Here is a 115,343-nt window from a genome sequence, read left to right as displayed (position 1 = left end):
ACCAGGCGGTACTGGTGCCGGTGGACCGGGAGGACGCGGAGATCTCCCCGGATGCGCTGGCGGCGCTGTTCGAGCGCTCCGGTGGGTACCCGTACTTCATCCAGGCGTTCGGCAAGGCTGCCTGGGACGCCGCGCCAGCCGACCCGATCACCGCCGAGGATGTCGCGGTGGCCGCGCCGGAGGCGGAGGCCGAGCTGGCGGTCGGCTTCTTCGGGTCCCGGTACGAGCGGGCGACCCCGGCGGAACGCGAGTACCTGCGCGCGATGGCCGAGCTGACCGAGGGCCGGGACGAGGGCGTCGGCACCGCGGACGTGGCGGTCTACCTGGGCCGCAAGCCGTCCTCGCTGTCGCCTGCGCGGGACAGCCTGATCAAGAAGGGCCTGGTGTACTCCGCCGAGCGCGGGCGCATCGCCTTCACCGTGCCGCACTTCGGCCGCTACCTGCTGAATATGGCCGAGTAACACCGTTTCCCCTGGCCAGGAGGCTCATCGCGCCGTCTGGGTTTATATAGTGAATTCACTAGATATATGTAGAAGACACAATCGACCGCCCGTCGGATGCCTGCGCGAAACGCGGTGTTCCCTGGATCACGCCATACCGGACACCATCCGGTGAGGTCCAGGTCACTGCCGACGATTCATCGGTCTGTGCGCCACTTCACCGGATAAACGCGTGCGCTTGCCTGGTCACGGGTGCATAATTGAGTCATGCCCGCCCAGCCAGGACGGCGCAGCAAGACCTAGAGGGGATGCACGACCATGAACGTCACCGCCAAGCTCCGTGCCCGTCGCGCCGAGGCCCGCACCCGCAAGGCGATCACCCGCGCCATCGACCAGGCCGCCACTCCGGCGATGCGCCACGAGCTGATCTCGCTCGCGCAGGCGCAGAACCTCTGGCGCTGATCGCTCGAACAGGATCCAGAATGTGATGCAGGGCACATTCTGGATCCGTGTAACACCACCGGGACGGCGCACGATGTTCCGGTTGACCCCGTAGTGCTGGCGGACCCCCGACCTGGCAGCACTGCGGGGTTTCCTTATGCCCGCGGACCGGTCGTCCGCAGCGTGCCACAGCGGGCCCCGTCGTGGGCCCCAAACGATCTCTCCATCGTCGAACGGTCGACCAAGGGCGCGGCCGACACGACGAACGGCGATTCCCCTTCATGATCGCGGCATTACGCCAAGCGGATGAAACAGACACTGATACACACCGGCTCGCCGGTCACTCGGGGATATCCCGGGCTTGGTGTCCGATTACGCCAATCGGACACCCACTACTCCACCCGTTCAGTTCTACAGCCGATCGATGGTGGTCGTCGTAGGCCATCTGTCGTAGCCGACGGTCATAGCGTCACCCAATAGGTGAGCGGCGTCACATGGCTGCCGTTTACCGACGAACACGCTCCGCTTATCGTCTACTACCCAGTAGTCACCCTGTCCAACGACCGTTGCGGGGGAAACTGATCAGTAGTCGCAGTACCACGAAGGAGCCCGACACTTTGGCCGTGACCGGAACGGAGTCCGTACGCACGGAAAGCCGCCGCACCCTCCACCTCACGTTCGAGGAACCCGACCGCACCCCGCCGCCCGCACCGCCGCTACCGGCGCCGCGCCCGGCGATGACCGACCAGCCGAAGCCGCGGCGGTCCGCACAGGAGCGGGTCTTGGTCGTCGCCGAGCGGATGTTCGGTGACTGGGCACCGACCCTGCACCTGGCGTTGCTGCTGGTGGCGCTCGTGCTGGCGGGTCTTGTGGTGATCGCGCTCGTGGTCGGGGCGGTGCCCGCGCTGATCAGCGCCGCGCTGCTGACCGCACTGGTGAGCCTGCGCAAGCGCTGAGCCGCGGGCGCGCGAACCTGAACGGGCGGGCCCCCCAGAGTCGGGGACCCGCCCGTTCCGCGTTCTCCCCCGCTCAATGTGCGGCGACCGGGCGGAGCTCCTTCGCCCCCTCGTCCACGTGGTAGTCGGCGACCGTGGTCTCGTCCAGGCCGTTGAACACCCGCAGCCGCCGGGCGATGACCGTCACCACCACCGCGACCAGCAGGTTGGCGACCAGCGCCAGGAAGCCGACGTAGATCTGCGCAGGCGACCCGGCGAACGGGTGCCAGCCGAACAGGCTCAGCTCGCCCAGCTTCAGCGCCGAGGTGCCGAAGTGCGCGCGCTTCCCGTCCGGGCTGGGGATGTTGTAGAGCATCACCATCCCCCAGCCCATGCCGACCACCCAGCCCGCGACCAGGCCCCAGATGTGGAACCAGCGGGTGTAGAGCGCTATGGCCACCGCGGGCAGCGTCTGCAGGATCATCACGGTGCCGATGAGCTGCAGGTCGATGGAGAACTGCGGGTCGATGAACAGCACGAACGCGACCGCGCCGAACTTCACCACCAGTGAGGCCAGCTTGGCCTGCCTGGCCTCCTCGGCCGGGGTGGCCCGCTTGCGCAGGTACTCCTTGTAGACGTTGCGGGTCCACAGGTTGGCCGCCGCGATGGACATGATCGCCGCCGGGACCAGCGCGCCGATGCCGATGGCGGCGAACGCGATGCCCGCGAACCAGGCCGGGAACTGCTGCGCGAACAGGTTCGGGATGATCGTGTTCGTGTCCGGGTTGCCGGTGGCCTGGTTGACCAACGGGGTGGTCTTGGCCGCGATGGCCACGAACCCGAGCAGCGCGAGCATGCCGAGCATGAACGAGTACGCGGGCAGCGCCGACATGTTCCGCTTGATCACGTTGCGCCCGCGCGAGGCGAGCACGCCGGTCAGCGAGTGCGGGTAGAGGAACAGCGCGAGTGCCGAGCCCAGCGCCAGCGTGGCGTACTGCAGCTGGTTGTTGGCGTTGAGCAGCAGACCGTCGCCGGGTGCCGGGGTGGCCCGGAACTTGGCGTCGGCCGCACCGAAGATCGTGCTCCAGCCGCCCAGCTTGATCGGCAGGTAGACGACCGCAACGATGATCACCAGGTAGACCAGGATGTCCTTGACGAAGGCGATCAGCGCGGGCGCGCGCAGTCCCGACTGGTAGGTGTAACCGGCCAGGATCACGAACGCGATCAACAGCGGCAGGTGCCCGACGATGCCGGACCCGTTGAGCCCCAGCGTGCGCAGCACCGCCTCCAGACCGACCAGCTGCAGCGCGATGTAGGGCATCGTGGCCACGATGCCGGTCAGCGCGATGAGCAGGGCCAGCACCGACGAGCCGTAGCGGCCGCGGACGAAGTCGGCCGGGGTGACGTAGCCGCGAGCGCGCGATACCGACCAGATGCGCAGCAGCGGCATGAACACCAGCGGGTAGACGATCACGGTGTACGGCAGCGCGAAGTACCCGGCCGCGCCCGCGCTGAACATCAGCGCGGGCACCGCGACGAAGGTGTACGCGGTGTACACGTCGCCGCCGATCAGGAACCAGGTGACCCACGAGCCGAACTTGCGCCCGCCCAGGCCCCACTCGTCCAGGTGGTCCAGCGTGCCGCCCGCCTTCCACTTGGCGGCGACGAAGCCCAGCACGGTGACCGCGCCGAACAGCAGCACGAAGACGACCAGCTCGGTCCACCTCATCGGACCGCCCCCTCGTCCAGGGTGTCCACGTCCGGCTCGGGTCCGGGCGGGGTCGCGGTCGGCGCGGTGCGGGTCTTGACGTAGACGATCGAGGTGGCCAGCACGCCGGAGGCGACCCCGGCCAGCTGGAACCAGTAGAAGAACGGGATGCCGAACAGGGCTGGGCCGCTCCGGTTGAAGATCGGCGTGACCAGCATGAACAGCGGGATCAGCAGTAACAGGTTCCAGTTGGTCCAGCGGATGCTGGGCGGAGCGGGTCGGGTCATCGTGTTCCTCGCTCTCCGTGACAGATCTGTTGCGGAGAAACACTAGGGCCAACCGGGCCGCTCGTCACCGGTTGCCGTCAATTGCCGACCGCCGGTCAACTTTTCCCGAGGCGAGGAGTCCACAGGCTGTGCACAACCTTATCCACAGCCTGTGGACAACTCGGGGTTCACGGCCGCAGTTTCGGCTGGATCGCCAGGTCAGCGCTAAGAAAAGTTATCCACAGGTAGTCCACAACTCAATCCACAGGCGGCCCGGCTGCGGCCGCCAGCTGGTCCCCGAAGATCAGCAGACAGCGGACGCACCGCGGTCCGGCGTGCGTACGGCTGATCCGGGCGAACGGCACGGTGTGTGCGCAGGCGGCCTCCACGAAGCTCGCGGGCCGCTCGTCCGCGGGGAACGCGTGCACCCGCTCGTCGTACCCGGACAGCTGCCAGCGCCACGTCCGCGCCTGTCTCCCGCTCACTTCGCCGACTCCCCTGCTCTCGTGCCGCCCTACCTTCTCAGACAGGACAACCCGGGATGGGTGACGCGGGATACACAAGATGGCCCCCACCGCCGAGGCGGTGGGGGCCATCCGTGTCTTGTGGACCTTGCCCGGGGGATCAGCCCAGGCGCTGCTTCAGCGCGGCGAGCTCGTCCCGCAGCGGGGTCGGCAGCTTGTCGCCGATCTTGTCGAACCACTCGTCGATCAGCGGCAGCTCGGCCCGCCACTCGTCGGCGGAGAACTCCAGCGCCGCCTCGATGTCCGCGCGCGAGGCGTCCAAACCGGACAGGTCCAGCTCGTCCGCCGTGGGCACCCAGCCGATCGGGGTCTCCTGGGCGGCCGCCTTGCCCTCGATCCGCTCGATCGCCCACTTCAGGATGCGGCTGTTCTCGCCGAACCCGGGCCACAGGAAGCGCTTGTCGGCGCCGCGGCGGAACCAGTTGACGTAGAAGATCTTCGGCAGCTTGGTCGCGTCCGCGCGCTTGCCGGTCTCGATCCAGTGGTTGAAGTAATCACCGGCGTTGTAGCCGATGAACGGCAGCATCGCCATCGGGTCGCGGCGCACCACGCCGACCGCGCCGACCGCGGCCGCGGTGGTCTCGCTGGACAGCGTGGCGCCCATGAAGGTGCCGTGCTGCCAGTCCCGGGACTCGGTCACCAGCGGGATGGTGGTGGCCCGGCGGCCGCCGAAGAAGATCGCCGAGATCGGCACGCCCTGCGGGTCGTCCCACTCCGGCGCCTTGGTGTCGCACTGGTCGATCGGCGTGCAGTAGCGCGAGTTCGGGTGCGCCGCCTTCTCACCGGTATCGCGTCCAGACTGCGGTGTCCAATCCGCCTTCTTCCAGGACGTCAGGTGCGCGGGCGGCTCGCCCATGCCCTCCCACCACACGTCGCCGTCGTCGGTCAGGCCGACGTTGGTGAACAGCGAGTTGCCCTTGGCGATGGTGCGCATCGCGTTCGGGTTGGTGTGGTAGTCGGTGCCCGGCGCCACCCCGAAGAACCCGTTCTCCGGGTTCACCGCGTACAGGCGGCCGTCCTCGCCGAAGCGCATCCAGGCGATGTCGTCGCCGATGGTCTCGACCTTCCAGCCCGGGATGGTCGGGTCCAGCATGGCCAGGTTGGTCTTGCCGCAGGCGCTGGGGAACGCGGCCGCGACGTAGTAGACCTTGTCCTCGGGGGAGGTCAGCTTGAGGATCAGCATGTGCTCGGCCAGCCAGCCCTCGTCCCGGCCGATGGCCGAGGCGATGCGCAGCGAGTAGCACTTCTTGCCCAGCAGCGCGTTGCCGCCGTAGCCGGAGCCGAAGCTCCAGATCAGCCGCTCCTCCGGAAAGTGCACGATGTACTTGGTGTCGTTGCACGGCCACGCAACGTCAGCCTGACCCGGCTCCAGCGGAGCGCCGATGGAGTGCAGCGCGGGCACGAACTCCCGCTCGTTGCCCTCGGCGTCGAAGAACTTCTCCAGCGCCTTGGTGCCCATCCGGGTCATGATCTTCATCGAGACCACGACGTACTCGGAGTCGGTGATCTCCACGCCCAGCATGGGTTTCGCCGCGTCCAGCGGGCCCATGCAGAACGGGATCACGTACATGGTGCGGCCGCGCATGCAGCCGCGGTACAGCTCGGTCATGACGGCCTTCATCTCGGCCGGGTCCATCCAGTTGTTGGTGGGACCCGAGTCGGCCTCGTCGACCGAGCAGATGAAGGTGCGCTCCTCGACCCTGGCGACGTCGTTGGGGTCGGAGGCCGCGTAGAACGAGTTCGGCTGCTTCGCCAGGCGGGTGAACGTGCCCGCGGCCACCAGCTGGTCGGTCAGACGGGTCCACTCCTCGTCCGAGCCGTCCACCCACACGATCCGGTCCGGAGTGGTCAGCTCGGCCACCTCGCGCACCCACGCCAGGAGTCGTTGGTGTGTCGTCGGTGCCTGGTCAACGCCAGGGGTTGTCACTGCCGTCATCTCGCCTCGTCTCCTGACTGAACGCCGAAATGCCGATCGGGACACCGCTGACCTGACCGGGGACGGCGGCGTCCTAACCGAATGGCGCATTACCCGCCCCGAGGCGGGTGTATGCGTGAAGGGATGCACTGAGGTTAGCGAAGTAGCCGCCAGGTAACCGAGACCTTGCCTGTCGGTTCTCTCACAAGAACGATAAGGGGATCGATTCAGTACCCACTTGCGAGGCCCGGATTCCGCCGATCCGGCGTCCGTCTGCCGAACACTGGTGACCCTACGTGAATGTTCGCCGCACCTGGGCGGAAACGAGAAAGATCCCGGCCCGCGCTCGGCGTACCGGGATCTTTTCCTGTCTCACTCAGCGTGGCGTGATCGACACGGGCACCGCTCCCACCCGGGCCCGCGCGACCACGATCACACTCAGCCCTGCCAGGCGGCGTCCGAGCCGGAGGTGGTGGCCGCGCCGGTGTGGTCGGACTCGTAGGTGCCGTCGGCGCTCAGGTGGCCGGTCTCCACCGTGGTCCACTCCTCGTCGCCGGTGTGCTGGGCCACCGTCACGTCGCCGTCGGACTCGATCACCACGGCCTCGTCGGCCTGGCCGTCGCCGTCCACGTCGGTGAACGCGTAGGTGTTGCCCTGCTGGTCGGTGACCACGGCGGTGTCGTTGGTGCCGTCGCCGTCCGCGTCGTACTCCGCGGCGCCCGCGGTGACGTCGCCGTCCTTGGTGTCGACGGTGATGTCCTCACCGCCGGTGGAGTGCGAGGTCTGGGTGGTGTGCTCGCCCGAGTCGTCGCCACTGTGCGTGCCCGTGTGCGTACCGGAATCGTCGCCCGTGTCGTGGCTGGAGCTGTGGCCTGCGCCGTTGTCGGTGCCGTCGCCGGAGGGGTTCTCCACCGAGTTCGGGTCGGCCTCGGTCCACTCGCCGGTGGACTCGTTGTACTCGCCCGCGGCCACCACGTTGCCGTCGTGGTCCAGCTCGACCACGGTGTCGGCGGTGCCGTCACCGTCGGTGTCGGTGAAGGCCATGTACCCGTCCCCGGACTGCACGACCGTGGTGTCGTTGTGGCCGTCGTGGTCGAAGTCGTAGTTCTCCTGGACCTCGTACTCCTGGCCATCCACCTCGACGGTCATCTCGTCGTGGGTGGTGTCGTCCGCGGCGTTGTCGCTGACGTCGGCGCCGGTCTCGTCCACGTACACGGGTAGCCCCCTCTGGCTCAATCCCTGAATGGGGATTATCACTGGCTTGTTCGGCTGATATGACTGACGCTTCGCCCAGCCGGTTCCCGGTGTTACGAGGTTAGTTCTTGTCCCGAACCGTGCGGATGCCGGCAAGCAGCTTCTCCGCCCGATCGCGGCCCGCGAGCACGTCTGCCAGGCGCTTGTTTACCACGGTCACGCGCTTCTGCCGCTCGCTCACGTCGAGTCGTAATGCCTTGTCCACCTCGCGGAGCTGTTCCTCGATGCCCGAGATGCGCTTGCCGAGCGCCTCGTCCAGCGCCAACGACAGCTGGGACTCGGCGTCGATCAGCTGCTCGGCGACCAGTTGGTCCAATGTGGACCGAGCGTCCGCGATGGACTCGTTGAGCCACAGCTTCATGTGCTGCTTGTCCGCGGTGTGCTTGCGGGTGCGCGCGATCCACCAGCCCGCGCCCAGCCCGATGATGATCGTCGGCACCAGCAGGATGGGCGCGGCGATGGCGCCCGCGAGCGGGATGGTGGCCATCTTGCCCGCGCCGATGCCGCCGGACACACCCATGAACACCAGCAGCTTGTCCTCGGCGGTCGGGATCCGCTTCTCCGCGGTGCGCACGACCACCTGGGACGGTCCGGTCCGCGCGAACTGGGCCCGGATGACCTCCAGCTCGTCCGCACTGAACAGTTCACTCAGGACCGAGTCGGCCACCTGGTTCATCCTGGTGCTCACCGACTGGCCGACCCGGCCGCTGACCACCTGCATGGCGGCGTCGACCTGGCCGGGCAGCTCGCGCAGCCGGTCCTTGTCGGCGTGGTCGATGGCCTGCCGGAACCAGGACTGCAGGTCCCGCATCTCCTTGCTGACCTCGTGCGAGTTCTCCAGCCGGGCGCGCTGGATCTCGCTGCGCAGCTTGACCTGCCAGCCACGGGTGGACGAGCGACGCTCGACGGTCAGTTCGTCCTTGCGTCCGCGCAGCGCCTCCGCCTCGGCCTCGCCGGTGGTCAGCGCGCGACGCTCGTTGTCCAGGGTGACCTTCAGCTCGCCGAGCGCGGAGGACAGCGCGCGCAGGGTGTTGGCCTCGCCGAGCATGGCCGAGCGGCCGACCAGCAGTGCCTCCAGCGCGGTCACCAGCTGCGGCACCCCGGAGCGGTCGCGCAGCATCTCGGCGGCCTCCGGGTTGGGCGCCTTGGCCGCCATCTCGTACATCCGGGAGGACACCGGGTGGAAGGTGGCGCCCTTGAACCGCGGCGCGTGCTCGGCCAGCAGCGCCTGGTTGGCCTCCTGCACCTGCCGCCAGCCCCGGTAGGCATCCACTTTGGACAGTGCGAACACGACGGTCTCGACCCGCTCGCCGACATTGGCGAGGAAGTTCAGCTCGCCCGCGGTGAACGGCGCGGAGGCGTCCACCACGAACAGCAGCGCGGTGGCCGTCGCGGCGGCCTCGATCGCCAGCTCGCCGTGCATCGACTCCAGGCCGCCGACACCCGGGGTGTCCACCACGACCAGCTTCTCCAGCAGCGGCACCGGGCCGTCGACCTCGACGTAGCGCGGCGGCAGCTCGCCCTCGGGCAGGTCGTGCGCCGCGGACACCCAGTTGACCAGCCGGTCCAGCTCCACCGGGACCGGCGCCAGCTGGCCCGGGTAGCAGGCGCGCGCCTCCCACTGCTCCGCATGCCCGAACAGCAGGTAGGTCGCGGTCGCCACGTCGGCGTCGACCGGGGACAGACCCGGCCGGTCGATCATGGCGTTGACCAGCGAGCTCTTCCCCCGGTTGGTCTCCCCGACGACCACGACCGCGGGCTTCTTGCGGCGCCGGGCGCGGATCTCCTCCACCCAGGTCGCCGACTCCGGCGCGGCCTCGCGCAGCAGCGCGAGCAGCTGCTCGCGAGTCTGGGCGACCTGCTTGGGCAGCGACAGCGGCTGCTTCGGCTGGGTCATGCCGTGGTCGCCCGGCTGGTGTAAACGGTGACGATCGGCGCGCGCAGCAGGTGGCCGCGGTCGCTGAAGCCGACCACCTCGGTCTCCGCGACCATGCCGTCCAGGCTCTCGTCCTCGGTGCCGACCGTGCCGCCCGCCTCGTGCACCGCCGGGTCGAACCGCTCGCCCTCCGGCCGCAGCGCGGTCACCCCGACGCCCGCCAGCCCCTCCTCGATCCGCTCGGCCACGCCCGAGCTGCGTGCCCGGTCGTGCGCGTACAGGCACAGCGCTACCAAGGCGCGCCGGTCGGCCACCGTCTGCTCGTACACCTCGGCCGCACCAGCCATGCCGTCCGCGTCGAACTCGTCGAACCCGTCCGCCGGGGCCACCTCCGGCGCGGGTTCGGCCGCCGCCACCGGTCGCAACTCGACGGTCGGCTCGCCGACCGGTCGCAGCACGTCCTCGATACCCCCGCCGGTCACCGCGCCCTCGCCCGCCATGTCGTAGGAATCATTGGAGCCATAAGAGTCATCCGAGCCTGCTTCCGTCCGGAAGCCGTCTTTGCGCTTGCCCTTGAACCAGGACGCCATTCCGCCTCACCCAGCCTGCTCACACCCCGACCGATGCCGAATCGTATAGCGCCGGGCGGCCGCGCCACGGCGGTTCCGGCAGCCCGGAGGTGATCATCAGCGGGCGATCAGGCCTGTGCCTTCAGCTGCTGCCAGATGAGGAAGTAGGCCCGGTGCACCACGTGCGCCACCCGGCTCTGCGCCGGGGTCGCGCCGAACGAGGCGAACGACCGCCACCAGCCCGCGCGCTCCAGCGCGTACGCGGACAGCTCCTTGTGCGGGCGGCCGCGCATGCCAAGCTGCTCGCCCACCTCGGCGCTGCCGCCCACCCGCAGCACCTCCTCGGCCAGGTCCTCCGGCATGTTCACCGCGCCCGAGGTGACCAGGGTCAGCGCCTCCAGCAACCGCAGCTGGTGCGCCTCCGGCTTGGCCAGCAGCACCTCGATCGCGTCGTGCACCCGCTGCCGCTCGCCCGGGTCGCCGGAGGCGTGCGCGAGCGCGGTCACCGAGGCCAGCGCGGCGGCCGCCTTGATGCCGTCCGCGCGGACCCGGAACACCGCGTCCAGCCGGGTGCGCACGCCCGCCAGGCCGGAGGCGTCCAGCAGCTTGCGGCGCAGCGCGCCCGCGGTCAGGTCCGGCTCGGCGCGCAGCGTGTCCACCGCGCAGCGGATGCCGTACAGGTCCAGCTTCTCCAGCAGCCGCACCCGGGTGCCGGTGGGCACCTCGCACTCCCAGCTGGTGAAGATGTCCGCGGAGATCAGCATCGTCTCCCAGGTGCCGTCGTCGAGCTGGGCCAGCTGGCGCAGCGCGTCCGCGTCGGCGGAGGTGAAGTTGCCGGACTCGGCGGACTCGGCGAGCAGGCCGATCACCGGGATGACGTCGGCGACCCGCGGCTTGAGCGTGGCCGCCTGCTTCTCGGCCAGCAGCGTGGCCGCCTTCCACACGTCGCCGTCGCTGCCGGTCACCGACTCCGGGGTGATCGTGTCGGCCTTGTTGAGCACCGCGATGGCGTTGACCGGGCCCGCCTCCCGGCTGGCCGTGGCGGCGGTGAACGCGGCCAACGCCTGCTGGTCGTCGGCCCGCACGCCCTGGGTCACCACGTAGAGCACGGCCTCGGCGCCCGCCACGGCGTTGCGCGAGGTGTCGTCCAGCTCGCCGTCGTCCTCGTCGGTGTCCGCGTCCCCGTCCGCGGCCCGGTCGCCCTCGGCAGCGTCCGGGTCGTCGTCGGACTTGCGGTGCTTGGCCGCGCCCAGCAGCTGCTCGGTGCGCTTCACCGAGGCCAGGTCCAGCGAGCCGAGGCCGGGGGTGTCGATCACGGTCAGGTCCCGCAGCACCGCGTTGGTCAGGTAGGCCTCCAGGTGCGAGACCTTGTCGAAGTCGACCTCCAGGTCCTTCGGGATCATGCCGCCGACGTCGAACGGCAGCACCTGCTTGCGACCGTCGAAGAAGACCAGCTCCACCCGGTCCACCGTGCCGTACTGGAAGCGGGTCACCAGCCGGGTGCACTCGCCGACGTCGGTGGGCGCGACCCGGCGCCCGATCAACGCGTTGACCAGCGTGGACTTCCCGGACTTGATCCGCCCGGCGACCGCTACCTGCAACGGGGCGGACAACCTGCGCAGCACCTCGCGGAACCCGGCGGCGGTGCGTGCGGACACCTGGGGCTGCAGGCGCTGGCAGAGGTTGGCCACCGCGGCGGACAACGGGCCGGCCAGGTGCTGCTGCTCGGTCGACAAGCCGATTCCTCCCCGGCCGGAGCGCACCCGGCCGATTCCCCTCCGTCGGTCGCCCCGCATCGTGCCATGACCGGGGCCCCGGCGTGTCCACACTCGCCTGGTTCGGTCCGCCGACACCGTGCGCTGGGGGAGCGCCGGGGGAGCCGCTGGCCCGGTCCGCCTGCGGTCGGACCGGGCAATGCGACGCCGGGAGGACGCGGACCGGCGCCGACAGTGCCTACGCTCGGACCGTGCGGAGACTGAGCTTGTGGATGAAGGCGCACCCGATCGCCGGGGACAGCGTCATCGCCGCCGTGCTCGGCGCCCTGGAGTCGATCTCCGCCTTCGCCATGCCCGGCGGGGTGAACCCGGTGGTGTTCTGGCTGGTCGGGCTGGGACTGCTGGGACCGCTGGTGATCCGCAGGCGGTACCCGCTGCTGTCCGCGTACCTGGTGCTGGGCGCAGGCTTCGTGCAGCTGCTCACGCACGGACCGAACCTCGGCGGCATCGACGCCCGGATGCGCGGCGCGGACATCGCGCTGGGCATCTCGCTGTACACCGTGGTCGCCTATGTGAGCAGGCGGCAGGGCGCGCTGTACGTGCTGTGGCTGGCCGTCGGCACCACGGCCTGGGCGGTCTGGCGGCAGGGCTTCCCTGGCGCGGTGACGCCCACCGTGGTGATCGTGGTGATCTTCGGGTTCTGCTGGTCGCTCGGCGAGTTCTCCGGTGCCCGCCGGGCCTACCACGCGGAGGTGGAGCGCAGGCTGGCGCTGCTGGAGACCGAGCGCGACCAACAGGCACGGATCGCCGTCGGCCAGGAGCGCGCCCGGATCGCCCGCGAGCTGCACGACGTGGTCGCGCACGCGGTCAGCGTCATCGTGGTCCAGGCCGACGGCGCCGCCTACGCGGTCCGGTCCCAGCCCGACGTGGCCGAACGGGCCATCAACACCATCTCCGCCACCGGCCGCGAGGCGCTGACCGAGCTGCGCCGCCTGCTCGGCGTGCTGCGCAGCGACGACGGCGAGTCCGACCGCGCGCCGCAGCCGGGCGCACAGTCCATCTCGGACCTGGCCGAGCGGGTCCGGGCCATCGGCGTGCCGGTGCGGCTGGACCTGACCGGCGAGCTGGACGACCTGCCCGCGGGCGTCGGCCTGGGCATCTACCGGATCGTCCAGGAGGCGCTGACCAACACGATCAAGCACGCGGGCCCCGGCGCGACCGCGGCCGTGCACGTGCAGCGGATCGGTGACCGGGTGGAGCTGGACATCACCGACCGCGGCCCCGGCACCGACCGGCACCCCCGGCTCGCCGCCCTGTCATCGGTCGGCGGCAACGGCCTCATCGGCATGCGCGAACGCGCCAACGTCTTCGGCGGCACGCTCCAGGCAGGCCCGCACACGGAAGGCGGCTGGCGCGTCCGAGCAGTGCTACCGGTGTCCACCGCGTAGGAGGCGTTAGGTTGGGCCACGTGATCAGGGTGGTGCTGGTGGACGACCAGGAACTCATGCGCGTCGGCTTCCGGATGGTCCTCGGTGCCCAGGAGGACATGGAGGTCGTCGGCGAGGCGGGTGACGGCCGGGCCGCCATCGAGCTGGCCGACAAGCTGCGCCCGGACGTGGTGCTGATGGATGTCCGGATGCCGGTGCTGGACGGCGTCGAGGCGACCAGGGTGATCACCGAGCAGGGCACCTCCAAGGTCCTCGTGATGACCACCTTCGACCTGGACGAGTACGCCCTGTCGGCGCTGCGCAACGGCGCCAGCGGCTTCCTGCTCAAGGACACCCCGCCCAGCCACCTGGTCTCCGCGCTGCGCTCGGTGGCCAGCGGCGACGCGGTGGTCTCGCCGAGCGTGACCCGCAGGCTGCTGGACCGGTTCCTCGGTCCGGGCGGCGGCGAGCTGCGCGACGCGTCGGTGCTCGACGTGCTCACCGAGCGGGAGCGCGAGGTGCTCGTGCTGATGGCCCAGGGGCTGTCGAACACCGAGATCGCCCGCAAGCTGTTCCTGTCCGAGGCCACCGTGAAGACGCACGTGGGCCGGGTGCTGTCCAAGCTGGAGCTGCGGGACCGGGTGCAGGCGGTGGTGCTGGCCTACGAGACCGGTCTGGTGCGGCCAGGGGACGTGTGAGTCACCGGTACCGGGCGGGGTCCACGGTGGTCGGGTCGGTCTTCGTCTCGTAGACCTCCTCGAACCAGCGGCCCCAGTCCGGGCGGCTGCCGTCCACATCGGTGAACCCGTACTCGCGCATCAGCGTCCAGCTGGCCATGGTGCGGCCCGCGAACCGGGAGACGTCCGGGTCGGCGGCGAGCGCGGCGATGGCCCGGCCGACGTAGCGGGGCGACTCGGCCATGACGTAGTGCGGGTCCTTCGCCGCGCCGTCCCGCCAGTTCTCCTCGGTGACGCCGAAGTGTTCGAGCATCATCTCCGAGCGCAGGAAACCGGGGGTGACCGACAGGCCGGTGACCCCGTGCTCGGCGAGGTCCGCGCCGAGGGCCCGGCCGATCGCCCGGACGCCGGACTTCACCAGGTAGTACGGGATCCCGGTGCCCCAGTACCGCTCGGTGTCGCCGTCGGTCACCTCGACCACCAGCCCGCCGCGCCGCTTGACGACCAGGGGCAGCAGCCGGTGCAGGGTGATCAGGTGGGTCTCCAGGCCGTTGCGCACGACCTGGACCGCGTTGTCCAAAGAGGACTCCCAATAGGACGCCTCGAAGTCGACGAACGGGTCGCCGCCCCAGACGTCGTCGACCAACACGTCGATCCGGCCGTGCTCGGCCTCGATCCGGTCGCGCAGGGCGTCCACATCGGACACCACCGAGAAGTCGCAGCGGACCGGGATGCCCGTGCCGCCCGCCGCGTCGACCAGCTCCGCAGTCTCCTCGATCGTCTCCGCGCGCTTCATCGGCGAGGCGCTGTCCCGGGTCGTGCGCCCGGTGACGTAGACCGTCGCCCCCGCCGCGCCCAGCTCCACCGCGATACCCCGACCGCAGCCCCGGGTCGCACCGGTCACCACCGCGACCCGACCCGCCAACGCACCGTCCGCCGCCGCACCGTCTACAGCCGCCGCACCGTCTACAACAGCACCGTCTGTAACAGCACTGTCCGTCACAGTCTGGTCATCCACCGTCATGTCCTCCCCTCACCCGCGGCGCCACGCCTCCAGCACCGCGTCCACGTCCTCGGTCATCCGGTCCGCGAGGCGTCCGTGCGGACGGACGGACCAGTCGATGGCGACCCCGTTCACCAGGGAAAGCAGCACCCGCGCTGCCACGTCCACGGCCGGGGCGCCGGGCAGGTGCGGCCGCGCCCGGTCCAGCGCGCGGCGTAGTTCCGCCTGCATCGCGGTGAAGTGCACGCCGAGCCTGGCGCGCAGGTGCGGGTCCATCAGGTCGACGCCGAGCTGTCCCAGGTGGTTGCCCGCGGTCTCGGCGTCGCCCAGCGATGCAAAAGTGCGCAGCACGGCGGCCCGGACACCCGCCACCGGGTCGGGCTCGACCTCGGCGGCGGCGCGCATCGCACCGGCGACCTCGGCCGTCGCGTGGTCGAAGATCGCCAGCAGCAGGCCGTCCTTGGAGCCGAAGCGCTGCGCCACCGTGCCAACCGAGACCCCGGCCTCGGCGGCTGTCTGAGCCAGGGTGAAGCCCGGCCCCACGCGCCCGATGACCACCGAGGCAGCGTCCAGTATCTGCTGGTCGGAGATGGTTCTCGGGCGGGCCACCCCATTATTGAAGCACAGTTCAATAACCCCTGGCCACTCATCCGGACCAGGCGCGCGGATCAGGGTCCACTCAGGGTCGTACCCGATACCCCGGGCCACGGCGGGTGCGGCAGGCTACTCCTGAAAGCTGACCCCGAGGGGCGACCACAGGACGACGCGCGAGAGCGCGGGTGGCGGCATCCTGGTGTCAGAACGGGGGGGCGTGCCAGGGGAGGTGCGCACCAGCCAGGCTTAAGAGGAGTCACCATGATCGAGGCAGTCGGCCTCACCAAGCGCTACGGCAAGACGCTCGCCGTCGACAACCTGTCGTTCTCGGTCCCCACGGGCCGGGTGACCGGGTTCCTGGGGCCGAACGGCGCCGGGAAGTCCACCACCATGCGGATGATCCTGGGGCTGGACACCCCGACCGGGGGTTCGGCGCTCATCGACGGCAAGCGCTACCGCGACTTACACCAGCCGCTGCGCACCGTCGGCGCGCTGCTGGACGCCAAGTGGGTGCACCCCAACCGGTCCGCCCGCGCCCACCTGCAGTGGATGGCCAAGTCCAACAAGCTCCCGGCCCGCCGGGTGGACGAGGTGCTGGAGATCGTCGGCCTGACCGCCGTCGCGGGCAAGCGCGCGGGCGGTTTCTCGCTGGGCATGTCGCAGCGGCTGGGCATCGCCGCCGCGCTGCTCGGCGACCCGCAGGTGCTGCTGTTCGACGAACCGGTCAACGGCCTGGACCCGGAGGGCATTCTCTGGATCCGCAAGTTCATGCACCGGCTGGCCGACGAGGGCCGCACCGTCTTCGTCTCCAGCCACCTGCTCTCCGAGATGGCGCTGACCGCGCAGGAGCTGGTCGTCATCGGCCGCGGCAAGCTGATCTCGCAGAGCAGCACCGAGGACTTCGTGGCCCAGGCCACCGAGAACACCGTGCGGGTACGCAGCCCGCAGCTGGCCGTCCTGCGCGGCGCGCTGGGCAGGCTCGGCGCGAACCTGCGCGACGAGGGCGAGAACCTGGTCGTCTCCGGTATGGACTGCGCCGACATCGGCGAGCTGGCCGCCCGCGAGGGCGTCGTGCTGCACGAGCTGAGCCCACAGCGCGGCTCCCTGGAAGAGGCGTTCATGCAGCTCACCGGCGATTCGGTGGAGTACCACACGGAGCTGACCGACGGTCAGACCCCGGCCACGCTCGTGCCTGCGGGGAAGTGACGACATGACTCTCCTCGCTGTCGAGCGGATGAAGCTGTTCTCCACCCGCTCGCCCTGGTGGTGCACCGCGATCGCGCTCGCCATCACGATCGGGTTCGGCGCGCTGATGTCCGGCACCTCGAACGCCGCGTCCCCGATGAACGTCGCCGCCACCCAGTTCGGCTATACCTTCGGCCTGGTCGTGGTGATGGTGATGGCCGCGCTGGCGATCACCACCGAGTACCGGTTCTCCACCATCCGGGCCACCTTCCTGGCCGTGCCCAACCGCCCGACCGCGCTGCTGGCCAAGACGGCCGTGGTGGCGATCCTGGCCGGGATCGTCGGCGAGCTGTGCGCGTTCGGCTCCTGGGGCATCAGCAAGCTGATCAAGTCCAGTGCCGACCTTGGCATCGACACCGCCTACGAGTGGCGCGCGGTGGCAGGCGTCGGCCTGGTGTACGCCATCGCGGCCGTGATCGCGGTCGGCGTCGGCGTGCTGGTGCGGCACTCGGCGGGCGCCATCGCGCTGCTGCTGATCTACACCAACCTGGTCGAGGGCCTGGTCACGCTGATCCCCACGATCGGTCCGAAGATCCACCGTTGGCTGCCGTTCAACATGTCCAACGCGTTCATCACCGGGGACGCGGACATCACCACGCGCCCGATCAACGAGGGGCCGCCGCCCGCCGAGGCGGGCCTTGGCCCGTGGCCCGCGCTGCTCTACTTCGCGGCCTTCGCCGTGGTCGTACTGGTCATCGCCATCACCACGGCCAAGCGGAGGGATGCCTGATGACCACGCTGCTCGCCACCGAGCGGATCAAGCTGTTCACCACTCGCTCGCCATGGTGGTCCGCGCTGCTCGCGCTCGGCCTCACCATCGGCATGGCCGTGATGGTCGCGCTCAACCACGGCGGGAACAACCCGCTGCGGGTGGAGCACAGCCAGTTCGGCATCCAGTTCGGCCTGATGATCATCACCGTGATGGCCGCGCTGGCCATCACCACCGAGTACCGCTTCGCCACCATCCGGACCACCTTCCAGGCGGTGCCCAACCGCAGCGGCGTGCTGCTGGCCAAGTGCGTGGTGGTCGCCGTGCTGGCAGGCGTGCTCGGCGAGATCGCCGCGTTCGGCTCCTGGGCGGTCGCGCGGATGATCGACAGCAGCCCGGAGCTGGCCATCAGCACCGGCGACGACCTGCGCATGGTCGCGGGCGCCGGGCTGGTCTTCGCTCTCGCGGCGGTGCTCTCGGTGGCCGTCGGCGTGCTGGTCCGCCAGTCCGCGGGCGCCCTGTCCATCCTGCTGATCTGGCCGCTGCTGGTGGAGAACCTGGTCGCGCTGATCCCCAATGTCGGCCGGGACATCCAGGACTGGATGCCGTTCATCAACGCCGGGCGGTTCCTCAACCCGGTGCCGGAGGCGCCGCAGTCCCCCTGGGGCTCGCTGCTCTACTTCGCCGGGGTCACGGCAGCACTGCTGATCGCCGCACTGGTCGTCGCGAACAAGCGCGACGCGTAGGTCCACCCGGTCCCGCCGATCATTCGGGGAGCGGCGGGACCACCACGGGGAAAGAGCCCGGGTCGCCTTACGGGGAGGCGACCCGGGCTCCGCTCGTTCGACCTTTAGCTGTCCGTTAGCGCGGTGGGCTGGTGCGTGCGACCATCGGGCGCATGATCGAGGCGTCCGGTCTGACGAAGCGCTATGGCCGCACCGTCGCGGTCGACAACCTGTCTTTCACCGTCGGCGAGGGCCGGGTCACCGGGTTCCTTGGCCCGAACGGCGCCGGGAAGTCCACCACCATGCGAATGATCCTCGGCCTGGACCGCCCGACCTCCGGTGACGTGCTGCTGGACGGCAAGCACTACCGCAACCTGCACCAACCGCTGCGTACCGTCGGCGCGCTGCTGGACGCCAAGTGGGTGCACCCCAACCGGTCCGCCCGCGCGCACCTGCGCTGGCTCGCCGCCTCGAACAAGCTGCCGACCTCGCGCGTGGACGAGGTGCTCGACCTGGTCGGGCTCACCTCGGTGGCAAAGAAGAACGCGGGCGGTTTCTCGCTGGGCATGTCCCAGCGGCTGGGTATCGCCGCCGCGCTCCTGGGCGACCCGCAGGTGCTGCTGTTCGACGAACCGGTCAACGGTCTGGACCCCGAGGGCATCCTGTGGATCCGCCGGTTCATGCACCAGCTCGCGGAGAACGGCCGCACGGTCTTCGTCTCCAGCCACCTGCTCTCCGAGATGGCGCAGACCGCGCAGGACCTGGTAGTCATCGGCCGCGGCAAGCTGATCTACCAGGGCACGGTCGAGGACTTCATCGCGCACGCCACCGAGACCACGGTCCTGGTGCGCAGCCCACAGCTGGACGCGCTGGCCGAGCTGCTGCGCATCGGCGGCGGCACGGTGGCCCCGGACACCGGCACCCCGCCGGGACTCCGGGTGTCCGGAATGGACAGTGCGGAGATCGGCGAGCTGGCCGCCGCGAACGGGATCGTGCTGCACGAGCTCAACCCCCAGGTCGGCTCGCTGGAGCAGGCGTTCATGCAGCTCACCGGCGATGCCGTCGAATACCACACGCACGAGGAGGCCTCGTCCGCATGAGCCTGGTGAGCGCCGAGCGCATCAAGCTGTTCAGCACCCGCTCGCCATGGGCCTGCGGACTGCTGGCGATCGCGTTGCCGGTGGCCTTCACCGCGCTGCTGGCCGCGCAGGCCGGCGGCGACCTGGAGATCGACATCGGCGCCACCCAGCTGACCGCGGGCCTCGGCCGGTCGGTCGTGCTGGTGCTGGCCGCGCTCGCGGTGACCAGCGAGTACCGCTTCGGCACCATCCGCAGCACCTTCCAGGCGGTGCCCAACCGGTCGGCCGCGCTGCTGGCCAAGGCGCTCGTGGTGGCCGGGCTGACCGGGGTCATCGGCGCCTGCGTCGGGTTCGGCTGCTGGGCCATGTTCCGGCTGATCAAGCCGAACGCGGGCCTGGCACTGGACTCCGGGCAGGACTGGCGCACGGTGGCCGGGCAGGCCCTGGTGTTCGCGCTCGCCGCGCTGCTCGCGCTCGGCGTCGGCATCCTGGTGCGGCAGACCGCGGGCGCGGTGGCGCTGCTGCTGGTGTACTCGCTGCTGGTGGAGAGCCTGGTCACGCTGATCCCCAAGGTGGGCCAGGACATCCAGCACTGGCTGCCGTTCTTCGCCGCCGACCGGTTCATCGGGGTGGGCCGGGACAACGGCGCCAGGGAGGTCGTCGACCTGCCGCTGACCCCATGGGGCTACCTGCTGTACTTCGCCGTCATCGCGCTGGCCGTGCTCACCGCGGGGATCTTCTCGGCTACTCGCCGCGACGCCTGAGGACTTCCGCCTCTGGCGCGGGGGCGTGGCTTTTCTTACAACAAGGGTTGGGATTAAGACCACGTTAAGAAGGTGTGAGGCCCCACACACGTTACGGACTTCCCACCCGTCCCGGGGTCAGATGGACACACAGACCCGTCTCGGAACCCTTGGAGGTGGACCTTGACGGTGCTTGACGCCAACACCCAGCGGCACGCCGTGCCCATCCAGCGTGGCCTGCACGTCGAGCCGCTGATCGGCCTGGAATGGTCCGAGGCGCTGGAGCAACCCAGCGGCCTGGCGCCCGAGTCCCCGGCGGCGGGCCGCCGGACCTGGGTGCACCGGGCACCGGAACCACAGGTGCTGTCCCTGTACCGGGCCGTCGCCGCCGCCCAGCCGACGTTGTCCGCGCCCTGGTGGCTGCACGCGGTCGCGGCGGGCACGCTCGGCTCCCGGCGCGAGGGCTTCGCGGTCGAGGACCGGGTCGCCAAGCTGCTCGACGCCCGCCCCGGCTGGGTCTTCGTGCCGTGGGCCAGCGACGGCGACGCGGGGTACTGGGAGTACATGCCCTCCGAGCGGGCCCTGACGGAACCGGGCATGCCGACCACCCTCGCGCACACCCACCGGCACAGCGGCTGGATCGACGTGCTGGCGGTGCACGCGGGCCCGGCCCCCGCGCCGATCGCCGTGGCGGGCCTGCCCGACCTGCGCGCCAATCTGTCCCGGTTGGAATCCCTGCGACCGTGAGCGGCGTGGTCCGCGCCCCGGCGGGCCCGGGGCGCGCTGAGGCGTGCGCACCGGCAGGTGGCACGCTGTCCGGGTGACTCAGCCCGACCGACTGCCCGACCAGACCACCACCGAGCCGCGCAGGCGCGGCGTCGTGAGTTTCGTGCACCGCGGTGGACGGATGACCGTCGGCCAGGGCAAGGCGTGGGAACGGTCGTGGCCGCGGTGGGGCAGGCAGGTCGCCGAGCTGCCCGCAGGCCCGCTGGACACGGATACCTGGTTCGACCGTGCCGCGCCGGTGCTGTTGGAGATCGGCTCGGGCATGGGGGAGACCACCGCCCGACTGGCCCAGGCCGCGCCCGAGCTGAACTACCTGGCCGTGGAGGTCTACGAACCCGGCCTCGCCCAGCTGATGCTGCGCGTCGAGGAGATGGGCCTGGACAACGTCCGGCTGCTGCGCGGTGACGCGGTCGTCCTGCTCACCCAGCACATCGCCGCCGACTCGCTGTCCGGGGTGCGGATCTTCTTCCCGGACCCGTGGCCGAAGAAGAAGCACCACAAGCGACGGCTCGTGCAGCCCGGGTTCGTGTCCCTGCTGGCCAGTCGCCTCGCCCCCGGCGGCACCCTGCACCTGGCGACGGACTGGGAGAACTACGCCGAGCAGATGCTGGAAGTGCTGTCCGCGGAGCCCTTGCTGCGCAACAGGTTCGACGGCTGGGCCCCGCGCCCCGAGTGGCGGCCGGTGACCAAGTTCGAGTCCCGCGCCCGGGTCGAGGGTCGGATCAGCAGGGATCTCATCTTCGAACGAGTGAAGAACTGACCGTCGGTGACGACGGTTCGGTGAGCACCACACGTCCGAGTAGTCGAGGCGCGCGCCGCGGGTACCGATATTCAGTGATGTGACCGCCCTGCGCGATGACATCCACGGAATCACCCGCGCCACCGACCGCGCCCCGGCACCCCCGGACCGCTCGGCGACCAACCCGCTGTTCGCCATGGCGGAACGCTTCCTGCGGATGTTCCACGAGGCGCGCCCCAAGGCAGGTCCGCTGGACACCCGGCTGGCCAAGGTCCGCGCCGAGATCGCGGCCACCGGCACCTACCGGCACACCCCAGCCGAGCTCGCCTTCGGCGCCCGCGTCGCCCTCCGCGAAACCGGCTGGTGCCCCGACACGGTGCCTTGGCGCGGCCTGCTCGTCCGGGATCTTCGGGAGGTCCGCGACGCGGCCGCCGTGGCCGCCGAATGCGTCCACCACCTCCGCATGGCGGCGGGCGACGGCGCCGTCCGCCCGGTCGTCAGCATCTTCGCCCCCGACTCGCCCTGGCGCCTCGGCCCGCGAATCCGCAACGACCAACTGGTCCGCTACGCGGGCTATCGGGAAAACGGCGGCGTCGTCGGCGACCGCCGCTACATAGAGTTCACCACCGGCGTCTGCCGCCTTGGCTGGCTCCCACCCACCCCGCACGGCCCATTCGACCTGCTCCCCTTGGTAATCGAAACCGACGACGACGGCGTCCGCCTGTTCCCCATCCCCAGGGACGCGGTCCGCGAAGTCGAGCTGACCCACCCCGAGTTCGACTGGTTCACCCGCCTCGACCTCCGCTGGCACGCCGTTCCGGTGATCAGCAACATGCGCCTGCATATTGGCGGCATCAACTATCCGGCCGCCCCCTACAACGGCGTCTACATCTGCCGGGCAATCGGCGAAGACGTGCTGGGCGAGGAAGCGGCATACGGGATGGCCACCACGGTAGCCACCGAACTGGGCCTGGACACCACCAACGAACGCACCCTCTGGCGCGACCGGGCAGCCCTGGAACTCAACCGCGCGGTGCTGCACTCCTTCGACACCGCAGGCGTGAGCATCGAACACTCCGCAGATGTCTATGCCCCCGCCACCGAAACCCCGCACCACCCGGCCTTCCTACGCCAGGCCCCGATCCCTGGCTAGCAGGCCTTTCCAGAGACACAGCCATCCGGCAATCAACGAAATCGCGCCGCACGCCCCACAAACCGCAGCCGGAAGAAGCGTGGCAGAATCTCGCCATGAGTCTGCGTCTGCACGCTCCCATCGTGCTGCCCTGCGATCCGGCATGCTCCGTAGTGCGAGACGGCGTCGTCGATATCGACGAAGCGGGCCGAATCCTCCACTGTGGACCGACAAGCACCGCCCCGGCGACGGACGCACCGACCAGGGAGCTGTCCGGCATTCTCATCCCGGGCCTGGTCAACACCCACGCCCACAGCCCCATGACGCTGCTGCGCGGCATGGGCGGCGACCTCCCCCTGATGCGCTGGCTGACCGAGGTCATCTGGCCCGCGGAAGCCCGCCTCGACCCATCGGACGTGCACACCGGCATGGTCCTGGGCTCCCTGGAGATGCTTCGAGCGGGCGTGACCACCAGCGCCGAGATGTACTTCCACGGCGAAGAACTGGTTCGCGCCGCCCTTGCCACCGGCAGCCGCGTGGTGCTGGCCCCGGCGATCATCGACGCCCCCGGCTGGGACTGGCGCAAACAGCTCGCCGAAACCAACGCCTGGATCGACGCGGACGGCCTGCGATCCGGCCCGGGAGAGCGAATCGAACTGGGCTACGGCCCGCATTCGGCCTACACCCTGCCTCCCGAGGCGTTGACCGAGATCGGCGCGGCCGCCCGAGAGCGAAACGCCCTGATCCAGATCCACGTGGCCGAGTCCCTCCCGGAAGACGTGGCGCAGCGCGCCGAGCACGGATCGGTGCCCGCGCTCCTGGAAAAGGCAGGGCTGCTCGGCGGCCGGGTGCTGGCCGCCCACTCGGTGCACCTCTCCGACGAGGACATCGCCCTCTTCGCCCGCCGCGAGGTGGGCGTGGCCCACTGTCCGGGCTCCAACACCAAGCTGGCCTCCGGTATCGCCCGCGTCGGCGACCTGCGCGCGGCGGGCGTCGCGCTCGGCCTGGGCACCGACGGCCCGGCCAGCAACGACGACCTGGACCTCTGGGAGGACATGCGCCTGGCCGGACTCCTCGGTCGAGTCTCCACAATGGACTCGACCATCCTGCGCGCCGCCGACCTCCTGCTCCTGGCCACCCGGGGCGGCGCCGCGGCCCTGTCCCGGGACGACATCGGCGCCCTGGAGCCCGGTCGCTGGGCCGACCTGGTGCACATCGGCGTGGACGACCCGGCCTTCGCCGCGGGCCTGGACATCGCCGACGACCACCTGCTGTCCAACCTCGTCTGGGCGGCGGGCTCCCGGACCGTCCGCGACGTCTGGGTGGCGGGCGAACCGGTGATCACCGACGCCCGACCCACCCGCGTCCCCTGGGACGAGTCCCTGCGGGCGGCCCGCGCGGCGATCGGCAGGCTGGTCGGCTAGTGACTCGCTAGCGGACCGGGCGGGAGCGCAGGTCCAGCTCCGTGGGGTGGGCGTCGGGGGTGGCGGCGATCGCCGCGCGGATGGCCTCGGCCACCGACTCCGGGCGCAGGTACCGCTCCGGCTGGTACTCGCCGCCCTCGTCGGCGCGGACGGTGCGTTGCATGTCGGTGTCGGTGCGGCCGGGATACACCGAGGTGACCCGGATGCCCGCGGACTCCTCCTCGCCGCGCAGCACGTCGGCGTAGGCGCGGAGGGCGAACTTGCTGGCCGCGTACGGTCCCCAGCCGGGGTTCGCGGATCGGCCAGCGCCGGAGTTGACCAGGACGACGTGCCCCTTGGCCGCGCGCAGGGCGGGGAGCAGCAGGCGGGTCAGCTCGGCGACGGCGACCACGTTGATCTCGTAGATGCCGCGCCACAGATCGGCGGGCGCCGCGGTCAGCGGGCCGACCCTGGCCACGCCTGCCGAATGCACCAGGACGTCCACAGTGGACAAACCGGAGGTGGCGGCGGCCAGTGCGGTCGGGTCGGTCAGCTCCACCGGCCACGGTCGGGCGTCCGGGAGTTCCTCGGCCAACGCCTGCAACGCGGGCAGGTCGCGGCCGCCCAGCAGGAGCGAGTGGGTGCCTGCGAGAGTGCGGGCGGTGGCCGCGCCGATGCCGCGGGACGCGCCGGTGATCAGAGCCAGGGGCATGAAAACAACCTAGGGCCCGCGCACCCCGTGGGATGCGCGGGCCCTGTAGGTCATAGGTCACTCGCCGACGCGGCAGCCGGACTTCCAGATCACCGCGACCGCGGGCCGCGGCTGGGCGGTGCCACCGTCGGGCCAGTGCGCGAGCGGGTTGTCCGCGCTGGCGCCGTCCAACTCACCCGGGTGCTGCACGGACACCAGCACGAAGTCGTCCTCGACGACCGGGCCGCAGGTCTCCGCGCCGACCGGCACGGTGAGGAACTGCTTGAGGTAGCCCCGGTAGCGGCCGTCGACCGGCACCGCGAACAGGCCGTCGTTGGAGCCGAGCGCGTTGCCGTCGGTGGCGATCCACAGGTTGCCGAAGCGGTCGAAGGCCACGTTGTCCGGGCAGGAGATCGGGCTGACCTGGGTCTTGTCGTAGCCGCCGAAGTAGGTGTCGGCCGAGTTCGGGTCGCCGCAGACCAGCAGCAGGCGCCAGGAGAACGTGGTCGCGGTGTGGTCACCGCGGCTCTCCTCCCACTCCAGCACGTGGCCGTGCTTGTTGCCGTTGCGCGGGTTGATCTCGGTCGGGCCTTCCTTGGCGCCCACCTTGCCGCGGTCGGTGTTGTTGGTGAGCGCGGCGTAGATCCGGCCGTTGACCGGGTTGGGCTGCACGTCCTCGGGGCGGTCCATCTTGGTGGCGCCCACCTTGTCCGCGGCGAGCCGGGTGAAGACGTACACCTCCTCGGCGGTGAAGCCCTCGACGAACGACCGGTCCCCGGACACCAGCTTGATCCACTTACCGGTGCCGTCGAACTGACCGTCGGCGGGCAGCTTGCCGGTGCCGTCGATCTCCGCGGCCGGGCTGTCGCCGGTGAACTGGGCAACGTAGAGGGTGCCCTCGGTCAGCAGCTTCTTGTTGTGCGCGCGGGTCGACGGGCTGTTGCCCGGCCGGTAGCGGTCCTTGGAGACGAACTTGTAGATGTAGTCGAAGCGCTCGTCGTCGCCCATGTAGCAGACCACGCGGCCGTCGCGGGCGACCTGGATGGTGGCGCCCTCGTGCTTGAACCGGCCGAGCGCGGTGTGCTTCACCGGGGTGGAGGTCGGCTCAAGCGGGTCGATCTCCACGACCCAGCCGTGCCGGTTGAACTCGTTCGGGTCCTTGGCCAGGTCGAAGCGCGGGTCGAACCGCTCCCACTTGCGGACGCTCTCGCCCTTCGGGGTGCCGTAGCGGGCGATCCGCGGGACGGCCGCCGCGTCGGTGACCTTCTCACCGTTGGCGAAGTAGCCGTTGAAGTTCTCCTCGCCGGACAGGATCGTGCCCCACGGGGTCACGCCGCCCGCGCAGTTGCCGAACGTGCCGAGCACCTTGCGGCCGGACGGGTCGGCGTTGGTGCGCAGGAACTTGCTGCCCGCGACCGGCCCGACGAACTCGAACGGCGTGGTCACGGTGATCCGGCGGTTGTACTTGCGGTCGACCCGGGGCACCAGCTTGCCGCTGCGCCGCTCGCGCTCGACCCGCACCACGGAGAAGCCGTGCGCCGCCCAGCCGATCCTGACCTGCTCCTCGGTGGGGTTGGCCACCGCGTAGCCCTTGAACATGAACGACTCGGTCGTGTACTCGTGGTTCGAGCCCATCAGGTACGCGTCGTGGCCGAGCGGGACCAGGCCGCAGAAGTCGTTGTTGTAGCCGAACTGCTTGGCCTGCGCCGCGGCGGTCTGCTTGTCGAAGTCGAACGCGGGCGCGCCGGGCAGCACCGCGTCGCCCCAGCGGATGACGACCGCGTTGTGGTAGCCGTCCGGCGTGACGATCCGGTCCTCGCGGTTGGGCGCCACGGCCTTGAAGTCCAGGCCCTTGGGCCCGCGCGACCCGCCGTGCCCGCGCCCGTCCGGGCCGAGGTCGTGCGCCGCGGCGGTGCCCGCCAGGCCTGCGACCCCCGCGCCGGTGACAGCCAGCACCGCACCCGCCTTGAGCATGCCCCGGCGGTTGACGATCGACCTGACGACATCGCCGAAGTAGGCGTTGTCGGAGGGGTTGGGCGCCTCATGGCTGCACGCGTTCGCGCAGCGGTACTGGCAGGTCACCGCGGACCTGCCGAGCGGGTGGTTGGGCGGCAGCAGCGGCAGCGAGATCCGGCCGTCGGTGGGGGACACGGAGCCTCCGGGATTCGGGCATCGTGGTCAGGTGGGAACGGCGTGAACCTAGAAGGCACAAACCAGTTGAAGCGGACATCGCGGTGAACAGCGGGCAAACTCCCCCGGATCCCGCCTGCTTCTCGCGCTGCGCGACCGACCCGTGACACCCCGGAACGCGGGAGGCCGCCATCCGGACCCGGATGGCGGCCTCCCGCGGTGGAAATCCTGACGGAGTGCCTACCGCTCGACCTCGCCGCGAATGAACGCCTCGACCGCCTCGAAGGCGTCATCGTCGGCGTACTGCTCGGGCGGGGACTTCATGAAGTAGCTCGACGCCGACAGGATCGGGCCGCCGATGCCCCGGTCCAGGGCGATCTTCGCCGCGCGCACCGCGTCGATGATCACGCCCGCCGAGTTCGGCGAGTCCCAGACCTCCAGCTTGTACTCCAGGTTCAGCGGGGTGTCGCCGAACGAGCGGCCCTCCAGCCGCACGTACGCCCACTTGCGGTCGTCCAGCCACGGCACGTGGTCGGACGGACCGATGTGCACGTCAGCCTTGGCCATCTCGTGCGGGATCTGCGAGGTCACCGATTGCGTCTTGGAGATCTTCTTGGACTGCAGCCGCTTGCGCTCCAGCATGTTCATGAAGTCCATGTTGCCGCCGAAGTTGAGCTGGTAGGTGCGCTGCAGCTCCACCCCGCGGTCCTCGAACAGCTTGGCCATCACCCGGTGCGTGATGGTCGCGCCGACCTGGGACTTGATGTCGTCGCCGACGATCGGCACGCCCGCCGCGGTGAACTTCGCCGCCCACTCCGGGTCGGAGGCGATGAACACCGGCAGCGCGTTGACGAACGCCACGCCCGCGTCGATCGCGCACTGCGCGTAGAACCGGTCGGCGTCCTCGGAGCCCACCGGCAGGTACGACACCAGCACGTCGACCTCGGCCTCGCGCAGCACCGAGACCACGTCGACGGGCTGCTCGTCCGATTCGGTGATGATCTCCCGGTAGTACTCGCCGAGCCCGTCGTAGGTGTGCCCGCGCTGCACCGTGACGCCGAGCGGCGGCACGTCGCAGATCTTGATCGTGTTGTTCTCGCTGGCCACGATCGCCTCGGACAGGTCACGGCCGACCTTCTTGGCGTCCACGTCGAAGGCGGCAACGAACTCGATGTCGCGCACGTGGTAGTCGCCGAACTGGACGTGCATCAGGCCGGGCACGCGCGTGGTCGGATCCGCGTCGCGGTAGTAGTGCACACCCTGCACAAGCGACGCCGCGCAGTTGCCGACGCCGACGATGGCCACCCGCACGCTGTGGCGGTTCTCGCCCATGCCGGTTCTCCTTCTCGTGTTCCAGCCCCGCTCGCGCGGGGGCACAGGCGTCTGGCCTGCCCTGGCGGTCAATCCCGTGTCAGTCGCCTGGATCGCGCTGCTCGCTCTGCTCGTGCGCGATCAACTCGTTCAACCAACGCACTTCGCGCTCACTTGCTTCCAGGCCCATCCGGTGCAACTCCCGCGTGTACCGGTCGATCTGCTCACCCGCACGGGCCAGCGACGAGCGCAGGCCCTCCCGGCGCTCCTCGACCCGGCGCCGCCTGCCCTCCAGGATGCGCATCCTGACCTCGGCCGGGGTCCGGGAGAAGAAGGCCAGGTGGACGCCGAAACCCTCGTCGTCCCAGGTCTGCGGGCCGGTATCGACCAGCAGCCCGGCGAAGTGCTCCTTGCCCTCCGCGGTGAGCTTGTACACGCGCTTGCCGCGCCTGCCCCACGTCCGCGTCTCCGGCTCCGGTGTCTCCTCGACGATCCACCCGGACCGCAGCAGCCGCCGCAGCGTCGGGTAGAGGGAACCGTAGGAGAACGTCCGCAGGGTCCCGAGCAGGTCGTGCAAGCGCTTGCGCAGCTCGTAGCCGTGCATCGGGGCCTCGTGGAGCAGCCCGAGGATCGCGAACTCCAGCACGGGCACACCCCCTCTGACTCTCGCGGCACGACGTGGTGTGAGCTAGTCAGTCGACCTACTCGCTGCTTATATCGTGCCGATACATCGCCAGGGTGGCCAACTCGGGAGCCTGTGTCAATCGACACGTGAACCGCGCAGGTGGCGCCCGGTGCCGGAAGATCACACGTTGTCCCCGGTCAGCGCACCCCCAGGTCACGAATGCACCCCGCCGAGCATGTCGGCGCGGCCGATCGGCTCACCCCCGTGATAACGGCTCCGCGTAGGCTGTCGTCGTGCGAACGCAGCGGCAGATGGTCGACTACGCGTTGCAGCGCCGGTCGCTGCTCGCGGAGGTCCACGCGGGTCGCGTCGGCACCGACGAGGTGTGCGACGCCAACCCGTACCTGCTGCGCGCCGCGAAGTTCCACGGCCTGCCCACCGAGGTGGCCTGCCCGGTCTGCCGCAAGGAACACCTCACCCACGTGAGCTGGGTGTACGGCGACGAGCTCAAGCACGCCTCCGGCTCGGCCAGGACCCCAGAGGAACTGGCCCGGATGGCGACGATGTTCGCGGAGTTCACCGTGTATACGGTCGAGGTCTGCCGGACATGTTCGTGGAACCACCTGGTGCAGTCATACGTCCTGGGTACGGGGGGCGTTCGCACGCCCAAAACCCGCAGGAGGACGGCAGCAGAGTGAGGTGCCCGCGCCCCAGGTCCCGACCCGGGCGCCGCTACTGCCGCGCATGACCACCGAACGGCACCCCGCCCCGGGGCGCCGGTCTGGGAGGCTTTTTCGTGAACGACCACAGTGACCAACGTCGACGGCCGGAGCCCGAGTGGCCCACCGGTGACGACCCGGACGCGGGCAAACCGCGTGCGGGCCAACAACCGCCGGAGGAGCGCACCGGGTTCTGGAACCCGCTGTGGGAGGACGAGGACGAGGACGGCAAGACGGTGCAGGCGAGCAGGCCAGCACCCGGCGGCCCAGCCGGACCGCGCCCCGGTGCGGCCGGACCGGGCACTGTGGACGGTCCGGCCCGCGGCGGCGCGCCCGGCGGGCGCCCCGGCGCACCGGCACCTGGTGGACCTGGTGGACCTGGTGGACCCACCGGGTCCGGCGGACCTGGTGCACCGGGCGGACCCGGTCGACCTGGCGGTTCCAACGGACCCGGCGGACCCAACGGCTCCGGCGGTCCGGGTACCGGGCCGGGCGGTGCCCCGGTGCCCGGCAGGCCGGGCCCCAATGGGCAGAACGGACAGAACGGCCCCGCGGGCCCCGGCGGACCGGGCGCGCCCGGCGGCCGCGGACCCGGGGGACCGGGCGGACCGAACGGGCCTGGTGGGCCGGGTGGCCCCAATGGCAATGGCGGACCGGGTGGCCGTGGCCCCGGCGGACCGGGCGGACCTGGTGGTGGCGCGACAGTCGTGGTCGGCGGACCCGGCGGTCCGGCCCGCCCCGGTCCCGGTGGTCCCGGACCCGGTAGGCCCGGCGGACCCAACGGCCCTGGTGGCCCTGGTGGTCCGGGTCCCGACGCCCCGACGATGGCCGTCACCCCGCCGCGCGACGACCGCACGGTCGCGCTCAAGACGGCGGGCGTGGCGGGCGCCGCAGGTGCCGCGGGCGAGGCGCCGACCGTGTTCATGCCGAAGAACCCGGGTCAGTCCCGCTCCGAACCACAGCTGCTGACCCACCGCGAGCCCGAGCCGGACCTGGACGACGGCTACCAAGACGAGGCCGAGATGGAAGCCGACGCGCCGACCGAGGAAGAGCTGCGCAAGAAGCGCCGGAAGAAGATCTGGCGCCGGGTCCGGCGGACCTGCTACGTGCTGGCCGGGCTGATGATCATCGGCCCGATCCTGGCCTTCTTCATCACCTACCAGCTCGTCGACGTGGACAACCCGCAGGACATCGCGCGCGACCAGGACAAGGTCGTCACGCTGCTGTACGCGGACGGCTCGGAGATGTCGAAGATCGGCACCGCCGAGGCGAACCGGGTGATGCTCAAGCCGGAGGAGATCCCGGACACCATCAAGCACGCGGTGTACGCGGCCGAGGACCAGACGTTCGAGACGAACTCCGGCTTCGACATCACCGGCATCCTGCGTGCCGCCTGGAACAACGTCACCGGCGGTGGCGGCGGCGGGTCGACGATCAGCCAGCAGTACATCAAGAAGGCCACCGGCAACGACGACCCGACGTTGACCCGGAAGTGGGTGGAGGTCGTCAAGGCGTACAAGATGACCAAGACCTACGACAAGAAGGACATCATCACCGCCTACCTGAACACGATCTACTTCGGCCGCGGCGCCTACGGCATCGCGGCGGCGGCCAAGGCCTACTACGGCGAGACCGACCTGACCAAGATCACCAAGTCGCAGGCGGCGGTGCTCGCGGGCATGATCCAGACCCCGTCCCGCGGCAAGGACATCGGCTACCAGCAGAGCCGCTGGAAGTACGTGACCGGCCGGATGGTGGACAACGGCTGGATGACCCCGGCGGAGAAGGCCGAGGCCACCTTCCCGGAGCCGATCACCAACGACAAGACCAAGGCCGCCTCGCTGACCGGGCCGCGGGCCCGGATCCCGATCCTGGTGCAGAACGAGCTGGAGAGCCTGGGCTACGACGAGGACCGGATCAAGAAGAACGGCTACAAGATCACCACGACCATCGACCCGCGGGCCCAGCAGCTGGCCGAGGAAGCGGTCAGCAAGGTGATGCTGGGCCAGCCGGACAACCTGCGGCCCGGCCTGGTCGCGGTCGACCCGGCCACCGGCAGCGTGCTCGCGTACTACGGCGGCGCGGATCCGAACGGCACGGACTGGGCGGGCAGCGCGATCCAACCCGGTTCGTCGTTCAAGCCGTTCGACCTGGTCGGGCTGCTGCGCAAGGGCGAGGGCCTGACCAAGACGTACGACAGCGGGCCGGTCACGATCAACCCGGGTTCGAAGAAGCCGATCACCGTCACCAACGCGGGGAAGACCAGCTGCGGCGCGGAGTGCCCGGTGGCCCAGGCGATGAAGGAATCGCTGAACACCGTGTTCACCCGCATGGTGATGACGGACGTGAAACCGGAGGCGGTCGCCCAGGCCGCCCGGGACGCGGGCGTCACCTCGGACCTGTCCAAGGCGGAGACCCTCAACATCGCCATCGGCGGTGGCGACACCCGGGTCACCGTCCGGGACATGGCCACCGCGTTCGCCACCTTCGCCGACGGCGGCACCCGCCGCCCGTCGCACCTGGTCGCCAAGATCGAGTTTCCGAACGGCGGCACGGCCTGGGAGGCGGCCACCGAGGAGCGGTACAAGGAGGCCCCGGCGTTCGACGAGAACGACCCGGACCACAACCAGAAGATCGCCCGCAACGTCACCGAGTCGCTGCGCCCGATCCCGCAGTCCTCCGGCATCCCGTGCGCGGGCGGCCGGGACTGCGCGGGCAAGACCGGTACGCACCAGTACGTCAACCGCGAGGGCGTGGAGACCAAGGACAACGGCAAGGCGTGGATGGTCGGCTACACCCCGCAGATCTCCGCTGCGGTGGGCATGGCCACCCAGGACAGCGAGCCGTTGAAGGACAAGACCGGCAGGACGTTCTACGGTTCCGGCCTGCCCGGTCACATCTGGCAGCAGTTCATGAACAGCTACCTGGCCCAGGCGCCCAAGGTGGACTTCGGGAAGTACGTGGCGATCGGCGAGACGACCAAGCCGACGACCGTCGCGCCGAAGACCACCACGGCCGAGGCGCCTGCGACGACGACCACCACCGCGAACCAGCCGACCGTTCCCACGACCACCACCGAGGACGGCGAGACCACCACCACGACCACCACCAAGCATGGCGGCGGTGGCGGTGGTGCGACCACCACGACCAGGACGCCACCGACCGGCGGCACGGTGATACCGATACCAGGACAAAACGGTTAGCTGAGCCGACGTTCGGCTGATCGAGACAACCGGCGGGCCGGGGACGCGCAGTCCCCGGCCCGCCGGTTATTTGCCGTCGGACCTACCCCATTCGCACACCGCAGGCCGTAGCATTCGCCGCGTGCCAGGCGATCCACTTGGGCCCGCAGAGGTCGAGTCCCCCACCGGGAGCGTGCGCGCGCCCGAGCCGGGCGAGGTCGGGGACACCGACTCGCTGAGCCCGGAGCAGCGCGTGCGGCCGTCGTGGGACGAGTCGCTGGCCCGGCACGCGGCCGCGCCGATCGGCGGCCCGCTCGGCGAGCACGCGGTGGTCGGCAGGCACTGGTTCTGGACGCCGCTGCGGGTCGGCCTGCTGCTCGCGCTGGTGGCGCTGGCGCTGGGCTGGTTCGGCAAGGCGGCCTGCGTGCAGCAGTTCGACCCAGGCAACGGCCAGCTGTCCCTGGACTGGCGGTCGAGCAGGCCGTACGTGGCGATGTGCTACTCGGACATCGTCCCGCTCTACGGCGCCGAACGGCTCGACCAGGACGGCACCTTCCCGTACAAGACGTCGTGGATCGACGACGAGGGCAAGCCGACCGCGCACGTCCGCTACATGGAGTACCCGGTGATGACCGGGATATTCCAGTGGGTCAACGCCAAGCTGACCCAGGGCTGGATCGGGCAGTCGTGGCTGCCGACCGGGCTGCCGGTGGTGATCTACTTCTCGATCACCGCGTTCTGGCTGGCGCTGGCCTGGCTGATCACCATCTGGGCCACCGGCCGCACCGCCCGACATCGGCCGTGGGACGTGGCGTTCGTGGCGCTGTCCCCGCTGATCATGGTGCACGCGTTCACCAACTTCGACACGCTCGCCACCGCCTGCGCGGCGGGCGGCCTACTGGCCTGGTCGCGCAAACGGCCCTTGCTCGCGGGTGTGCTGCTCGGCCTGGGCGTGGCGACCAAGCTGTATCCGGTGTTCCTGCTCGGCCCGATGCTGATCCTGTGCCTGCGCACCGGGAAGATGCGGCAGTGGTGGCAGGCCGCGGCGACCACGGCGGTCACCTGGCTGGTCTGCAACCTGTGGCTGATGCTGCTGTTCCCGGACGGCTGGCGGGAGTTCTTCCGGCTGAACACCACCCGGGGCGCCGACCCGGACTCGCTCTACAACGTGATCATGCAGTTCACCGGCTGGGAGGGCTTCGACGGCCAGCTGGCGTTCGGGCAGACGCCCGAGGTGTTGAACACGGTCAGCGCGGTGCTGTTCATCGTGTGCTGTGTGGTCATCGCGTTCATCGGCCTGCACGCCCCGGTGCGGCCGCGGCTGGCGCAGCTGTGCTTCCTGGTGATCGCGGCGTTCCTGGTCACCAACAAGGTGTGGAGCCCGCAGTACTCGATCTGGCTGGTGCCGCTGGCCATCCTGGCGCTGCCGCGGTGGAAGCTGCTGCTGGCCTGGATGATGATCGACGCCCTGGTGTGGGTGCCGCGGATGATGTTCTACCTGGGCGAGGACCACAAGGGCCTGCCGCAGGAGTGGTTCCTCGGTATGGTCGTGCTGCGCGACCTGGCCGTGCTCGGCCTCTGCGCGCTGATCATCTACGAGATCTACCACCCGGCGGTCGACCGGGTGCGCAGGCACCTGACCGACGACCCCGGCGGCGGCGTGTTCGAGGACGTGCCGGACAGGTTCGTGCTGGGCAGGCGCCGGACCCCCGCGCCGGTCGAGCAGGCGCCGGAGTCCGAGCAGCCGGTGGGTGCCGCGTCGAGCTGACCTTCGCGTCGCACGAACCGGCCATGACATGAACCGTCCCCGGTGGGTCCGCCCACCGGGGACGGTCGCGTTCGGACCGTCACACCCGCGGTCGGGCATAAATCGGGCCCGTCCGCCGATGTTCCGATGGGACACTGAACCGGGTAGTGATGGGATGATCGGAGGGTGGCCGTGGGGCAGCGGCAGGGGTTCTGGCTCGGCTTCCTCGCCTACCTCAGCTGGGGTTTCTTCCCGCTCTACTGGCCGCTGCTCGCCCCGGCGGGCCCGGTCGAGATCCTGGCGCACCGGATCTTCTGGTCGCTGGCCGCCGTCATCGGCCTGGTCGTGGTGGCTCGGCGCTGGTCCTACCTGCGCGCGGTCACCCGCAAGCAGCTCGGCTTCATCGCCGTCGGCGCGCTGACCATCGGCATGAACTGGGGCATGTACATCTACGGCGTCACCAGCGGCCAAGTGGTGGAGACCGCCCTCGGGTACTTCATCAACCCGCTGGTCACGATCCTGCTCGGGGTGGTGTTCCTCGGCGAGCGGCTGCGGCCAGCGCAGTGGCTGGGCCTGGCCATCGCGCTGGCCGCCGTGGTGGAGCTGACCTTCGACTACGGCCGCCTGCCCTGGCTGGCGCTCACCCTGGCGTTCTCGTTCGGCACCTACGGCCTGATGAAGAAGAAGGCCAACATCGGCTCGGCCGAGGGCCTGGCCCTGGAGAGCGCCGCGCTCACCCCGCTGGCCATCGGCTACCTCGTCTATCTGCACGTCACCGGTCATGGCACGTTCGGGTACGCGGGCTGGGGCAACGCGTTGCTGCTCATCGGCACCGGGGTGATCACCGCGATCCCGCTGCTGCTCTTCGGCGCCGCCGCGACCCGGGTGCCGTTGATCACCCTGGGGCTGCTGCAGTACATGGTGCCGACGATCCAGTTCGTGATCGGCCTGGTGGTCTTCCACGAGCAGATGTCCACCGCCCGCTGGGTCGGGTTCGGCCTGGTGTGGCTGGCCCTGGTCGTGATCACCACCGAGTCGCTGGTGGCCCGCCGGACCGGGCCGCGCCGGGTCGTTCGACCGGAGCCCGAGTTGGTCTAGCGGTCGGCACCACTAACGATCGGATAGGCGGCGCACGAGTTTCAGGCCGGACCACACCGCGTCGATCGCGCACACCTTCACGTCGACCAGGCCGTGGTCGAGGGCGTACGCACGGACTCCGTTCTCGCCCAGGTCGGTCGGCACCTTCGCGGCCTTCTTCGGCCAGGCCACCCAGAGCCCGCCGTTGACCACCAGCCGCGCCACCGCCGGGGCGTAGCCGCGCACCAGATCGGCGTGCCAGGGGCAGAACAAGAGGATCACGTCGTACGGGTCGCGGCCCGCGCGGCGGTGGTGCGGGCACCCCGGGTCGAACCCGTCGGGCGCACCGGTCACCAGCACCCGGGATCCCTGTTTCACGCCCAGCTTCGCCGCGAGCGGCTTGCCGGAGTACCCGGCGGTCATGCTGGGGACGGCAGTGCGGGCCCGAGCCTGCCGCCCACGGGTGACGGTGCGCTGTCCAGCTGGTCGCTGACCGTGTCCTGGGCGGACAGGAACGCGATGAACATGCCGACGAGCAGGGCCGCCCGCCCCCACACGCCGATCATCACCGCCTGCGCGGCGAACCCCTCATAGATGCCGGACGGCTGCTTGGCCGCGATCTGCGCGAACCACAGGAAGATGCCGACGCCCATGGCCAGGTCGGCGATGAAGTACGCGGTGACCCAGCCCCAGCGCAGGTTGACCAGCACGAACATCGGCACCAGCCACAGCGTGTACTGCGGCGAGTGCACCTTGTGCAGCAACAGGAACCCGCACAGCATCGCCGCCGACACCGGGATCCACGGGTAGGTGCCCTCGCGCTGATACCGGAACCAGCCCACCACGCACGCGACCGCGAACGAGGCGAACACCAGCACCGGGGAGACCACGCCGATCAGCGCGTGCACCGTCCCGTTCTGCGGGTCGGACCCCGGGCGCAGGCCCCAGAACCAGATCGAGTTGGCGGTGATGTCGGCCTTGCGCTGCCCCTGGAAGACGAACGAGGCCAGCCAGCCGTCGAACCCGGCGATGGCGAACGGCAGGTTGACCGCGGTCGCGGTGCCCAGCGCCACCAGCCCGACCTTGATCATCCCGGCGATGTCGCGGCGTTTGCCCGCGGGCAGCTCGCGGCCGCCTTGGCCGCCGGTGAGCACGTAGAGCATCAACGGCAGCACGAAGATCGCCGGGTAAAGCTTGAACGCGAACCCCAGCCCGAGTAGCACCGCGCTGACCAACGCCCGGTGAAGCAGCGGACGGCTGGGTCCGCGTTTGCCCCAACCACGGTGCACGACGTAGACGGCCGCGACCGCGCAGGCCACGACCGGCAGCTCCCAGTTGTGGAAGGCGTAGAGCACGAGCGGTGGTGACAGCGCCCAGATCAACGCCCGCCACCGCGACAGCCTGCCCAGCAGCCACGCGCTCACCAACCCGAACGGCGCCATGATCAACGCCGAGGCGAGCAGGAACTCCGCGTCGGTGTGCGCGAACAACGCGCCCGCCCAGATCAGCAAGCCGGTGAGCACCGGGTACTCGACCGTGCCCCCGTACAGCTCGCCCTTGCCGTTGATCCCGCCGTGCACGTACGGGAACACGTGCCGGTCGATGTCCCGGCCGATCCACAGGAACTGGATGTCCGAGTAGCAGACCTCGGCGTACTTGCGCTCGTCGAAGCCCGGCTCGCTGCGGCCCCAGGAGTCGAACTTCGGACCGGTGCACCGGTCCTTGTTGGCGAACCCGATCAACAGCGTCAGCCCGCAGAGCAGCGTCAGCACCACCAGCGCGGCCCGACCCAGCCGCGCCACCGGCGACCGGCCGGGGGCGGCGGCGGCTGCGGTCACGGTGTCCACCTTCCCGGAGTCCGTGACACCCGCGGGCACGGTGTTCACTGCCCGACGGCCTCGCGCAGGAACGCGATGTCCGCGGCCTGCCCCTCGGCGGGCGTCTCGACCACCACCGGGGCCCCGGCCGCGGCCACCACCCCGACCAGTTGGTCGGCATCGATGGTGCCGGTCGCGATGTTGTCGTGCCGGTCGCGGGCCGAGCCGAACTCGTCCCGCGAGCTGTTCAGGTGCACCAGGTCGATCCGACCGGTGATCGACCTCACCCGGTCCACGATGCCCACCAGGTCCTCGCCCGCGGCGAACGCGTGGCAGGTGTCCAGGCAGAAGCCCGCGCCGAACTCGGCGACCGCGTCCCAGAGCCGGGCCAGCATGTCGAACCGGCGGGCCATGGCGTTGTCGCCGCCCGCGGTGTTCTCGATCAGGATCGGCACCCCGAAGCCGCCCTCGGCGTGCTGCCGCTCGAAGAACTTGCGCCAGTTGTCGATGCCGACCTGCGGGTCCTCGCCCTTGTTGACGTGCCCGCCGTGCACGATCAGCCCCTGCGCGCCGACCTTGGCTGCGGCCTCCGCGTGCTGGGTGATCAGCTTGCGGGAGGGGATCCGGATGCGGTTGTTGGTCGAGGCCAGGTTGACCACGTAGGGAGAGTGCACGAACAGGGTCAGGTCGGTGGCCAGCAGCTCGTCCGTGCGCGGGTGCGGCTTGGGCGCCTTCCAGTCCTGCGGGTCGGCGAGGAAGAACTGCACGACCTCGGCGCCGCGCTCGTGTGCGGCGGCGAGCGGGTCGTCATCGCGGACGTGGGCGCCGATGCTCATGGCCAGGAAGGGTAGTCGTCGGTACCCACGGTGGAACCCCTCGGGACGCCCGAGTTGTCGGCCGTGTGCCGTCCGGTGCGCGCCCGATCCGGACCGGCCGCGCCCGGGTCAGGTGAGGGTCAACTGTTAATCAACACGTTCGGTGTGGTCCAACCGGGCTAATACGAACCCCTTTCGGGGAAACCTGGCGCGCTGACGTCACCTTGAAGAGTTACAGTCGTTTCTCCGAGTGAAGCTACTCGCCAGTATCCGGAGGACTTCATGCGATGGCGTGCCCGGCAGGTCGCGGCCGGATTGACCCTGGTGCTCGGCGGCGCGACCGCGAGCCTGCTGGCGGGCAGCGGCCCGGCCGCGGCGGCCCCGCCCCCGGTGGTCGTCGGCAGCTGCGCCACCACGATCCAGGGCGCCCCCGGCACCCCGATCGCGCTGAGCCCCACCGCGGTGCTCGACCCGGTGCTGCGGATCGTCAACGCCGTCCCGCTGATCGGCCCCGGACTGTCCGGACAGGTCCGTAGTGCGCTGGCGGGCATGGGCGACATCCCGCTCGGCGCCATCCCGGGCACCAACTCCACCATCTCCGGCAGCACCATCGCCGCGGCCGCCGTCCCGCGGATCCAATCCGCACTGAGCGGGATACCCGTGCTCGGCCCGGTGCTCGGCGGCGTCATCGGCCAGGTCCAGAGCACCCTCGCCACCGGCTGCGCGATCACCGTGACGGTGGTCAACTCGGCCGCCGCGCCCGTCCAGAGCGGCGCAGGCGCCGTCGCGGGCGCGGTGGAACAGGGTGCGGCCGCGCTGCCGAGCCTGCCCAACCTGATCCCCGGCGCCCCGGGCGTGCCGACCAAGCCGGGCACCAACCCCGGCACGAACCCGGGTCCCGGCGGCACGCCGCAGCCCGGCGGCACCCCCGGCGGTTCCGGCGGCCTGCCCGGCGCGAACAGCCAGGTGATCGGCGGCCTGCTGCCCGGCGGCCTCCCGCTCTACGGCTCCGACCTGGGCTTCGGCCGCTCGCCGATGACCGACTACTCGTCCATCCCCTTCTCGTCGGCCGGGCTGTACTCCCCGGCGCCGGGCGTGCGGTACGGCGGCGCGGTCCCGGGCTACTCACCGCAGTTCGGCATCCTCGGCTCTGGGGACGCCGACGGCGTGCAGGCGGCCGGGCACGCGGAGGTGATGGACGCGCCCGCGAGCAGGGGAATCGAACTGCCGGTGCTGCTGGCCGTGTTCGCCCTCGCCGGGGTCACGGCGGCGCTCGTGCGCACCTGGGTGTTGCGCCGCGCCACCACCTGACCCAGTGGTGCGACTCAGAACGTTGGCCGTGTATCGGCGGGTCCACGGCGTGGCTGACGGTGCCGCCGGAACGGCCTCGTACTGGATGTACTTGGTCGTTTCGGCGGTGCCGTCAGGCACGTCGTGGGCGGGTCGAGACGCGGTCAACGTTCTGGGTCGCACCACTAGCTTGACTCGCCAGTAAGTTTCACCTGAACGAAGGATCTCGTACAGGGGAAACAAGGCGAGTGGAAGGACAGTCGGTGAGAGCACGCGTGGGCGCGGCGGTGGCAGCACTCGGTCTGGTGACCACGGGCGGGCTACTCGCACCCAGCACAGCCGCCGCCGAACCACTGCCGTTCCTCGCCGTCGACTGCGCCCAGCACGTGGCCGCGTTCAAGGGCCAACCGGTCCAGCTCGGCCGCGTCGCCGTGGTCGGCCTGGTCACCCAGGCGATCCGCGAGAACCCGAAGCTGGGACTGCTGCGCTCCACCACGGTCGGCGCGACCTTCCCGCTCGGCCCCGCGATCCCGGTGGGCACCGTGCCCGACGGCACCGGCGAGATCCCCGGTTCGGCGGTCGCCGACGCGGTGGCCGCGGTGGTGCGCCCGTTGCCGGAGATCGCCCCGGACGCCGACGCGGTGACGGCCGCGGTGCACGCGCTGGTCACCGAGAAGCGCGGCATGGCCCTGCGCGCCCTCGATGCGACCGAGCCTGCCCCGCAACAGCCTCCGCCGCCGCCCGGCCACCAGCCCAACCCCCCGCCCGCGACCTCGCCGAGCACCCAGCCGGTCGGCGGCAATCCGAGCGCGCCGCCGGACTTCTCCCTCTACGACCCGACGGCACTCGCCGCAGGCCCGCACGATTACACGACAGTCCCCTACGCCCGAGCGGGCCACTACGCGCCAGAACCGGACGCCCGCTACGGCGTTCCCGGCTACGCGCCGGAGTTCGGTCTCCTCGGCGCGGACCGGGCCACGTTCCGCCCGGCCGGTGAGGCATACGCGCTGCCGGTGACCCCGGTCGGCAGTGTCGGCCTGCCGGTCATGCTGGCCGTTCTCGCGTTGTCCGCGGTCACCGGTGCGCTGGTCCGGACCTGGGTGCTGCGCCGGGCGTGACCGGCCCACTGTTACGCTGCCCCGGCAGACCCCTCCTGCCACGGAAAGTCCGTGGCCGCCGAGTCCACAGGAGGTGAGTGGTCTTCATGCGTCATTACGAGGTCATGGTCATCCTTGATCCCACACTCGACGAGCGCACCGTCGCACCGTCGCTCGACACGTTCCTCAACGTCATCCGCACGTCGGGCGGCAATGTGGAGAACGTCGAGATCTGGGGCAAGCGTCGGCTCTCGTTCGAGATCAAGAAGCACAGCGAGGGCATCTACGCGGTGCTCGACGTGAACGCCGAGCCGGACGCGGTCAAGGAGCTCGATCGCCAGCTCACGCTGCAGGAGTCCGTGCTGCGGACCAAGGTCATGCGCCGCGAGACGGCCTGACCATGGCGGGCGACACGATCATCACGGTGGTCGGCAACCTCACCGCGGACCCCGAGCTGCGCTTCACCCCCTCCGGGGCGGCCGTGGCCAGCTTCACCGTCGCGTCCACCCCGCGCACCTTCGACCGCCAGAGCGGCGAGTGGAAGGACGGCGAGGCGCTGTTCCTGCGCTGCAACATCTGGCGCCAGGCGGCGGAGAACGTGGCCGAGTCGCTGACCAGGGGCGCTCGCGTGCTGGTGACCGGCAGGCTCAAGCAGCGCTCGTTCGAGACCCGCGAGGGCGAGAAGCGCACCGTCATGGAGCTGGAGGTCGACGAGGTCGGCCCCTCCCTGAAGTACGCGACCGCGAAGGTGAACAAGGTCAGCCGAGGCACCGGTGGCGGTGGCGGTGGCGGCGGGTACAGCGGTGGTGGCGGCGGTGGCGGTAGCTACAGCGGCCCGCCCGCGCCCCCCGACGACCCGTGGGGCTCCGCACCGCCCGCAGGTGGCGGCGGTGGCGGCGGCTTCAACGACGAACCGCCCTTCTGACCGGGCAACGCACCCCTCCCTAGACGCCTCTCTCACAGACACCACTCAGGAGTTTCACCGTGGCCAAGCCACCCCCCCGCAAGCCGAAGAAGAAGGTCTGCGTCTTCTGCAAGGACGTCAAGAAGGACCGTCCGGTCAACATCGACTACAAGGACACCACGCTGCTGCGGAAGTACATCTCCGACCGCGGCAAGATCCGTGCGCGACGGGTGACCGGCAACTGCAGCCAGCACCAGCGCGACGTGGCCATCGCGGTGAAGAACGCCCGCGAGGTCGCTCTGCTCCCGTACACCTCGACCGCCCGCTGACCAGGAGGGGACGATCATGAAGCTCATCCTCACCACCGACGTCAGCGGCCTGGGCGGTCCGGGCGACCTCGTCGAGGTCAAGGACGGCTACGGCCGCAACTACCTGCTGCCGCGCGGGTTCGCCATCCCGGCGACCAAGGGCGCGGAGAAGCAGGTGCAGGTCATCCGCCGGGCCCAGGAGGCCAGCCGGATCCGCAACCTGGACCACGCGAAGGAGGTCAAGGCCGCGCTCGGCGCGCTGGGCTCCGTCCCGCTGAAGGCCAAGGCCGCCGCCGGGTCCGGCAAGCTGTTCGGCTCGGTCACCAGCGCCGACATCGTCGCCGCGGTCAAGGCCGCCGGTGGCCCGGTGCTGGACAAGCGCGCCATCGAGGTCGCCGGGCACATCAAGACCGTCGGCAAGCACTCGGTCAGCGTGCGTCTGCACCCCGAGGTCACCGCGGCGTTCACGGTGCACGTCGCGGCCGCGAGCTGATCCCTCGTACGACAGAACCGCCCCGCTCGGTCACGCTGAGTGGGGCGGTTCTCATTGTGCCGAGTTGTCCACAGGTAGTGGTCACCCGCGTGAGCGAACCGGTCCGCGACACGCCGAAAAGCGTCGCGAGCGCGACACGCCGAGGACTCGGAGCGGGAATTTCTCCACAACTTGTCCACAGGCTCTGACCTGGGGTTTCGTCGCCAACGTCGTTAGTTGTCCCCAGGTTGTCCACAGGCTCCGGCGCACCTGTGCTCAGCTCAGCCAATCCATCCCCAAGTTATCCACAGGCCTGTCCCCAAGGCCGTTTGCAAGAGGCCGTTCGGGGGTTCTAGCGTCGCTTGGCGACCTGCCACCGGACCGGGGGAGATCACCCGGATGTCGTAGCGGGCACGTATCGTCGTATCGAACAGGTGTGCGACAGTCGGGGCCGGGGCAGGGGACCGGTCCGGGGAAGAGAGCGGGGTTCCGGGTGCGCGCGGGGTAGGGAGCCCTCGGGCGCGCGCGGCGGTCCCGCGGGGTCCGACTCGAAGGAGGGGACAGCGCCGTGGCGCTCGCCGACGACCTTTCCACGCCGCCCATGCCGAACGAGCCGGGACCCGGCCAGGGGCACGGCCTCGACCGCAAGCCGCCGCAGGACCTGGACGCCGAGCAGAGCGTGCTCGGCGGCATGATGCTGTCCAAGGACGCCATCGCCGACGTCATCGAGGCGCTCAGCCCGACCGACTTCTACATGCCCAAGCACCAGGTCATCTACGACTGCATCCTGGACCTCTACGGCCGCGGCGAACCGGCCGACCCGATCACCGTGGCCGCCGAGCTGGACCGGCGCGGCGACCTGCGCCGGGTCGGCGGCACCCCGTACGTGCACAACCTGCTGTCCGCCGTGCCCACCGCGGCCAACGCAGGCTATTACGCGGAGATCGTCGCCGAGAAGGCCATCCTGCGCAGGCTGGTCGAGGCGGGCACCCGCATCGTGCAGCTGGGCTACCAGGGCGCCGAGGGCGCCGACGTCACCGAGATCGTGGACCGCGCCCAGGCCACCATCTACGACGTCACCGAGCGCAGCATGAGCGAGGACTACGTCGCGCTGGAGGAGCTGCTCCAGCCCACCATGGACGAGATCGACGCCATCGCCTCCCGCGGCGGCCAGTCCCTGGGCATCCCCACCGGCTTCGCCGACCTGGACGAGATCACCAACGGCCTGCACCCCGGCCAGATGATCATCGTGGCGGCCCGCCCCGGCGTCGGCAAGTCCACCCTCGGCCTGGACTTCGCCCGCTCCTGCTCCATCCGCCACCAGCTGACCAGCGTCATCTTCTCGCTGGAGATGAGCCGCACCGAGATCGTCATGCGGATGCTCTCGGCCGAGGCCAAGATCCGCCTCGGCGACATGCGCGGCGGCCGGATGACCGACGAGGACTGGACCAGGCTGGCCCGCCGGATGAGCGAGATCAGCGAGGCCCCGATCTTCATCGACGACTCGCCAAACATGACCATGATGGAGATCCGCGCCAAGGCCCGCAGGCTCAAGCAGCGGCACGACCTGAAACTGGTCGTGGTCGACTACATGCAGCTGATGACCTCGGGCAAGCGCGTCGAGTCCCGCCAGCAGGAAGTCTCCGAGTTCTCCCGCCAGCTCAAGCTGCTGGCCAAGGAGATCGAGGTCCCGGTCATCGCCATCAGCCAGCTCAACCGCGGCCCCGAACAGCGCACCGACAAGCGCCCCATGCTCTCCGACCTGCGTGAGTCCGGCTCCCTGGAACAGGACGCCGACATGGTCATCCTGATCAACCGCCCGGACGCCTGGGAACGCGACGACCCGCGCGCGGGCGAGGCCGACCTGATCCTGGCCAAGCACCGAGCGGGCCCGACGGCCACGGTCGTGGTCGCCCACCAGCTGCACTACAGCCGCTTCGCCGACCTCGCCCAGGGCTGACCAGGCCCTGGCGCCGGGTCCTTGCGCAGATCGTCAGCCGGGCTGGAAGAAGGCGAGCACCTGCTGGGCGGCGTCCGGCGCCGTCAGCATGTCCTGGATCCTCGCGGACATCCGGGCGGCGGCGCTGGTGCGCTCGAACATCTCCTGTTCGTACTCCCTGATGGCGGCGGGGTGGTCGTCCGGGTGCGCGGCCAGTGCGAGGGCGAGCAGGGCGCCGTCGAGCAGGGCCATGTTGGCGCCCTCGCCGACCGGCGGCATCAGGTGCGCGGCGTCGCCGACCAGGGTGACGTCCGGCTTCGACGGCCAGGTCAGGCCGACCGGGAGGGTGCTGATCGACCACTGCCGGATCGTGTCGTCGCAGGCCTCGATCAGCGCGATGAACCGCGGGTCCCAGCCGGGCAGCAGGTCGATCAGTCGGGCCCGGGTGGCGGCCGGGTCGTCGAACGGGATGCCGATGGTGGTGAACCAGTCCTTGGGGGTGTTGCAGAAGCTGACGCCGACGCGGACCCGGCCGTCGCCGTTGCGTTGCGCCACCAGGGACAGCCCGTCGCCGAGTACCCAGTAGGAGCCGCGGCCGACCATCGCCGCGAGGTCGGGGTACGTGCGGTCGATGTCGGGGATGCCGAGTTCGACGGCGTTCTGGCCGATGTGCGCCGGGCGGGCGTCGGTGAGCAGTGGGCGGACTTGGGAGTTCGCACCGTCGGCGCCGACCAGCAGGTCATACGTCGCACTGCTGCCGTCGGCGAAGTGCAGCACGCCGTTGTCGGCGGACGTGAACGCGTGCCCCCAGTGCACCGCGCCTTCGGGGAGAGAGTCCAGCAGCAGTTTGCGCAGATCGGCGCGGTCTACCTCGGGTCGCGCGAGCGGGGCGTCGTCGGGTGTGTCCTCTTGGAGCAGCAAGGTGCCGTCCGGTACCAGCAGGCGCATGTCCTGGCCCTCGCGACGGGCGATCGCATAGAACCCGTCGATCAGACCGGCCTCGCGCAGCGCGCGCTGGCCGGAGTGGATGTCGAGCATGCCGCCCTGGCCGCGCGCGTCCCGTGACGATTCACGCTCGTACACGACGGCGTCGATGCCGTGCACGTGCAGCACCCGGGCAAGGGCCAGGCCGCCTAAGCCCGCTCCGACGATGGCAATGGTCATGGTTCCCCCTCGATCCACCGTATCCATCAATACACTGTATCAACCCTCACGCTGTACTGTCGCCGCCATGTTGGTGTGGGAGCGGCCGGAGCCGCCGGATCGACCGGTGCCCGCCCCGCTGAGCCGGGAGCGGATCGTCCAGGCGGCGATCCGGCTGGCCGACGCGGACGGCCTGGACGCGGTGTCGCTGCGCAAGGTCGCCGCGGAGCTGGACGTCGGGCCGATGCGGCTCTACGGCTACCTCGCCACCAAGGAGGAGCTGCTCGACCTGATGGTCGACGCGGTCCACGCCGAGATCCGGCCGACCGGGGACGGGTGGCGAGAGGTGCTGCTCTCCCTCGCCGAAACCACCCGGCGGGCCGCCCACCGGCACGAATGGCTCGCCGACCTGCTCGGCGGTCGGCCCCAGCTCGGCCCGAACACGCTGACGGGCGGGGAGGCCGTGCTGGCCGCGATGGGCGATGTCGACCTGGACGTCGTGGTGCCCGCAGTCTCGGCGGTCGCCGCGTACGTGATCGGCGCGGTGCGACGGGAGATCACCGAGCGGCGCGCGGAGCGGGAGTCCGGGATGGACCAGCGGCAGTGGCAGGTCACCCATGGGCCGTACCTGCTGCGACTCTTCGCCACCGGCCGATTCCCCGCGCTGGCCGCGGTCGTCCACGACGGCCCACACCTGGACGCTGACCAGACCTTCCGGACCGGTCTCGACTTCCTCCTCGACGGCATCGGAGCTCGCATCTCGCCCTGACCCACCGACCAAATCCAGCCCAGCACTCGCCTGACCAGCGCATTCGCGCCACAGTGTGCCAAGCGGTGCCACACGTGCCACCGTTTGAGCCAAAGTGACTTGCGATGGCACCATTCATGTGCCACAGTAATGCCATGGACCTGACCACGTATGTGAGCAACCTCGGCCGCGAGTTCGCCACGCTCGCCGAGGCGGGCGGCGACGAGGCGCGTGCGCTGGTCGAGCGCCTGACCGGGTCGCTGGAGTCGGCGATCCGGATGACGCTGCTGGACGCGCTGTCGGCGGCCGCCGACGAGATCACCCGGGACCTGGCGCCGGGGTCGGTGGAGTTGCGGCTGCGCGGCCGTGACCCGGACTTCGTCGTGTCCGCGCCACCCGCCGAGCCAGCCGGGCACACGGCCGACGACACCGCGGCCGACGACGCGCCGGAGGGTGGTCCGTTGTTCGGCGAGGACGGCCCCGCCGCGCGGATCAACGTGCGGCTACCCGAGCAGCTCAAGGCCGCGGTCGAGGAGGCCGCCGCCAAGGAAGGCCGCTCGGTCAACGCCTGGCTGGTCCGGGCGGCGGCCACGACCCTGCAGCGGTCCGAGCGCGAGCAGCGCCCCGAGCCCCCCACCGGTGGCCATCGGGCCAAACACCGCATCACCGGCTGGGTTCGCTAGGCGCTGTCCTGCAAGGACAGCGCCCAGCCACTTCCAGCTCTCCCACACCGTGCCCCTGACCTGCGGGTACGGCCCACCGACCCATTCCGAGGGGACAGCCATGCCCAAGTTCGACACACCCGACCCGATCTCCGTCACCGTCGAGCTCGGCGTCGGCGAGGTGCGGATCGCCGCGAGCGACCGCGCCGACACCGTCGTCGACATCCGCCCAAGCGACGACACCGACGAGTCCGACGTCAAGGCCGCGCAGCGGGTCCGCGTCGACTACGCCAACGACGTCCTGCAGGTCATCGGCCCGAAGGCGCGCGCCTTCGACTTCTCCCGCAAGACCCGCTCGGTCGACGTGACCATCGAGCTGCCCACCGGCTCCCACGTGTCCGCACAGGTCCAGGTGGGCGGCTTCCACTGCGCAGGCCGACTGGGGGAGTCCCGGTTCAAGACCGCCGTCGGGAACATCCAGCTCGACCGGACCGGGCCGCTGCGCATGGACACCTCGACCGGGCACGTCACCGTCGAGGGCGTCGCGGGCCACGCCGAGATCACCACCGGTTCCGGCAAGGTCCGGGTCGGCACGATCGACGGCACCGCGGTGGTCAAGAACTCCAACGGCAGCACCACGATCGACGCGGTCACCGGCGATGTGCGGGTGCGCGCGGCCAACGGCGACATCACCGTCGAGCGGGCGGGCGCCGGGGTCGACGCCAAGTCGTCCAACGGCAGCATCCACCTCGGTGAGGTGGTGCGCGGCTCGGTCCTGCTCGCCACCGCGACCGGTGACCTGGAGGTCGGCATCGCCGAGGGCACCGCTGCCTGGTTGGACGTGAACACCGCGTTCGGGCGCATGCACAACCTGTTGGACAACGCGACCCAGCCGGATGCGGCCGACAAGACCGTGGAGATCCGCGGCCGCACCTCCTACGGCGACGTCACCATCCGCCGCTCCTGATCGCACCGAGAGGAAAACCCATGTCCGACAAGCGATCCCGGGCGGCCATCGCCGCGACCGGCCTGCGGAAGTCGTTCGGCGACCACGTCGTGCTCGACGGCCTCGACCTGGATGTGCCGCGCGGCACGGTCTTCTCGCTGCTCGGCGCGAACGGCGCGGGCAAGACCACCACGGTCAAGATTCTGTCCACTTTGCTCAGTCCGGACGCGGGCGAGGTCCAGGTCGCCGGGCACGACCTCGTCCGCGAACCGGACGCGGTGCGGGCCGCGATCGGGGTCACCGGCCAGTTCTCCGCGGTCGACAACCTGCTCACCGGCCAGGAGAACCTGCTGCTGATGGCCGATCTGCACCATCTCGGGCGCGGCGAGCGGCGGCAACGCACCGCGCTGCTGCTCGACCGGTTCGACCTGACCGACGCGGCCAGGAAGCCCGTATCCACCTACTCCGGTGGCATGCGGCGCAGGCTCGACCTGGCGATGACCCTGGTCGGCAGGCCCCAGGTGATCTTCCTGGACGAGCCGACCACCGGCCTGGACCCGCGCAGCAGGCGGGGCATGTGGCGGATCGTCCGGGAGCTGGTCGCCGACGGCGTCACCATCTTCCTGACCACGCAGTACCTGGAGGAGGCGGACGAGCTGGCCGACCGGATCGCCGTCCTCGACCGCGGCAGGCTCGTCGCCGAAGGCACGGCGGACCAGCTGAAACGCCGCATCCCCGGCGGTCACATCCGCCTGCGGTTCGCCGACGCGCCGGGCCTCGACACGGCCATGCGCGCACTGGGCCAGGCCACCCGCGACGGCGACGCGCTCACCCTGCGGGTACCCAGCGACGGCAGCCTGCGCGCGCTGAAGGGCCTGATCGACCACCTGGACCAGCGGGCCATCGAGGTCGACGAGCTGTCCGTGCACACCCCCGACCTCGACGACGTCTTCCTCGCCCTCACCGGCCCCTCCGACCAGAAGGTGACTCCCCGATGACCACCCTGGCCAGTCCCGATCTCCGCTTCCACCGACTGCGCGACTCGGCCACAATGCTGCGCCGCAACCTCAAGCGCCTGCTCCGCTACCCGTCGATGACGGTGTTACTCGTCGGCATGCCGATCGTCTTCCTGCTGCTGTTCGTCTACGTCTTCGGCGGCACCCTCGGCGCCGGTCTCGGCGGCGGCCGCGCCGACTACGCCAACTACGTGGCGCCCGCGATCATCCTGATGACCGTGACCACCACCGTCCAGGGCACCGCGATCTCGGTGGCCATGGACATGACCGAGGGCATCATCGCCCGGTTCCGCACCATGCACGTCGCCCGCGTGTCGGTGCTGACCGGCCACGTCCTGGGCAGCGTCATCCAGGCGGTGTTCGGCGTGGCGATCGTGACCGGCGTCGCCGTGCTGGTCGGCTTCCGCCCCACCGCGGGCCTGGGCGGCTGGCTGGCCACCGCGGGTTTCCTTATGGTGCTGACCTTCGCCCTGGTCTGGCTGTGCGTCGCGCTCGGCCAGGTGAGCAAGAGCGTGGAGGCGGCCAGCAACCTGCCCATGCCGCTGATGTTCCTGCCGTTCCTTGGCAGCGGCTTCGTCCCCACCGACTCCATGCCTGCCGGGCTGCGCTGGTTCGCCGAGTACCAGCCGTTCACCCCGATCATCGAGACGCTGCGCGGGCTGCTGATGGACCGGCCGCTCGGCAACAACGCGTGGCTCGCGCTCGGCTGGTGCGCCGTCATCGCCCTGGGCGGCTACCTGTGGTCGAAGCGCCTGTTCAACCGCGAGTCCGCCCACTGACCGCCGAAGTCCCGACGGGACAACCGGATCCCCGACCATCCGAAGGCCGCGCGAGCAGATGCCGCGCGGCCTTCGTCGTCGCCCGGGTCTCACCAGGTCTTGCCAGCCAGCGCTCCAGTACTTCGCGTGGACCCGCGTCTTGCCTGGCCATCGCCATGGACTCCCTGTCCGAACTCCGAGATGAGACACAGTCCGGCTGGTCGGAACGGTAGCGGATCTACTGCTTGACCAGGGCCGTGTAGGACGCGACGAAGTCGGCGAGTAGGGCGGCGAACTGGGCCTGTCGGTCAGCGGGCCAGTCCGCCATGGCCCGGCCGAAGGTGGCGCGGCGGAAGGCGTGCACGGTCTCCGCGTGAGCGCGGCCCTCGGCGGTGAGTTCCAGAAGCGTCCGGCGGGCGTCGGCTTGATCCGCCATCCTGCACACCAGCCCCGCCTCGACCGCGCGTGCGACCAGGCGGCTGGCGCGCGGTTGGTCGACGGATAGCGCGGTCGCGACGGCGCCGACCGTGCAGGTTTCGTTCTCCTCGACGACGTCGACGACTGCCGTCAGCCATGGGTCCGGGGCGCCGCTCAGCCCGGCAAGGGCACGGCGGTTCTGCAACCGCCGGATCGCCACCATCGAGCGTTCCACGTCCGCGATCGAGCTTGCCTCGTCGTCCATACATGTCATCTTACATATACATGTCCATATACATACACCTCGGAGGCGTCATGCGACCGATCGGGTACTGGCTCAAGGAGTTGGACCGGCTGATCGAGGCCGGGTTTGAACAGGAGCTCGGCACCGCCGGGCTGACCCGCAGGCAGTGGCAGGTGCTCAACGCCCTGCCCGGCACCCAGGAGGAGGTGGACCGGACCATGGCACCGTTCCTGCCCACCACCGCCCCGGTCATCGACACCCTGGTCGAGGCAGGCTGGGCCAGCCGCGGCAGCACCATCGAACTCACCGCCGCGGGTCTGGCCCACCGCACGGAGACCGCCACCCAGGTGGACCGCCTACGCGCCAAGGTCGTCACGGGCATCAGCGACGACGAGTACGCCGCCGCCGTCCGCACCCTGGAACGAATGGCCGCGAACCTCAGTCCCTAGGCGGACGGGAAGTCGCGGCGCTTGAGCTTGGTCATGCGGCCGTCGGGGTGGGCCATCAGCCAGGCGCGCAGGCCCGCGAAGTCGCGTGGCAGGTCGGCGAGTGCCTCGGTGAAGTACTTGGCGAAGGCCGACCGCCCGATCGGCTCCCAGCCCATGGTCTTGCCGGTGACCTGGTCGGTCTCCACCGGCCGGTAGCCGTCCGGGGCCTGCTTGCCCGGCTTGACCTCGCGCCGCGCCCACCAGACGCCGTCCTCGTCGAGCAGGACGCAGGTGCCGTCGAACTTGCGGGTGGGCATGCCCTCGCCCGCGAGGACCCAGCGGCAGTCGGGGTGCGGCTCGGGCAGCACGTGTGCCCGGTCATCGGGATCGCGCTGGAAAAGTGTGGGGATCTTGCGCATGGGCAACTCCGGGTGAGTTCGGTCGCGGGAATACTGCCGGACCGGCAAGCGTCGGGTATGTTGTTTAAAGTTCAACCAACACCCATGCGGGGGATCCCATGACCACACCCACCCGGCAGCCCGTGCTCTACCTGAGCCACGGCGCGCCCCCGCTCGCCGACGACGCGCTGTGGACCGGGCAGTTGGCGAACTGGTCGGCCGACCTGGCGAAACCGACCGCGATCCTGATCGTGTCAGCGCACTGGGAGGACGCGCCGCTCACCCTGGGCGCCACCGAGACCGTGCCGCTGACCTACGACTTCTGGGGCTTTCCCGAGCGGTACTACCGCGTGCGCTACCCCGCGCCCGGCGCACCCGAGCTGGCCGAGAAGGTGCGCAAGCTGCTGCGCGCGCACGACACCCCGGTGGCGCACGATCCCGAGCGCGGCCTTGACCATGGCGCCTACGTCCCGCTGGTCGAGATGTTCCCGGCCGCCGACGTGCCGGTGCTGCAGATCTCCATGCCCACCCTCGACCCCGCCCGGCTGGTCGAGTTGGGCCGCAGGCTGGCGCCGCTGCGCGACGAGGGCGTGCTGATCATCGGCAGCGGGTTCTTCACGCACAACCTGTCCGACGTGAGCATGAGCCGCGACCCTGGGCACGAACCGCCCGGCTGGTCCAGCGAGTTCGACGACTGGGGCGACCGGGCGATCGCCACGCACGACCTGGACGCGCTGATCGACTTCCAGCGCAAGGCCCCCGCCGCCCGACTCGCGCACCCGCGCACCGAGCACTTCGCGCCGCTGTTCGTGTCCCTCGGCGCGAGCGTGGACTCCCTGCGGGAACAGCGCGCGGTGATCGACGGCTTCTGGTACGGCCTGGCCAAGCGGTCCTGGCAGTTCGACTGAGACGCGAGACCGGCCCGGGAGTCGTGCTCCCGGGCCGGTCTCGGTCTATCCGAACAGGACTAGGTCAGCCCAGGTCGAACAGGTTCGCCAGCCGCGACCGGGTGTCGGTCAGCGAGGAGACGCCCGGCAGCGCCGAGGTGGCGTCCAAACCGGACAGTGCCGGGGTCTGCACACCGTTCAGCGCGGGCGCCTGGATCGGGGCCTGCACCGGCAGGTGACCGAGCGACGGCGCCTCGAACAGGTTGCCCGCGAAGGCACCGGACAGGTTGTCCAGGCCCGGGACCGACGAGACCGCGGGCAGGGCCGGGACCGCGGGCAGCGACGGCACGCCCGAGCGGCTGACCGAGGAACGGCCGACCCCCGGGACCACGTGCACCGGCAGGCCACCGGTCAGGTCACCGGCGACCGGCAGGCCACCCGCCATCGGCAGGCCGTTGGCCAGGCCGCCCGCCACGGGCAGGCCGCCGCCGACCGGCAGGCCGTGCAGCAGGTCGCTGGTGGGCAGCGCGCCGGTCAGGCTGCCGGTGCTCAGGCCGCCGGTCAGCGGGCTGGTCAGCGGGTTCGACGAACCACCGCCCAGCAGGCCACCGAGCGGGTTGCCCAGCGGGTTGCCCATGGCCGAGCGGGGCATCGCGGAGCGGGCCATCGGCAGGCCGCTCAGCAGCGACGGCACCTCGGTGACGCCGAGGCCACCGGCCTCCGGCAGGCGCAGCGCGCCGTCCTGGTCGGTGTCGTGGTGCTCGCCGACGGTCAGGTCGCTGCTCTGGGTCGCGCTGGTCAGCGCGTCCGCGAGCACCTCGACCGGCACGTCCCGCACCGGCGCGTTGCCCTTGACCGGGGCGGTCAGGTCGATACCGCTGAGGCTGCCGTCGTGGCCGGAGGTGGTGGAGGTGCCACCGGCCTGGCCGGTGATGTCGTTGTTCGACACGCCGATCGCGTCGCTGCCGATCGCGGAGACCGCGTCGCCGTGCGGCTGGGCCGCGACGATGGCGGGCACGTCGGCGAGGTTGCCGGACAGGAAGCCGTCGTCGCCGTTGGTGTTCAGGTCACCGCCGGTGGTGCCGGTGGTGGTGCTGGACGAGTGCGCCACGTTGTCGCCGCCGACACCGGACACCGCGTCGCCGAACGCCTGCACGACCGGCAGGGCCTGCGGGGCGATGAGGTTGCCGGAGCCGAAGCCGTCCTCGCCGGTGGTGTCGGCGCCGCCGCCCGCCAGCATGTCCAGGGTGTTGTCCGCGGTGGCGGTGTTGTCGCCGAGCAGCGCGACCGAGGAGCCGAACGGCTGGATCGCGCCCGCGATCGGGCCGTGCACGACGTTGCCGGACAGCGTGCCGTCGGTGCCGTCGCTGGTGGACGAGCCGCCCGCGGACGTGGAGGTCACGTTGGAGGCGACCGCCTTGCCGTCGCCGATCGCGGTGGCGCCAAGGCCGAACGCCTGCACCGGCAGCACGGCCGGGGTGTTGACCAGGTTGCCGGAGCCGGTGCCGCCGACGCCGGAGCCGACCGCCGGGCCGCCCGCGCTGATCTGGTTCTCCAGCGCGGTGTCGCTGTCGGTGTTCGCGGCGGCGCCGATCACGTTGCCGAACGCCTGCACCGGCGCAACGACCGGGGCGGTGATCATGTTGGCGGCCAGCACCGCGTCGTCGTCGGCGGTGTTGGCGTCGCCGCCCGCGGCCGAGAACTTGCTCTCGGTGGCCGAGATGTCGCCGTCGCCGAGCGCGTCGAAGCCGTTGCTGATCAGCTCGACCGGGACGCTGACCGGGACGTCCGCGCCGTTGCCGCCGCCGACCGAGTCGTCGCCGGTGGAACCCGCGTCGCCGCCCGCGCCGGTGGTGGTGATGTTGGAGCAGGCGATGTCCGAGTCGCCTGCGATGGCGCCGCCGTTGGCGCACGAGTCGATCGGGGCCGACGTCGACAGGTTCGCCAGCGAACCGGACAGCACGCCGTCCTCGCCGCGGGTGCGGCTGTGCCCGCCCGCGATGGTGTTCACCGTGTTGTTCTGGTCGGTGGACACGTTCTCCAGGACGCCTGCCGCCGAGCCGATCACGCTGACCGGGGCCGCGGTGCCGGTGGCCGCGATGGCGCCGCCGAGCACGGAGTCGTTGCCCCAGCTGCGGTTGCCGCCGCCCGCGACGCTGGTGACGTCGCTGGTGCAGGTGCCGCCCGCGTTGCCGACCAGGCCGCCCACCGCGCAGTCGACGGTCACCGGGGTGGAGAACGGGGTCTGCGCGATGTTGCCGCCGCCGGTCGACTCGATGCCGTTCGAGAAGACGTAGGTCGGGTTGTTGTTGAAGTCGGGGGCCTCCGCACCGGCCTGCGCGCTGGTGGAGTTGGTCGACTCCGAGTGCGCGTTGCCGATCACGTTGAGGGCCTGGCCGGTCGCGCGGACCGGGGCGGCCAGCGGGATGGCCGCGCCGTTGCCGGACAGCGTCGACTGGCCGCCGTCGGTGCGGATGACGCCACCGACGGTGCTGGTGGACGTGGTGTCCGAGACCGCGTCGGCGTTGCCGATGACCGCGACCGCGTTGCCGTTGCCCTGCACCGGGGTGGTGAGCTGCGGGGCGACGACGTTGCCCGCGAGCGTGCCGTACTGCCCGTCGGTGGTGATGTCGCCGTCGGCGGTGGTCGTCTGCGACGCGGTGTTGTGCGTCTTCGCGTTGCCGATGGCGCCGATCGCGTTGCCGGTCACCTGGATCGGCGCGGCGTAGTCGAGGTCGACCACGTTGCCCGCGATGGCGCGGTCCTCGCCGCTGGTGCCGACGGGCGTGGACAGCTCGGTGGTCTGCGTCGAGTCGGTGGTGGACTCGGCGTCGCCGGTCAGCGCGATCGCGTTGCCGGACACGTCGACCGGGACGACCACGTCGCCGACGATCTTGTTGCCGCGCAGCGGCGCGTCCGTGCCGGTCAGCAGGCGCTCGGAGGCGTCGTCCAGTACGGGGGTGGCCAGCGCGCCGACGGGGGTCGCGTTGAGCAGCTCCCGCGGGCTGGTGGAGATCGTGCGGTTGACGTCCGGCAGGCGGCTGTCGCCGAGCACGGTGCCGATCGCGTTGTCGTGGACCTTGGCGTCGACCACGATGTGCGCGTCGAGCGCGGAAGCGGGGGTGTCGGGGTTGACGTTGTCGTCAGCCGACGCGATGCCGGTGCCCAGCATGAGCAAGCCACCGGTGACCAGCGCGGTCTGGAAACCGCGCTTCGCCCAGGTCTGCATCTGGTGTTTCTCCTTCATAGGTGGTGCGGGATCGGCTGCCCCGTGTCGGGGCGCCGCGCGGGTGACCGGGCGCCGAGGCGCGATTGGCGGCGGGCGGTCATCCGCGTATTTCGGGGGTGCGGGGAAACCCCGCGGCAGAGGACGCGGCCCGGGAACGGCGGACGTGCGCGCGTACCCGGCGGGAGCGGTGCGCTCCTCGGCCGCGTGGGTGGATCAGTCGGGTGTGACGCCCGGCTGCGGTTCGGTGGTGGCAAGCACCAGGACCGGGGCGGTGCGCTGGGCGCGGCCCTGGTCGCTGCCCGCGCTCGCGGGCACCGCGATGACCAGGCTGTGGCCGAGAAAGTCCGCCGTGCCGCCACCGGAGTGCCCGGTGGTGGCGGGGGCGGGGGTGCTCAACGGCGCCAACGGGGCGGGGCCGGTGGGCAGGCCGGGGGCGACCGGCTCACGGGTCGTCCCCGGGGAACCGCGCTGCTCCGCGAGATCGCCATCGACGCGCGCGGGGCGGCCCACCGCGAACCGTCCGACCTTGCCGGTGACTTCCTCGGCGGTCGGGACGGCGGGGGTGAGGGTGGTCACGACCTCGGGGGCCGGGGCACCGAGCGGCTCGACGCCGGAACGGGCCTCGGCGGCCGGGATCGTGTCGTGCTGACCGGCTGTGCCGATCTGGCCCAGGTCCCGGACGAACTGCCCGAGTCGACCAGGCATGGTCGCGCCGGACAGGTCGAGCCCGGTCGGCGCGGACTGTGCGGTCTGCGCGAGTGCCGGGGTGGACAGCTGCTCGGCGACGTCCTTGCCGAACTTGTCCACCGCCTGCGCGGCCTGGTTGCCGGTACTGGCCAACGAGGCCGTCATCCGGTCGGCCACTGGGTGGTCGACGAGGACACCGACACGGTCCAGGACGGGAACGGTCTGCTGGTCACCCGCCGGGGCGGGCTGACCGAGCGTGGCGACCGACCCGACCACGGCCCGCAGGTCGTCGGAAAGGTCGGCGGGGTTGGCGGTGTCGGCGGCCGCGGTGGCCGTCGAGATCGCCCAGGCCGCCGCCGTACTGGCGAGCGTGCCGCCCAGGACGAGCAGGGTGCGGGAGAGCGCGCGCCGCAGGGCGGTCGTCTCTCTCGGCTGCTGGTCCACGATGCGGGTACCCGTCCTTCCCGATGGAGTCCCGGTGTCGCACGACGGGGCCGCCGTGCACCGCCAGACACTTTCATCGGAACGCACCGTGACGCACGCGTGACTCCGGATGCCCACCGGATCGTGTGACGAACACAGAGTGTTTCCACAGGCTACGATCCGTGACTATCGCAGGTGATCGTGAGAATCCGTCAACACTTGTCCACAGGCCGCTCAGCCGCGCTTGAGCACCCGGGTCGCGCCTGCGGCCGCCGTGGTGGCCAGGATCCAGCCGACCGCGATGAGCCCGCCGGAGATCCACTGCGAGGCACCGACCATCCGCCACTTGTTGTCCTGGCCCAGGTCGATGATGGGCAGCAGCAGGTCGGTGGCCAGCAGCGGCGGGTTCCACACCGGGTTGGTGTCGGCGTCCAGCTTCTCCATCACGTGCCCGCCGAACCACAGCGTGCCCAGCAACCAGAACAGCGCGAGCCACACCATGGCCAGCCACGGCCGGTAGCCGTAGCCGACGGTCACGTCCTGCAACCGCCCCCACAGCCGACCAGCCCAGTGCAGCTCGGCGTAGCGGCGGCGCTGGCGCTCCAGGTTGACCTTCTGCGCCAGCTCCTCCTGGCCACCGTCCGAGTAGACCGCCGCCAGCCGCTCGTACGGGCCGGGCGCGAAGTCCGGCTGCACCGCGCGCAGCCAGGCCAGCCGGGTCCGCACCGACACCTCGGGCACCGCGGCGAGCGCGGTGAACGTGAAGTCCTCCAGCTCGACCCCGCCGCGGGCGGCCCACAGCCCGGCCCCGTCGATCACCGACACCACGGACGCGCGGGTGAGGATCACCATGCCGATCGGCGGGCGGCGCTCGGGGAAGCGGAGAACCAGTTCCTGCGCGGTGAGCCCGTAGGCGGACAACACCTTGTCGGCCACCGCCTGACCGGGCCTGGAGCGACCGCCCAGGCGCGCGCCTTCGAAGGTGGCCATCTTGCCGACCTCGACCAGCCGCACGCGGACACCGCCGATCGCGCGGAACCCGTAACTGCACAGCAGGTCCTTGCCCACTGTGGCGACGCGCGCGTCCAGGGAGGGTTTGATCGAACCGTTGGGTCGTAGTCGCGGCTTGGTGAGATGCGCGCCGGAGCAGTCCAGGCTCGATCCGATGTGCGCGTTCTGCAGTCGGATAGAACCGCTGGCGCGCACCTTGCGCAGAAACAAGGTGCCGCCCACGCGCAATCGGTCCGCGAACAGCACATCGATACCGGGACCGCGCAGACGTGCGCGGGACAGACCGGCACTGCCGTGCACGTAGGCATCCACCAACCGGACCTGGCCGTACGCGCGGAACGCGGTGCGCACGTCGCCGTCCGAGTCGATCCGACCCAGCCTGCTGCCGCGCGCCTCCACATCCCCACGCACCTCGACCCCGTCCGCCACCAGCGCCACCGGCACCCGGTCGACCGACTCGCCCGCCGCGAACGCCCGCACCAACGCGGGCAACGCGGCGCGCGGGCCGATGGTGGCGCCGGACAACAGCAGGTGGCCGCCGATCTGGGCGCCGCGCAGGCCGACCGACCCGTCCGCGGTGAACCCGGCGTCCAGCTTCACGTCACCGTCCACCCGCAGCCGGTCGGCGTCGAGCACGTGATGGTCCTCCACCGAGCCACGCGGTGTCACCAGCACCTGGCCGTCGCCCGCGCGGGCGTCGCGCAGCTGGGCGCCGGAGAACACCGCGTCCCCGCCGATGCGCGCGCCGGACAGGTTGACCGTGCCCGCCGCGTCGAACCGGCCACCGCCCGCGTCGCAGAACAGGTTGCCCGCCACGACCATCCCGGCCGCCTCCAGCGCGGTCCCCGAGGGGTCGGCCAGCTGCGCGCCGGTGAGGTGCACGCTGCCGCCGACGTTCGCCCCGCGCAGCCGCAGCTCGCCGAACGACTGCATGGCGATCGCCTGGATCGACCCGGAGATCCGTAATCGGGCACCGAGCAGCGCGGCCGCGCCCGGGTTGCGCAGGACCGCGCCCGCCAGCCGCAGCGTGCCATCGACCGTTGCGTCGGTCAGGTCCAGCACACCGTCGCAGGTGAACCCGGCCTCCAACAGCAGGTCACTGCCCACCCGCAGGTTCCGCGCGTACAGCGCGGGCACGTGGCAGCCACGCAGGCTCAACGCGACCAGCCGGGCCATCCGCAGCACCGGCGGGTGCTCGAACTCGCAGCGGCGCAGCGTGATCACCGCGGCCACCACCCGGCCTTCCAGGTCCACCCGGCCGGTGATCCGGGCCCCGTCCAGCCGCAGCGCGGGCATCGCACCGACCCCGAGCGGGTAGCCGCCGGTCAGCAGCGCGGCCAGCACCTCGCCGCGCACCCGGCGGTCCGCCCGGCCGGACAGGTCGAGCCGGACCCCGGTCCCGAACGAGTCACGGACGGCCCGTTCGGTTTGGGTCAGCTCCCCGGCGGGGACGTAGCCGGTCGCGAGGTCGGTCACGACCGCCATCACATCAGACGAGATTCCTCACCGGGGGGCGGTATGAGCGATTACCGTGATCGGCGATGAGCAGAAACCGCGTCGCGGGGCTCAAGCACCGCGCCACGCTCCCGAACAACGACGTCACCCCGCTGGTGCCCAAGGGCCTCCGGGTGGCCGCCGCGCTGTCCTGGCGGTTCCTGGTGATCATCGGCGCGCTGTACGTGGTCATCTGGCTGCTGGGCTACTTCGCCCACGTGGTGATCCCGGTGGCGATCGCTTTACTGCTCGCGGCGCTGATGGCCCCTGGCGTGAGCAAGCTGGTCGAGTGGCGGGTGCCGCGGGCGCTGGCCACCGCGATCGTGCTGATCGGCGGGCTGGCCATCGTCGGCGGCGTGCTGACCTTCGTCATCACCGAGTTCACCAGCGGCCTGCCGCAGCTGCAGGACCAGGTCAACCACAGTCTCGACGCGATCAAGGACTGGCTGTCCAATGGCCCGCTGCACCTGCGCAAGGACCAGATCCAGTCGTTCATCCAGAACGCCATCGACACCATCAAGACCAACCAGTCGGCGATCACCTCGGGCGCCATCACCACCGCGGCGACCATCGGCGAGGTGCTCACCGGGCTGCTGCTGACCCTGTTCATCCTGATCTTCTTCCTGTTCGACGGCGGCGGCATCTGGCGGTTCGTGGTCCGCGCGGTGCCCGCCCCGGTCCGCGACCGGGTCGACGTGGCGGGCAAGCGCGGCTTCTCCTCGCTGGTCAGCTACGTGCGGGCGACCGCGGCGGTGGCCGTGTTCGACGCGGTCGGCATCGGCATCGGACTGTGGATCGTCGGCGTGCCGCTGGTGGTGCCGCTGGCCGCGCTGGTGTTCCTCACCGCGTTCATCCCGATCATCGGGGCGCTGGTGGCGGGCACCGTGGCGGTGCTGATCGCGCTGGTCGCCAACGGGTTCGTGTCCGCGCTGGTGGTGCTGGCGATCGTGATCGGCATCATGCAGATCGAGAGCCATGTGCTGCAGCCGTGGCTGCTCGGCCGGGCGGTGAAGCTGCACCCGCTGGCGGTCGTGCTGGCCATCGGCGTCGGCCTGCTGGCCGCGGGCATCGCGGGCGCGCTGTTGTCGGTGCCGCTGCTGGCCGTGCTCAACGCGGGCATCCGCTCGCTGATCAACGAGGGCGGTACGGATCCGGACCAGGTGGACGTGCTCGACGACGCCGGTTCACAGCCCAACGCGGTGGACGACGACGAGGAGTACCCGGAGCCTGCCGGACCATGACCCGCGCGACGGCAGGCTCGGTGCGCAAGGACGCGCTCAAGCCCCTATGGCGTGCGTCGGTCCTGCTGCGGGTGATCACGTTGCTGTTCGCCGCCGCCGTGGTGGTCCAGCACGGCGGCGAGTACGCGAGCGCCGCGTTGGCCTGGGTGACGATCGCCGCGATGGCGGTGTGGACGCTCGCCACCTCCCTGGTCTACCTGCGGATGGACCGGGTCCGGCTCTGGTTCACCATCGTCGACCTTGGCCTGTGCTGCCTGTTGATGTCCGCGTCCCGGCTGGTGCTGACCGACCAGCAGCGGACCGTGACAGCGGTGCCGCTGGTGACCACGATCTGGGTGACCGCGGTGGTGGCGGTGGGCGCGGTGCGCTCCGGCATGGTCGGCGGCACGGCGTTCGGCGCGGTGGTGTCGCTGTTCAACTACGGCGTGCGCGGCTACGTCGACACCGACCTGACCCGGGACCTGGTCCTGCTGGTCGGCATCGGGTTCGTGGTCGGGCTGGCCTCGACCACCTCGAAGCAGTCGGCCGAGCGGCTGGCCATGGCGATGCGCGCGGAGGCGGCCACCGCCGAGCGGGAGCGGCTGGCCAGGACCATCCACGACAGCGTGCTGCAGGTGCTGGCCAGGGTCCGCAAGCGCGGCCGCGAGCTGGGCGGCGAGGCGGCCGAGCTGGCCGAGCTCGCCGGTCGGCAGGAGGTGGCGCTGCGGGCGTTAGTCGCCGCCGCGCCGCTGGAGACCGACAACGGCCGCGCGGACCTGCGGCCCCGGCTGCAGGTGCTGATGACCGACCGGCACCAGGTGTCGGTGCCCGGCACCCCGGTCATGGTCGCCGAGTCGGCCGCCGCCGAGCTGGCCTTCCTGGTGCGCGAGGCGCTGGAGAACGTGGACCGGCACGCGGGCGCGACCGCGCGGGCCTGGGTGCTGCTGGAGGACCTTGGCGCGGAGATCGTGCTGAGCGTGCGCGACGACGGGGTGGGCATCCCGGCAGGCAGGCTCGCCGCGGCCGAGTCCGAAGGCAGGCTCGGCATCGCCCGCTCCATCCGCGGCCGGGTGGCCGAGCTGGGCGGGTCGGTGCACCTGGAGACGGGGCCGCGGGTGGGCACCGAGTGGGAGATCCGGATCCCCAACGCAGGGAGGGCGCGGTGACGACGAGCGGACCGGTATCGGTGATGGTGGTCGACGACCACCCGATGTGGCGCGACGGGGTGGCCAGGGACCTGGCCGAACGCGGGTTCGACGTGCGCGCCACCGCGGCCGACGCCACCTCGGCGGTGCGCATCGCGCGCACGGTGCGGCCGGACGTGGTGCTGATGGACCTGAACCTGGGCGCCGAGTCCGGGGTGGACGCGACCAGGGAGATCACCTCCGGGCTGACCGGCACCCGGGTGCTGGTGCTCTCCGCCAGCGGCGAGCACAGCGACGTGCTGGAGGCGGTGAAGGCGGGCGCCTCCGGCTACCTGGTGAAATCGGCGTCGGCGGAGGAGCTGGTCGACGCGGTCGGCCGCACCGCGGCGGGCGACGCGGTGTTCACCGCCGGGCTGGCCGGGCTGGTGCTGGGGGAGTACCGGCGGATGGCGGCCGGGCCGGAGGACACCACCGCGCCCCGGCTCACCGAGCGGGAGACCGAGGTGCTGCGGCTGGTCGCCAAGGGGCTGACCGCGCGGCAGATAGCCGACCGGCTGGTGCTCTCGCACCGCACGGTGGAGAACCATGTGCAGTCGACGCTGCGCAAGCTGCAGCTGCACAACCGCGTCGAGCTGGCCAGGTACGCGATCGAACACGGCCTGGACTCCGGTCCGGACGCTAACCTGGACGGGTGAGCAGCGAGCCCCCCGCCCCGATCAGCCCGCGGGACTTCCGGGTGTCCGACGCCGAGCGCGAGCACGTCGTCGGCGTGCTGCAGAAGGCCATCGGCCACGGCATGCTCACCCTGGACGAGTTCACCGCGCGCACCGACACGGCGCTGGCGGCGAAGACCCGCGCCGAGCTGAACGCGGTGCTGGTCGACCTGCCCGGGGTGGTCAACCGCGAGCCCGGCAGCCCTACCGCGGTGCCGCCGATCGAGTACCGCACGGTGATGTCGTCGAGCAAGCGCGAGGGCCCGTGGGTGGTGCCGCGGGAGATGTCGGTGCACAACCGGATGGGCTCCAGCGAGTTCGACTTCACCGAGGCGGTGATCTCGCACGCCGAGGTGCACATCCGGCTGGACGTGGCGGGCGGCGCGGTCGACCTGCTGCTGCCCGCGAACGCCAGCTGCGACTCGCACGGCGTGGAGGTCGTGGCGGGCTCGGTTGAGGACAAGTCGGGCGGCGGTGGCGCGAGCGGACCGCGGTTCATCCTCACCGGTCGGGTGAAAGCGGGCGCGGTGCACATCCGCCGCCCCTCCTACACCCACCTGGGGCCGATCACCATCCGCAGGCCGTGGAAGGTCAGCTGGGGCGGCAGCTGAGCTGCCCGAGCGCCCGCACTCCCGATCGGCTGTGCAGCCGCGCTCACAACGCAGTGCAGAAACTTCCGATGGACCGCGCCGCATGACGGGGTGAGACTCCGAGGCAGGGGCAACGACGCCCCCGCTGGAGGACAGAGACGTGAAGGCACTGGTCAAACCGGCCCCGGGACCGGGCCTGGAACTGCTGGACGTGCCCGACCCCGCGCCCGGCCCTGGTGAGGTTCTGGTGCGGGTGCTGCGCACCGGCATCTGCGGCACCGACCTGCACATCGACTCCTGGGACGACTGGGCCGCCCGGACCGTGCACGCGCCGCTGGTGCTCGGCCACGAGTTCGTCGGCCGGGTCGTGGAGGTCGGCGCGGCGGTCACCACCGTCGCGGTCGGCGACCTGGTCAGCGGCGAGGGACACCTGGTGTGCGGGAAGTGCCGCAACTGCCTGGCCGGACGGCGCCACCTGTGCGCCAACACGGTGGGCCTGGGCGTGCACACGAACGGCGCGTTCGCCGAGTACGCGGTGCTGCCGGAGGCCAACGCCTGGGTGCACCGGCACGAGGTCGACCTGGACGTGGCCGCGATCTTCGACCCGTTCGGCAACGCGGTGCACACCGCGCTGTCGTTCCCGGTGCTCGGCGAGGACGTGCTGATCACCGGCGCGGGCCCGATCGGGCTGATGGCCGCCGCGGTGGCCAGGCACGCGGGCGCCCGGCACGTGGTGATCACCGACGTGAGCGCGCCCAGGCTGGAGCTGGCCGCCAAGATCGGCGTGGACCTGGCGCTGGACGTCGGCTCGACCCCGGTGTCCGCGGTGTACCCGGGGCTGGCCATGTCGGAGGGCTTCGACGTCGGCATGGAGATGTCCGGGCAGCCATCGGCGCTGCGCGAGATGATCGCCAACATGACGCACGGCGGCCGGATCGCCATGCTCGGCCTGCCCGCACGGGAGATCGCCGTGGACTTCAGCGCGGTGGTGCTGAAGATGATCACGATCAAGGGCATCTACGGCCGGGAGATGTTCGAGACCTGGTACGCCATGTCCGTGCTGTTGCAGGCCGGGCTGGACATCACCCCGGTGATCACGCACCGGTTCGACCACACCGACCACGCCGAGGCCTTCGCCACCGCCCGCAGCGGGAAGTGCGGCAAGGTCATCCTGAACTGGGACTAGGAGAGCCGATGTACGGCGCTATGCGCGGAGACCTGCTCGGCGCGCTGGACGAGATCCGCTCGGCGGGCCTGTACAAGGGCGAGCGGGTGATCACCTCGCCGCAGCGGGCCGCGGTCGAGGTGGGCGGCGCGCGACCGGTGCTGAACTTCTGCGCCAACAACTACCTCGGTCTGGCCGACCACCCGGACCTGGTGGCGGCGGCGAAGCGGGCGCTGGACGAGTGGGGCTTCGGGATGGCCTCGGTGCGGTTCATCTGCGGCACCCAGGCCCCGCACAAGGAGCTGGAGGCGCGGATCTCCCGGTTCCTTGGCACCGCGGACACCATCCTGTACAGCTCCTGCTTCGACGCCAACGGCGGGCTGTTCGAGACGCTGCTGACCGAGCGGGACGTGGTGATCTCCGACGAGCTCAACCACGCGTCGATCATCGACGGCATCCGGCTGTGCAAGGCGGGCCGCAAGCGCTACGCGAACCGGAACATGGCCGACCTGGAGCGGCAGCTGAAGGAGTCGGCCGACGCCCGCTACCGGCTGATCGCCACCGACGGCGTGTTCTCCATGGACGGCTACCTGGCCCCGCTTGACGAGATCTGCGACCTCGCCGAGCGGTACGACGCGCTGGTCATGGTGGACGACTCGCACGCGGTCGGCTTCATGGGCCCGACCGGGCGCGGCACCCCGGAGCACTTCGGCGTCGGCGACCGCGTCGACATCTACACCGGCACCCTGGGCAAGGCGCTCGGCGGCGCCAGCGGCGGCTACACCTCCGGCCACGCGGAGATCGTCGAGATGCTGCGCCAGCGGTCCCGCCCGTACCTGTTCTCCAACTCGCTGGCCCCGTCGATCACCGGTGCGGCGCTGGCGGTGCTCGACCTGCTGGACTCGTCCCGCGAGCTGCTGACCCGGCTGCGGGAGAACAGCGCGTTGTTCCGCTCCAGGATGACCGAGGCCGGTTTCGACCTGCTCCCCGGCGAACACCCGATCATCCCGGTGATGATCGGCGACGCCGCACGCGCGAGCCGGATGGCGGATCTCTTGCTCGACCAGGGCGTCTACGTGATCGGCTTCTCCTACCCGGTGGTCCCGCACGGCAAGGCCAGGATCCGCACCCAGATGTCCGCCGCGCACTCCACGGATGATGTCCACCGCGCGGTCGACGCGTTCATCGCCGCCCGATCCAAGATAGACGACTGACCTGCCACCATGGACGGGTGATCGACCCTCGACGGCTGCGGGTGCTGCGCGCGCTCGCCGACCACGGCACGGTGACCGCGGCGGGCGCGGCCCTGCACCTGACCCCGTCGGCGGTCTCGCAGCAGCTGGCGGCGCTGGAGTCGGAGGTCGGCCAAGAGCTGCTGCGCCGCAAGGGCAGGCGGGTCTGGCTGACCCCGGCGGGCGACCTGCTGCTGGAGCACGCGGACGCGGTGCTGGCCGAGCTGGACCGGGCCGAGGCCCGGCTGGCCGCCTTCGGCTCTGGCAGCTTCGGCCAGGTCAGGGTGGCGTCGTTCGCCTCGGCCATCACCCAGGTCGTGGCGCCCGCGATCACCGCACTGCGCGCGGCCGCCCCCGGCGTGACGGTGGTGGTGCGCGACGCGGAGGCGCACCGGAGCCTGCCCATGCTGCTCGATGGCGAAATCGACATCGCGATCACCATGCACACCCACCCGGACACCGAGCCGCGCATCGTCCGCGACCCGCTGTACGCGGAGCCGTTCGACGCGGTCCTGCCGCCACACCACCCGCTGCTGGGCAAGCCCGAGATCAGCCTGTCCGACCTGGCGCCGGACGACTGGGTGGTCCCGCTGCCCGGCAACCCGTGCCGTGACCTGCTGCTGTCGGCGTGCGAGTCGGCCGGTTTCACCCCGCGCGTCAGCCACACCTCGGACGACTTCACCGCCCAGGCCGCCCTGGTCACCGCGGGCGTGGGCGTCGCGCTGATCCCGCGCGCCGCCCTCCGCTGCGACCCGACCCGCGTCATCCCGGTCGCCGCCCCGCAGCCCCAGCGCAAGGTCTTCGCCGCGATCCGGCAGGGCCGCGAGACCCACCCGTTGATCGCCACGGTCCGCCAGGCCCTGATCACCGCCGCCACGTCCTGAAAACTTTCTCGGCCGCCGATGTCGAGAACCCGGGACCGGCACCGTCCCCGGGGTGCGCGCGACCACAATGGGTCGCACCAGCACCGAGGAGATCCACCATGGCGAAGTACCTGCTGCTCAAGCACTACCGCGGCGCTCCCACCCCGGTCAACGACGTGCCGATGGCCCAGTGGACCGAGGCGGAGATCTCCGCGCACCTGCAGTACATGCGCGACTTCGCCGACCGGCTGAAGGAGACCGGCGAGTTCGTCGACGCCCAGGCGCTCGCCCAGGAGGGCACCTTCGTCCGCTACGACGGCGAGGGCCGCCCGCCGATCACCGACGGCCCGTTCGCCGAGACCAAGGACCTCATCGCGGGCTGGATGATCATCGACGTGGACAGCTACGAGCGCGCGGTGGAACTGACCGGCGAGCTGTCCGCGGCCCCCGGCGCGGGCGGCAAGCCGATCCACGAGTGGCTGGAGCTGCGCCCGTTCTACGGTGTCCAGCAGCCTGCCATCACCGAGTGAGCTTCGAGATGGACGAGGCCCTCCTGCGGAGCCTCACCCCGCACGTCCTCAGCATCCTCGTCCGCCGCGGAGCCGACTTCGCGGCGGCCGAGGACGCTGTGCAGGACGCCCTGGTCGAGGCCCTGCGCAGCTGGCGGACCGAGCCACCCCGGGACCCCAAGGGCTGGCTGATCACCGTCGGCTGGCGCAAGTTCCTGGACACCACCAGGTCCGACGCCGCCCGCCGCAGGCGTGAGGACAGCGTCGACGAGGAACCCGACCCGGGCCCGACCCAGGACGTGGACGACACCCTCCAGCTGTACTTCCTGTGCGCCCACCCGTCGCTGACCCCGTCCTCGGCGGTCGCCCTCACCCTCCGCGCCGTCGGCGGCCTCACCACCCGCCAGATCGCCCAGGCCTACCTGGTCCCCGAGGCCACCATGGCCCAGCGCATCAGCCGCGCGAAACGCACCGTCGCGGGCACGCGCCTCAACCAGGCAGGCGACGTGGCCACCGTGCTGCGGGTGCTGTACCTGGTGTTCAACGAGGGCTACTCGGGCGACATCGACCTGGCCGCCGAGGCCATCCGCCTCACCCGCCTGCTGGCGAGGTCGATCTCCCACCCCGAGGTGGCAGGCCTGCTGGCGTTGATGCTCCTGCACCACGCCCGCCGCCCCGCCCGAACCGCCCCGGACGGCAGTCTGGTCCCGCTGGCCGCCCAGGACCGCGCCCGCTGGGACACGACGCTGATCACCGAGGGCATCGAGATCCTCCAGGCAGCCCTGGCCCAAGACCGCCTTGGCGAGTTCCAGGCCCAGGCGGCCATCGCCGCCCTGCACGCCGACGCCCGGACCGCGGCGGAGACGGACTGGCCACAAATCGTCGAGTGGTACGACGAGCTGGCGGAACTCACCGACAGCCCCATCGTCCACCTGAACCGCGCCGTGGCCATCACCGAGGCCGACGGCCCCCGGGCAGGCTTGGCCGCCCTGGCTCCCCTGGACGACTCCCTGCCACGCCACACCGCCGTCGCCGCCTACCTCCACGAACGCGACGGCGACCTGGATGCCGCCGCCCGGCTGTACGCGGAAGCCGCCGCCAAGGCCCCCAACCTGGCCGAACGCGACCACCTCACCCGCCAGGCCGCCCGCCTCAACAACCGCGCATAGCCCCACCCGAACAATTCGCACGAACATCTGTTTCCCGCGCGCTACAGTGTTACTCATGCAAGTAACAGAGCAGGCGCGCCGGAACCAGATCACCCGGGCGACCATCGAGGTCATCGCCGAACACGGCTACCGACGAACCTCGTTCGCGCAGATCGTGGCGCACGCGGGGCTCAGCAGCACCCGCCTGATCTCCTACCACTTCAACGGAAAGGACGACCTGATGATGTCGGTCCTCATCGCCGCAATCGGCACCGTCGACGAGGTCATGACCGCCCGGCTCGCCGAGGTCACCGACCGCACCGAGATGCTCCGCTCCTACATCGAGACCCAGGTCGACCTGCTGCGCACCCACCCCGACCAGATCAAGGCCATCCGCGAGATCACCACCAACGTCCCGGACCTACAGCCGGTCCTGCGCGACTTCCGCACCGGCAGGCTCGAACGCCAACTGACCCAGGGCCAACGAGAAGGCACCTTCGGCACCTTCAACGTCACGGTCATGGCCCGCACCATCGCGAACGGCATCGACGCCGCCACCGCCGAACCCGACTACGGCCCCGAACTGGCCGACCTCTTCATCCGGGCCTGCGCCGCATAAGCCAGATAGTCGGGACCGGTCGGGTACGACGGCTGCGCCCACGAACGACACCGCGCCGCCGGGCAGCACCCGGACGTCCGAGCCGAGCACGGTCTCCCCGCCGCGCGGCCGCCGGGGCACCGCGACGACCAGATCCGCGTTGGCCGAGCCCGCTACCACAATTTCGGCGTCCACGACATCGACCCTAGTCAGCGCCCGTTGCCATAAGCGAACGTGCGCATGTGTGAACGATCGGGTAGCCGAATGGCTCCGTAGTGCCACACTGTGCGTCAGTTGTGACGCGCCCCATGGGTGCGCTAGACCCCGGCACGCACGTGCCGGGTGCGTTGTCACCGGCGCCGGTCGTGTAGCCCCCCGAGCGATCGGCGCCGGTGCCGGCGCTCAGCCGACCGAGGTGAGCTCACGCTCCTCCGGTCGTTCGACCTCCGAGAGCCCCGCGCGTTCCTGGAGCCTGCGCAGCGGACCGGGGGCCCACCAGGCGGCGTCACCGAGCAGCCGGAGCACCGCGGGCACCAGCAGCATCCGCACCACGGTGGCGTCCAGCAGCAGGGCGACGATCATGCCGAGGCCGATGAACCGCATGCTGGCCAACGACGACATCCCGAACGCGCCGGTCACCACGCCCAGCAGCAGGGCGGCCGCGGTGATCATCCGACCGGTGCGGACCAACCCGGTGCGCACCGCCTCGCGGGTGGACTGACCCGCGTGCCGGGCCTCGACCATGCGCGACAACAGGAATGTCTCGTAGTCGGTCGACAGGCCGAACACGACCGCGCCGATCAGCACCATCATCCCGGCCTGCGCGGGCTGCGGCGTCACGTTCAGCAGGTCGACGCCGTGCCCTTCCTGGAACACGAACACCAGCACGCCGAAGGTGGCCGACAGGCTCAGCGCGCTCATCACCACCGCCTTCACCGGCAGCAGCACGGATCCAAACGCCAGGAACATCAGCACCAGCGTGGCCAACACCAGGATGCCGACCATCCACGGCACCCGGTCGACGATGCCCTGCACCGAGTCGGCCACCAGCGCCGGGTAGCCGCCGACCAGCACCTCAGCGCTGGACGGGATGGCACGCAGCCGGTGCAGCGCGTCGCCTGCCTCGGTGGACAGCGCGTCCACGGTCAGCGGCACGGTGAGCACCACGACGTTGCCGCCCGCCCCGGTCGGCCGCGCGTCGGCGACCCCGGGCACCTCGTGCGCCGCCTGGGCGTAGGCCTGCACGATGGCCTGGTCCGGCGGCGCGTCGGCACCGCGCAGCACGACCTTCACCATGTTGTTGCTGGCGGCCGGGAAGTTGGCGGCGATGGCCTCGGCGGTGGCGCGGTGCGGGTCGCCGGGCGGCAGCTGCTTCTCGTTGGCGCCGCCGAACTGGGCGTTGCCGAACGGCAGGGCGAGCGCGACCAGCACGGCGAGGATCGGCGCCACAAACCAGACCGGCTTGCGCATCACGGTGTCCGCGATCCGGCCGAGCAGTCGGGACTCGCCGCCGGTCGCACCACGCCGCCACGGCAGCGAGAGCTTGTCCACGCGGTGCCCGAGGATCGCCAGCAGCGCGGGCAGCAGGGTGAGCGAGACGATCGCGGCGATGGCGACCGCGGACATGCCGCCGTAGGCCATGGACTTGAGGAAGTCCATCGGGAACACGAGCAGTCCGGCCAGCGCGATCACCAGCAGTGTCGCGGAGAACGCGACCGTGCGGCCCGCGGTGGCGACGGTGCGCTGGACGGCCTGGGCGGGGGTGCGGCCCGCGGCGAGCTCCTCGCGGAAGCGGCCGACGGTGAACAGGCCGTAGTCGATGGCCATGCCCAGGCCGAGCAGGGTGGCGACGTTGACCGCGAAGGTGTTGACCTCCAGGCCCAGGCTGAGCAGCCGCAGCACGCCCAGCGCGCCGAAGATGGCCAGGCCGCCGACCAGCACCGGCAGCGCGGCCGCGACCAGGCTGCCGAAGATCAGCACGAGCAGGATCAGGGTGACCGGCAGCGAGATGGCCTCGGCCACGGCCAGGTCGGAGTTGGACCGCTCGGTCATCGCCTGCTCGGTCGGCACCTTGCCGCCGACCTGGGTGGGCACGCCGTCGACCGGCAGTGCCTTCTCGATCTTGGCGAAGTTGGCGTGCTTGGTGTCGAAGTCCTCGCCCGCCAACGTGATCGTGGCCATGGCGAGGTGCTTGTCCGGACTGGCGAGCGCGGGTTGGCGCGCGGTCCAGTAGTCGACCCGCTCGGCGATGGCGTCCGCGGGTAACGCGGCGAGCGCGGCGGTCACCCGCTTGGCCACGTCCGGGTCATCCATGTTCGTGCCCGCGGGCGCGGTGTAGAGGAGCACGATGTCGGCGGGCTTCTGCCCGAGCTGCTCCTCGACGATCTTGTTCACCCGGGACGACTCGCTCGCCGGGTCCTCGTAGCCGCCCTGGGTCAGCTTGCCGAACACACCCAGCCCCCACAGCCCGGCACCGAGGGTGGCGACGAGCACGGTGACCAGCACTATCCAGCGCCTACGGTGGATCACCGATCCCCATGATGCGAACATGGCATTCCTCCCAAACGCCGGACCGGCGACAACAACCGGCCCGAACCGGGCGGGAGTTAACACCGTTTACTAGAGCGCACGGTACCCACCGGCCGGGCTGCCGACAAGATCGAGGGGATGTGACATGACGCAGGTCAACCGCCGCGAACGCGACCGCTCGGGGACCGACCGGGACATCCGGCGGCAGGCCAGGGAACTATTGGTGACCCAAGGGCCACAAGCCGTGACACTGCGTGCCATCGCCCGCGAACTGGGCATCACCGCGCCCGCGCTCTACCGCTACTACGCCTCGCGCGAGGACCTGATCGCGCACCTGCGCGCGGACGTCTGCGCCGACCTCGCCGTCGGCCTGGGCAAGGCGCTGGCCGAGGTACCCCAGACCGACCACATCGGCCAGGTACTGGCCATCTGCCGCGGCTTCCGCGCCTGGGCACTGCACCACCCGCAGGAGTTCGCCCTGGTCTTCGCCTCGCCCGCGGCGGCACCGGGGGAGAACTGCGCGATCGCCGCCGCGGACACCGGCACCGAGTCGTTCGGCCAGATCTTCCTCACCGTCGCGGGCCGCGTCCTGGCCACCGGCATCCTGCTGGCGAAGCCGGACGAGCCGGTCCCGACCGACATGCGCGCCGACCTGACCCGGTTCCGCGACGACCTGGTGGTCAACATGGCCGCGACCGGCGTGGCGGTGCCGTCCGAACTGGTCGGGGTGGGCACCGCCTACGCCATGCTCCGGTTCTGGGTCCGGCTCTACGGACAGGTGGCCCTGGAGGTGTTCGGCCAGTTCCCGTTCCCGGTGTCCGACGCCGAGCCGATGTTCGAGTCGATGCTCGACGACCTCGTCCGCGACGTCGGACTCCGCTGACCGTTCCTATCGGCACCACGATGACCTCACCGGCGCATCGAACAAGCAGACCGCCGGTACTCGAACTCAGCACCGCCTGCCGCCTCGGCGCCGTTCCAGTCGGATTCGCCTCAGGTCACCAGCCGCGCACGCCGAGCGCGATCACCTGGGTCACCTGGGTCGGGCTGAAGTTGTCGTCGCTGACCAGCAACAACGACCGCTCGCCGGAACGCAGGGCGGGCCCCCAGGAGATCCCCTCGATGTTGTCCACAGTGGACAAACCGAGATCGGCGAGGTCGACGAGCAGCCGCTTGCGCACCGGCCGCACCCCGCTCGGGTCGGCCAGGTCCCGGCCCGCCACGTTCGTCGCGCCCTTGGTGTCGACCTCGTACACCCGCACCTTGTTGCCGACGCCGGTCACGAACGCCCGCTCCACCACCAGATACCGGGTCGGGTCCAGCGGGTCGACGGCCAGGATCGCGGGCACGCCGTTGCTCGCCGCCGCGGTCGGCGGGACCGGCGTCGCGAACGCGGGCTCCTGCGGGTACGCGTACTGCGCGAGCTGGTGGCCGGTGCGGGTCTGCACCACGATCCGCGACAACGCGCCGTGCTCCGGGGTGGGCACCGGACCGTCCTGCAGCAGCGGCCCTTCGACCGCCGAGACGACCAGCGAACCGGCGCCCGCGTAGGTCAGGCCCTCCAGAACCAAGTTCTGTCGGGGCCCGCGGTCCGCGGTCATCCTGAGGTTCGCAGGCAGCGGCAGCTCGCTCGCGAACCGGCCGTCGCGCTTCGCGGTGCGCACCGACGGGTCGATCAGCACCTCGGGCCGGCGCTCGCCCTCCTGGCTCCAGGTGTAGCCGCCGGTCCACGGGTCGACCCGGATGTCCTCCGGGTCGACGGTCGTGCCGTCGCCCGCGGACAGCGGCGGGTAGGGGGTGCCGTCGGGGCGCAGGAACGGGTGGGTGCCGGTGAACTCCACCGGACCGATCCCGTCGGACGTCACGTCGATGCGCGCGGTGTAGAACCGGGCGGGCTGCAGCGCCGAGCGGTCGTCGCTGATGAACACGTAGCCGCCGGTGCACGGGTCGCGGTCGATCCCGGACAGGCCGCCCACGGTGGTGCCCTGGAAGGTCAGCCCGTGCGGGACGATGCGTTCCCCGATCAGGCGGACCTTCGGGCCGACCGGTTTCGCCACGGGCGCCGCGGCGGCGGGGGAGACGAGGAGGCCGGTGGCGACGACGGCGGCACCGAGCACGACGAGGGCGCGAGACATGACGGGTAGCACATCGCACCCGGGTGTCCACCACGTGGCGACCGGGCGACCTCCTACCATCGAGTCGTGAACCTCGTGCCGCTCGCGCCCCTGGTGGCCGGCCTGCCCCTGCTCGCCATCGGCTTCCTCGGCCTGACCGAGCGCCTGCCGCGCAACCGCTTCGGCGGCGTGCGCACCCCGGCCACGCTGCGCAGCGACGAGGCCTTCCGGGTGGGCAACAAGGTCGCCGGGCTGCCCACGCTGGTCGCGGGCCTGGTGGGGGTGCTCGGCGCGGCCGTCGGGTTCACCCTGTCCGGTACCGGCGCGGTGCTGACCGTCTCGGCGATCGCCCTGGTCGGCCTGGTGGCGATCACGCTGGGCGGCGGGGTGCTCGGCCACCGGGCCGCGGCGGCCGTCCCGGAGCCGAAGCCGGAGCTCCCGGCTGGCTGCGCGGGCTGCCAGTGCGGCGGCTGCGGCGTGCTCACCCGTGGCGCCTGAGATTTCACCCGGCCGGGTGGACTTCTAGTTTTCTCGCACGTCACCCGGGTGGGTGGCCAGCAAGGCCAGCGGCATGCCCTGTCTGCGCAGCACCCGTCCCCACAGGTCCTGGCCCGCGGGCGCCATCACGTCGCTGGGCAGCGCCGGAACCACGATCCAGTCGCCGCGGTCGATCTCGCCTGCCAGCTGGCCGACGTCCCAGCCCGCGTACCCGGCGAACACCCGCAGGCCGCGGAACTTGGGCGCCAGCGCGTCCGGGTCCGCGTCCAGGTCGACCAGCGCCACCGGCCCGCGCACCCCGATCAGGCCGCGCACCCCATCCACGTTCTCCCCGGTACGCATGGCCGCCAGGCACAGCGCCGTCTTCTGGTCGACCGGACCGCCCACGAATACCGCCCCCGGCTGGGTGACATGCGGACCCCAGTTGGGCAGCACATCATCCACCGGGACGTCACTCGGCCGGTTGAGCACGACGCCGAGGGTTCCCTCACCACGGTGGTCGATGACGTAGACGACCGTGCGGCGGAAGTTGTTGTCGAGCAGGCTGGGCGCCGCGACCAGCAGCGTCCCCGGCTCGACGTCGACATCGGACGGCACTCGCACATGATCCCATCCGGACCCCGGCGGCCGAGACCGGAGTTGGGAACTCGGGAACATCCTCGCCCAGCCGCGCGTTGGACGGAACGGTCGGCGCCTTCGTGTCCCCCGGGCTCAACTAGAACCGCCTTCGTGGAATACCGCTCGGCTGGAGCCACGTCGCGCAACTCGCCGTGAGGCGACCGGGTGTCGACCACAGGATGGGCGGCCTTTCGAGGCCGCCCATCCCTTTCTCCCGATACCGCTGATACCGCGCGTTCGCTAGCTGTTCGCGAACACTGTGGATGGGCACCGCTACTGACAGGTCCGGGCACCCGGCTAGGCTCCGGCGTTGTGAGCACGGCCCAACACGAGGCACACCACACACGTGTGGGAGCGCGGGCCCTGCTCGCCATCGAGGGTTTCCGCAGGCTGCTGTTCAGCCGGTTCGCCGCGCAGTGGGGCGACGGGCTGTTCCAGGCCGGACTCGCCGGGGCGGTGCTGTTCAACCCCGAGCGCGAGGCCGACCCGCTGGCCATCGCCGCCGGGTTCACCGCGCTGCTGCTGCCGTACTCCGTCGTCGGCCCGTTCGCGGGCGCGCTGCTCGACCGCTGGGACCGGCGGCGGGTGCTGGTCGTGGCCAACCTGCTGCGCGGCGTGCTGATCCTGGTCTCGGCGTTCACCGTGGCGGTCGGCGCGAACGGCGCGCTGCTGTTCACCCTGGCCCTGGTGGTGATCGGGGTCAGCCGGTTCGTCAACTCCGGGCTGTCCGCCGCGCTGCCGCACGTGGTCCCGGTACGCACCCTGGTCGAGGCCAACGCGTTGGCCACCACGCTGGGCGCGGTGGTCGCCGTGATCGGCGCGGGCTGCGCCGTCGGGCTGCGCGCGCTGTTCGGCGAGGGCAACGCGGGCTCCGGGCTGACCACCGCGTTCGCCTGTTTCGGCTCGGTCGGCGCGGCCTGGTTCGCGGTCCGGTTCGCGCGCGGCGCGCTCGGCCCGGACGAGGTGGACGAGCCCGCGCAGCCGCTGGTCGCGGTGGCCCGTGGCCTGTCCGACGGCGGCCGCGCGGCGATCCGCACGCCCACCGTGCTGGCCGGGTTCGTCGGGCTGCTCGCGCACCGGCTGGCGTTCGGCATCGCGCTGCTGCTGACCGTGCTGCTCATGCGGTTCCGGTTCACCGCGGGCCTGCCCGGCCTCGGTCAGGCGGTCGCGGTCTTCGGCGTGGGCATCCTGGTCGCCGGGCTGGTCACCGCCCGGCTGGTGGCGCGGCTGGGCAGGCGCCGCACGCTGGGCACCGGGCTGCTGCTCGGCGCGGTCGCGGTGCTCGCGGGCGGGCTGCCGCTGACCATGCCGACCACGCTCGCCGCCGCGCTGCTGATGTCGTTCGCGGGCCAGGTCGTGAAGCTGTGCGTGGACGCGGCGGTGCAGCGCGACATCGGCGACGAGCTGCGCGGCCGGGTGTTCTCCCTCTACGACACGCTGGTCAACATCGCCCAGGTGGTGTCCGTGGCGCTGGCCGCGCTGGTGGTCGCCCCGGACGGCGCCTCACCGGGGCTCGTCCTCGCTGCGGGCGCCTGCTACCTACTCGGTTTCGCCGGCTTCGCCCTCGTCAGCCGCGGCCACGCCTAGGCCCTGGGCACGGGCCCAGGCGAACAACGCGGCCTCGGCGTCCTCGCGGGAGAGCGGGCCGTGGTCCAGCCGCAGCTCCTTGAGGTGGCTCCACGCCTTGCCGACCAGCGGGCCCGCCGGGATGCCCAGCAGCCGCATGATCTCGTTGCCGTCCAGGTCCGGCCGCACCCTGGCCAGGTCCTCCTCGGCGGCCAGCCTGCCGATCCGCTCCTCAAGGCCGTCATAGGTGCGCTGCAGTGCGTTCGCCTTGCGCCGGTTGCGGGTGGTGCAGTCGGCGCGGACCAGCTTGTGCAGCCGGGACAGCAGGTCGCCCGCGTCGGTGACGTAGCGACGGACCGCGGAGTCGGTCCACTCGCCATTGCCGTAGCCGTGGAAGCGCAGGTGCAGGAAGACCAGCCGGGAGACGTCCTCGATGACCTCCTTGGAGTACCGCAGCGCGCGCAAGCGCTTTCGGGTCAGCTTGGCGCCCACCACCTCGTGGTGGTGGAAGCTGACCCCGCCGCCCGACATGTGCCTGCGGGTGTCCGGCTTGCCGATGTCGTGCAGCAACGCGGCCAGCCGCAGCACCAGGTCCGGTCCGTCCTCCTCCAGGTCGATCGCCTGGTCCAGCACCACCAGCGAGTGTTCGTAGACGTCCTTGTGCTGGTGATGCTCGTCGATCTCCAGTCGCATCGCGGGCACCTCGGGCAGCACGTGCGCGGCCAGCCCGCTGTCCACCAGCAGCTCCACGCCGCGTCTCGCCTGCACCCCGCACAGCAGCTTGGACAGCTCCGCCTGCACCCGCTCCGGGGTGATCCGGGTGATCTCGTCGGCCATCGCGCCCAGCGCGTCGAGCACCCGCGGCGCGCAGGCGAACCCCAGCTGGCTGACGAACCGGGCCGCGCGCAGCATCCGCAGCGGGTCGTCGGCGAACGACTCCTGCGGGGTGGCCGGGGTGTCCAGCACCCGGTCGGCCAGCGCGGTCATCCCGTCGTGCGGGTCGATGAACTCCCGGTCGGACAGATCGATCGCCATCGCGTTGACCGTGAAGTCCCGGCGGACCAGATCGGCCTCGATGGAGTCGCCGAACCGGACCTCGGGGTTGCGCGTCACCCGGTCGTAGGAATCCGAGCGGAACGTGGTGATCTCGCACTGGGCGCCGTTCTTGGCCGCGCCCACCGTGCCGAACGCGATCCCGGTGTCCCAGACCGCCTCCGCCCAGCCTGTGACGATCTTCATGATCTCGTCCGGCCGGGCGTCGGTGGTGAAGTCCAGGTCGTTGCCGAGCCTGCCCAGCATGGCGTCCCGCACGCTGCCACCGACCAGGTACAGCCGGTGGCCTGCACGGGTGAAGCGGGCCGCGAGTTCGTCGGCGACGGGCGAGACCCGCAGCAGTTCGGCGACCGCGTTCCGTGCGGCGGCCTGGGCGGCGTTGGTCGAGGCGGGCGTTCGAGACACGATGGACGAGCGTATCCGCCGCCGCGCCCCGACCGCGCACGCCCGTCCCCATTGCGCCGATCGCACTACCATCGCGGACATGCCCCCGTCGTCCGGCAGGTCCCGAGGTGCCCGCTCCGGGCGCCGGTTCCGCCGACGCGGGCGCAGGCTGACCACTGTGGACGAGACCTCGGCAGGTGGCCTGGTCATCGACCCGGCGACGCACACCGTGGCGCTGATCGGCAGGCTGGACCGGCGCGGCAGGCTGCTCTGGTCGCTGCCCAAGGGCCACATCGAACCGGGGGAGACCCCGGAGCAGACCGCTGTCCGCGAGGTCGCCGAGGAGACCGGGATCGACGGCGAGGTAGTCCGCCCGCTTGGCACCATCGACTACTGGTTCATCGCCGACGGCACCAAGCGGATCCACAAGACGGTGCACCACTTCCTGCTGCGGGCATACTCTTTCGAGCTGTCCGACGAGGACCTTGAGGTGACCGAGGTCGCGTGGGTGGCGCTCGACGAGTTGGACAACCGACTCGCCTACGCCGACGAGCGCCGGCTCGTCCGGAAGGCCAGGCAACTACTCTCCGAGCATCCGCTCTCACCCGATCCGGTGGAGCGGGATCGACCCGAGGTAGGACGGGCCTGACCCGATGGCTGGAGAGAAGCCGTGATCACTCGACTGCGCCGCGCCGGTTACGCGGTGCTGGCCGCGGTGTGCCTGACGCTGGGCGCACCGCTGACCACCCCGGCGAACGCGGAAGCGGCCGGGCGGTTACGGGTCGATCTGGACGAGCTGTCCCCGCGGGTGGTGGAGGCAGGCACCCAGACGGTCACCATCAGCGGCCGCGTCACCAATACGAGTGACCGCAAGGTGGAGCACGTCGATGTGCGGCTGCAGCGCGGGGACGTGATCGACGACGAGCTCGGGCTGCGGTCCGCGCTCGGCGACCCGCAGCGCCTGGACGCGGTGAGCAGGCCGGTGGTCAGCTCCACCTTCAAACCGGTCACCGACGCCCTCGACCGCGGCCAGACCGTGCCGTTCACCATCACCGTCGGCCTCGGCCAGGACAAGGACGCGCTGCGGCTGGACCAGCCGGGCATCTATCCGCTGGTACTGAACTTCAACGGCATCCCCGACTACGGCCGCACCGAGCGGCTCGGCGCGCTGAGCACCCTGCTGCCGGTGCTGTCCGTGCCCGGCGGCGGCATGGTCAACCCGCCCGCCCAGCCCACCCAGCTCAGCGTGCTGTGGCCGCTGATCGACGACCGCCCGCGCCGGGTGGAGACCCCCACCGACGGCAGCCGCACGGTGTTCGCCGACGACGGCCTGGCCACCTCGCTGTCCAGTGGCAGGCTGTTCAGCCTGGTCGACACCGTGCGCACGGCCGCGACCGGCAACTCCTCGATCCTGCGCACGCTGTGCTTCGTGGTCGACCCCGACCTGCTCGACACCGTCAACGCGATGACCGACGGCTACCAGGTGCGCGCCCCGGACGGCACGGTGTTCGACGGCACCGGCGCGGGCGCCGCCCAGCTGTGGCTCGACCGGGTGAAAGACCTCACCCGCGGCCAGTGCGTGATCTCCCTGCCGTACGCCGACGCCGATGTGGCCGCATTGTCCCGGGCGGGCAGCCACGAGCTGGTCGACGCCGCGCTGGCCGAGTCTGGCTCGGTGGAGACGCTGCTCGGCACCAAGCCGCTGGCCGGGGCGGTCTGGCCGGACGGCGGCACGCTGGACGCGAGCACGCTCACCGCGTTGTCCGGCTCGCACCGGACCACGATCCTGGCCGACGGCAGCCGGGTGCGCGGCGCCCAGGGCACGGTGCCCTACACGCTCGGCACCAACCTGCGCGCCATCCCGTACGACCAGCTCGTGGCCTCCTCGCTGGCACCGAAGGAGCCGGTGGACGACGCGGGCGTGAAGACCTCGTCGATCCAGAACGGCCTGGCGACGCTGGTGTTCCGTGGCGGCTACCAGTCCGTGCCCGGCCAGTCGGTGCTGGTGGCGCCGCCGCGCCGGTGGAACGCCACGGCCGCCGAGCTGTCGGTGTTCCTGAGCACCGTGCAGGCGCTGGAAACCCAGGGCTTCATCCGCCCGCTCGGCCTGCAGTCGCTCATCGACGGCGCCGACCAGGGCACCGCCGCCGGGCTGGACTACTCCGCCCAGGACAGCACGCAGGAGCTGCCCGCGCCGGTGACCGCCGAGATCGCCCAGGCCGACACCGTGCAGCGCGACCTGGTGGCCAACGTGCTGTTCGAGGACGACACCCGCAAGGTCACCCCCGACTCGCTCATCCAGCCGCTGCGCTACGGCCTGATCCGGGCCGGGTCCACCGCCTGGCGCAAGACCTCGGACAAGGGCCAGCACGCCACTGCCGCGGTCAACACCCAGCTCACCGCGCTGCTGTCGCAGGTGACGGTGAGCGACCCGGGCCGCCCGCTGTCGCTGGCCTCGCAGGACAGCCCGCTGCCGGTGTTCATCACCAACAGCCTGCCGGTCACCGTCCGGGCCAAGATCAACGTCGGGAACACCCCCGGGCTCAAGCCGCAGGAGACGGCCGTGGTGCGCATCCCGGCCAAGGCGGCCATCCCGCGCTACCTGCCCGCCGAGGTCACCCGGTCCGGCCGCTTCACCGTCACCATCTGGTTGACCACCGACAGTGGCACGCTGCTGGGTAAGTCCTCCCGGGTGGTACTGAACTCCACCTCTTACGGCAGCATCACCGTCGCGGTCACCGGTACGGCCGCGGGTGTGCTGGTGCTGTTGGTCGGCCTCCGGCTGTTCCGCCGGATCCGCACGGCCCGGCGCACGCGGGCAGCGGCGGCGGAGGGCGACCTCTGAACACGGGCAGGGACATGGACACGACCGCGAGGACGACGACGGTGGAGCAGGGGGCGGCCCGGACGGGCGGCACGGACGCGACCCCGTCGCTGGCCAAGGCCAGCGGCTCCATGGCGATCGCCACGCTGGTCAGCCGGATCACCGGGTTCTTCTGGAAGATCGTCCTCGGCTGGCTGGTCGGGGTGAACGTGGTGGGCGACTCGTTCACCGTGGCGAACACCCTGCCGAACATCATCTTTGAACTGCTGCTCGGCGGCGTGTTGGCCAGCATCGTGGTGCCGCTGCTGGTGCGCTCGCAGAAAGACCCGGACGGCGGCGCCGCCTACACCAACCGGCTGCTCACCGTCGGCCTGGTCGGCCTGGCCGTCGGCACGGTGATCGCGGTGGCCGCCGCCCCGCTGTTCACCCACCTCTACGTGGACGACTCCACCGGCAACGCCAACGCCGACCTGGTCACCGCGTTCGCCTACCTGCTGCTGCCGGAGATCCTCTTCTACGGCGTGTTCGCGCTGCTGTCGGCGATCCTGCAGGCCCGGCACGTGTTCGGGCCGACCGCGTGGGCGCCGGTGGTGAACAACGTGGTCATCCTGGCCACCCTGGTCACCTACTCGCTGGTGCCCGGCAAGATCTCGCTCGACCCGGTCAGCATGGGCGACACCAAGCTGCTGATCCTGGGCGTCGGCACCACCCTGGGCATCCTGGTGCAGGCGGTGATCCTGCTGCCGTCGCTGCGCCGGATCGGGTTCCGGTTCCGCTGGAACTGGGGCTTCGACTCCCGGCTGCGCGAGTTCGGCGGCCTGGCCCTGTGGATCCTGGGCTACGTGGCGATCAGCCAGATCGGCATGGTGATCACCCAGCGGGTGCTCACCGCCGCCTCCGCGGGCGGCGCGCTGATCTACTCCAACGCCTGGCTGCTGTTCCAGCTGCCCTACGGCGTCATCGGCGTCTCGCTGCTGACCGCGATCCTGCCCAGGATGAGCAAGTCCGCCGCCGACGGCGACACCCAGCGGCTGGTCGACGACCTGTCGCTGGCGAGCAGACTGTCCGCGGTGATGCTGGTGCCGATCAGCGCGGTGCTCACGATCACCGGCACGGCCATCGGCGTCGCGCTGTTCACCGGCGGCGAGACCGACCTGGCCGAGGCCCAGCGACTGGGCTACGCGCTGGCCTTCTCCGCGTTCGGCCTGCTGCCGTACGCGCTGGTCATGCTCCAGCTGCGGGTGTTCTACGCGATGAAGGACGCGCGCACGCCGACCCTGATCATGGTCGTGATGACCCTGGTGAAGGTGCCGATGCTGTACATGTGCGCGCAGCTGGTCCAGTCCGACCAGGTGGTCATCGCGGTGCTGCTGATCAACTCGCTGACCTTCGTGGTCGGCGCGGTGCTCGGCCAGATGTGGCTGTGGGTGCGGCTGGGCAACCTGCACAGCAAGAAGATCATCCGAGTGATCGCCACCACGGTGCTCGCGGGCGGGGTGGGCATCGCCGCCGCCTGGGCGGTGACCCGCTTCGCGCTGCCCGAGCTCGACTCGCGGTTCGCGGCGTGGGTCACACTCACGGTGCAGGGCCTGGTCGCGGGCAGTGTCGCCTTCGGTGTGCTGGTGCTGCTGAAGGTGCCCGAGCTGCAGCCCGCGACGCGCCGAATCACCCGACTGGTGCGCAGGCGCTGAGCCGCTCCGTCACCGGTCATCCGCCGAGTTCCCGTAGGCTCGACCCTGGATCGGGCAGGTGGAGAGATCGGTGACGACGAGGCGGACCGAGTACCCCGCGGGTGAGGGAGCGGCTGGCGGGCGCGCCAGGACGAGCTTCCTCGTGCCCGGCCGCGCGGTCGCCGAGGGCCGCTACCGGCTGCTGGCCGAGTTCGGCCGCGATGAGCGGCTGGACGCGCACCTCTGGCGTGCCCAGGACAACCAGCTCCGCCGCGATGTCGCGCTCACCCTGCTGGTCGGCGACCCGGCCGACGGTCCGGCCGCGGCTCGCGCCCGCCGGGTGCTTGAGCGCACCATGCACGCCGCCCGGGTCACCCACCCCGGCCTGGCCAGGGTGCTCGACGTGCTCGGTCCCGGCAACGGGGTCGGCCACGGCGAGGGCCTGCTGGGCATCGTGGTCGCCGACTGGTCGCAGGGCACCGACCTGGTCGACCTCATCGCCGAGCACCCACTGCCGCCCGCCACCGCAGCCAGGCTGCTGGAGCCGCTGGCCGCCGCGGTCGAGCTGGCCCACCACTCCGGCATGGTGCTGGGCATCGACCACCCGCAGCGGATCCGGGTCACCCCGGACGGCGTGCTGCGGCTGTCCTTCCCCGGCCCGTTGCCCGACGCCACCCTGCAGAACGACGTGCGCGGTCTGGGCGCGATCCTCTACCTGCTGCTCACCGGCCGATGGCCGCTGCCCGGCGCGCCCGCGCTGCCGTCCGCGCCGATCGGCCAGGACGGTCAGGTCGTGCCGCCCCGCGCGCTGTTCGCCTACATCCCGTACGAGCTGTCCTCGGCCGCGGTGCGCAGCCTGCACGACGACGCCACCGGCGGCATTCGCACCAGCGCGGGCCTACTGCGGGTGCTGGAGCGGGCCAAGCTCAACGAGGACTCCACCCAGCTCATCGGCCGGGTCGACGAGGTCGGCCCGGAGCACCCCGAGGAGTACGAGGACGACGACGGCACCGTCTGGACCACCCGCCGCCCCAGCAACGACCGGTCCAAGCGGCGCAAGCTGGCCATCGGCGTCACCGTGCTGGCCGTGGCCACCGTCGGCGTGCTTGCCTGGCTGGGCATGCAGCTGATCAGCTTCTTCGGCGGCGACGAGCCCACCTCCGGCGGCCCGACCGTGGTGGCCACCGCCCCGGGCAATGCCGAGAACGCCCCGGCACCGCGTCAGCCGGGCGAGCCGATCCAGCCAGCGGACGTGGCGGTGTTCAACGTCAAGGGCACCCCGGACAACCCGCGGCGGGCCAACCGCGCGGTCGACGGCGACCAGAAGACCTCCTGGAAGACCGACAAGTACCAGCAGCCGTTCCCGGCGCTCAAGCCCGGCGTGGGGATCATGGCCTCGTTCGCCGAGCCGGTGCCGTTCGCCGAGGTGGTCGTCGACTCGCCCAGCTCCGGCACGGTGATCGAGGTGCGCACCGCGCCGTCGGACAAGCCTGGCCTGGACGAGACCAAGGTCATCGGCCGGGCCGAACTGAAGGCCGGGCAGACGAAGCTGCAGCTCGACAACGCCGAGCCGACCCAGCACGTACTGGTCTGGATCACCAAGCTGGGCGACGGCAACAGCTCCGAGCTCACCGAGATCGGCTTCGTTCGAGCGAAGTGAGTATCCGCTGGTCGGAGCGGGTTCAGTCATCCCACGACCGCCCTATACGCTGTCCGGGTGACCGCCGCTGCCAGCTCGGACGCCGACCTCATCGCGGCGCACGCCGCGGGTGACCCGCGTGCCTTCGCCGAACTCGTGCGCAGGCACCGCGACCGCATGTGGGCGGTGGCGCTGCGCACGCTGCGCGATCCCGAGGAGGCGGCCGACGCGCTGCAGGAGGCGTTCATCTCGGCATTCCGCGCCGCCGCGTCGTTCCGAGCGGAGTCGCAGGTCACCACCTGGCTGCACCGGATCGTGGTGAACGCCTGCCTGGACCGCATCCGGCGCAGGCAGGCCCGGCCGACCGTGCCGCTGCCCGAGGCGGGCCCGGGTGAGCCGGTCACCCCGCGGGACGCGATGGCCGACCGGGAGACCCGGCTGGTGGTGCAGCGGGCGTTGGCGGAGCTGTCCGAGGAGCAACGGGTGCCGATCGTCTTAGTCGACGTGGAGGGGTACTCGGTCGCCGAGACGGCCCAGCTGCTCGGCATCGCCGAGGGCACGGTGAAGAGCCGGTGTGCGCGCGGTCGCGCGAAGTTGGCCAAAGTTCTCGGACATCTGCGGAACCTCGATGCAGATGCGAACGTCCCAGGTGGCGCTGTCGCAGACGGTCGGGATACGCCGCGCAGGCGCCACTGGGAGGGACGATGACGGACGACTTTCGGGGTACCGGCCCCGACGGGCCGCCATGGTCTGTCGATTTGTTGGCCAGCCTGCACGCGGGTGTGCTCGACTCGGAGCGTAGCGCCCGGCTGTGGCCAAGGGTCAACGCCGACCCGGCCGCCAAGGCGGTCATCGACGCGTTGGACTCGGTGAAGGTGGGGCTGGGCGAGCTCGGCCAGGCCCCGGTCGCGCCGATGCCCGCCCAGTTCGCTGCCCGACTGGACTCGGCGCTGGAAGCAGAGGCCCGACGGGCGTTCGGCGGTCCGGTCGCGATCCAGGAGCGGAACACGCCACCCCATCCGGTGGCCCCCGCGCCACGGGCACCACAACGCCCACAACCTCTACAGACACCACCGCAACCGCCGCAGCAGGGCGAGGTCGTCGACCTGGCCGCCGCGCGGCGCAAGCGCAACCGCCTCCAGCAGTGGGGGATCGGCGTGCTGGCCGCGGCGGCCGCCGCGGTCGCGGTTGGCTACATCGTGCTGCCCGGCAACCAGAACACCACCGGCGGTCAGGCCGAGGCCCCGCCGAACCTGCCGTCCGCCACCACCGGCCCCGGCGGCCAGGGCGAGGGTCCGATCGCGGTCAGACGCGAGGACTTCCTCAGCGTGATCGGCCGAGTCACCAGCAAGTGGGACTACGGCCCGCTCAAGGACGAGGCGGGTGTGACCAGGTGCCTGGCCGCCAACCACCTCGACCCGGCCAAGACCAAGCCCGCTGGCGTGCACCCGGTGACCCTGGACGGCAAGCCCGGCGTCCTGGTGCTGATGGTGCCCGGCGACCCCGGCCGGTTCCGGGTGCTGGTGGTCGAGGCGGACTGCACCGCGCTGGCCAACGAGTCCATCGGCTGAGCCCACCCGACCGACCTTCCTCGGTCGGGTGACGGCGCTGGTCACCCCGGGTGCTCCCGGTCACCCGGCGGTCGCGGAACAACGGCCGCCTACGATCGCGTTGACACTCATGTGACCGGGCAGGACCGTCCGGCGAAGGTCGATGGAGGGCAGATGCCTGCGGAAGCGGACCAGATCCGAAACCTGATCGTCGTCGGTTCCGGACCCGCCGGCTACACCGCGGCGGTGTACGCCGCGCGCGCCCAGCTGGAACCGCTGGTGTTCGAGGGCTCCCAGTTCGGCGGCGCGCTGATGACCACCACCGAGGTGGAGAACTTCCCCGGCTTCCGCGACGGGATCATGGGCCCGGACCTGATGGAGCAGATGCGCGAGCAGGCCAAGCGGTTCGGTGCCGACCTGCGCCCGGAAGACGTCGACTCGGTCGAGCTGACCGGCGAGATCAAGTACGTGGTCGCCAACGGCGTGCGCTACGCGGCGAAGGCCGTGGTGCTGGCCATGGGCGCGGCGGCGCGCTACCTGAACGTGCCCGGTGAGCAGGAGCTGCTCGGCCGCGGCGTGTCGGCCTGCGCCACCTGCGACGGCTTCTTCTTCCGCGACCAGGACATCGCGGTGCTCGGCGGCGGCGACTCGGCGATGGAGGAGGCCACCTTCCTCACCCGTTTCGCCCGCTCGGTGACGATCATCCACCGGCGCGAGGAGTTCCGCGCTTCGAAGATCATGCTGGAGCGCGCGCGGGCCAACGAGAAGATCCGCTGGCAGCTCAACACCGCGGTCACCAAGGTGCTCGGCGAGGGCAAGGTGTCCGGTCTGCGGCTGCGCGACACGGTCACCGGCGACACCGAGGACCTCGACGTCACCGGCTTCTTCGTCGCCATCGGCCACGACCCGCGCAGCGCGCTGGTCAAGGGCCAGGTCGAGGTGGACGACGAGGGCTACGTGATCACCAAGGGCCGCTCCTCGTACACCAACCTGGACGGCGTGTTCGCCGCGGGCGACCTGGTCGACCACACCTACCGCCAGGCCATCACCGCGGCGGGCTCGGGCTGCGCCGCGGCCATCGACGCCGAGCGCTGGCTGGCCGAGCACGGCGAGGCCGAGGCCGCGTCGGCTCCGGAGCTCGTCGGCGGCGGCTACGGCACCGCCGACTGACCACCCTCATCCCTACCCGTCCACCCCAGCCCAGATCACCGAGGGAGCCAAGCACGCATGGCCGGTAACACCGTCACCGTCACGGACAAGACGTTCGTCTCCGACGTCCTGCAGAGCGAGAAGCCCGTCATCGTGGACTTCTGGGCCACCTGGTGCGGCCCCTGCCGGATGGTCGCCCCGGTGCTGGAGGAGATCGCGGGCGAGCACGCCGACAAGATCACCGTGGCCAAGCTGGACATCGACCAGAACCCGGGCACCGCGCGCGACTACCAGGTGCTGTCCATCCCCACCCTGATCGTGTTCCAGGGCGGCCAGCCGGTGAAGACCATCGTCGGCGCCAAGCCCAAGATGGCCCTCCTCGCCGACCTCAGCGACTACCTGGGCGCCTGAGCTGATTTCCTCCCGCCCCCTCTTCCCCGCCCGGCACGGCCCCCGACCTGGCACCATCGCCACCGGTTTCGACACCGGCAGCCCGGGATGAAGGCGCGGACCAAGGAGAAGCTGTACTAACCCAAGCAACCCGAACCCGGGGTCCGCGCGTCTCGTTGTGCGACGCAGGGCCCCGGTTTCGCGTATCCGGACGACGCACCCGCCATCCCTGCGGGGGACACGGGAACCGGCAAGGCACAATGGGTTACCAAATGCCGGTTGTCGGCCGGGTCGACCGGACCCGGGTCCACCGGGTCTTCCGCACCGGTTCGGTGCACGAGCGGAAAGCGAGGGGTGCATGCGGGTACTGCGCCGCGGCGATGGGGGGCCTGCCGTAGCCGAGGTTCGGTCCACGCTCGCAGCGTTGGGCCTGTTGCCTCCGGTCAACGGGATTCTCGACCAGTTCGACCAGGCGATGGAGCACGCGGTCCGCGCGTTCCAGCAGCAGCGCGGCCTGATCACCGACGGCCTGGTCGGCCCGGCCACCTACCGCGCCCTGCGCGACGCCACCTACCAGCTCGGCGGTCGCCCGCTGGCCTACCTGGTGTCCGCCCCGATCACCGGCGACGACGTGGTCACCCTGCAGGAGCGGCTGCTCGAACTCGGCTACGACGCGGGCCGCCCCAACGGCGTGTTCGGCGCGCAGACCGAGGCCGCGCTGCGCAACTTCCAGCGCGACTACGGCCTGACCGTGGACGGCATCTGCGGCCCGGAGACCATCCGCGCGCTGCGCCAGCTCTCCCCGCGCGCCCGCGGCGGCCGCCCGGTGCTGCTGCGCGAGCAGGAGCGGGTCCGCCGCTCGGGGCCGCGACTGACCGGCAAGCGGATCGTGATCGACCCCGGCCACGGCGGCGGGGACACCGGGATCTCGGTCGACGGGGTGAACGAGTCCGACCTGATGTGGGACCTGGCCCGCCGCCTGGAGGGCCGAATGGTGGCCACCGGCATGGAGGCGCTGCTCTCCCGCGGCCCCGACCAGTGCCCGGACGAGGCGACCCGCGCCCAGTTCGCCAACGAGGCGGGCGCCGACCTGGTGCTGTCCCTGCACTCGGACGGCAACCGCTCGCCGTTCGCCCAGGGAGTGGCGTCGTTCCACTTCGGCACCGGCAACGGCAACACCTCGACGCTGGGCGAGGCCATGGCCGGGCTGATCCAGCGCGAGCTGGCCAAGCGCACCGGCCTGCGGGACTGCCACACCCACCCGCGGACCTGGGAGCTGCTGCGGCTGACCCGCTGCCCGGCGGTGCGCATCGAGATCGGCTACCTCACCAACGACGAGGACCGGCACAGACTGACCGATCCGGCGTTCCGGGACGTGGTGGCCGAGGGCATCGTGGTCGCGGTGAAGCGCCTCTACCTGCTGGGCGAGAACGACCAGCCCACCGGCAGCTTCACCTTCGCCGACGTCCTGGCCCACGAACTCGCCAAAGCCGAGTAGCAAACGCTTGCGACCTGCCTGACCAGCGCCGAACAGCAACCTCGCACAGGCCCGGGGAGGCTGCTTCAGCGCAGGACTGGAGAGGCCGTGCTTACCGACACTGTCCCCAGCAGGCGCTCCAGGGCTGCCTCGACGTCTTCCTTCCAGGTGATGCCGGTGCGCAGCTCCAGGCGCAGCCGCGGCCACCGCGGGTGCGGGCGCACGGTCTTGAATCCCACACTGGTCAGGAAGTCGGCGGGCACCACACAGGACCGCTCCTCGTCCGGCTGGGCGTCGCCGAAGGCCTCGATGGCGCGCACGCCGCGCCGGGTGAGGTCCTTGGCCACCGCCTGCACCAGCATCCGGCCCAGCCCGCCACCGCGGAACTCCGGCAGCACGTGGAAGCCGGTGAGCACCACCGCGTCCGGGCTGACCGGGGAGGTGGGGAACGCCGAGGACCGCGGCACCGCGTTGGGCGGAGCGTAGAGGACGAACCCGACCGGGAGCTTGTCGCTGTAGACGACCCGACCGCAGGAACCCCAGTCCAGCAGCACGCTGGAGACCCAGGCTTCCTTCTCCAGCTCCGTGGTGCCGAACTCCTCCGCCTGCTCCTTGAGGTGCGGCGCGAGCTCCCAGTAGACACACCCCCGGCAGTGCTTGGGGAGGTGTTCCAGGTTGTCCAGCGTGACGCCGATGACGCGTCGCGACACCCGACCTCCCGTGCTCGCGGAGTACAGTCGCGCGCCCGCAGGGGGAGTAGGACGGCGAGTTACCGCACCAGGATAAGGCGATGTGACCTGCACCGGTACCGCGAAGGCGAATCTCGGGGGTAAGTCACTCCTCCGGTTACACTGTTATGACGTCGCACCCCTTGGAGCTGGTCATGAGCACCGCTGACCACCTGCCCGACAGATCGGGCGCCCGCAGTCTCGACCCCCACCTGGGCCGGTACGCGGCACGGGCAGCGGGGATGACGGCATCCGAGGTGCGGGCGCTGTTCGCGGTGGCCAGCAGGCCCGAGGTGGTGTCGCTGGCGGGCGGCATGCCGAACCTGGCCGCGCTGCCGCTGGACTTCATCTCCGAGCAGATGCGCTCGATCGTGGCCGAGGAGGGCTTGGTCGCGCTGCAATACGGCTCCGCGCACGGCGTGCCCCGGCTGCGTGAGCAGATCTGCGAGGTCATGGCCCTGGAGGGGATCACCGGACACCCGGACGATCTGGTGGTCACGGTGGGCTCGCAGATGGCCCTGGACCTGGTGACCCGGATCTTCATCGACCCGGGCGACATCGTGCTCGCCGAGGGCCCGTCCTACGTTGGCGCGCTCGGCACCTTCGCCTCCTACCAGGCCGACGTCCGGCACGTGGTGATGGACGAGCACGGCCTGGTGCCGGAGGCACTGCGGGCCGCGCTGACCGCCGCCGACCAGGCCGGTCGCCGGGTCAAGTTCCTCTACACGATCCCGAACTTCAACAACCCCGCGGGCGTGACGCTGGCGGTGTCCCGCCGGGCCGAGATCCTCGACCTGTGCGCCCGGCACGACGTGCTGGTGATCGAGGACAACCCGTACGGCCTGCTGGGCTTCGACGGGCAGGTCTACCCGGCGCTGCGCTCGATGGACGCCGACAACGTGATCTACCTTGGCTCGTTCTCCAAGACCTTCGCCTCCGGGCTGCGGGTCGGCTGGGCGCTGGCCCCGCACGCGGTGCGCGAGAAGCTGGTGCTGGCCGCCGAGTCGGCCGCGCTGTGCGCGCCCACGTTGAACCAGATGGTGGTCTCCCGCTACCTGGCCACGCACGACTGGCAGGGCCAGATCAAGTCCTTCCAGACCACCTACCGGGAGCGGCGCGACGCGCTGCTGGCCGGGCTGGCCCAGCACATGCCCGCGGGCTGCACGTGGACCCGCCCGGACGGCGGCTTCTTCGTGTGGCTGACCGTGCCGGAGGGCGTCGACACCAAGGCGATGCAGCCGCGCGCGGTCACCGCCCGGGTGGCGTACGTGCCGGGTACCGGGTTCTACGCCGACGGGTTCGGCAGCAGGCAGATGCGGCTGTCGTTCTGCTACCCGCCGCCGGAGCGGATCTCCGAGGGCGTGCGCAGGCTGGCCGGGGTACTGGCGGACGAGCTGGAGCTGCTCAACACTTTCGGCCCGGCGGTCAGCCGCTCGCTGTCCGGCCCGCAGACCCCGGCGCCCGACACCGCCTGAGCGATGCCTGCCCGCGGTGTACTTTCGGTGCGCCGCTCTGTCGGCTGTGCCCGGAAACCACGCCCGGATCTCCGGGATCCCGAATCACCTTGAGGAGTCTGCCGTGTCCGACCGCTGGGTTGCCGTGCTCGCCGGGGGCCTGTCGCACGAGCGCGACGTCTCGCTGCGGTCCGGGCGGCGGGTGTCCGCGGCCCTGCGGTCGGTCGGGGTGACGGTGGAGGAGTGGGACGCCGATGCCAGCCTGCTGACTCGGCTGCGGGAGCACCGCCCGGACGCGGTGGTGATCGCGCTGCACGGCGGAGAGGGCGAGAACGGCTCCATCCAGACGATCCTGGAGCTGCTGGACATCCCGTACGTCGGCGCGGACTCGGGGGCGTGCCGCCGGGCCTGGTACAAGCCCGGCGCCAAGGCCGAGCTGCGCCGCGCGGGCCTGCTGACCCCGGACTGGGTGGTGCTGTCGCAGAGCGCGTTCCGCGAGCTGGGCGCGCAGCCGGTACTGGACGCCATGGTCGACCGGCTCGGGCTGCCGATGATGCTCAAGCCGGACCAGGGCGGCTCGGCGCTGGGCGCGCAGGTCGTGCGCGCGGCGAGCGAGCTGCCCACGGCCATGGTCGGTTCACTGGCGTACAGCGACGCGGTGCTGGCCGAGAAGTTCATCGATGGCGTCGAGGTGGCGGTGACCGTGTTCGACGGCCCGGACGGTCCGCGCGCGCTGCCCGCGGTGGAGATCTCCACCGAGTCCGGCGTCTACGACTACACCGCCCGCTACACCGCCGGGCTGACCACGTTCCACATGCCCGCCCGGCTGGACGACGCGACCGCGGCCAAGGCGGCCGACCTTGCCGTGTCCGCGCACCGGTTGCTCGGGCTGCGCGACGTGTCGCGCACCGATGCGGTGGTCAGCGCGTCCGGCGATGTCTACTTCATCGAGGTGAGCCTGTCGCCGGGCCTGACCGAGACCTCGTTGGTGCCGATGGCGATCGAGGCTTCGGGTCAGTCCTTCGGCGCGCTCTACGCCGATCTGGTCGACCGGGCGATCACCCGGTCCCAGACCCGCTAGGCACGAGAAAACCCCCTCCACAGGGAACCTGTCACCGTGACGTATCGCCCCGGTGTGGTTCCCTGCGCGGTTTTCATGCCTGATTCATCCCTTTTTCCGCCATCATCTGCACGATCCGTTCGAGGTCGTCAACCGAGCCGAACTCGACCACGATCCGGCCCTTACGCTTGCCGAGTTCCACCTTGACCCGGGTGTCGAACCGATCCGACAGCCTTTCGGCGATGTCCTGCAATCCCGGTGCCTGGATCGGCTTGCGCACCGGCGCCTTCGGCTTGGCTACGGGCGCGCCCTTGGCGAGCGTGACCGCCTCCTCGGTGGCCCGCACCGACAGCCCCTCGGCGACGATCCGGGTCGCCAGCTCCTCCTGTGCCCCCGGGTCGTCCAGACCCAGCAGCGCGCGGGCGTGCCCGGCGGAGAGCACCCCGGCCGCGACCCGGCGCTGCACCGGCAGCGGCAGTCGCAGCAGGCGGATGGTGTTGGTGATGACCGGCCGACTGCGCCCGATCCGGCTCGCCAGTTCCTCGTGGGTGACCGCGAACTCGTCCAGCAGCTGCTGGTAGGCAGCCGCCTCTTCCAACGGGTTGAGCTGCACCCGGTGGATGTTCTCCAGCAACGCATCGCGCAGCATGGCGTCGTCGGCGGTCTGCCGCACGATCGCCGGGATAGCGTCCAGCCCGGCCCGCTGCGAGGCGCGCAGCCGCCGCTCGCCCATGACCAGCTCGTAGCTGTCCGGCCCGAGCTCGCGCACCACGATCGGCTGCATCAGGCCGAACTCGCGGATCGAGTGCTCCAGCTCGGTCAGCGCGTCCTCGTCGAAGACCTGCCGCGGCTGCTTCGGGTTCGCCTTGATCGACGCGGTCGGGATCTCCCGGTAGACCGCGCCTGCCACGCTGCCGGTGTGCTCGGCGCGCGCCTGCTCCACGTTCTCGCCGTTGCGTATCGCGGGGCTGGGCAGCTTCAGCCCGCCCGTAGATGTGCCTGCAGGCGGCCCTTGGGGGATGAGGGCGGCGAGCCCGCGGCCCAGCCCGCCCTTCCGTCCGCCCGGTCCGGTTCCACTCATCGCGGTGCCTCCGCTCCTCGTTCGGCGACTTCACGTGCGGCGTCCAGGTAGCTCATGGCGCCGCGGGAACCGGGGTCGTACGCGAGCACCGACTGCCCGAACCCGGGCGCCTCGGAGACCTTCACGCTGCGCGGGATCACGGTGTTCAGCACGGTATCGCCGAAGTGGTGGCGCACCTCCGTGGTCACCTGGTCGGCGAGCTTGGTCCGGCCGTCGTACATGGTGAGCAGGATCGTGGAGACGGTCAGCGACTGGTTCAGGTGACTCTGCACCAGCTCGATGTTCCGCAGTAGCTGGCTCAGCCCCTCCAGCGCGTAGTACTCGCACTGGATCGGGATGAGCACCTCCTGGGCGGCGACCATCGCGTTGACGGTCAGCAGGCCCAGCGAGGGCGGGCAGTCGATGAACACGTAGTCCGGGTTCAGCTCGTCCAGCGCCTCTTCGGAGAGCGCCTCCTTGAGCCGGGACTCACGCGAGGCCATCGACACCAGCTCGATCTCGGCACCGGCCAGATCTATGGTCGCGGGCACGCAGTAGAGCTGATCGGACTGGTCGCTCTGCTGCGCGGCGTCCGCGATGGTCACCTCGCCCAGCAGCACCTCGTAGACCGAGGGGGTGCCGGACCGGTGGTCGACGCCGAGCGCGGTGCTCGCGTTGCCCTGCGGGTCCAGGTCGATCACCAGCACGCGCAGCCCGTGCAGCGCGAGCCCGGCGGCCAGGTTCACCGCCGAGGTGGTCTTGCCGACGCCGCCCTTCTGGTTGGCGACCGTGAAGACGCGGCGGTGGGTGGGGCGCGGGAACATGCGGTCGGGGTGCTTCATCCGGGTGGCCCGCGCGGCTTCCTCCGCTATCGGGGTCCACCCCGCGACAGAGGCGGGAGAGGGCTGGGTCATGGTCAACGCACCTCCCCGACACCGGTCGGCGCGGCGGCCAAAGCCGTCGGTTTCACGTGGAACATCCTCGCTCCGATCTCAGCCTCGATGTGCACCCTGATCCTTCCTCGTCCGCCGCGGCCGCTCTCGGCCGACCGCCGTGGACCTGACACGTTCGATGAGCACCGCCGTCGTCGGCATGTCCAGCACAGCGCCGCCATAGGTTTCAAGTCGCGGCTCGCCGCCCCCCAATGCGGCGATCGCCTCCCGGTCCCGGTCGATCTCCTCGGCGGCGCTCGCGCCCTTGAGCGCGATGAGCAGTCCGCCCTGGCGCACCAGCGGCAGGCACCACCCGGAGAGCTTGGCCAGCGGGGCGACCGCTCGGGCGGTGACCACCTCCGCACCGAGAACCCGCGATCGGACGGCCGGTTCCTCGGCCCGGCCGCGCACGACCGTGACCGTGGTCAGGGCAAGAGTCTCCACGACCTCGTCCAGCCACGCCACCCGCCGGGCCATCGGTTCGACGAGCGTCACGTTGAGATCGGGTCGGGCGATCGCCAGCGGCACCCCGGGCAGTCCGGCGCCGGAGCCGACGTCGACCACCCGGGCCCCGGTCGGCACCCCCTCGGCCAGCACGGCCGAGTTGAGCACGTGCCGGTCCCACAGCCGGTCGACCTCGCGAGGACCGATCAACCCGCGCGCCACCCCGTGCTCGGCGAGGAGCGCGACGAACCGCTCGGCCACCTCGACCCGCTCCCCGAACACCGTCGCCGCGGCCTGTGGCCGATCAACCTTGGTCAAGCCGGACTCCCTGCCGATGTTCCACGTGAAACCGTGCTCGTTGATTGTCCCCGATCGCGCGTCGCGTTCCGCAGCAACCCGCCCGCGTTTCACGTGAAACATGCGGGCAAAAGAAAGCGCGGCCCGCCGGATCGGCGGGCCGCGCTCGACTGACCGCGACTGGATGTCGGGGGATCGACGTAGGGGGACTACTGAGGGAACACCACCACGCGGCGGCGCGGGTCCTCGCCCTCGCTCTCGCTGTGCACGCCCTTGATCGAGGCGACCGCGTCGTGCACGACCTTCCGCTCGAACGGGGTCATCGGCTGTAGCCGGATCCGCTCGCCGCTGGACAGCACTTTCTGTGCGGTCGCCCGGCCGAGATCGCGGAGCTCCTCGCGGCGGTCCGCCCGCCAGCCCGCGATGTCCAGCATCAGCCTGCTGCGGGTGCCGGTCTCCTGCTGCACCGCCAGCCGGGTCAGCTCCTGTAGCGCTTCCAGCACGGTGCCACGCGGACCGACCAGCTTCTCCAGATCCTCACCCCCGTCGATGCTCACCACGGCGCGGCTCGCCTCCACGTCGAGGTCGATGTCGCCGTCGTAGTCGAGGATGTCCAGCAGCCGCTCCAGGTAGTCGCCCGCGATATCGCCTTCCTGGACCAGTAGCTCCTCGGTGGACGAGGGGGAGTGCTCACCTTCCTCGGCTCGCACGTCCTCCTCCACGTCGGTGGTCTTCTCGGACGCCTGCACCGTCTCCGGCACGGTTTACTCCTCTCCAGGCCGCGACACGCCTCAGCGGTTCTTCCGACCTGACTTCTTGCTACGGGATCGGTCTGAGATCAGACCGGGAATCTGGGTGCCGCCCTTGCCGTTGCCGGAGTTCGGCTTGGTGGGGTCCGCGGCCGTGGTGCCGCCCGACTTGGTGGTCGGCGTGCTGTCCTCGGTCTGGGTCGGCTCAGTCGACTCGACGTCGGTTGCGTCCTCGGTGGAGTCGGCTGGCTTGACGGTCGGGCGCTTCTTCACCTGGGCAGGCTTCTGGCCCGGCTTCGGCGCGGTGGCCGCGCGCTTCTCGACCGCCGCGACCTTCTTCTCTTCTTCCTCGCGGTCGATCCGCTTGTAGACGAAGCGCTGCTGCCACGCGGTCCAGCTGTTGTTGGCCAACCAGTAGACGATCAGGCCGAGCGGCACCGGGAAGAACAGGCCACCCGCGATGATGCCCACCGGGAAGACGTACAGGGACAGCTTGTTCATGATGTTGGTCTGGGTGGTGGCCGACGCCGGGTTCTGCCGGGCCATCGAGTGCCGGGCGTTGAAGTGCGTCAGCACCGCGGACAGCAGCAGCAGCGGGATGGCCACCAGAATGACCGAGGTGCGGTTGACGTGGAACTTGTCCAACATCTCCTGGGGCTGAAGGATCCAGTTACCTAGGCGGGCACCAAAGAGATCAGCAGCGACATACGACTCAACGCCGTGCGCGTCGAAGAAGTAGTTCTCAGTCTTACCTGGCAGGAACTCGCGCAGCACGTGGTAGAGACCGATGAACACCGGGATCTGCAGCAGCATCGGCAGGCAGCCGCCCAGCGGGCTGACGCCGTGCTCGGCCTGGAGCTTCTGCATCTCCTGGGCCTGTTTTTGCCGGTCGTTCGCGTACTTCTTCTGGATCTTCTTCATCTCAGGTGCGAACTCCTGCATCTTTCGCATGGAGCGCATCTGGTTGATCATCGGCTTGAAGAGGATCGCGCGCAGGGTGAAGACCAGGAAGATGATGCTCAGCACCCACGCGATGGCGTTGGCCTCACCGAACACATGGCCGAAGACCCAGTGCCAACACCACATGATGAAGGACACCGGGTAGTAGATGAAATTGAGCACGGAACTACTCCTCGGCAGCTGTCGGGTCAGCCGGGCTGGTCTTCCCGGACACGTTCTCGGTTGTCCTCGGCGGTACCGGGTCCAGGCCGCCGGGGTGCCAGGGGCCGCAGCGCAACAGTCGGCGCAGGGCGAGCCAGGAGCCGCGGGCGGCGCCGTGCACTGTCAGTGCCTCGACCGCGTACGCGCTACAACTGGGGTGGAACCGGCAGGCCGGGGGCAGCAGCGGAGAAAGCCAGCGCCGGTAGGCCCGCACCGGGAGGAGCAGCACGCGGGCGACGGGCCCAGGGCGCGCGGCAACCACGCGGTACTCCGCGGTCGCATCGCTCACACCCCACCACCACTGCCGCCGCTGTTCCGGTCCCCGTCATCGACCAGGCGCAGCCTGCGGATCGCGGCGTCGAAGTCCTGGCCGAGCTCGGCGCTCGTCGCCACCGCCGCGCTCGGCAGGGCTCGCACCACCAACGCGCTGCCCGGCGGGAGAGTTCCGACCCGCTCGCGCACCATGTGCCGCAGGCGCCGCGCGACGCGGTGCCGGACGACCGCGTTGCCCACGGCCTTACTCACGACGAAACCGACCTTCGGCGTCGCGGTGGTCCGCGCCGCCGACAGGTCGGCTTCGGGTTCGGCTGTGCTGCCCGCCTGCCGCGGCTCCGTCACGGCGTGCACCACGAGCCTGGGCCGACCGGCTCGGCGACCGGTCCTGGTCACCTTCCGGAAGTCCGCGCTGCTGGTCAGCCGGGCGGCCGCGGGAAGCACGGCGGCGTGCTGGGATCAGGCCGACAGCTTGTCGCGGCCCCGGCGGCGACGGGCGGCGATGATCGCGCGACCCGCGCGGGTGCGCATGCGCAGGCGGAAACCGTGGGTCTTCGCCCGGCGACGGTTGTTCGGCTGGAAGGTGCGCTTGCTCACGGCTGGTTCTCCCGGTACTCGGTCTCGCAGGTCTGCCGCCCCCTGCCGGTACGCGGCGGGGAGACGGGTCCGCGCGGCGACCGTGGTGGGCACGCGGAACTCACCCGCCGCAAGCGGGAGACCTTATGAGAGTACGCACCCCGGTGGACGAGTACCAAACCGGGGCCCCGGCACGGCGGTTGCTTGTGGCCGGGGATCGCTGTTGTTACCGTGCGGGCTCCTGATCGACGGCCACGGACGAGAGCCCTGGCCCGTCGGCGTCACCGGGCCACTGGGTACCGTGAACCCCCCGCGACGGGTGGTCCCCTAGGTTCGCCGTACCTTCGTGCACAGCTGTGGACAACCCTGTGGATGCGCGTTTGACGGCACCCACGCGCCGGGACGAGCCTTACGCCGATCGTCGACGAGGGGAGGGGAGCGGGCGTCATGCCGGAGTACCAGCCGGAGCACCAGCTGAATCTCGGTGTGGTCTGGGAACAGGTCGTGCGCGAGCTGTCGGCGGGGACGCTGTCACCGTCGCAACGCGCGTGGATGCGCATGACCCGGCCGATCGGCCTGCTGGACGGCACGGCGTTGTTGTCCGCCCCCAGTGACTTCGCCAAGGAGGCGATCGAGCGCGCGTTGCGCGAGCCGATCACCGCCGCGCTCTCCCGTCGACTGGGCCGGGTGGTGTCGCTGGCGGTCAAGGTCGACGCCGCGCCCACGCCCGCCCCGCCGCCCGTGGTCCCCGCCCTGCCGACCATCCCGACCGTCTCGGCGGTGGTCCCCGGCCTGGTGGTCGGTACCAACGGGAGCAACGGTTCGACCGCGGCGCCGATCGAGCCCGCCGGTCCCGTCCTCCCGCCGGTGCACGCGCCCGTTCCCGGACTGCCCCCACTCCTGCCCGAATCACCTGAGGCCGAGGACGCGCCGACCGAGCCGTCCGCTCCGCTCGTCGGCGGAGTCACCGGGCTGGACGGGGACACGATCACCATCCCGGCCGCGGACATCGCCGCCCTGGACGGGCAGCTGCCGCTCGACGTCGGCGCGCCACAGGGCGAGACCGAGGACGACGGGGAAGAGGTCGACGAGGAGGGCGACGCGCTCGCCACCGTGCACGAGATCTGGCCGACCTTCACCGGCCAACAGCCGACCAGCGGCCAGCCGTTCACCGCGCCCGCCCAGCCGCAGACCTCGAAGACCCGGCTGAACGAGAAGTACACCTTCGACACCTTCGTGATCGGCGCGTCGAACCGGTTCGCGCACGCCGCGTCGGTCGCGGTCGCCGAGGCCCCGGCGCGCGCCTACAACCCGCTGTTCATCTGGGGCGAGTCCGGCCTGGGCAAGACGCACCTACTGCACGCGGTCGGTCACTACGCGCAACGCCTGTTCCCCGGGATGCGCGTGCGGTACGTGTCGACCGAGGAGTTCACCAACGACTTCATCAACTCGCTGCGCGACGACCGGAAGGTGGCGTTCCAGCGCCGCTACCGGGACATCGACGTGCTGCTGGTCGACGACATCCAGTTCCTGGAGGGCAAGGAAGGCACCCAGGAGGAGTTCTTCCACACCTTCAACACGCTGCACAACGCGAACAAGCAGATCGTGGTCTCCTCGGACCGGCCGCCGAAGCGGCTGGAGACGCTGGAGGACCGGCTGCGCACCCGGTTCGAGTGGGGCCTGATCACCGACATCCAGCCGCCCGAGCTGGAGACCCGGATCGCGATCCTGCGCAAGAAGGCGGCCCAGGACCGGTTGGCCGCCCCGGCCGAGGTGCTGGAGTTCATCGCGGCCCGGGTCGAGGCGAACATCCGCGAGCTGGAGGGCGCGCTGATCCGGGTGACCGCGTTCGCCTCGCTCAACCGGCAGCCGGTGGACGTCGGCCTGACCGAGATCGTGCTGCGCGACCTGATCCCGGACTCGCACGCGCCGGAGATCAGCGTGTCCACGATCATGGGCGTGACCGCGGAGTACTTCGGCGTCTCGGTCGAGGACCTGTGCGGCCCCGGCAAGATGAAAGCGCTTGCGCAGGCCCGGCAGATCTCCATGTACCTCTGCCGCGAGCTGACCGACCTGTCCCTGCCGAAGATCGGCCAGATGTTCGGCGGCCGCGACCACACCACGGTCATGCACGCGGACAAGAAGATCCGCAAGGAGATGGCCGAGCGCAGGCGCGTCTACGACCAGGTGCAGGAGCTGACCTCCCGCATCAAGCAGCGCGCCCGCGCCTGATCCCGCCCGACCCACGCCCGGGGGTACACCCATGCCCGCCGGGCGACGGCGCACGTTCTTATTGCCGCCGTGGATGAGCGTCCCCACCGCCAATAAAGTCCCGCGCCCGCCGCGTTCGGCGAGGGCGTCATACTCGACCCGACCGCGGCCGCACCCCGGCCGCCTGGCGCCGCCAGGCGGGTGAGCCCGCCCCGGCCGGATCCGTCAGCCGACCTGGCGACACCGCGCGGCAGGCCCGCGGCCGCCCGGCCTGCCACACTTCGGGCATCCGCGCCGCACCCGCCGTCCGGGCCGCCGCCGGTACGTGCCGACCCCGATCACCCGGCCGAGCGCACTCTTTATTGCGACGGTGGACCGTCCCCCACACCGCCAGAAAAGTCCGGCGCGCCCGTCCGGCACCGGTATCCACACCCCCGCCGACCCCGAGACGTGCGGCGCGCGCGACCGATTCCCCCTCCGCGATGGCGGATCGCCAGGTTTTTCGGGCCTGTGGAGGGCTCGTCCACACCCGCAAAAACCCAGGTCAGCCCGGGAATTGCGTGGTCTGGGTCACCGATCGGGCGAATCGGCCTGTGGACAACCCTGGGGACAGCCGCGCGCAAGCCTGGGGGTAACTCGGCGCACATCTGGGGATAGAGCTGTGGACAACTCGGCCGATCTGTGGACAGAAAGTTATCCACAGGCCGGCCATCCACAGGGCGGCCGAGCTGTCCACCGGTCCACCCCCAGGTTCTCCACAGGCACTCACGCTCGATGAGCTGCGAAAACAGGCGTTATCCACACTATCCACAGGACCTATTACTACTGCTGTTCTTAGCTCTCTAAGAGGGAAAAAACAGAAATAGGCGAAGGCCGAAATTGTGGACAGCTCACCCTCGACGGCCTCCCGGGGCCGGGCCGCCCCGGATGACGCCGGTCGGCATCACGCTCTACGGTTGGGCCCTACAGCGTGGACAGCTCGACGGCGCGGCCCGGCACGACACGGTGCGGTGCGGCGGTCGGGCCTGGAAAGGACTCCCATGAAGATCCGCGTCGAGCGCGACGGCTTGGCCGACGCCGTCGCCTGGGTCGCGCGCAGCCTCCCGTCCCGGCCTCCCGTGCCCGTCCTCGGCGGGGTTCTGCTGGACGCCGGGTCGACCGAGGGCGCCGACGGACTGACCGTCTCCGGGTTCGACTACGAGGTGTCGGCCACGGTCGGCGTCCCGGCCACGGTCGCCGACGGCGGACGGACCCTGGTCTCCGGCAGGCTGCTGGCCGACATCACCAAGTCGCTGCCCGCCCAGCCGGTGGAGATCTCGGTCGACGGCGCCCGGGTGGCGATCACCTGTGGCAGCGCCAAGTTCAGCCTGCCGACCATGCCGGTCGAGGACTACCCGGCGCTGCCGGGCATGCCGCCGCACGCGGGCGAGCTGGCAGGCGAGGTGTTCGGCCAGGCGGTCGGCCAGGTCGCGGTCGCCGCGGGCAAGGACGACACGCTGCCGATGCTGACCGGCGTCCGGGTGGAGATCGCGGGGGACAAGCTGACCCTGGTCGCCACCGACCGGTTCCGGCTGGCCATGCGTGAGTTCGAGTGGAAGCCGTCCGGCGACGTCGAGGACGCGGCGGTGCTGGTGCCCGCGCGCACCCTGGCCGACGCGGCCAAGGCGCTGGGCAGCTCCGGCCGCACGGTCGAGCTGGCGCTCTCGCCCGGCGACGGCCTCCTCGGCCTGTCCGGCTCCGGCCGTCGCACCACCAGCCGCCTGCTCGACGCGGAGTTCCCGCGCTACCGCCAGCTGCTGCCCACCGAACAGACCTCCAACGCGATCATCGGCGTGTCCCCGCTGGTCGAGGCGATCAAGCGAGTGTCACTGGTGGCCGAGCGCGGCACCCAGGTGCGGCTGGAGTTCGCTGACGGCAGCCTGCGACTGTCCGCGGGCGGCGACGACGAGGGCAGCGCGGAGGAGGAGCTGCCGGTGGAGTTCACCGGCGACCCGGTGACCATCGCGTTCAACCCCGGCTACCTGCAGGACGGGCTCGCCGCGCTGCACTGTGACCGCGCCGAGCTGTCGTTCACCACGCCCAACCGTCCCGCGCTGATCAAGCCGGTCGGCCCGGACGGCGTCATCCCCGGCTACCTCTACCTGCTCATGCCGGTCCGCCTGCCGGGCTGACCGGACCACCGCGACGGAGGGGATTCTCCCGTGCAGCTCGGACTCGTCGGCCTGGGCAAGATGGGCTTCAACATGCGCGAGCGGTTGCGCGCGGCGGGCCACGACGTGGTCGGCTACGACCGCAACCCGGAGGTCAGCGACAGCGCGTCGCTGGCGGACCTGGTCGGGAAGCTGGCCGCGCCCCGAACCCTGTGGATCATGGTCCCGGCAGGCGAGGCCACCCGGCAGACCGTGGCCGAGCTCGGCGACCTGCTCGCCGAGGGCGACCTGGTGATCGACGGCGGCAACTCCCGCTACACCGACGACAAGGTCAACGCGGACCTGTTGGCAGGCAAGGGAATCGGCTACCTCGACTGCGGCGTGTCCGGCGGTGTGTGGGGCAAGGAGAACGGCTACGGCCTGATGGTCGGCGGCGACGCCGGGCTGGTCGAGCGGGCCATGCCGATCTTCGACGCGCTGCGCCCGGAGGGCCCGCGCGACGAGGGCTTCGCGCACGCGGGCAAGGTCGGCGCGGGCCATTACGCGAAGATGGTGCACAACGGCATCGAGTACGGCCTGATGCAGGCATACGCCGAGGGCTACGAGCTGCTCGCCGCCGCCGACGAGGTCACCGACGAGACCGCAGTGCTCAAGGCATGGACCCGCGGCACCGTCGTCCGCTCCTGGCTGCTCGACCTGTTGGTCCGTGCGCTGGAGGAGGACCCGGGTCTGACCAAGCTCACCGGGTTCGTCGAGGACTCCGGCGAGGGCCGGTGGACCGTCGAGGAGGCGATCAACCACTCGGTGCCCGCGCCGGTGATCTCCGCCGCGCTGTTCGCCCGGTTCGCCTCCCGGCAGGACGACTCGCCTGCGATGAAGGCGGTCGCCGCGCTGCGCAACCAGTTCGGCGGGCACGCGGTGCACCAGGCGGGGCCGACCTCGGGAACCGGGGACGTGAGCTAGCACCAGGTGTACGTCAGACATCTCCAGGTCGCCGACTTCCGCTCGTGGGCGCACGCCGACCTCGAACTGGAACCCGGCCCGGCGGTGTTGGTCGGTGCCAACGGCCAGGGCAAGACCAACCTGGTCGAGGCGCTCGGCTACGTGGCCACGCTCGGGTCGCACCGGGTCGCGGGTGACCAGCCGCTGGTCCGGCACGGGTGTGCGCGCGCGATCGTGCGCACCGCGGTGGTCAACGACGGGCGTGAGCTGACGGTCGAACTGGAGATCACGCCAGGCAAGGCGAACCGGGCGCGGATCAACCGCGGTCCGGTCCCGCGCACCCGCGACGTGCTGGGCATCCTGCGCACAGTGTTGTTCGCGCCGGAAGACCTGGCCCTGGTGCGCGGCGACCCGGGCGAACGCCGTGGGTTCCTCGATGACCTGTTGGTACTGCGCGCCCCCCGCTATGCCGGGGTGCGAGCGGACTACGAACGCGTGTTGAAGCAACGCAACGCCCTGCTAAAAAGCGCGGCCACCAACCGGCGCGCGCGCCGCAGCGATCCGGACGCGGTGGCGACGCTTGACGTATGGGACAACCACCTGGCCGCGCACGGCGCCCAGCTGCTCGCGGCCCGGCTCGACCTGGTCGCCGATCTGGCGCCGAGGGTCGCGGCCGCCTATGCCGGGGTGGCACCGGAGTCGCGCCCGGCGCACGTGGCTTACCGCTCGCAGATAGCCGACACGCTGCCGGTTGGCTACGGCAAGCCGGACGGGGATCGTGCCGACATCGAGGTCGTCACCGACGCGCTGCTCGCCCGGTTGGCACTGCGCCGCGAGGCCGAGCTGGAACGCGGCGTGACGCTGGTCGGACCGCAGCGCGACGAGCTGGACCTGGTGCTCGGCGAGGCCCCGGCCAAGGGCTACGCCAGCCACGGCGAGTCGTGGTCGTTCGCGCTCGCGCTGCGGCTGGCCTCGTACGAGCTGCTGCGCGCGGAGGGCAGCGAGCCGGTGCTGGTGCTCGACGACGTGTTCGCCGAGCTGGACCGGCGCAGGCGGCAGCGACTCGCCGAGGTGGCGGTGGCGGCCGAACAGGTCCTGGTGACGGCGGCGGTGGAGGAGGATGTGCCGGGTGAGCTGACGGGCGCCCGATATGCGGTCGCCGACGGGGAGGTGCGACGTGTCTGACGACCTGTTCGGCGGCGCGTTCGACCCGCCGCCCCGACCTGAGCCCGCGCCACCTCGCCGACGACAGGGAGTGACTGGCCGAGCGGGCGAATCCCGCACGGCTGGGGATAACCCTGTGGATAGTGTGGATAACATCGTCACCGTGCGGCCATCCGGGGGAACGTCGCCGCGCGAAAGCCAGGAACAATCCACAGGCACCGGTGGACAACTCGGCGAGTTGTCCACAGGGGCGACACAGAGTGACGACCCTGCTGCTCCATTGCGGGGCTCAGATCTTGCCAGAGCCGCCCTCGCTGCCGCGCGGGAGGTCGCCCAGAGCAAGCCCGCCCGAGGTCGCCGCACTGTTCCACGTGGAACAGCGGGTGGTTCCCGCCGACGCCGCCGGTGGTCCGGCGCCGGGGCGGACGACCGCGACCCGCAGCCGCTCGGCAGACTGGCCTCCCGGATCGCGGCGGACCGCGGCTGGGCCGGACACCTCTCCGGCGGGCGCGTTTTCGACCGGTGGGCCACACTTGTCGGCGCGGACGTCGCCGAACATGCCAAGCCGGTGGCGCTCAAGGACGGCGAGCTGACCGTGCAGGCCGACTCGACCGCCTGGGCCACCCAGCTGCGGCTGCTCCAGCGCGATCTGCTGGTCAAGATCGCCGCCGGGGTGGGCCGGGACGTGGTGCGCAGGCTCAAGGTCCTCGGCCCGTCCGCGCCCAGCTGGCGGTACGGCCCACGGCACATCGCGGGGCGCGGACCCCGGGACACCTACGGCTGAACCTGCCGGGTCGAGATCGGGGTGCTGGCGTCCGGACTCACGGCGGTTCACAAAATTGGCTCTGTGAGCAAGCCAGGGGTGTCCTTGACCCGATTCTGGGCGACCGCACCAGTAGTATGTACCGGGGGGTGCGTGCGAGCTGTCCGGTAACCCGGGACGGCCGCGGTCCGCGCACCCGCCCGCAGTCGTTCCGACGCACGAGGAGACACCGGGGACGTGGCAGCTGACCAGCAGGAGAACTCGTACGGTGCCGGTTCCATCGGAGTGCTCAAGGGGCTCGAAGCCGTCCGCTTGCGCCCTGGCATGTACATCGGTTCCACCGGTGAACGCGGACTGCACCACCTGATCTGGGAGGTCGTGGACAACTCGGTCGACGAGGCGATGGCTGGGCACGCCACGAAGGTCGAGGTCACCCTGCTGGCCGACGGTGGGGTGCGGGTCGACGACGACGGCCGGGGCATCCCGGTGGAAGAGCACCCGGAGGAGAAGCGTTCCGCGCTGGAGGTCGTGATGACCGTCCTGCACGCGGGTGGCAAGTTCGACAGCGAGAGCTACGCGGTTTCCGGTGGCCTGCACGGCGTAGGCATCTCCGTCGTCAATGCGCTGTCCACCCGCCTCAAAGCGGTGATCAAGCGCGATGGGTACGTCTGGACGCAGAACTACCAAGCATCCCAGCCGGTCGGTCCCGTCGAGCGCGGCGAGGCCACCCGCGAGCTCGGCACCTCCATCACCTTCTGGGCCGACCCGGAGATCTTCGAGACCACCACGTACAACGCGGAGACAGTCGCCCGGCGCCTGCAGGAGATGGCCTTCCTCAACAAGGGCCTGACCATCGTGCTGCGCGACGAGCGGGTCTCCGAGGATGAGGCGGCCACCGACGCCGACGGCCAGGCGGCCAGGGTCAAGGAGCGCGTCTACCACTACCCGGGTGGGTTGGAAGACTTCGTCAAACACATCAACCACACTCGCGAGGCCATCCACAAGAAGGTGATCGCCTTCGAGGCCAAGGGCACCGGCATCGAGGTCGAGGTCGCCATGCAGTGGAACACCGGCTATAGCGAGTCGGTGTACACCTTCGCGAACACCATCAACACCCCCGAGGGCGGTACTCACGAGGAAGGCTTCCGCGCCGCACTGACCCGCGTGGTCAATGTCTATGCGCGCGAGAAGAAGCTCCTCAAGGAGAAGGACGCGAACCTCAGCGGCGACGATGTCCGCGAGGGCCTGGCGGCGATCGTGTCGATCAAGCTGTCCGAGCCGCAGTTCGAGGGGCAGACCAAGCAGAAGCTGGGCAACACCGAGGCGAAGACGTTCGTGCAGCAGACCTGCAACGAGTGGCTGGCCGACTGGTTCGAGCGCAACCCGGCCGACGCGAAGACGATCGTCACCAAGGCGGTGTCCTCGGCGCAGGCCAGGATGGCCGCGCGCAAGGCCCGCGAGCTGGTCCGCCGCAAGGGCGCGCTGGACATCGGGGGCCTGCCCGGCAAGCTCAAGGACTGCCGCTCCACCAACCCGGAGGAGTGCGAGCTCTACATCGTGGAGGGCGACTCCGCGGGCGGCTCGGCCAAGGAGGGCCGGGAGTCGCTGTTCCAGGCGATCCTGCCGATCCGGGGCAAGATCATCAACGTCGAGAAGGCCCGGATCGACCGGGTACTGAAGAACACCGAGGTGCAGAGCCTGATCACCGCGCTGGGCACGGGGATCCAGGAGGACTTCGACGTCGCCAAGCTGCGCTACCACAAGATCGTGCTGATGGCCGACGCCGACGTGGACGGCCAGCACATCCGCACCCTGCTGCTCACCCTGCTGTTCCGGTTCATGCGCGGCCTGATCGAACACGGCCACGTGTACCTCGCCCAGCCCCCGCTGTACAAGATCAAATGGCAGCGCACCGAGCCCGAGTACGCCTACTCCGACCGCGAACGCGACGGCCTGATGGAGGCCGGTATCGCGGCAGGCCGGAAGGTCAACAAGGACGACGGCATCCAGCGCTACAAGGGCCTCGGCGAGATGAACGCCGAGGAGCTGTGGGAGACCACCATGGACCCGGCCAACCGCACCCTGCGCCGGGTCACCCTCGACGACGCCGCCCAGGCCGACGAGCTGTTCAGCGTCCTGATGGGCGAGGACGTCGAGGCCCGCCGCTCCTTCATCACCCGCAACGCCAAGGACGTCCGCTTCCTCGACGTGTAGTCGGCCCCCGCCCACCGACTGTGTAGCCCCACGCCTCTGTTGGAAAGGAACGCCCGGTCGTGACCGAAACCCTGCCGCCGTCTGGTGATCGCATCGAGCCAGTCGACATCCAGCAGGAGATGCAGAACTCCTACATCGACTACGCCATGAGCGTCATCGTCAGCCGCGCCCTTCCGGACGTGCGCGACGGCCTCAAGCCGGTCCACCGGCGCGTGCTGTACTCGATGTTCGACACCGGCCTGCGTCCCGACCGCAGCTACGTCAAGTGCTCCCGCGTCGTCGGCGACGTCATGGGCAACTACCACCCGCACGGCGACTCGTCGATCTACGACACCCTCGTCCGCCTCGCCCAACCATGGTCCATGCGCTACCCGTTGGTCGACGGCCAGGGCAACTTCGGCAGCCCAGGCAACGATCCGGCCGCCGCGATGCGTTACTGTATTGATGCAGAAACCCGTGTACGGATGCATGACGGGACGAGTCTGCGCATCGGTGACATCGTCCCCGATGCCAAACCGAACTCCGATCATGTGATCGACCTGAAGGTCCTCGACCGCAACGGCAATCCGGTGCGAGCCGACCGGCTCTTCCACTCCGGCGAGCACCCCACGCTGACGCTGACCACGCGCGAGGGCTACGCGCTGACCGGCACGCACAACCACCCGGTGCTCTGCCTGGTGTCTGTGCTTGGCGTGCCGACCCTGCTGTGGAAGCTGCTGGAGGAAGTCCAGCCCGGCGACCGTGTCGTCATGCAGCGCATCCCTGCTGACGAGGCCCATCTTCCGACGGTCAAGGATTACGGGGTTGGCATCCTTGCGGGCGCGTTGGTCTCTGAGGGGTACGTCTCCGAACGGCTAGTCCAGTTCGCGAATATTGACAAGCACTACTACGACTACGTCGTCAACGCTTACACCTACGTGGTCGGAAGCCGGCTCAGTCAGTACACGGAGACGACTTCGACTGGCAAGACGTTGTACAAGTTCAGCGCCAGCCCGACTGAGCTACGTGCGACGGTTCTGTCAGAGATGATCGGAAATCGGAGTGCGGCGAAGAGGGTGCCCGAGTTCATCTGGCAGTCGGGGCCTACAGTCAAGCGTGCGTTCCTGAGTTCGCTGTTCACCGGTGATGGCTCATGTTCCGCCTTGCCGCGCAACACGGTCCAGATCTCGTACTCGACCCGGAGTGATCGGCTCGCTCGCGAGGTCCAGCAGTTGCTGCTGGAGTTCGGCGTGGTCGGCAAGCTCGTCAACTACGAGCACGGTGAGATCAAGGTCGTCATCACCAACCGGCGGGACGCCCGGCTGTTCGCCACCAATGTCGGCTTCCTGCAGGCGAAGCAGAAGAAGCTCGTCTCGATCCTCGACGCGGTGCCCAGGCAGAGCCGCTCGATGTCCAGCGACCACGTCCCGTTCGTCGGCGAGTACATCCGCGCGAATGGCGCGAGCCAGTGGACCGAGCGGGACTGGCTGCGGCGGCACAATGTCGACCGGGTCGAGCGGTGGGAGACCAACCACGATGAGATCGTCGAGCGAATCACCGAGCCTGGTGTGCTCGACGTCGTGGAGCCGTTGGTCGACGGCCGGTTCTACTACGCCGAGGTCGCGTCGATCGCGGACGCGGGCGTGCGGCCGGTGTACAGCATCCGGGTCGACACCGACGATCACGCGTTCATCACCGACGGCTTCGTCAGTCACAATACGGAATCCCGTCTAACGCCGCTCGCGATGGAAATGTTGCGGGATATCGGTGAAGACACCGTCGATTTTATGCCGAACTACGACGGGAAGACCGAGGAGCCGAAGGTCCTCCCGGCCCGGATCCCGAACCTCCTGGTCAACGGCGGCAGCGGTATCGCCGTCGGGATGGCGACGAACATCCCGCCGCACAACCTGCGGGAGGTGGCCGATGGTGTGGTCTGGGCGCTGGACCACCCCGAGGCCGATGACGACGAGCTGTTGGCCGCCTTGCTGCTGCGGATCAAGGGGCCGGACTTCCCGACCAAGGCGCTGATTCTCGGTACCAGCGGTATCGAGGACGCGTACCGCACCGGGCGCGGGTCGATCCGGATGCGGTCGGTGGTGGAGGTTGAGGAGGACGCCAAGGGGCGGACCATCCTTGTCGTCACCGAGCTGCCCTACCAGGTGAACCCGGACAACCTGATCGAGAACATGGCGCAGCTGGTGCGCGACGGGAAGCTCACCGGGATCTCCGAGATCGCCGACGAGTCGAACTCGCGCAGCGGGATGCGGCTGGTGATCGGGCTCAAGCGCGACGCGGTGGCGAAGGTCGTGCTGAACAACCTGTACAAGCACACCCAGCTGCAGCACAACTTCGGTGTCAACATGCTGGCGCTGGTCGACCAGGTGCCGCGGACGCTACGGCTGGACCAGATCGTCCGGCACTACGTCAACCACCAGATCGAGGTCATCGTCCGGCGCACGAAGTACCGGTTGCGCAAGGCCCAGGAGCGCGCGCACATCCTGCGTGGTTACGCCAAGGCGTTGGACATGCTCGACGAGGTGATCGCGTTGATCCGGCGGTCGCCGTCGGCGGACGAGGCGCGGACCGGGCTGATCACGTTGCTGGAGGTCGACGAGATCCAGGCGACCGCGATCCTGGAGCTGCAGCTGCGCAGGCTCGCCGCGCTGGAGCGGCAGCGGATCCTGGACGAGCTGGCCGAGATCGAGCGGTACATCGCCGAGCTTGAGGCGATCCTGGCCAGCCCGCAGCGGCAGCGCGAGATCATCCGCGAGGAGCTGCTGGAGATCGTCGACAAGCACGGCGACGACCGCCGCACGAAGATCATCCCGTTCGACGGCGAGGTGTCCGTCGAGGACCTGATCGCGGTCGAGGACGTGGTGGTCACGATCACCCGGACCGGGTACGCGAAGCGCACCAAGACCGACCTGTACCGGGCGCAGAAGCGTGGCGGCAAGGGCGTGCAGGGCGCGGCGCTCAAGCAGGACGACATCGTGGCGCACTTCTTCGTGTGCTCGACGCACGACTGGATCCTGTTCTTCACCAACAAGGGCCGCGTCTACCGGGCCAAGGCCTACGAGCTGCCCGAGGCCAACCGGGCCGCGCGCGGCCAACACGTGGCGAACCTGCTCGCGTTCCAGCCGGACGAGGAGATCGCGCAGGTCATCCAGATCAAGGACTACGCGGTCGCGCCGTACCTGGTGCTGGCCACTCGGGACGGTCTGGTCAAGAAGTCCAAGCTCGCCGATTTCGACAGCAACCGCGCGGGCGGTCTGATCGGTATCAACCTGCGTGAGGACGACGAGCTGGTCGGCGCGGTGCTGTGCTCGGCCGACGACGACCTGCTGCTGGTGTCCGCGGGCGGCCAGTCCATCCGCTTCCACGCCAGTGACGAGGCGTTGCGGCCGATGGGCCGGGCCACGTCCGGTGTCCTCGGCATGCGGTTCAACGCCGGTGACGAGCTACTCACCCTGGGCGTGGTGAAGGAGGGCACGTTCGTTTTGGTCGCCACCGACGGTGGGTACGCCAAGCGCACCCCCATCGAGGACTACTCGGTGCAGGGTCGCGGCGGCAAGGGCGTGCTCACCATCCAGCACGACTCGCGACGTGGCAGGCTGGTGGGAGCGGTCATCGTGGAGCTGGAGGACCAGCTCTACGCGATCACCTCCGCGGGCGGGGTCATCCGCACCACCGCCAAGGAGGTCCGCAAGGCGGGGCGGCAGACCAAGGGTGTCCGGTTGATGAACCTGGGCGAGGGGACCACCCTGGTTGCCATCGCCCGCAGCGCGGAGGAGACCAGCGAGACCGACTCCGCCGAGGCCGCGGCGGCAGGTGACGAGCCGGTCGAGGTGGTCGAGGCGGGGGAGGCCGCCGAACAGGCCGAGCCGATCGAGCCGACTGGCCCGGTCGAGCCGACCGAGCAGACTGAGTAATACCGGAACGCGCGAAAACGTAGGGGACACCGCTCGTGACACCACCCGAGAAGCCGGACACCGCCGGGACAGAACCCGAGCGGACGTCGGTCATCACCACGACGGACAAGGACGGCTCCACCGAGAAGCAAAGCCCGGAGCCGGAAGCCCCCGAGGCAGGCGCGGTCCAGGCGAACGAGACGACGCCACCGCCGTGGCAGCGGGTCACCCCGGAGGGGGAGGTCGACGGCGACCAGCAGGTCCCGCCCGGCTTCCCCACCGAGGAGACCGACCCGGACGTCACCCAGGCGCTGCCCGCCAACCGGGTGGCGTCGGTGCCGGTGTTCGAGCCGGGTGACGACGCCACCATCGCGGTCGACCGGTCGGTGGTCGCGGGCGCGGCCGCGAATCGGTTGTTCGGGCTCGAACCGCCCACGGCGAGCGCGGCCCCGCCGCGCGCCGCGGTCAACCTCGACAACACCGGGCGGCCGGGCGGCACGCCGCCGAGCAGTGCGCCGCCCAGCGCGTTGCGCAGGCCCGGTCGTGGCCCGCGTCGGGCGAACTTGCAGATCAAGCGCTTCGACCCGTGGTCGGTGCTCAAGCTGAGCCTGGTGCTCGGTGTCGCCCTGTTCTTCGTCTGGCTGGTCGCGGTCGGCGCTCTCTACGCCGTGCTGGATGGCATGGGTGTCTGGGACAAGGTCAACGGCCTGTCCAGCGAGCTGCTCAACGGCAACGAGGGCGGCAGCGGCGGTCCGCTCATCAGCGCGGGCCGAGTGTTCGGCATCGCGGCCATCATCGGCGCGATCAACATCGTGCTGTTCAGCGCGTTGGCCACGGTCGGCGCGTTCGTCTACAACGTCTCCGCGGACCTGGCGGGCGGCCTGGAGGTCACCCTCGCCGAACGCGAGTGAGGGATACCGGTTTGGGGACGCGTGGGGGCGTACGGTAACCTTCACGCGTTCCCACAGGGGCCTATAGCTCAGGCGGTTAGAGCGCTTCACTGATAATGAAGAGGTCGGAGGTTCAAGTCCTCCTAGGCCCACGGACCCCGAGGACCCCCATGCCCGCGAAAAGCGCGGGCCATGGGGGTCCTTTTGTTGTTTCTGGGGGGCCGAGCCCCCAGGCCCCCACGGTGCGAGCTCCTTGCGGTGGCGGGCGCTGGGCGCGATCACGGGTGACCAGCGGGAGAGTTTGTGTGGGGGATGGGTGGCGGGGTTGGGGGGGTGGTGGTGGGAGTGGTTGATCTTGGTGGGGGGCGGGTGGGGGGTGGGGTGGGTGTGGCAGACTGGTGGGGCAGGCCGAGGGGTTGTCGGTCGGTGAAAATGTGGTGTTTTTCTGCCTAAAGGAGGCATAGGTCGTGAAGAAGCTGCTCGCGCTCGCCGCTGTTGCTGGTGGTGTCCTCCTGGTCGTCAAGCGGAAGAGCTCGGCGAAGGCGGAGGCCGCGCTGTGGCGCGAGGCGACCGCGCCCGCCGCCAACAACAGCGCCAAGAAGGCCTGAGACTTTCTCTACGTGTTCGGCACGGCGGTCGTGGGGCCGTGTCGTCGGGGGACGTAGCTCAATTGGCAGAGCACTGCCTTTGCAAGGCAGGGGTTAGGGGTTCGATTCCCCTCGTCTCCACGAGTTCGGGCGACCGGTGTCTACGCATTTCGTAGGCACCGGTCGCCCTTTGTTTTCGCGTCGTTGCGGTGTTCCACGTGGAACGTTGGCGGACAGGGGAGTTAGGTGGGGTGCGGAAGCGAGGTACCGCTGCTCGTAGTGGAGGGTTGATGACTGAGCGCAAGGCGACGACGGTGTGGACCGGGGACGTGGCGCGGGGGAAGGGCGAGGTGAGCCTGGATACGTCCGGGGCCGCCGAGTTCACCGTGTCGTTCCCGTCGCGGGCGCAGGAGGCCAACGGGCAGACCAGCCCGGAGGAGCTGATCGCGGCGGCGCACTCGTCCTGTTACTCGATGCAGCTGTCCGCGCTGCTCGGGCAGAACGGGACGGCGCCGGAGAAGATCGAGACGAGCGCGGTGGTGACCTTCGGCAAGAAGGGCGAGGGGTTCGCCATCCTGGGGATCGCGCTGACCGCGCGGGCGACGGTGTCGGGTCTCGACGCGGACCGGTTCGCGGAGATCGCGGAGACCGCCAAGCAGGTGTGCCCGGTGTCGGCCGCGCTGACCGGTACCGACATCACCCTGGACGCGGCGCTCGCCTAGTGGTCCGGTCGGTGTGGCGGGGTCGCGGCCGCTGACCCCGCCACACCGATGCTCCACCGGCTGGACAGGCCGTGTGGAGCGGGGTTCGGATCAGCTGTTCACGGTCTCGTGTTCCCGGCTCGGGGACTCGTGTCGGGAGCGGCCGAACATCTCGTCGAGCGCCCACTTGCCTGGACCGAAGAACGCGACCAGCAGGAACGACCAGCAGAACAGCGCGGCCGACTCACCGCCGTTCTCGATGGGCAGCAGGGCGATCTTCTGGTGCACGGTGAAGTACGCGTAGGCCATCGCGCCCGAGCAGATCAGCGCGGCGACCCGGGTGCCAAGGCCGAGCACCACGAGAAGGCCGCCGACCAGCTCGATCGCCGAGGCCCACCAGTCCGGCCACTGCCCGAACGCCGGGACCTGCCCACCGAAGGGGCCGCCGAAGACGTTGAACAGGCTGGCCGCGCCGTGCGCCGCGAACAGGAGACCGATGACGATCCGGAACAGGGCTAGTACGTGGGCCCTTGTTCTGTCGAACAGGTCCATGTCTGGCTCTCTTTCATTCGGAACAACAGGGTTGTCATCCATCCGTGGCCGAAGCCACACAGTCAGTAGTCCCCGGGACCCCGATTCGGTTCAATGAGTGGCGGGGACCACACTTGGCGTGATCTGGTTGACTGACGCCCGCCATGAAACGAGCCCTGATCCTCGCCGTGCCGCTGCTCGCCCTGGGGGCGTGCTCCACCGCGCAGCAGGCCGCGCCACCCGCCCCCACCCCGCCGCCGACCAGTGCCGCGTCCCCACCCGCGGCCGGGTCGGCGACCAGCCCGATGCCCGCCGTCGCGCCCCCGGCACCGGAGCCGGTCGCCGACGGACCGTGCCCGTACCTGGAGAGTTCGGTGGTGGCCGACGCGAACGGCCAGCACGTGACCAAGGTGCGCACGTCCGCCGACAAGCCGCACCCGACCTGCTTCTTCTACCGCCCGGACGGCAGCCTCCAGCTCACCGTCCGGCTCTACAGCGGGGACGTGGCCGTGGCCAAGGCGATCGTGGACGAGGCCGCCCCCATCGCCACCTCCAACCCGGCCTCGTCCCCGGCCGGGTGGAAGGGCGGCTCGCTGTCCGGCGACAAGGGCGCCCTCTACGCGGTGGCCAAGGGCGGCAACGCCGTGGTGGTGACCACCAACCAGGAGCAGACGATCAAGGCCCGGCGGATCACCGAGACCGTGATCGGCACCCTCGCCCTCTGACCATCGGGCATGGACCCTCAGGCATGCCGAAGGGGGCGGGCGCCGCGGCGCCCGCCCCCTTCGATCGTGACTAGTTCTTGTCGGAGCTGATCGGCTGCGACGGCTTGGCCTGGCCGTTGTGCTCGGCCGACGGCTCCTTACGCGCGTCCGACACCGGCGGCTTCGCGGCAGGCTCCGGCTGGGACGGCGGCGGGGTGGGTGCCGACTTGCCGCGCAGCACGACCGCGGCGCCCGCGCCGATGCCCAGAATGGCCAGCAGCCACGGCCAGCGGCGGCGCTTCGCGGACGGGTCCTTCGCGGCTTCCCGAGCCGCCGTCTTGGCCGCCCGGATCTGCGCCTCCAGCTCCGAACGGTACTGCTTGACCTGCGGCTTCACGTTCTTCCTGAGCTGCTTGACCTGCCCACGCACGGAACCGGCCGCCTTGGCGGCGCGCTTGCCGGTGCCCGACCGGCGCGCTTCCCTGCGGGCCTGCTTGGCGGCCTTGGCGAGGTCCTTGCGGGTGTGCTTGGCGGTCTTGGCCAGCCGCTTGCGGGTGCGGCGGGTGGTCTCGGCGACCTCCTGCCTGGCCACCTGGGCGGACTCGGCCAGCGCTTCGACGACCTGCTGCGGGGCGACTCCCTTGGCGGCCAGCCGCTGCTCGGCGACGTGGGCCGCCTCGGCGCCCGCCTGTCCGGCACGAACCGCACCTTGGCGCACCGCGCGCCAGCCGGTGCCGACGGCCTTGCCCACCGTCTCTCCGGCCCGGGTCATGGCTTCACCTCGTCCATTGCTCGGTACTAGGACAACACTGGACAACTCCTGTCCCTGTCAATCCTGCCCCTTCCGGACGGATCTCGCCGAAGATGGCACGATGGGGCGGTGGCTGAAAGCAACGAATCACTCGTCGGGAAGACGGTGACCGCGGTCCTGCACACCTCGCAGGGCGTCATCCGGTTGAACCTGTTCCCCGACCACGCGCCCAAGACCGTCGCCAACTTCGTCGGGCTGGCCGAGGGCACCAAGGACTACTCCACCGAGAACGCGCAGGGCGGCAAGTCCGGCCCGTTCTACGACGGCTCGATCTTCCACCGGGTGATCGACGGGTTCATGCTGCAGGGCGGCGACCCGACCGGCACCGGCCGCGGTGGCCCCGGCTACCAGTTCGCCGACGAGTTCCACCCGGAGCTGCAGTTCAACAAGCCGTACCTGCTGGCCATGGCCAACGCGGGGGCGAACACCAACGGCTCGCAGTTCTTCATCACCGTCGGCCCGACCACCTGGCTGAACTACAAGCACACCATCTTCGGCGAGGTGGCCGACCAGACCTCGCGCGAGGTCGTGGACACCATCGGCAAGACCGCGACCAACCCCGGCGACAAGCCGGTGAACGACATCGTCATCACCAAGGTCTCCATCGAGCGCTGAGTGTCGGTACCACCGCACCCACCCGAACCCGGAACGCAGGCGGGTCTCCCCGCCTGCGTTCGTCATCCCGGCAGACCGACGGCCCTGCGCTGCAACCGCTGCGACCGGCCTGCCTGCCCGGACTGCCTGGTCGAGGCCTCGGTCGGCTACCAGTGCGTCGACTGCGTACGCGGCGCCCAGGCCACTCGGTGGCGGGCGGTCGGCATCGCGGGGGCCGAGGAGGTCGACCGCCCGCTCGTCGCGCGGGCGCTGATCGCGGTCAACGTGCTGTTGTTCGTGGTCACTGCGGCGCAGGCGGGTGACTTCGTGGACAACACCCGGTCCTCGATCTACCACGCGCTCTCCGAGGTGCCGCCGCTGATCGCGGAGGGCCAGTGGTGGCGGGTGCTGACCGGCGGTTTCCTGCACAACGGCCCGGTGCACCTGATCGCCAACATGATCATGCTCTGGTTCCTGAGCGGGGTCGAGCGGCGGCTGGGGCGGGTCCCGTTCGCGGTGCTCTACCTGGTGTCGCTGCTGGGCAGCAGCGCGGCGGCGTACGCGTTCGACCCGGTGGTGTCCGAGTCGGTGGGTGCCTCCGGGGCGATCTTCGGCATGATGGGTGCCCTGGTCGTGATCGCGCTGCGGCTCAAGGCCGACTTCCACGCGTTGATGAACGCGATCGCGGTGGTCGTGGTGGGTGTGGCGCTGAGCTTCTCCTCCGGCACCGTGCTCGATACCGACGCCCTGGCCACGACCGTCGATGCCGCGCAGCAGGTCAGCGTCTCCTGGGTGGCCCACCTGGGTGGGTTGGTCGTGGGCGCAGCGGTGACCTTCGGGCTCGCCTACGCGCCAGCCGCGCGTGCCCGGCAGTGGCGGGTCGGTGCGGTCGCGGTGGTGGTCGTGGCGATCCTGGGCCTGTTCCTGGTCCGCACGCCGCAGGTTCTCGACGCCATCGCCTACTGCACCCTGGGCACCGACGGCTACAGCTGTTACGTCTGGACCGACGGCTAGGCGCTGTCCGGCAAGTCCGGCACGCGCTATCCGCGCCCGCGCGGCCTCTGGCCGCACGGGCGGAAAGCCCAAGTACAACCCGGTACGTGCGGCTTCCCGCCCGCACGCCCAGAGACCACGCGGATCACGAATCCCGCGCACCAGACTTACCGGACAGCGCCTAGGCGCGGAGCCCGAGCAGGTCCTGGACGACGTCCTGCGGGTCGGCGCCCAGGTCGAGGCGGCCGAGCAGCACCAGCGCTGGCTGTTCGGCGTTGTCGGCGTCGATCTCCACCGCGG

107 protein-coding genes and 2 tRNA genes (1 of these 109 running past the window's edge) are annotated in these 115,343 nt (G+C 70.6%); 71 read left to right on the top strand and 38 right to left on the bottom strand.

Annotated features, from left to right (window positions below; all coding sequences use genetic code 11):
• From C503_RS0121745 to C503_RS0121735, 3 genes are all read left to right on the top strand, one after another.
• On the top strand, positions 1 to 461 hold the 3' end of the coding sequence (locus C503_RS0121745; RefSeq protein WP_026316557.1) for an ATP-binding protein. 733 nt of this gene lie to the left of the window's left edge; the window shows 461 of its 1,194 coding nt (coding positions 734-1,194); the start codon falls outside the window, past its left edge; it ends in the stop codon at positions 459 to 461.
• 297 nt (positions 462 to 758) lie between these two features.
• Positions 759 to 902, top strand: coding sequence for a hypothetical protein (locus tag C503_RS46875; protein WP_018684335.1), 144 nt, complete (start codon positions 759 to 761; stop codon positions 900 to 902).
• A 602-nt stretch (positions 903 to 1,504) separates the two neighbouring features.
• Positions 1,505 to 1,837 carry a hypothetical protein gene (locus tag C503_RS0121735; protein ID WP_018684334.1) on the top strand — a complete coding sequence of 111 codons (333 nt, stop codon included), beginning with the start codon at positions 1,505 to 1,507 and terminating at the stop codon, positions 1,835 to 1,837.
• 73 nt (positions 1,838 to 1,910) lie between these two features.
• On the opposite strand, the gene mctP is transcribed toward C503_RS0121735, so the two are convergent.
• The 8 genes from mctP to C503_RS0121695 all read right to left on the bottom strand — a co-directional run bounded on the left by mctP (position 1,911) and on the right by C503_RS0121695 (position 11,664).
• Positions 1,911 to 3,545, bottom strand: a complete 1,635-nt coding sequence (gene mctP / locus C503_RS0121730; protein ID WP_018684333.1) for a monocarboxylate uptake permease MctP — start codon at positions 3,543 to 3,545, stop codon at positions 1,911 to 1,913.
• Positions 3,542 to 3,811, bottom strand: a complete 270-nt coding sequence (locus tag C503_RS0121725) for a DUF3311 domain-containing protein (RefSeq protein ID WP_018684332.1) — start codon at positions 3,809 to 3,811, stop codon at positions 3,542 to 3,544. Before C503_RS0121725 ends, mctP begins: the two co-directional genes overlap by 4 nt.
• A gap of 236 nt (positions 3,812 to 4,047) precedes the next feature.
• Entirely contained in the window at positions 4,048 to 4,275 is a 228-nt protein-coding gene (locus tag C503_RS40290) for a hypothetical protein (protein ID WP_026316556.1), read from the bottom strand.
• Between the two features lie 139 nt (positions 4,276 to 4,414).
• Positions 4,415 to 6,250, bottom strand: coding sequence for a phosphoenolpyruvate carboxykinase (GTP) (locus C503_RS0121715; RefSeq protein WP_026316555.1), 1,836 nt, complete (start codon positions 6,248 to 6,250; stop codon positions 4,415 to 4,417).
• Positions 6,251 to 6,667: 417 nt separating this feature from the next.
• Positions 6,668 to 7,444, bottom strand: coding sequence for a hypothetical protein (locus tag C503_RS40285; protein WP_018684329.1), 777 nt, complete (start codon positions 7,442 to 7,444; stop codon positions 6,668 to 6,670).
• Between the two features lie 100 nt (positions 7,445 to 7,544).
• On the bottom strand, positions 7,545 to 9,380 hold the full coding sequence (locus C503_RS0121705) for a dynamin family protein (protein ID WP_018684328.1): 1,836 nt from the start codon (positions 9,378 to 9,380) through the stop codon (positions 7,545 to 7,547).
• Positions 9,377 to 9,949, bottom strand: a complete 573-nt coding sequence (grpE, locus tag C503_RS40280) for a nucleotide exchange factor GrpE (protein ID WP_245572557.1) — start codon at positions 9,947 to 9,949, stop codon at positions 9,377 to 9,379. Before grpE ends, C503_RS0121705 begins: the two co-directional genes overlap by 4 nt.
• A gap of 107 nt (positions 9,950 to 10,056) precedes the next feature.
• Entirely contained in the window at positions 10,057 to 11,664 is a 1,608-nt protein-coding gene (locus C503_RS0121695; RefSeq protein ID WP_018684326.1) for a dynamin family protein, read from the bottom strand.
• Between the two features lie 266 nt (positions 11,665 to 11,930).
• On the opposite strand from C503_RS0121695, the gene C503_RS0121690 reads away from it, so the two are divergent.
• Both C503_RS0121690 and C503_RS0121685 read left to right on the top strand, forming a co-directional pair.
• Positions 11,931 to 13,091 carry a sensor histidine kinase gene (locus C503_RS0121690; protein ID WP_026316554.1) on the top strand — a complete coding sequence of 387 codons (1,161 nt, stop codon included), beginning with the start codon at positions 11,931 to 11,933 and terminating at the stop codon, positions 13,089 to 13,091.
• A 20-nt stretch (positions 13,092 to 13,111) separates the two neighbouring features.
• Positions 13,112 to 13,768 carry a response regulator gene (locus C503_RS0121685; RefSeq protein ID WP_018684324.1) on the top strand — a complete coding sequence of 219 codons (657 nt, stop codon included), beginning with the start codon at positions 13,112 to 13,114 and terminating at the stop codon, positions 13,766 to 13,768.
• Between the two features lies 1 nt (position 13,769).
• On the opposite strand, the gene C503_RS0121680 is transcribed toward C503_RS0121685, so the two are convergent.
• Positions 13,770 to 14,672 carry an SDR family oxidoreductase gene (locus tag C503_RS0121680; RefSeq protein WP_018684323.1) on the bottom strand — a complete coding sequence of 301 codons (903 nt, stop codon included), beginning with the start codon at positions 14,670 to 14,672 and terminating at the stop codon, positions 13,770 to 13,772.
• A 108-nt stretch (positions 14,673 to 14,780) separates the two neighbouring features.
• Complete coding sequence (locus C503_RS0121675) at positions 14,781 to 15,359, bottom strand: TetR/AcrR family transcriptional regulator (protein ID WP_018684322.1); 579 nt, start codon at positions 15,357 to 15,359, stop codon at positions 14,781 to 14,783.
• 246 nt (positions 15,360 to 15,605) lie between these two features.
• Here C503_RS0121675 and C503_RS0121670 point away from each other — a divergent pair, with 246 nt between their 5' ends.
• From C503_RS0121670 to C503_RS40275, 9 genes are all read left to right on the top strand, one after another.
• Positions 15,606 to 16,550: an ABC transporter ATP-binding protein gene (locus tag C503_RS0121670; RefSeq protein ID WP_018684321.1), complete on the top strand. Its 945-nt coding sequence runs from the start codon at positions 15,606 to 15,608 to the stop codon at positions 16,548 to 16,550.
• A 4-nt stretch (positions 16,551 to 16,554) separates the two neighbouring features.
• Positions 16,555 to 17,319 (top strand): ABC transporter permease, encoded by a 765-nt coding sequence (locus C503_RS0121665; protein WP_018684320.1) that lies wholly within the window; start codon positions 16,555 to 16,557, stop codon positions 17,317 to 17,319.
• Positions 17,319 to 18,044, top strand: coding sequence for an ABC transporter permease (locus tag C503_RS0121660; RefSeq protein ID WP_018684319.1), 726 nt, complete (start codon positions 17,319 to 17,321; stop codon positions 18,042 to 18,044). The genes C503_RS0121665 and C503_RS0121660 overlap by 1 nt, the downstream gene beginning before the upstream one ends.
• 152 nt (positions 18,045 to 18,196) lie before the next feature.
• Entirely contained in the window at positions 18,197 to 19,123 is a 927-nt protein-coding gene (locus tag C503_RS0121655; protein WP_026316553.1) for an ABC transporter ATP-binding protein, read from the top strand.
• Positions 19,120 to 19,866, top strand: coding sequence for an ABC transporter permease (locus tag C503_RS0121650; protein ID WP_018684317.1), 747 nt, complete (start codon positions 19,120 to 19,122; stop codon positions 19,864 to 19,866). The genes C503_RS0121655 and C503_RS0121650 overlap by 4 nt, the downstream gene beginning before the upstream one ends.
• 168 nt (positions 19,867 to 20,034) lie before the next feature.
• Positions 20,035 to 20,592 carry a hypothetical protein gene (locus C503_RS0121645; protein WP_018684316.1) on the top strand — a complete coding sequence of 186 codons (558 nt, stop codon included), beginning with the start codon at positions 20,035 to 20,037 and terminating at the stop codon, positions 20,590 to 20,592.
• A gap of 160 nt (positions 20,593 to 20,752) precedes the next feature.
• Positions 20,753 to 21,391, top strand: a complete 639-nt coding sequence (gene trmB, locus C503_RS0121640) for a tRNA (guanosine(46)-N7)-methyltransferase TrmB (RefSeq protein ID WP_245572559.1) — start codon at positions 20,753 to 20,755, stop codon at positions 21,389 to 21,391.
• A gap of 79 nt (positions 21,392 to 21,470) precedes the next feature.
• Entirely contained in the window at positions 21,471 to 22,523 is a 1,053-nt protein-coding gene (locus C503_RS0121635) for a nitric oxide synthase oxygenase (protein WP_018684314.1), read from the top strand.
• A gap of 95 nt (positions 22,524 to 22,618) precedes the next feature.
• Positions 22,619 to 23,926, top strand: coding sequence for an amidohydrolase family protein (locus C503_RS40275; protein ID WP_051114901.1), 1,308 nt, complete (start codon positions 22,619 to 22,621; stop codon positions 23,924 to 23,926).
• Between the two features lie 7 nt (positions 23,927 to 23,933).
• Here the strand turns inward: C503_RS40275 and C503_RS0121625 are convergent, their stop codons facing one another.
• From C503_RS0121625 to C503_RS0121610, 4 genes are all read right to left on the bottom strand, one after another.
• Positions 23,934 to 24,617 carry an SDR family oxidoreductase gene (locus C503_RS0121625; RefSeq protein WP_018684312.1) on the bottom strand — a complete coding sequence of 228 codons (684 nt, stop codon included), beginning with the start codon at positions 24,615 to 24,617 and terminating at the stop codon, positions 23,934 to 23,936.
• Between the two features lie 57 nt (positions 24,618 to 24,674).
• Positions 24,675 to 26,747 carry a PhoX family protein gene (locus C503_RS0121620; RefSeq protein WP_018684311.1) on the bottom strand — a complete coding sequence of 691 codons (2,073 nt, stop codon included), beginning with the start codon at positions 26,745 to 26,747 and terminating at the stop codon, positions 24,675 to 24,677.
• A gap of 219 nt (positions 26,748 to 26,966) precedes the next feature.
• Positions 26,967 to 28,058, bottom strand: a complete 1,092-nt coding sequence (locus C503_RS0121615; RefSeq protein WP_018684310.1) for an inositol-3-phosphate synthase — start codon at positions 28,056 to 28,058, stop codon at positions 26,967 to 26,969.
• A gap of 79 nt (positions 28,059 to 28,137) precedes the next feature.
• Positions 28,138 to 28,683 (bottom strand): PadR family transcriptional regulator, encoded by a 546-nt coding sequence (locus C503_RS0121610; RefSeq protein WP_018684309.1) that lies wholly within the window; start codon positions 28,681 to 28,683, stop codon positions 28,138 to 28,140.
• Between the two features lie 272 nt (positions 28,684 to 28,955).
• Between C503_RS0121610 and C503_RS0121605 the strand changes: the two genes are divergently transcribed.
• The 4 genes from C503_RS0121605 (at position 28,956) to rarD (ending at position 35,408) form a co-directional block, all read left to right on the top strand.
• Positions 28,956 to 29,360, top strand: coding sequence for a DUF5318 domain-containing protein (locus tag C503_RS0121605; RefSeq protein ID WP_026316551.1), 405 nt, complete (start codon positions 28,956 to 28,958; stop codon positions 29,358 to 29,360).
• Between the two features lie 845 nt (positions 29,361 to 30,205).
• On the top strand, positions 30,206 to 32,584 hold the full coding sequence (locus C503_RS40265; RefSeq protein ID WP_018684307.1) for a transglycosylase domain-containing protein: 2,379 nt from the start codon (positions 30,206 to 30,208) through the stop codon (positions 32,582 to 32,584).
• A gap of 121 nt (positions 32,585 to 32,705) precedes the next feature.
• Positions 32,706 to 34,331 carry a glycosyltransferase family 87 protein gene (locus C503_RS0121595; protein WP_425393534.1) on the top strand — a complete coding sequence of 542 codons (1,626 nt, stop codon included), beginning with the start codon at positions 32,706 to 32,708 and terminating at the stop codon, positions 34,329 to 34,331.
• 165 nt (positions 34,332 to 34,496) lie between these two features.
• On the top strand, positions 34,497 to 35,408 hold the full coding sequence (gene rarD / locus C503_RS0121590; RefSeq protein ID WP_018684305.1) for an EamA family transporter RarD: 912 nt from the start codon (positions 34,497 to 34,499) through the stop codon (positions 35,406 to 35,408).
• 12 nt (positions 35,409 to 35,420) lie between these two features.
• Here the strand turns inward: rarD and C503_RS0121585 are convergent, their stop codons facing one another.
• Genes C503_RS0121585 through C503_RS0121575 form a run of 3 tightly spaced genes read right to left on the bottom strand, consistent with a single transcriptional unit; the run spans position 35,421 to position 38,040 of the window.
• Positions 35,421 to 35,810 carry a hypothetical protein gene (locus C503_RS0121585; protein WP_018684304.1) on the bottom strand — a complete coding sequence of 130 codons (390 nt, stop codon included), beginning with the start codon at positions 35,808 to 35,810 and terminating at the stop codon, positions 35,421 to 35,423.
• Complete coding sequence (locus C503_RS0121580; RefSeq protein WP_245572556.1) at positions 35,807 to 37,225, bottom strand: glycosyltransferase family 87 protein; 1,419 nt, start codon at positions 37,223 to 37,225, stop codon at positions 35,807 to 35,809. The genes C503_RS0121585 and C503_RS0121580 overlap by 4 nt, the downstream gene beginning before the upstream one ends.
• Positions 37,226 to 37,269: 44 nt before the next feature.
• Complete coding sequence (locus C503_RS0121575) at positions 37,270 to 38,040, bottom strand: deoxyribonuclease IV (RefSeq protein WP_018684302.1); 771 nt, start codon at positions 38,038 to 38,040, stop codon at positions 37,270 to 37,272.
• A gap of 261 nt (positions 38,041 to 38,301) precedes the next feature.
• On the opposite strand from C503_RS0121575, the gene C503_RS0121570 reads away from it, so the two are divergent.
• The 7 genes from C503_RS0121570 (at position 38,302) to dnaB (ending at position 44,050) form a co-directional block, all read left to right on the top strand.
• A complete protein-coding gene (locus C503_RS0121570) occupies positions 38,302 to 39,330 on the top strand; it encodes a hypothetical protein (protein WP_018684301.1) in 1,029 nt (342 codons plus the stop codon).
• Between the two features lie 242 nt (positions 39,331 to 39,572).
• Positions 39,573 to 40,427, top strand: a complete 855-nt coding sequence (locus C503_RS43480) for a hypothetical protein (RefSeq protein ID WP_156893369.1) — start codon at positions 39,573 to 39,575, stop codon at positions 40,425 to 40,427.
• 86 nt (positions 40,428 to 40,513) lie between these two features.
• Complete coding sequence (gene rpsF, locus C503_RS0121560) at positions 40,514 to 40,804, top strand: 30S ribosomal protein S6 (protein ID WP_026316550.1); 291 nt, start codon at positions 40,514 to 40,516, stop codon at positions 40,802 to 40,804.
• 2 nt (positions 40,805 to 40,806) lie between these two features.
• Positions 40,807 to 41,331, top strand: coding sequence for a single-stranded DNA-binding protein (locus C503_RS0121555; RefSeq protein WP_018684298.1), 525 nt, complete (start codon positions 40,807 to 40,809; stop codon positions 41,329 to 41,331).
• Positions 41,332 to 41,390: 59 nt separating this feature from the next.
• A complete protein-coding gene (rpsR, locus tag C503_RS0121550) occupies positions 41,391 to 41,639 on the top strand; it encodes a 30S ribosomal protein S18 (RefSeq protein ID WP_018684297.1) in 249 nt (82 codons plus the stop codon).
• 13 nt (positions 41,640 to 41,652) lie between these two features.
• Positions 41,653 to 42,111, top strand: a complete 459-nt coding sequence (rplI, locus tag C503_RS0121545; RefSeq protein ID WP_026316549.1) for a 50S ribosomal protein L9 — start codon at positions 41,653 to 41,655, stop codon at positions 42,109 to 42,111.
• A 547-nt stretch (positions 42,112 to 42,658) separates the two neighbouring features.
• A complete protein-coding gene (dnaB, locus tag C503_RS0121540; protein ID WP_018684295.1) occupies positions 42,659 to 44,050 on the top strand; it encodes a replicative DNA helicase in 1,392 nt (463 codons plus the stop codon).
• A 33-nt stretch (positions 44,051 to 44,083) separates the two neighbouring features.
• Here the strand turns inward: dnaB and C503_RS0121535 are convergent, their stop codons facing one another.
• Positions 44,084 to 45,193, bottom strand: coding sequence for an FAD-dependent oxidoreductase (locus tag C503_RS0121535; RefSeq protein WP_018684294.1), 1,110 nt, complete (start codon positions 45,191 to 45,193; stop codon positions 44,084 to 44,086).
• 67 nt (positions 45,194 to 45,260) lie between these two features.
• Between C503_RS0121535 and C503_RS0121530 the strand changes: the two genes are divergently transcribed.
• From C503_RS0121530 to C503_RS0121510, 5 genes are all read left to right on the top strand, one after another.
• Positions 45,261 to 45,941, top strand: coding sequence for a TetR/AcrR family transcriptional regulator (locus C503_RS0121530; protein ID WP_018684293.1), 681 nt, complete (start codon positions 45,261 to 45,263; stop codon positions 45,939 to 45,941).
• Between the two features lie 134 nt (positions 45,942 to 46,075).
• Complete coding sequence (locus C503_RS0121525) at positions 46,076 to 46,603, top strand: ribbon-helix-helix protein, CopG family (RefSeq protein WP_018684292.1); 528 nt, start codon at positions 46,076 to 46,078, stop codon at positions 46,601 to 46,603.
• A gap of 100 nt (positions 46,604 to 46,703) precedes the next feature.
• Complete coding sequence (locus tag C503_RS0121520) at positions 46,704 to 47,549, top strand: DUF4097 family beta strand repeat-containing protein (protein ID WP_018684291.1); 846 nt, start codon at positions 46,704 to 46,706, stop codon at positions 47,547 to 47,549.
• A gap of 20 nt (positions 47,550 to 47,569) precedes the next feature.
• Entirely contained in the window at positions 47,570 to 48,526 is a 957-nt protein-coding gene (locus C503_RS0121515) for a daunorubicin resistance protein DrrA family ABC transporter ATP-binding protein (RefSeq protein ID WP_018684290.1), read from the top strand.
• On the top strand, positions 48,523 to 49,323 hold the full coding sequence (locus C503_RS0121510) for an ABC transporter permease (protein WP_018684289.1): 801 nt from the start codon (positions 48,523 to 48,525) through the stop codon (positions 49,321 to 49,323). Before C503_RS0121515 ends, C503_RS0121510 begins: the two co-directional genes overlap by 4 nt.
• 217 nt (positions 49,324 to 49,540) lie before the next feature.
• On the opposite strand, the gene C503_RS0121505 is transcribed toward C503_RS0121510, so the two are convergent.
• On the bottom strand, positions 49,541 to 49,984 hold the full coding sequence (locus C503_RS0121505) for a MarR family winged helix-turn-helix transcriptional regulator (RefSeq protein ID WP_018684288.1): 444 nt from the start codon (positions 49,982 to 49,984) through the stop codon (positions 49,541 to 49,543).
• 50 nt (positions 49,985 to 50,034) lie between these two features.
• Between C503_RS0121505 and C503_RS0121500 the strand changes: the two genes are divergently transcribed.
• On the top strand, positions 50,035 to 50,412 hold the full coding sequence (locus C503_RS0121500; protein ID WP_018684287.1) for a MarR family winged helix-turn-helix transcriptional regulator: 378 nt from the start codon (positions 50,035 to 50,037) through the stop codon (positions 50,410 to 50,412).
• Here the strand turns inward: C503_RS0121500 and C503_RS0121495 are convergent.
• Complete coding sequence (locus C503_RS0121495; protein WP_018684286.1) at positions 50,409 to 50,810, bottom strand: hypothetical protein; 402 nt, start codon at positions 50,808 to 50,810, stop codon at positions 50,409 to 50,411. The two genes, C503_RS0121500 and C503_RS0121495, sit on opposite strands and share 4 nt — an antisense overlap.
• Positions 50,811 to 50,908: 98 nt before the next feature.
• On the opposite strand from C503_RS0121495, the gene C503_RS0121490 reads away from it, so the two are divergent.
• A complete protein-coding gene (locus C503_RS0121490; RefSeq protein WP_018684285.1) occupies positions 50,909 to 51,697 on the top strand; it encodes a dioxygenase family protein in 789 nt (262 codons plus the stop codon).
• Between the two features lie 64 nt (positions 51,698 to 51,761).
• Here the strand turns inward: C503_RS0121490 and C503_RS0121485 are convergent, their stop codons facing one another.
• From C503_RS0121485 to C503_RS0121475, 3 genes are all read right to left on the bottom strand, one after another.
• Positions 51,762 to 54,905 carry a beta strand repeat-containing protein gene (locus tag C503_RS0121485; protein WP_026316548.1) on the bottom strand — a complete coding sequence of 1,048 codons (3,144 nt, stop codon included), beginning with the start codon at positions 54,903 to 54,905 and terminating at the stop codon, positions 51,762 to 51,764.
• Positions 54,906 to 55,118: 213 nt separating this feature from the next.
• Positions 55,119 to 56,036, bottom strand: coding sequence for a hypothetical protein (locus C503_RS0121480; protein ID WP_026316547.1), 918 nt, complete (start codon positions 56,034 to 56,036; stop codon positions 55,119 to 55,121).
• 213 nt (positions 56,037 to 56,249) lie between these two features.
• Positions 56,250 to 58,511, bottom strand: a complete 2,262-nt coding sequence (locus C503_RS0121475; protein WP_018684283.1) for a translocation/assembly module TamB domain-containing protein — start codon at positions 58,509 to 58,511, stop codon at positions 56,250 to 56,252.
• Positions 58,512 to 58,567: 56 nt separating this feature from the next.
• Between C503_RS0121475 and C503_RS0121470 the strand changes: the two genes are divergently transcribed.
• The 10 genes from C503_RS0121470 (at position 58,568) to C503_RS0121425 (ending at position 67,724) form a co-directional block, all read left to right on the top strand.
• Positions 58,568 to 59,761, top strand: coding sequence for an AI-2E family transporter (locus tag C503_RS0121470; protein WP_018684282.1), 1,194 nt, complete (start codon positions 58,568 to 58,570; stop codon positions 59,759 to 59,761).
• Positions 59,758 to 60,906, top strand: coding sequence for a MacS family sensor histidine kinase (macS, locus tag C503_RS0121465; protein WP_018684281.1), 1,149 nt, complete (start codon positions 59,758 to 59,760; stop codon positions 60,904 to 60,906). Before C503_RS0121470 ends, macS begins: the two co-directional genes overlap by 4 nt.
• A 23-nt stretch (positions 60,907 to 60,929) precedes the next feature.
• A complete protein-coding gene (locus C503_RS0121460) occupies positions 60,930 to 61,580 on the top strand; it encodes a response regulator (RefSeq protein ID WP_033400894.1) in 651 nt (216 codons plus the stop codon).
• Positions 61,577 to 62,209: a DUF1707 SHOCT-like domain-containing protein gene (locus tag C503_RS0121455; protein WP_018684279.1), complete on the top strand. Its 633-nt coding sequence runs from the start codon at positions 61,577 to 61,579 to the stop codon at positions 62,207 to 62,209. The genes C503_RS0121460 and C503_RS0121455 overlap by 4 nt, the downstream gene beginning before the upstream one ends.
• 139 nt (positions 62,210 to 62,348) lie before the next feature.
• Positions 62,349 to 63,374: an L-threonine 3-dehydrogenase gene (tdh, locus tag C503_RS0121450; protein ID WP_018684278.1), complete on the top strand. Its 1,026-nt coding sequence runs from the start codon at positions 62,349 to 62,351 to the stop codon at positions 63,372 to 63,374.
• Positions 63,375 to 63,382: 8 nt separating this feature from the next.
• Positions 63,383 to 64,567: a glycine C-acetyltransferase gene (locus C503_RS0121445; RefSeq protein ID WP_018684277.1), complete on the top strand. Its 1,185-nt coding sequence runs from the start codon at positions 63,383 to 63,385 to the stop codon at positions 64,565 to 64,567.
• A 17-nt stretch (positions 64,568 to 64,584) separates the two neighbouring features.
• Positions 64,585 to 65,469, top strand: coding sequence for a LysR family transcriptional regulator (locus C503_RS0121440; protein ID WP_018684276.1), 885 nt, complete (start codon positions 64,585 to 64,587; stop codon positions 65,467 to 65,469).
• Between the two features lie 98 nt (positions 65,470 to 65,567).
• Positions 65,568 to 65,978, top strand: coding sequence for a YciI family protein (locus C503_RS0121435; RefSeq protein WP_018684275.1), 411 nt, complete (start codon positions 65,568 to 65,570; stop codon positions 65,976 to 65,978).
• Between the two features lie 8 nt (positions 65,979 to 65,986).
• Positions 65,987 to 67,126: an RNA polymerase sigma factor gene (locus C503_RS0121430; protein WP_026316546.1), complete on the top strand. Its 1,140-nt coding sequence runs from the start codon at positions 65,987 to 65,989 to the stop codon at positions 67,124 to 67,126.
• A gap of 55 nt (positions 67,127 to 67,181) precedes the next feature.
• Entirely contained in the window at positions 67,182 to 67,724 is a 543-nt protein-coding gene (locus C503_RS0121425; RefSeq protein ID WP_018684273.1) for a TetR/AcrR family transcriptional regulator, read from the top strand.
• A 381-nt stretch (positions 67,725 to 68,105) separates the two neighbouring features.
• Here the strand turns inward: C503_RS0121425 and C503_RS40255 are convergent, their stop codons facing one another.
• Positions 68,106 to 70,232, bottom strand: coding sequence for an MMPL family transporter (locus C503_RS40255; protein ID WP_245572554.1), 2,127 nt, complete (start codon positions 70,230 to 70,232; stop codon positions 68,106 to 68,108).
• A 145-nt stretch (positions 70,233 to 70,377) separates the two neighbouring features.
• Between C503_RS40255 and C503_RS0121415 the strand changes: the two genes are divergently transcribed.
• Positions 70,378 to 71,115 (top strand): TetR/AcrR family transcriptional regulator, encoded by a 738-nt coding sequence (locus tag C503_RS0121415; protein ID WP_018684271.1) that lies wholly within the window; start codon positions 70,378 to 70,380, stop codon positions 71,113 to 71,115.
• Between the two features lie 115 nt (positions 71,116 to 71,230).
• Here C503_RS0121415 and C503_RS0121410 read toward each other — a convergent pair whose 3' ends face one another.
• Positions 71,231 to 72,367, bottom strand: coding sequence for an esterase-like activity of phytase family protein (locus tag C503_RS0121410; RefSeq protein ID WP_018684270.1), 1,137 nt, complete (start codon positions 72,365 to 72,367; stop codon positions 71,231 to 71,233).
• Positions 72,368 to 72,433: 66 nt separating this feature from the next.
• On the opposite strand from C503_RS0121410, the gene C503_RS0121405 reads away from it, so the two are divergent.
• On the top strand, positions 72,434 to 72,844 hold the full coding sequence (locus C503_RS0121405; protein ID WP_018684269.1) for an SdpI family protein: 411 nt from the start codon (positions 72,434 to 72,436) through the stop codon (positions 72,842 to 72,844).
• 24 nt (positions 72,845 to 72,868) lie between these two features.
• On the opposite strand, the gene C503_RS0121400 is transcribed toward C503_RS0121405, so the two are convergent.
• Positions 72,869 to 73,441, bottom strand: a complete 573-nt coding sequence (locus C503_RS0121400) for a YqgE/AlgH family protein (protein WP_018684268.1) — start codon at positions 73,439 to 73,441, stop codon at positions 72,869 to 72,871.
• 369 nt (positions 73,442 to 73,810) lie between these two features.
• Here C503_RS0121400 and C503_RS0121395 point away from each other — a divergent pair, with 369 nt between their 5' ends.
• Positions 73,811 to 75,049 carry an MFS transporter gene (locus C503_RS0121395; RefSeq protein WP_018684267.1) on the top strand — a complete coding sequence of 413 codons (1,239 nt, stop codon included), beginning with the start codon at positions 73,811 to 73,813 and terminating at the stop codon, positions 75,047 to 75,049.
• On the opposite strand, the gene C503_RS0121390 is transcribed toward C503_RS0121395, so the two are convergent.
• On the bottom strand, positions 75,002 to 76,486 hold the full coding sequence (locus C503_RS0121390) for a CCA tRNA nucleotidyltransferase (protein ID WP_018684266.1): 1,485 nt from the start codon (positions 76,484 to 76,486) through the stop codon (positions 75,002 to 75,004). The two genes, C503_RS0121395 and C503_RS0121390, sit on opposite strands and share 48 nt — an antisense overlap.
• 79 nt (positions 76,487 to 76,565) lie before the next feature.
• Here C503_RS0121390 and C503_RS40250 point away from each other — a divergent pair, with 79 nt between their 5' ends.
• From C503_RS40250 to C503_RS0121345, 9 genes are all read left to right on the top strand, one after another.
• Positions 76,566 to 77,114 carry an NUDIX hydrolase gene (locus tag C503_RS40250; protein WP_084477244.1) on the top strand — a complete coding sequence of 183 codons (549 nt, stop codon included), beginning with the start codon at positions 76,566 to 76,568 and terminating at the stop codon, positions 77,112 to 77,114.
• Positions 77,115 to 77,135: 21 nt separating this feature from the next.
• Complete coding sequence (locus C503_RS40245) at positions 77,136 to 79,310, top strand: DUF6049 family protein (RefSeq protein ID WP_018684264.1); 2,175 nt, start codon at positions 77,136 to 77,138, stop codon at positions 79,308 to 79,310.
• A 14-nt stretch (positions 79,311 to 79,324) separates the two neighbouring features.
• Positions 79,325 to 80,980 (top strand): murein biosynthesis integral membrane protein MurJ, encoded by a 1,656-nt coding sequence (murJ, locus tag C503_RS0121375; RefSeq protein ID WP_018684263.1) that lies wholly within the window; start codon positions 79,325 to 79,327, stop codon positions 80,978 to 80,980.
• A 70-nt stretch (positions 80,981 to 81,050) separates the two neighbouring features.
• Positions 81,051 to 82,619 carry a protein kinase family protein gene (locus C503_RS0121370; RefSeq protein ID WP_033400881.1) on the top strand — a complete coding sequence of 523 codons (1,569 nt, stop codon included), beginning with the start codon at positions 81,051 to 81,053 and terminating at the stop codon, positions 82,617 to 82,619.
• 57 nt (positions 82,620 to 82,676) lie between these two features.
• The gene (gene sigM / locus C503_RS0121365; protein ID WP_018684261.1) at positions 82,677 to 83,306 is read left to right on the top strand and encodes an RNA polymerase sigma factor SigM; all 630 of its coding nucleotides are present in this window, start codon (positions 82,677 to 82,679) and stop codon (positions 83,304 to 83,306) included.
• On the top strand, positions 83,303 to 84,169 hold the full coding sequence (locus C503_RS0121360; RefSeq protein WP_026316543.1) for a hypothetical protein: 867 nt from the start codon (positions 83,303 to 83,305) through the stop codon (positions 84,167 to 84,169). The genes sigM and C503_RS0121360 overlap by 4 nt, the downstream gene beginning before the upstream one ends.
• A gap of 153 nt (positions 84,170 to 84,322) precedes the next feature.
• Positions 84,323 to 85,318 (top strand): thioredoxin-disulfide reductase, encoded by a 996-nt coding sequence (gene trxB, locus C503_RS0121355; protein WP_018684259.1) that lies wholly within the window; start codon positions 84,323 to 84,325, stop codon positions 85,316 to 85,318.
• A gap of 57 nt (positions 85,319 to 85,375) precedes the next feature.
• Positions 85,376 to 85,708: a thioredoxin gene (trxA, locus tag C503_RS0121350; RefSeq protein WP_018684258.1), complete on the top strand. Its 333-nt coding sequence runs from the start codon at positions 85,376 to 85,378 to the stop codon at positions 85,706 to 85,708.
• A gap of 337 nt (positions 85,709 to 86,045) precedes the next feature.
• Entirely contained in the window at positions 86,046 to 87,185 is a 1,140-nt protein-coding gene (locus C503_RS0121345; RefSeq protein ID WP_026316542.1) for an N-acetylmuramoyl-L-alanine amidase, read from the top strand.
• 65 nt (positions 87,186 to 87,250) lie between these two features.
• Here C503_RS0121345 and C503_RS0121340 read toward each other — a convergent pair whose 3' ends face one another.
• Positions 87,251 to 87,874, bottom strand: a complete 624-nt coding sequence (locus C503_RS0121340) for a GNAT family N-acetyltransferase (RefSeq protein WP_018684256.1) — start codon at positions 87,872 to 87,874, stop codon at positions 87,251 to 87,253.
• 173 nt (positions 87,875 to 88,047) lie between these two features.
• On the opposite strand from C503_RS0121340, the gene C503_RS0121335 reads away from it, so the two are divergent.
• The gene (locus C503_RS0121335; RefSeq protein ID WP_051114903.1) at positions 88,048 to 89,367 is read left to right on the top strand and encodes an aminotransferase-like domain-containing protein; all 1,320 of its coding nucleotides are present in this window, start codon (positions 88,048 to 88,050) and stop codon (positions 89,365 to 89,367) included.
• A 103-nt stretch (positions 89,368 to 89,470) separates the two neighbouring features.
• Positions 89,471 to 90,427: a D-alanine--D-alanine ligase family protein gene (locus C503_RS0121330; RefSeq protein WP_018684254.1), complete on the top strand. Its 957-nt coding sequence runs from the start codon at positions 89,471 to 89,473 to the stop codon at positions 90,425 to 90,427.
• Between the two features lie 73 nt (positions 90,428 to 90,500).
• On the opposite strand, the gene C503_RS0121325 is transcribed toward C503_RS0121330, so the two are convergent.
• From C503_RS0121325 to rpmH, 8 genes are all read right to left on the bottom strand, one after another.
• Positions 90,501 to 91,487: a ParB/RepB/Spo0J family partition protein gene (locus C503_RS0121325; RefSeq protein WP_026316540.1), complete on the bottom strand. Its 987-nt coding sequence runs from the start codon at positions 91,485 to 91,487 to the stop codon at positions 90,501 to 90,503.
• Positions 91,484 to 92,380 (bottom strand): ParA family protein, encoded by an 897-nt coding sequence (locus C503_RS0121320; protein ID WP_026316539.1) that lies wholly within the window; start codon positions 92,378 to 92,380, stop codon positions 91,484 to 91,486. Before C503_RS0121320 ends, C503_RS0121325 begins: the two co-directional genes overlap by 4 nt.
• A 78-nt stretch (positions 92,381 to 92,458) precedes the next feature.
• On the bottom strand, positions 92,459 to 93,160 hold the full coding sequence (gene rsmG / locus C503_RS0121315; protein WP_018684251.1) for a 16S rRNA (guanine(527)-N(7))-methyltransferase RsmG: 702 nt from the start codon (positions 93,158 to 93,160) through the stop codon (positions 92,459 to 92,461).
• Positions 93,161 to 93,348: 188 nt separating this feature from the next.
• Positions 93,349 to 93,861, bottom strand: a complete 513-nt coding sequence (locus C503_RS0121310; RefSeq protein WP_245572558.1) for a Jag family protein — start codon at positions 93,859 to 93,861, stop codon at positions 93,349 to 93,351.
• 69 nt (positions 93,862 to 93,930) lie between these two features.
• Positions 93,931 to 95,010 carry a membrane protein insertase YidC gene (yidC, locus tag C503_RS0121305; RefSeq protein ID WP_018684249.1) on the bottom strand — a complete coding sequence of 360 codons (1,080 nt, stop codon included), beginning with the start codon at positions 95,008 to 95,010 and terminating at the stop codon, positions 93,931 to 93,933.
• Positions 95,011 to 95,014: 4 nt separating this feature from the next.
• Positions 95,015 to 95,338: a membrane protein insertion efficiency factor YidD gene (gene yidD, locus C503_RS0121300; RefSeq protein ID WP_018684248.1), complete on the bottom strand. Its 324-nt coding sequence runs from the start codon at positions 95,336 to 95,338 to the stop codon at positions 95,015 to 95,017.
• Complete coding sequence (rnpA, locus tag C503_RS0121295; RefSeq protein WP_018684247.1) at positions 95,335 to 95,766, bottom strand: ribonuclease P protein component; 432 nt, start codon at positions 95,764 to 95,766, stop codon at positions 95,335 to 95,337. The genes yidD and rnpA overlap by 4 nt, the downstream gene beginning before the upstream one ends.
• 15 nt (positions 95,767 to 95,781) lie before the next feature.
• Positions 95,782 to 95,919 carry a 50S ribosomal protein L34 gene (gene rpmH / locus C503_RS0121290; RefSeq protein ID WP_018684246.1) on the bottom strand — a complete coding sequence of 46 codons (138 nt, stop codon included), beginning with the start codon at positions 95,917 to 95,919 and terminating at the stop codon, positions 95,782 to 95,784.
• 426 nt (positions 95,920 to 96,345) lie between these two features.
• Between rpmH and dnaA the strand changes: the two genes are divergently transcribed.
• From dnaA to C503_RS0121230, 12 genes are all read left to right on the top strand, one after another.
• Positions 96,346 to 98,130, top strand: coding sequence for a chromosomal replication initiator protein DnaA (gene dnaA / locus C503_RS0121285; RefSeq protein WP_018684245.1), 1,785 nt, complete (start codon positions 96,346 to 96,348; stop codon positions 98,128 to 98,130).
• 1,019 nt (positions 98,131 to 99,149) lie between these two features.
• Positions 99,150 to 100,280 (top strand): DNA polymerase III subunit beta, encoded by a 1,131-nt coding sequence (gene dnaN, locus C503_RS0121280; protein WP_018684244.1) that lies wholly within the window; start codon positions 99,150 to 99,152, stop codon positions 100,278 to 100,280.
• Positions 100,281 to 100,310: 30 nt separating this feature from the next.
• Positions 100,311 to 101,222: a phosphogluconate dehydrogenase (NAD(+)-dependent, decarboxylating) gene (gene gnd / locus C503_RS0121275; protein WP_018684243.1), complete on the top strand. Its 912-nt coding sequence runs from the start codon at positions 100,311 to 100,313 to the stop codon at positions 101,220 to 101,222.
• 6 nt (positions 101,223 to 101,228) lie between these two features.
• A complete protein-coding gene (gene recF / locus C503_RS0121270) occupies positions 101,229 to 102,386 on the top strand; it encodes a DNA replication/repair protein RecF (protein WP_018684242.1) in 1,158 nt (385 codons plus the stop codon).
• 259 nt (positions 102,387 to 102,645) lie between these two features.
• Positions 102,646 to 103,149: a DciA family protein gene (locus tag C503_RS47985; RefSeq protein WP_026316538.1), complete on the top strand. Its 504-nt coding sequence runs from the start codon at positions 102,646 to 102,648 to the stop codon at positions 103,147 to 103,149.
• A gap of 216 nt (positions 103,150 to 103,365) precedes the next feature.
• Positions 103,366 to 105,342, top strand: coding sequence for a DNA topoisomerase (ATP-hydrolyzing) subunit B (gene gyrB, locus C503_RS0121260; protein WP_018684240.1), 1,977 nt, complete (start codon positions 103,366 to 103,368; stop codon positions 105,340 to 105,342).
• Positions 105,343 to 105,401: 59 nt separating this feature from the next.
• On the top strand, positions 105,402 to 109,253 hold the full coding sequence (gyrA, locus tag C503_RS0121255; protein ID WP_018684239.1) for an intein-containing DNA gyrase subunit A: 3,852 nt from the start codon (positions 105,402 to 105,404) through the stop codon (positions 109,251 to 109,253).
• Between the two features lie 35 nt (positions 109,254 to 109,288).
• The gene (locus C503_RS0121250) at positions 109,289 to 110,143 is read left to right on the top strand and encodes a DUF3566 domain-containing protein (RefSeq protein ID WP_018684238.1); all 855 of its coding nucleotides are present in this window, start codon (positions 109,289 to 109,291) and stop codon (positions 110,141 to 110,143) included.
• Positions 110,144 to 110,200: 57 nt separating this feature from the next.
• Positions 110,201 to 110,274: transfer RNA gene (locus C503_RS0121245), tRNA-Ile, on the top strand.
• Positions 110,275 to 110,589: 315 nt separating this feature from the next.
• The gene (locus C503_RS46870; protein ID WP_018684237.1) at positions 110,590 to 110,730 is read left to right on the top strand and encodes a DLW-39 family protein; all 141 of its coding nucleotides are present in this window, start codon (positions 110,590 to 110,592) and stop codon (positions 110,728 to 110,730) included.
• Positions 110,731 to 110,777: 47 nt separating this feature from the next.
• Positions 110,778 to 110,850, top strand: a tRNA-Ala gene (locus C503_RS0121235).
• Between the two features lie 149 nt (positions 110,851 to 110,999).
• Complete coding sequence (locus C503_RS0121230; RefSeq protein WP_018684236.1) at positions 111,000 to 111,431, top strand: OsmC family peroxiredoxin; 432 nt, start codon at positions 111,000 to 111,002, stop codon at positions 111,429 to 111,431.
• A 90-nt stretch (positions 111,432 to 111,521) separates the two neighbouring features.
• On the opposite strand, the gene C503_RS0121225 is transcribed toward C503_RS0121230, so the two are convergent.
• On the bottom strand, positions 111,522 to 111,962 hold the full coding sequence (locus tag C503_RS0121225) for a DoxX family protein (protein ID WP_018684235.1): 441 nt from the start codon (positions 111,960 to 111,962) through the stop codon (positions 111,522 to 111,524).
• Between the two features lie 143 nt (positions 111,963 to 112,105).
• Between C503_RS0121225 and C503_RS0121220 the strand changes: the two genes are divergently transcribed.
• Positions 112,106 to 112,666, top strand: coding sequence for a DUF2020 domain-containing protein (locus C503_RS0121220; protein WP_018684234.1), 561 nt, complete (start codon positions 112,106 to 112,108; stop codon positions 112,664 to 112,666).
• Positions 112,667 to 112,736: 70 nt separating this feature from the next.
• On the opposite strand, the gene C503_RS43475 is transcribed toward C503_RS0121220, so the two are convergent.
• Positions 112,737 to 113,417: a hypothetical protein gene (locus C503_RS43475; RefSeq protein WP_018684233.1), complete on the bottom strand. Its 681-nt coding sequence runs from the start codon at positions 113,415 to 113,417 to the stop codon at positions 112,737 to 112,739.
• 108 nt (positions 113,418 to 113,525) lie between these two features.
• Between C503_RS43475 and C503_RS0121210 the strand changes: the two genes are divergently transcribed.
• Complete coding sequence (locus C503_RS0121210; RefSeq protein ID WP_026316537.1) at positions 113,526 to 114,071, top strand: peptidylprolyl isomerase; 546 nt, start codon at positions 113,526 to 113,528, stop codon at positions 114,069 to 114,071.
• Positions 114,072 to 115,064, top strand: coding sequence for a rhomboid family intramembrane serine protease (locus C503_RS40235; RefSeq protein WP_018684231.1), 993 nt, complete (start codon positions 114,072 to 114,074; stop codon positions 115,062 to 115,064).
• The last annotated feature ends 279 nt before the right edge of the window (positions 115,065 to 115,343 follow it).

The sequence above is a fragment of the Actinokineospora enzanensis DSM 44649 genome, assembly GCF_000374445.1.
GTDB classification, from domain to species: domain Bacteria; phylum Actinomycetota; class Actinomycetes; order Mycobacteriales; family Pseudonocardiaceae; genus Actinokineospora; species Actinokineospora enzanensis.
The sequence above is the reverse complement of the archived record's forward strand: the minus strand, read 5'-3'. Positions and strand labels throughout refer to the sequence as shown.

Bases quoted from the DNA above. Each gene is read 5' to 3' on its own strand.
- C503_RS46875 (WP_018684335.1), top strand. From the start codon at position 759: ATGAACGTCACCGCCAAGCTCCGTGCCCGTCGCGCCGAGGCCCGCACC.
- mctP (WP_018684333.1), bottom strand. From the start codon at position 3,545: ATGAGGTGGACCGAGCTGGTCGTCTTCGTGCTGCTGTTCGGCGCGGTC.
- C503_RS0121725 (WP_018684332.1), bottom strand. From the start codon at position 3,811: ATGACCCGACCCGCTCCGCCCAGCATCCGCTGGACCAACTGGAACCTG.
- C503_RS0121715 (WP_026316555.1), bottom strand. From the start codon at position 6,250: ATGACGGCAGTGACAACCCCTGGCGTTGACCAGGCACCGACGACACAC.
- C503_RS0121705 (WP_018684328.1), bottom strand. From the start codon at position 9,380: ATGACCCAGCCGAAGCAGCCGCTGTCGCTGCCCAAGCAGGTCGCCCAG.
- grpE (WP_245572557.1), bottom strand. From the start codon at position 9,949: ATGGCGTCCTGGTTCAAGGGCAAGCGCAAAGACGGCTTCCGGACGGAA.
- C503_RS0121670 (WP_018684321.1), top strand. From the start codon at position 15,606: ATGATCGAGGCAGTCGGCCTCACCAAGCGCTACGGCAAGACGCTCGCC.
- C503_RS0121665 (WP_018684320.1), top strand. From the start codon at position 16,555: ATGACTCTCCTCGCTGTCGAGCGGATGAAGCTGTTCTCCACCCGCTCG.
- C503_RS0121660 (WP_018684319.1), top strand. From the start codon at position 17,319: ATGACCACGCTGCTCGCCACCGAGCGGATCAAGCTGTTCACCACTCGC.
- C503_RS0121655 (WP_026316553.1), top strand. From the start codon at position 18,197: ATGATCGAGGCGTCCGGTCTGACGAAGCGCTATGGCCGCACCGTCGCG.
- C503_RS0121650 (WP_018684317.1), top strand. From the start codon at position 19,120: ATGAGCCTGGTGAGCGCCGAGCGCATCAAGCTGTTCAGCACCCGCTCG.
- trmB (WP_245572559.1), top strand. From the start codon at position 20,753: ATGACCGTCGGCCAGGGCAAGGCGTGGGAACGGTCGTGGCCGCGGTGG.
- C503_RS40275 (WP_051114901.1), top strand. From the start codon at position 22,619: ATGAGTCTGCGTCTGCACGCTCCCATCGTGCTGCCCTGCGATCCGGCA.
- C503_RS0121625 (WP_018684312.1), bottom strand. From the start codon at position 24,617: ATGCCCCTGGCTCTGATCACCGGCGCGTCCCGCGGCATCGGCGCGGCC.
- C503_RS0121615 (WP_018684310.1), bottom strand. From the start codon at position 28,058: ATGGGCGAGAACCGCCACAGCGTGCGGGTGGCCATCGTCGGCGTCGGC.
- C503_RS40265 (WP_018684307.1), top strand. From the start codon at position 30,206: ATGGCCGTCACCCCGCCGCGCGACGACCGCACGGTCGCGCTCAAGACG.
- C503_RS0121585 (WP_018684304.1), bottom strand. From the start codon at position 35,810: ATGACCGCCGGGTACTCCGGCAAGCCGCTCGCGGCGAAGCTGGGCGTG.
- C503_RS0121575 (WP_018684302.1), bottom strand. From the start codon at position 38,040: ATGAGCATCGGCGCCCACGTCCGCGATGACGACCCGCTCGCCGCCGCA.
- C503_RS0121570 (WP_018684301.1), top strand. From the start codon at position 38,302: ATGCGATGGCGTGCCCGGCAGGTCGCGGCCGGATTGACCCTGGTGCTC.
- rpsF (WP_026316550.1), top strand. From the start codon at position 40,514: ATGCGTCATTACGAGGTCATGGTCATCCTTGATCCCACACTCGACGAG.
- C503_RS0121555 (WP_018684298.1), top strand. From the start codon at position 40,807: ATGGCGGGCGACACGATCATCACGGTGGTCGGCAACCTCACCGCGGAC.
- C503_RS0121535 (WP_018684294.1), bottom strand. From the start codon at position 45,193: ATGACCATTGCCATCGTCGGAGCGGGCTTAGGCGGCCTGGCCCTTGCC.
- C503_RS0121530 (WP_018684293.1), top strand. From the start codon at position 45,261: ATGTTGGTGTGGGAGCGGCCGGAGCCGCCGGATCGACCGGTGCCCGCC.
- C503_RS0121525 (WP_018684292.1), top strand. From the start codon at position 46,076: ATGGACCTGACCACGTATGTGAGCAACCTCGGCCGCGAGTTCGCCACG.
- C503_RS0121520 (WP_018684291.1), top strand. From the start codon at position 46,704: ATGCCCAAGTTCGACACACCCGACCCGATCTCCGTCACCGTCGAGCTC.
- C503_RS0121515 (WP_018684290.1), top strand. From the start codon at position 47,570: ATGTCCGACAAGCGATCCCGGGCGGCCATCGCCGCGACCGGCCTGCGG.
- C503_RS0121510 (WP_018684289.1), top strand. From the start codon at position 48,523: ATGACCACCCTGGCCAGTCCCGATCTCCGCTTCCACCGACTGCGCGAC.
- C503_RS0121505 (WP_018684288.1), bottom strand. From the start codon at position 49,984: ATGGACGACGAGGCAAGCTCGATCGCGGACGTGGAACGCTCGATGGTG.
- C503_RS0121500 (WP_018684287.1), top strand. From the start codon at position 50,035: ATGCGACCGATCGGGTACTGGCTCAAGGAGTTGGACCGGCTGATCGAG.
- C503_RS0121495 (WP_018684286.1), bottom strand. From the start codon at position 50,810: ATGCGCAAGATCCCCACACTTTTCCAGCGCGATCCCGATGACCGGGCA.
- C503_RS0121490 (WP_018684285.1), top strand. From the start codon at position 50,909: ATGACCACACCCACCCGGCAGCCCGTGCTCTACCTGAGCCACGGCGCG.
- C503_RS0121485 (WP_026316548.1), bottom strand. From the start codon at position 54,905: ATGCAGACCTGGGCGAAGCGCGGTTTCCAGACCGCGCTGGTCACCGGT.
- C503_RS0121475 (WP_018684283.1), bottom strand. From the start codon at position 58,511: ATGGCGGTCGTGACCGACCTCGCGACCGGCTACGTCCCCGCCGGGGAG.
- C503_RS0121470 (WP_018684282.1), top strand. From the start codon at position 58,568: ATGAGCAGAAACCGCGTCGCGGGGCTCAAGCACCGCGCCACGCTCCCG.
- macS (WP_018684281.1), top strand. From the start codon at position 59,758: ATGACCCGCGCGACGGCAGGCTCGGTGCGCAAGGACGCGCTCAAGCCC.
- C503_RS0121460 (WP_033400894.1), top strand. From the start codon at position 60,930: ATGGTGGTCGACGACCACCCGATGTGGCGCGACGGGGTGGCCAGGGAC.
- C503_RS0121445 (WP_018684277.1), top strand. From the start codon at position 63,383: ATGTACGGCGCTATGCGCGGAGACCTGCTCGGCGCGCTGGACGAGATC.
- C503_RS0121435 (WP_018684275.1), top strand. From the start codon at position 65,568: ATGGCGAAGTACCTGCTGCTCAAGCACTACCGCGGCGCTCCCACCCCG.
- C503_RS0121430 (WP_026316546.1), top strand. From the start codon at position 65,987: ATGGACGAGGCCCTCCTGCGGAGCCTCACCCCGCACGTCCTCAGCATC.
- C503_RS0121425 (WP_018684273.1), top strand. From the start codon at position 67,182: ATGCAAGTAACAGAGCAGGCGCGCCGGAACCAGATCACCCGGGCGACC.
- C503_RS0121415 (WP_018684271.1), top strand. From the start codon at position 70,378: ATGACGCAGGTCAACCGCCGCGAACGCGACCGCTCGGGGACCGACCGG.
- C503_RS0121410 (WP_018684270.1), bottom strand. From the start codon at position 72,367: ATGTCTCGCGCCCTCGTCGTGCTCGGTGCCGCCGTCGTCGCCACCGGC.
- C503_RS40250 (WP_084477244.1), top strand. From the start codon at position 76,566: ATGCCCCCGTCGTCCGGCAGGTCCCGAGGTGCCCGCTCCGGGCGCCGG.
- murJ (WP_018684263.1), top strand. From the start codon at position 79,325: ATGGACACGACCGCGAGGACGACGACGGTGGAGCAGGGGGCGGCCCGG.
- C503_RS0121360 (WP_026316543.1), top strand. From the start codon at position 83,303: ATGACGGACGACTTTCGGGGTACCGGCCCCGACGGGCCGCCATGGTCT.
- trxB (WP_018684259.1), top strand. From the start codon at position 84,323: ATGCCTGCGGAAGCGGACCAGATCCGAAACCTGATCGTCGTCGGTTCC.
- trxA (WP_018684258.1), top strand. From the start codon at position 85,376: ATGGCCGGTAACACCGTCACCGTCACGGACAAGACGTTCGTCTCCGAC.
- C503_RS0121345 (WP_026316542.1), top strand. From the start codon at position 86,046: ATGCGGGTACTGCGCCGCGGCGATGGGGGGCCTGCCGTAGCCGAGGTT.
- C503_RS0121335 (WP_051114903.1), top strand. From the start codon at position 88,048: ATGAGCACCGCTGACCACCTGCCCGACAGATCGGGCGCCCGCAGTCTC.
- C503_RS0121325 (WP_026316540.1), bottom strand. From the start codon at position 91,487: ATGAGTGGAACCGGACCGGGCGGACGGAAGGGCGGGCTGGGCCGCGGG.
- C503_RS0121320 (WP_026316539.1), bottom strand. From the start codon at position 92,380: ATGACCCAGCCCTCTCCCGCCTCTGTCGCGGGGTGGACCCCGATAGCG.
- dnaA (WP_018684245.1), top strand. From the start codon at position 96,346: ATGCCGGAGTACCAGCCGGAGCACCAGCTGAATCTCGGTGTGGTCTGG.
- dnaN (WP_018684244.1), top strand. From the start codon at position 99,150: ATGAAGATCCGCGTCGAGCGCGACGGCTTGGCCGACGCCGTCGCCTGG.
- C503_RS0121230 (WP_018684236.1), top strand. From the start codon at position 111,000: ATGACTGAGCGCAAGGCGACGACGGTGTGGACCGGGGACGTGGCGCGG.
- C503_RS0121225 (WP_018684235.1), bottom strand. From the start codon at position 111,962: ATGGACCTGTTCGACAGAACAAGGGCCCACGTACTAGCCCTGTTCCGG.
- C503_RS0121220 (WP_018684234.1), top strand. From the start codon at position 112,106: ATGAAACGAGCCCTGATCCTCGCCGTGCCGCTGCTCGCCCTGGGGGCG.
- C503_RS43475 (WP_018684233.1), bottom strand. From the start codon at position 113,417: ATGACCCGGGCCGGAGAGACGGTGGGCAAGGCCGTCGGCACCGGCTGG.